100 protein-coding genes, 1 pseudogene and 1 riboswitch (1 of these 102 running past the window's edge) are annotated in these 114,719 nt (G+C 68.7%); of the genes and pseudogenes, 44 read left to right on the forward strand and 57 right to left on the reverse strand.

Features of this window, described 5'->3' with window-relative positions; genetic code table 11:
* The first annotated feature begins 90 nt into the window (after positions 1-90).
* Positions 91-993 carry a succinate--CoA ligase subunit alpha gene (gene sucD, locus RIN18_RS01250; RefSeq protein ID WP_309102121.1) on the forward strand — a complete coding sequence of 301 codons (903 nt, stop codon included), beginning with the start codon at positions 91-93 and terminating at the stop codon, positions 991-993.
* A 171-nt stretch (positions 994-1,164) separates the two neighbouring features.
* On the opposite strand, the gene RIN18_RS01255 is transcribed toward sucD, so the two are convergent.
* Positions 1,165-1,746, reverse strand: a complete 582-nt coding sequence (locus tag RIN18_RS01255) for a TetR family transcriptional regulator (RefSeq protein WP_309102122.1) — start codon at positions 1,744-1,746, stop codon at positions 1,165-1,167.
* 74 nt (positions 1,747-1,820) lie between these two features.
* Here RIN18_RS01255 and RIN18_RS01260 point away from each other — a divergent pair, with 74 nt between their 5' ends.
* On the forward strand, positions 1,821-2,243 hold the full coding sequence (locus RIN18_RS01260; RefSeq protein ID WP_309102123.1) for a VOC family protein: 423 nt from the start codon (positions 1,821-1,823) through the stop codon (positions 2,241-2,243).
* On the opposite strand, the gene RIN18_RS01265 is transcribed toward RIN18_RS01260, so the two are convergent.
* Positions 2,213-3,169, reverse strand: a complete 957-nt coding sequence (locus RIN18_RS01265) for a homocysteine S-methyltransferase family protein (protein WP_309102124.1) — start codon at positions 3,167-3,169, stop codon at positions 2,213-2,215. The two genes, RIN18_RS01260 and RIN18_RS01265, sit on opposite strands and share 31 nt — an antisense overlap.
* A 129-nt stretch (positions 3,170-3,298) precedes the next feature.
* Positions 3,299-4,777: an NCS2 family permease gene (locus RIN18_RS01270; protein WP_309102125.1), complete on the reverse strand. Its 1,479-nt coding sequence runs from the start codon at positions 4,775-4,777 to the stop codon at positions 3,299-3,301.
* A 91-nt stretch (positions 4,778-4,868) separates the two neighbouring features.
* On the opposite strand from RIN18_RS01270, the gene RIN18_RS01275 reads away from it, so the two are divergent.
* The 10 genes from RIN18_RS01275 to RIN18_RS01320 all read left to right on the forward strand — a co-directional run bounded on the left by RIN18_RS01275 (position 4,869) and on the right by RIN18_RS01320 (position 16,704).
* The gene (locus RIN18_RS01275) at positions 4,869-6,248 is read left to right on the forward strand and encodes a DUF6350 family protein (RefSeq protein WP_309102126.1); all 1,380 of its coding nucleotides are present in this window, start codon (positions 4,869-4,871) and stop codon (positions 6,246-6,248) included.
* A 173-nt stretch (positions 6,249-6,421) separates the two neighbouring features.
* Positions 6,422-7,021, forward strand: coding sequence for a phosphoribosylglycinamide formyltransferase (purN, locus tag RIN18_RS01280; RefSeq protein WP_309102127.1), 600 nt, complete (start codon positions 6,422-6,424; stop codon positions 7,019-7,021).
* Positions 7,022-7,057: 36 nt separating this feature from the next.
* Positions 7,058-8,665 carry a bifunctional phosphoribosylaminoimidazolecarboxamide formyltransferase/IMP cyclohydrolase gene (purH, locus tag RIN18_RS01285; protein ID WP_309102128.1) on the forward strand — a complete coding sequence of 536 codons (1,608 nt, stop codon included), beginning with the start codon at positions 7,058-7,060 and terminating at the stop codon, positions 8,663-8,665.
* Positions 8,666-8,703: 38 nt separating this feature from the next.
* Positions 8,704-9,123, forward strand: a complete 420-nt coding sequence (locus RIN18_RS01290; RefSeq protein WP_309102129.1) for a hypothetical protein — start codon at positions 8,704-8,706, stop codon at positions 9,121-9,123.
* 78 nt (positions 9,124-9,201) lie between these two features.
* Positions 9,202-10,032 carry a MerR family transcriptional regulator gene (locus tag RIN18_RS01295; protein WP_309102130.1) on the forward strand — a complete coding sequence of 277 codons (831 nt, stop codon included), beginning with the start codon at positions 9,202-9,204 and terminating at the stop codon, positions 10,030-10,032.
* Positions 10,033-10,104: 72 nt separating this feature from the next.
* The gene (locus RIN18_RS01300; RefSeq protein WP_309102131.1) at positions 10,105-10,473 is read left to right on the forward strand and encodes a DoxX family protein; all 369 of its coding nucleotides are present in this window, start codon (positions 10,105-10,107) and stop codon (positions 10,471-10,473) included.
* A gap of 81 nt (positions 10,474-10,554) precedes the next feature.
* Complete coding sequence (locus tag RIN18_RS01305) at positions 10,555-12,102, forward strand: AlkA N-terminal domain-containing protein (protein WP_309102132.1); 1,548 nt, start codon at positions 10,555-10,557, stop codon at positions 12,100-12,102.
* The gene (locus RIN18_RS01310) at positions 12,099-12,599 is read left to right on the forward strand and encodes a methylated-DNA--[protein]-cysteine S-methyltransferase (protein WP_309102133.1); all 501 of its coding nucleotides are present in this window, start codon (positions 12,099-12,101) and stop codon (positions 12,597-12,599) included. The genes RIN18_RS01305 and RIN18_RS01310 overlap by 4 nt, the downstream gene beginning before the upstream one ends.
* A gap of 350 nt (positions 12,600-12,949) precedes the next feature.
* Entirely contained in the window at positions 12,950-14,893 is a 1,944-nt protein-coding gene (locus RIN18_RS01315) for an ABC transporter ATP-binding protein (protein WP_309102134.1), read from the forward strand.
* Positions 14,890-16,704: an ABC transporter ATP-binding protein gene (locus RIN18_RS01320; RefSeq protein WP_309102135.1), complete on the forward strand. Its 1,815-nt coding sequence runs from the start codon at positions 14,890-14,892 to the stop codon at positions 16,702-16,704. The genes RIN18_RS01315 and RIN18_RS01320 overlap by 4 nt, the downstream gene beginning before the upstream one ends.
* 132 nt (positions 16,705-16,836) lie before the next feature.
* Here RIN18_RS01320 and RIN18_RS01325 read toward each other — a convergent pair whose 3' ends face one another.
* Positions 16,837-17,694 (reverse strand): DUF559 domain-containing protein, encoded by an 858-nt coding sequence (locus RIN18_RS01325; RefSeq protein WP_309102136.1) that lies wholly within the window; start codon positions 17,692-17,694, stop codon positions 16,837-16,839.
* Between the two features lie 284 nt (positions 17,695-17,978).
* Here RIN18_RS01325 and RIN18_RS01330 point away from each other — a divergent pair, with 284 nt between their 5' ends.
* The gene (locus RIN18_RS01330) at positions 17,979-18,914 is read left to right on the forward strand and encodes a hypothetical protein (RefSeq protein WP_309102137.1); all 936 of its coding nucleotides are present in this window, start codon (positions 17,979-17,981) and stop codon (positions 18,912-18,914) included.
* A 13-nt stretch (positions 18,915-18,927) separates the two neighbouring features.
* Here the strand turns inward: RIN18_RS01330 and RIN18_RS01335 are convergent, their stop codons facing one another.
* From RIN18_RS01335 to RIN18_RS01365, 7 genes are all read right to left on the reverse strand, one after another.
* A complete protein-coding gene (locus RIN18_RS01335; protein ID WP_309102138.1) occupies positions 18,928-20,367 on the reverse strand; it encodes a GH1 family beta-glucosidase in 1,440 nt (479 codons plus the stop codon).
* Positions 20,364-22,595, reverse strand: a complete 2,232-nt coding sequence (gene yicI / locus RIN18_RS01340; RefSeq protein WP_309102139.1) for an alpha-xylosidase — start codon at positions 22,593-22,595, stop codon at positions 20,364-20,366. Before yicI ends, RIN18_RS01335 begins: the two co-directional genes overlap by 4 nt.
* Complete coding sequence (locus tag RIN18_RS01345) at positions 22,595-23,482, reverse strand: carbohydrate ABC transporter permease (RefSeq protein WP_309102140.1); 888 nt, start codon at positions 23,480-23,482, stop codon at positions 22,595-22,597. Before RIN18_RS01345 ends, yicI begins: the two co-directional genes overlap by 1 nt.
* The gene (locus RIN18_RS01350) at positions 23,482-24,390 is read right to left on the reverse strand and encodes a carbohydrate ABC transporter permease (RefSeq protein WP_375163480.1); all 909 of its coding nucleotides are present in this window, start codon (positions 24,388-24,390) and stop codon (positions 23,482-23,484) included. The genes RIN18_RS01345 and RIN18_RS01350 overlap by 1 nt, the downstream gene beginning before the upstream one ends.
* Before the next feature lie 111 nt (positions 24,391-24,501).
* Positions 24,502-25,809 carry an extracellular solute-binding protein gene (locus RIN18_RS01355; RefSeq protein WP_309102142.1) on the reverse strand — a complete coding sequence of 436 codons (1,308 nt, stop codon included), beginning with the start codon at positions 25,807-25,809 and terminating at the stop codon, positions 24,502-24,504.
* A 125-nt stretch (positions 25,810-25,934) separates the two neighbouring features.
* On the reverse strand, positions 25,935-26,945 hold the full coding sequence (locus RIN18_RS01360) for a LacI family DNA-binding transcriptional regulator (RefSeq protein ID WP_309102143.1): 1,011 nt from the start codon (positions 26,943-26,945) through the stop codon (positions 25,935-25,937).
* A 209-nt stretch (positions 26,946-27,154) separates the two neighbouring features.
* Positions 27,155-27,613 carry a GNAT family N-acetyltransferase gene (locus RIN18_RS01365; protein ID WP_309102144.1) on the reverse strand — a complete coding sequence of 153 codons (459 nt, stop codon included), beginning with the start codon at positions 27,611-27,613 and terminating at the stop codon, positions 27,155-27,157.
* A gap of 175 nt (positions 27,614-27,788) precedes the next feature.
* Between RIN18_RS01365 and RIN18_RS01370 the strand changes: the two genes are divergently transcribed.
* Positions 27,789-30,008 carry an NADP-dependent isocitrate dehydrogenase gene (locus tag RIN18_RS01370; protein ID WP_309102145.1) on the forward strand — a complete coding sequence of 740 codons (2,220 nt, stop codon included), beginning with the start codon at positions 27,789-27,791 and terminating at the stop codon, positions 30,006-30,008.
* 69 nt (positions 30,009-30,077) lie between these two features.
* On the opposite strand, the gene RIN18_RS01375 is transcribed toward RIN18_RS01370, so the two are convergent.
* Both RIN18_RS01375 and RIN18_RS01380 read right to left on the reverse strand, forming a co-directional pair.
* Positions 30,078-31,553, reverse strand: coding sequence for a L,D-transpeptidase (locus RIN18_RS01375; RefSeq protein WP_309102146.1), 1,476 nt, complete (start codon positions 31,551-31,553; stop codon positions 30,078-30,080).
* 104 nt (positions 31,554-31,657) lie between these two features.
* On the reverse strand, positions 31,658-32,062 hold the full coding sequence (locus RIN18_RS01380) for a RidA family protein (RefSeq protein WP_309102147.1): 405 nt from the start codon (positions 32,060-32,062) through the stop codon (positions 31,658-31,660).
* Positions 32,063-32,119: 57 nt separating this feature from the next.
* On the opposite strand from RIN18_RS01380, the gene RIN18_RS01385 reads away from it, so the two are divergent.
* The 4 genes from RIN18_RS01385 to nagB all read left to right on the forward strand — a co-directional run bounded on the left by RIN18_RS01385 (position 32,120) and on the right by nagB (position 37,822).
* Complete coding sequence (locus RIN18_RS01385) at positions 32,120-34,771, forward strand: family 20 glycosylhydrolase (RefSeq protein ID WP_309102148.1); 2,652 nt, start codon at positions 32,120-32,122, stop codon at positions 34,769-34,771.
* Positions 34,772-34,850: 79 nt separating this feature from the next.
* Positions 34,851-36,038 carry an ROK family transcriptional regulator gene (locus tag RIN18_RS01390; RefSeq protein WP_309102149.1) on the forward strand — a complete coding sequence of 396 codons (1,188 nt, stop codon included), beginning with the start codon at positions 34,851-34,853 and terminating at the stop codon, positions 36,036-36,038.
* A gap of 46 nt (positions 36,039-36,084) precedes the next feature.
* The gene (locus tag RIN18_RS01395) at positions 36,085-37,050 is read left to right on the forward strand and encodes an ROK family protein (protein ID WP_309102150.1); all 966 of its coding nucleotides are present in this window, start codon (positions 36,085-36,087) and stop codon (positions 37,048-37,050) included.
* Positions 37,043-37,822, forward strand: a complete 780-nt coding sequence (gene nagB, locus RIN18_RS01400; RefSeq protein WP_309102151.1) for a glucosamine-6-phosphate deaminase — start codon at positions 37,043-37,045, stop codon at positions 37,820-37,822. Before RIN18_RS01395 ends, nagB begins: the two co-directional genes overlap by 8 nt.
* A 6-nt stretch (positions 37,823-37,828) precedes the next feature.
* Here the strand turns inward: nagB and RIN18_RS01405 are convergent, their stop codons facing one another.
* The 6 genes from RIN18_RS01405 to RIN18_RS01430 form a co-directional block, all read right to left on the reverse strand.
* Positions 37,829-38,245, reverse strand: a complete 417-nt coding sequence (locus RIN18_RS01405) for an NUDIX domain-containing protein (RefSeq protein WP_309102152.1) — start codon at positions 38,243-38,245, stop codon at positions 37,829-37,831.
* Positions 38,238-39,602 carry an FAD-linked oxidase C-terminal domain-containing protein gene (locus RIN18_RS01410; protein WP_309102153.1) on the reverse strand — a complete coding sequence of 455 codons (1,365 nt, stop codon included), beginning with the start codon at positions 39,600-39,602 and terminating at the stop codon, positions 38,238-38,240. The genes RIN18_RS01405 and RIN18_RS01410 overlap by 8 nt, the downstream gene beginning before the upstream one ends.
* On the reverse strand, positions 39,599-39,970 hold the full coding sequence (locus RIN18_RS01415) for a YrdB family protein (protein ID WP_309102154.1): 372 nt from the start codon (positions 39,968-39,970) through the stop codon (positions 39,599-39,601). The genes RIN18_RS01410 and RIN18_RS01415 overlap by 4 nt, the downstream gene beginning before the upstream one ends.
* Before the next feature lie 9 nt (positions 39,971-39,979).
* Positions 39,980-42,007 carry a sigma-70 family RNA polymerase sigma factor gene (locus RIN18_RS01420; protein WP_309102155.1) on the reverse strand — a complete coding sequence of 676 codons (2,028 nt, stop codon included), beginning with the start codon at positions 42,005-42,007 and terminating at the stop codon, positions 39,980-39,982.
* A 409-nt stretch (positions 42,008-42,416) separates the two neighbouring features.
* Positions 42,417-43,592 (reverse strand): N-acetylglucosamine-6-phosphate deacetylase, encoded by a 1,176-nt coding sequence (gene nagA, locus RIN18_RS01425; RefSeq protein ID WP_309102156.1) that lies wholly within the window; start codon positions 43,590-43,592, stop codon positions 42,417-42,419.
* A complete protein-coding gene (locus tag RIN18_RS01430) occupies positions 43,589-45,112 on the reverse strand; it encodes a family 20 glycosylhydrolase (protein ID WP_309102157.1) in 1,524 nt (507 codons plus the stop codon). The genes nagA and RIN18_RS01430 overlap by 4 nt, the downstream gene beginning before the upstream one ends.
* A 53-nt stretch (positions 45,113-45,165) precedes the next feature.
* Positions 45,166-45,251, forward strand: a riboswitch (ZMP/ZTP riboswitch).
* 35 nt (positions 45,252-45,286) lie between these two features.
* Here RIN18_RS01430 and glyA point away from each other — a divergent pair.
* Both glyA and RIN18_RS01440 read left to right on the forward strand, forming a co-directional pair.
* Positions 45,287-46,561 (forward strand): serine hydroxymethyltransferase, encoded by a 1,275-nt coding sequence (glyA, locus tag RIN18_RS01435; protein WP_309102158.1) that lies wholly within the window; start codon positions 45,287-45,289, stop codon positions 46,559-46,561.
* Positions 46,562-46,700: 139 nt separating this feature from the next.
* Positions 46,701-47,582, forward strand: a complete 882-nt coding sequence (locus RIN18_RS01440) for a bifunctional methylenetetrahydrofolate dehydrogenase/methenyltetrahydrofolate cyclohydrolase (RefSeq protein ID WP_309102159.1) — start codon at positions 46,701-46,703, stop codon at positions 47,580-47,582.
* A gap of 33 nt (positions 47,583-47,615) precedes the next feature.
* Here RIN18_RS01440 and RIN18_RS01445 read toward each other — a convergent pair whose 3' ends face one another.
* The 3 genes from RIN18_RS01445 to RIN18_RS01455 all read right to left on the reverse strand — a co-directional run bounded on the left by RIN18_RS01445 (position 47,616) and on the right by RIN18_RS01455 (position 49,474).
* Positions 47,616-48,200, reverse strand: coding sequence for a hypothetical protein (locus RIN18_RS01445; protein WP_309102160.1), 585 nt, complete (start codon positions 48,198-48,200; stop codon positions 47,616-47,618).
* Between the two features lie 70 nt (positions 48,201-48,270).
* On the reverse strand, positions 48,271-48,996 hold the full coding sequence (locus RIN18_RS01450) for a DUF6882 domain-containing protein (protein WP_309102161.1): 726 nt from the start codon (positions 48,994-48,996) through the stop codon (positions 48,271-48,273).
* A 52-nt stretch (positions 48,997-49,048) separates the two neighbouring features.
* Positions 49,049-49,474, reverse strand: a complete 426-nt coding sequence (locus RIN18_RS01455) for a MarR family transcriptional regulator (protein WP_309102162.1) — start codon at positions 49,472-49,474, stop codon at positions 49,049-49,051.
* An 87-nt stretch (positions 49,475-49,561) separates the two neighbouring features.
* Between RIN18_RS01455 and RIN18_RS01460 the strand changes: the two genes are divergently transcribed.
* Positions 49,562-50,575, forward strand: a complete 1,014-nt coding sequence (locus RIN18_RS01460) for an NADP-dependent oxidoreductase (RefSeq protein ID WP_309102163.1) — start codon at positions 49,562-49,564, stop codon at positions 50,573-50,575.
* A 34-nt stretch (positions 50,576-50,609) separates the two neighbouring features.
* Here the strand turns inward: RIN18_RS01460 and RIN18_RS01465 are convergent, their stop codons facing one another.
* The 7 genes from RIN18_RS01465 to RIN18_RS01495 are packed head-to-tail and all read right to left on the reverse strand — an operon-like array spanning position 50,610 to position 58,395.
* Entirely contained in the window at positions 50,610-51,857 is a 1,248-nt protein-coding gene (locus RIN18_RS01465; RefSeq protein WP_309102164.1) for an MFS transporter, read from the reverse strand.
* A 50-nt stretch (positions 51,858-51,907) separates the two neighbouring features.
* On the reverse strand, positions 51,908-52,711 hold the full coding sequence (locus RIN18_RS01470; protein WP_309102165.1) for an HpcH/HpaI aldolase/citrate lyase family protein: 804 nt from the start codon (positions 52,709-52,711) through the stop codon (positions 51,908-51,910).
* Positions 52,696-53,484 (reverse strand): fumarylacetoacetate hydrolase family protein, encoded by a 789-nt coding sequence (locus tag RIN18_RS01475; RefSeq protein WP_309102166.1) that lies wholly within the window; start codon positions 53,482-53,484, stop codon positions 52,696-52,698. The genes RIN18_RS01470 and RIN18_RS01475 overlap by 16 nt, the downstream gene beginning before the upstream one ends.
* Positions 53,481-54,647 (reverse strand): 3,4-dihydroxyphenylacetate 2,3-dioxygenase, encoded by a 1,167-nt coding sequence (gene hpaD / locus RIN18_RS01480; protein WP_309102167.1) that lies wholly within the window; start codon positions 54,645-54,647, stop codon positions 53,481-53,483. Before hpaD ends, RIN18_RS01475 begins: the two co-directional genes overlap by 4 nt.
* Before the next feature lie 30 nt (positions 54,648-54,677).
* Positions 54,678-56,219 carry a 5-carboxymethyl-2-hydroxymuconate semialdehyde dehydrogenase gene (gene hpaE / locus RIN18_RS01485; protein ID WP_309102168.1) on the reverse strand — a complete coding sequence of 514 codons (1,542 nt, stop codon included), beginning with the start codon at positions 56,217-56,219 and terminating at the stop codon, positions 54,678-54,680.
* The gene (locus tag RIN18_RS01490) at positions 56,216-56,902 is read right to left on the reverse strand and encodes a GntR family transcriptional regulator (RefSeq protein WP_309102169.1); all 687 of its coding nucleotides are present in this window, start codon (positions 56,900-56,902) and stop codon (positions 56,216-56,218) included. The genes hpaE and RIN18_RS01490 overlap by 4 nt, the downstream gene beginning before the upstream one ends.
* Complete coding sequence (locus RIN18_RS01495; RefSeq protein ID WP_309102170.1) at positions 56,899-58,395, reverse strand: fumarylacetoacetate hydrolase family protein; 1,497 nt, start codon at positions 58,393-58,395, stop codon at positions 56,899-56,901. Before RIN18_RS01495 ends, RIN18_RS01490 begins: the two co-directional genes overlap by 4 nt.
* A 143-nt stretch (positions 58,396-58,538) precedes the next feature.
* Between RIN18_RS01495 and RIN18_RS01500 the strand changes: the two genes are divergently transcribed.
* Complete coding sequence (locus tag RIN18_RS01500; RefSeq protein ID WP_309102171.1) at positions 58,539-59,918, forward strand: MFS transporter; 1,380 nt, start codon at positions 58,539-58,541, stop codon at positions 59,916-59,918.
* A 49-nt stretch (positions 59,919-59,967) separates the two neighbouring features.
* Here RIN18_RS01500 and RIN18_RS01505 read toward each other — a convergent pair whose 3' ends face one another.
* Positions 59,968-60,882: a DUF4037 domain-containing protein gene (locus tag RIN18_RS01505; protein WP_309102172.1), complete on the reverse strand. Its 915-nt coding sequence runs from the start codon at positions 60,880-60,882 to the stop codon at positions 59,968-59,970.
* Positions 60,883-61,441: 559 nt separating this feature from the next.
* On the opposite strand from RIN18_RS01505, the gene RIN18_RS01510 reads away from it, so the two are divergent.
* Complete coding sequence (locus tag RIN18_RS01510) at positions 61,442-64,504, forward strand: GEVED domain-containing protein (RefSeq protein ID WP_309102173.1); 3,063 nt, start codon at positions 61,442-61,444, stop codon at positions 64,502-64,504.
* A gap of 158 nt (positions 64,505-64,662) precedes the next feature.
* Here the strand turns inward: RIN18_RS01510 and RIN18_RS01515 are convergent, their stop codons facing one another.
* On the reverse strand, positions 64,663-65,367 hold the full coding sequence (locus RIN18_RS01515) for a helix-turn-helix domain-containing protein (RefSeq protein ID WP_309102174.1): 705 nt from the start codon (positions 65,365-65,367) through the stop codon (positions 64,663-64,665).
* A gap of 141 nt (positions 65,368-65,508) precedes the next feature.
* On the opposite strand from RIN18_RS01515, the gene RIN18_RS01520 reads away from it, so the two are divergent.
* From RIN18_RS01520 to RIN18_RS01545, 6 genes and pseudogenes are all read left to right on the forward strand, one after another.
* Positions 65,509-67,380, forward strand: a complete 1,872-nt coding sequence (locus RIN18_RS01520; protein WP_309102321.1) for an FAD-dependent monooxygenase — start codon at positions 65,509-65,511, stop codon at positions 67,378-67,380.
* Positions 67,381-67,456: 76 nt separating this feature from the next.
* Positions 67,457-68,434: an ABC transporter ATP-binding protein gene (locus RIN18_RS01525; protein WP_309102175.1), complete on the forward strand. Its 978-nt coding sequence runs from the start codon at positions 67,457-67,459 to the stop codon at positions 68,432-68,434.
* A 2-nt stretch (positions 68,435-68,436) separates the two neighbouring features.
* Positions 68,437-69,192 carry an ABC transporter permease gene (locus RIN18_RS01530; RefSeq protein ID WP_309102176.1) on the forward strand — a complete coding sequence of 252 codons (756 nt, stop codon included), beginning with the start codon at positions 68,437-68,439 and terminating at the stop codon, positions 69,190-69,192.
* 27 nt (positions 69,193-69,219) lie between these two features.
* Positions 69,220-70,320: a histidine kinase gene (locus RIN18_RS01535; RefSeq protein WP_309102177.1), complete on the forward strand. Its 1,101-nt coding sequence runs from the start codon at positions 69,220-69,222 to the stop codon at positions 70,318-70,320.
* A complete protein-coding gene (locus tag RIN18_RS01540; protein WP_309102178.1) occupies positions 70,314-70,946 on the forward strand; it encodes a response regulator transcription factor in 633 nt (210 codons plus the stop codon). Before RIN18_RS01535 ends, RIN18_RS01540 begins: the two co-directional genes overlap by 7 nt.
* A 112-nt stretch (positions 70,947-71,058) precedes the next feature.
* Positions 71,059-71,427: pseudogene (locus RIN18_RS01545) on the forward strand (VOC family protein).
* Positions 71,428-71,800: 373 nt separating this feature from the next.
* Here RIN18_RS01545 and RIN18_RS01550 read toward each other — a convergent pair.
* The 8 genes from RIN18_RS01550 to paaA form a co-directional block, all read right to left on the reverse strand.
* Positions 71,801-73,498, reverse strand: coding sequence for a thiamine pyrophosphate-binding protein (locus RIN18_RS01550; protein WP_309102179.1), 1,698 nt, complete (start codon positions 73,496-73,498; stop codon positions 71,801-71,803).
* A gap of 139 nt (positions 73,499-73,637) precedes the next feature.
* Positions 73,638-75,161, reverse strand: coding sequence for an ATP-dependent DNA ligase (locus RIN18_RS01555; RefSeq protein ID WP_309102180.1), 1,524 nt, complete (start codon positions 75,159-75,161; stop codon positions 73,638-73,640).
* Between the two features lie 340 nt (positions 75,162-75,501).
* Positions 75,502-76,272, reverse strand: coding sequence for an enoyl-CoA hydratase-related protein (locus RIN18_RS01560; RefSeq protein WP_309102181.1), 771 nt, complete (start codon positions 76,270-76,272; stop codon positions 75,502-75,504).
* Between the two features lie 32 nt (positions 76,273-76,304).
* Positions 76,305-77,468 (reverse strand): 1,2-phenylacetyl-CoA epoxidase subunit PaaE, encoded by a 1,164-nt coding sequence (paaE, locus tag RIN18_RS01565; protein WP_309102182.1) that lies wholly within the window; start codon positions 77,466-77,468, stop codon positions 76,305-76,307.
* A 1-nt stretch (position 77,469) separates the two neighbouring features.
* Positions 77,470-77,961: a 1,2-phenylacetyl-CoA epoxidase subunit PaaD gene (gene paaD / locus RIN18_RS01570; RefSeq protein WP_309102183.1), complete on the reverse strand. Its 492-nt coding sequence runs from the start codon at positions 77,959-77,961 to the stop codon at positions 77,470-77,472.
* Complete coding sequence (gene paaC / locus RIN18_RS01575) at positions 77,955-78,749, reverse strand: 1,2-phenylacetyl-CoA epoxidase subunit PaaC (protein ID WP_309102322.1); 795 nt, start codon at positions 78,747-78,749, stop codon at positions 77,955-77,957. The genes paaD and paaC overlap by 7 nt, the downstream gene beginning before the upstream one ends.
* A 32-nt stretch (positions 78,750-78,781) precedes the next feature.
* Positions 78,782-79,087, reverse strand: a complete 306-nt coding sequence (gene paaB / locus RIN18_RS01580) for a 1,2-phenylacetyl-CoA epoxidase subunit PaaB (RefSeq protein WP_309102184.1) — start codon at positions 79,085-79,087, stop codon at positions 78,782-78,784.
* On the reverse strand, positions 79,087-80,064 hold the full coding sequence (gene paaA, locus RIN18_RS01585) for a 1,2-phenylacetyl-CoA epoxidase subunit PaaA (protein WP_309102185.1): 978 nt from the start codon (positions 80,062-80,064) through the stop codon (positions 79,087-79,089). The genes paaB and paaA overlap by 1 nt, the downstream gene beginning before the upstream one ends.
* Positions 80,065-80,222: 158 nt before the next feature.
* On the opposite strand from paaA, the gene RIN18_RS01590 reads away from it, so the two are divergent.
* Positions 80,223-80,414: a hypothetical protein gene (locus RIN18_RS01590; RefSeq protein WP_309102186.1), complete on the forward strand. Its 192-nt coding sequence runs from the start codon at positions 80,223-80,225 to the stop codon at positions 80,412-80,414.
* A 64-nt stretch (positions 80,415-80,478) separates the two neighbouring features.
* Here the strand turns inward: RIN18_RS01590 and RIN18_RS01595 are convergent, their stop codons facing one another.
* Positions 80,479-80,898: a pilus assembly protein CpaE gene (locus tag RIN18_RS01595; RefSeq protein WP_309102187.1), complete on the reverse strand. Its 420-nt coding sequence runs from the start codon at positions 80,896-80,898 to the stop codon at positions 80,479-80,481.
* 34 nt (positions 80,899-80,932) lie between these two features.
* Positions 80,933-81,700 carry an IclR family transcriptional regulator gene (locus RIN18_RS01600; RefSeq protein ID WP_309102188.1) on the reverse strand — a complete coding sequence of 256 codons (768 nt, stop codon included), beginning with the start codon at positions 81,698-81,700 and terminating at the stop codon, positions 80,933-80,935.
* 147 nt (positions 81,701-81,847) lie between these two features.
* On the opposite strand from RIN18_RS01600, the gene dhaK reads away from it, so the two are divergent.
* The 4 genes from dhaK (at position 81,848) to RIN18_RS01620 (ending at position 88,336) form a co-directional block, all read left to right on the forward strand.
* Positions 81,848-82,840: a dihydroxyacetone kinase subunit DhaK gene (gene dhaK, locus RIN18_RS01605; protein ID WP_309102189.1), complete on the forward strand. Its 993-nt coding sequence runs from the start codon at positions 81,848-81,850 to the stop codon at positions 82,838-82,840.
* A 35-nt stretch (positions 82,841-82,875) separates the two neighbouring features.
* On the forward strand, positions 82,876-83,520 hold the full coding sequence (dhaL, locus tag RIN18_RS01610; RefSeq protein WP_309102190.1) for a dihydroxyacetone kinase subunit DhaL: 645 nt from the start codon (positions 82,876-82,878) through the stop codon (positions 83,518-83,520).
* Positions 83,520-86,039 (forward strand): phosphoenolpyruvate--protein phosphotransferase, encoded by a 2,520-nt coding sequence (gene ptsP, locus RIN18_RS01615; protein WP_309102191.1) that lies wholly within the window; start codon positions 83,520-83,522, stop codon positions 86,037-86,039. Before dhaL ends, ptsP begins: the two co-directional genes overlap by 1 nt.
* Positions 86,040-86,215: 176 nt before the next feature.
* Positions 86,216-88,336 carry a DEAD/DEAH box helicase gene (locus RIN18_RS01620; protein WP_309102192.1) on the forward strand — a complete coding sequence of 707 codons (2,121 nt, stop codon included), beginning with the start codon at positions 86,216-86,218 and terminating at the stop codon, positions 88,334-88,336.
* A gap of 161 nt (positions 88,337-88,497) precedes the next feature.
* On the opposite strand, the gene paaZ is transcribed toward RIN18_RS01620, so the two are convergent.
* From paaZ to RIN18_RS01655, 7 genes are read right to left on the reverse strand one after another with little or no spacing between them, the layout of a single operon-like run.
* Entirely contained in the window at positions 88,498-90,570 is a 2,073-nt protein-coding gene (paaZ, locus tag RIN18_RS01625) for a phenylacetic acid degradation bifunctional protein PaaZ (RefSeq protein ID WP_309102193.1), read from the reverse strand.
* Entirely contained in the window at positions 90,567-91,514 is a 948-nt protein-coding gene (locus RIN18_RS01630; protein WP_375163476.1) for a 3-hydroxyacyl-CoA dehydrogenase family protein, read from the reverse strand. Before RIN18_RS01630 ends, paaZ begins: the two co-directional genes overlap by 4 nt.
* A complete protein-coding gene (locus RIN18_RS01635) occupies positions 91,511-92,245 on the reverse strand; it encodes an enoyl-CoA hydratase/isomerase family protein (RefSeq protein ID WP_309102194.1) in 735 nt (244 codons plus the stop codon). Before RIN18_RS01635 ends, RIN18_RS01630 begins: the two co-directional genes overlap by 4 nt.
* Positions 92,242-93,429, reverse strand: coding sequence for an acetyl-CoA C-acyltransferase (locus tag RIN18_RS01640; protein ID WP_309102195.1), 1,188 nt, complete (start codon positions 93,427-93,429; stop codon positions 92,242-92,244). Before RIN18_RS01640 ends, RIN18_RS01635 begins: the two co-directional genes overlap by 4 nt.
* Positions 93,429-94,871: a dihydrolipoamide acetyltransferase family protein gene (locus tag RIN18_RS01645; protein ID WP_309102196.1), complete on the reverse strand. Its 1,443-nt coding sequence runs from the start codon at positions 94,869-94,871 to the stop codon at positions 93,429-93,431. Before RIN18_RS01645 ends, RIN18_RS01640 begins: the two co-directional genes overlap by 1 nt.
* Entirely contained in the window at positions 94,868-95,896 is a 1,029-nt protein-coding gene (locus RIN18_RS01650; protein ID WP_309102197.1) for an alpha-ketoacid dehydrogenase subunit beta, read from the reverse strand. Before RIN18_RS01650 ends, RIN18_RS01645 begins: the two co-directional genes overlap by 4 nt.
* A complete protein-coding gene (locus tag RIN18_RS01655; protein WP_309102198.1) occupies positions 95,893-96,996 on the reverse strand; it encodes a thiamine pyrophosphate-dependent enzyme in 1,104 nt (367 codons plus the stop codon). Before RIN18_RS01655 ends, RIN18_RS01650 begins: the two co-directional genes overlap by 4 nt.
* 151 nt (positions 96,997-97,147) lie before the next feature.
* On the opposite strand from RIN18_RS01655, the gene RIN18_RS01660 reads away from it, so the two are divergent.
* Entirely contained in the window at positions 97,148-97,585 is a 438-nt protein-coding gene (locus RIN18_RS01660) for an Lrp/AsnC family transcriptional regulator (RefSeq protein WP_309102199.1), read from the forward strand.
* Positions 97,586-97,614: 29 nt separating this feature from the next.
* Complete coding sequence (locus RIN18_RS01665; protein ID WP_309102200.1) at positions 97,615-98,214, forward strand: TetR/AcrR family transcriptional regulator; 600 nt, start codon at positions 97,615-97,617, stop codon at positions 98,212-98,214.
* A gap of 15 nt (positions 98,215-98,229) precedes the next feature.
* Here the strand turns inward: RIN18_RS01665 and RIN18_RS01670 are convergent, their stop codons facing one another.
* From RIN18_RS01670 to RIN18_RS01680, 3 genes are all read right to left on the reverse strand, one after another.
* Positions 98,230-98,880: an HAD-IA family hydrolase gene (locus tag RIN18_RS01670; RefSeq protein ID WP_309102201.1), complete on the reverse strand. Its 651-nt coding sequence runs from the start codon at positions 98,878-98,880 to the stop codon at positions 98,230-98,232.
* 102 nt (positions 98,881-98,982) lie between these two features.
* Positions 98,983-100,389: an MFS transporter gene (locus RIN18_RS01675; protein ID WP_309102202.1), complete on the reverse strand. Its 1,407-nt coding sequence runs from the start codon at positions 100,387-100,389 to the stop codon at positions 98,983-98,985.
* Positions 100,390-100,505: 116 nt separating this feature from the next.
* Positions 100,506-101,363: a MurR/RpiR family transcriptional regulator gene (locus tag RIN18_RS01680; RefSeq protein ID WP_309102203.1), complete on the reverse strand. Its 858-nt coding sequence runs from the start codon at positions 101,361-101,363 to the stop codon at positions 100,506-100,508.
* A 73-nt stretch (positions 101,364-101,436) separates the two neighbouring features.
* Here RIN18_RS01680 and RIN18_RS01685 point away from each other — a divergent pair, with 73 nt between their 5' ends.
* The 5 genes from RIN18_RS01685 (at position 101,437) to RIN18_RS01695 (ending at position 104,996) form a co-directional block, all read left to right on the forward strand.
* Entirely contained in the window at positions 101,437-102,333 is an 897-nt protein-coding gene (locus tag RIN18_RS01685) for a BadF/BadG/BcrA/BcrD ATPase family protein (protein WP_309102204.1), read from the forward strand.
* Entirely contained in the window at positions 102,305-103,258 is a 954-nt protein-coding gene (gene murQ, locus RIN18_RS01690) for an N-acetylmuramic acid 6-phosphate etherase (RefSeq protein WP_309102205.1), read from the forward strand. The genes RIN18_RS01685 and murQ overlap by 29 nt, the downstream gene beginning before the upstream one ends.
* A 67-nt stretch (positions 103,259-103,325) precedes the next feature.
* Positions 103,326-103,787: an RNA polymerase sigma factor gene (locus RIN18_RS17625; protein ID WP_375163477.1), complete on the forward strand. Its 462-nt coding sequence runs from the start codon at positions 103,326-103,328 to the stop codon at positions 103,785-103,787.
* Positions 103,726-103,980, forward strand: a complete 255-nt coding sequence (locus RIN18_RS17630) for an RNA polymerase sigma factor (protein WP_375163478.1) — start codon at positions 103,726-103,728, stop codon at positions 103,978-103,980. The genes RIN18_RS17625 and RIN18_RS17630 overlap by 62 nt, the downstream gene beginning before the upstream one ends.
* Before the next feature lie 347 nt (positions 103,981-104,327).
* Positions 104,328-104,996: a hypothetical protein gene (locus RIN18_RS01695; protein WP_309102206.1), complete on the forward strand. Its 669-nt coding sequence runs from the start codon at positions 104,328-104,330 to the stop codon at positions 104,994-104,996.
* An 87-nt stretch (positions 104,997-105,083) separates the two neighbouring features.
* On the opposite strand, the gene RIN18_RS01700 is transcribed toward RIN18_RS01695, so the two are convergent.
* Together RIN18_RS01700 and RIN18_RS01705 are read right to left on the reverse strand one after the other, a co-directional pair.
* Positions 105,084-105,638, reverse strand: a complete 555-nt coding sequence (locus tag RIN18_RS01700) for an HNH endonuclease signature motif containing protein (RefSeq protein WP_309102207.1) — start codon at positions 105,636-105,638, stop codon at positions 105,084-105,086.
* 73 nt (positions 105,639-105,711) lie between these two features.
* On the reverse strand, positions 105,712-106,512 hold the full coding sequence (locus RIN18_RS01705) for a DUF222 domain-containing protein (RefSeq protein ID WP_309102208.1): 801 nt from the start codon (positions 106,510-106,512) through the stop codon (positions 105,712-105,714).
* A gap of 160 nt (positions 106,513-106,672) precedes the next feature.
* Here RIN18_RS01705 and RIN18_RS01710 point away from each other — a divergent pair, with 160 nt between their 5' ends.
* Together RIN18_RS01710 and RIN18_RS01715 are read left to right on the forward strand one after the other, a co-directional pair.
* On the forward strand, positions 106,673-107,338 hold the full coding sequence (locus RIN18_RS01710) for an SDR family oxidoreductase (RefSeq protein WP_309102209.1): 666 nt from the start codon (positions 106,673-106,675) through the stop codon (positions 107,336-107,338).
* A gap of 88 nt (positions 107,339-107,426) precedes the next feature.
* Positions 107,427-108,473 carry a winged helix DNA-binding domain-containing protein gene (locus tag RIN18_RS01715; RefSeq protein WP_309102210.1) on the forward strand — a complete coding sequence of 349 codons (1,047 nt, stop codon included), beginning with the start codon at positions 107,427-107,429 and terminating at the stop codon, positions 108,471-108,473.
* 4 nt (positions 108,474-108,477) lie between these two features.
* Here the strand turns inward: RIN18_RS01715 and RIN18_RS01720 are convergent, their stop codons facing one another.
* Positions 108,478-109,920: a helix-turn-helix domain-containing protein gene (locus RIN18_RS01720; RefSeq protein WP_309102211.1), complete on the reverse strand. Its 1,443-nt coding sequence runs from the start codon at positions 109,918-109,920 to the stop codon at positions 108,478-108,480.
* Positions 109,921-110,030: 110 nt separating this feature from the next.
* On the opposite strand from RIN18_RS01720, the gene RIN18_RS01725 reads away from it, so the two are divergent.
* Positions 110,031-111,896: a phosphoenolpyruvate carboxykinase (GTP) gene (locus RIN18_RS01725; RefSeq protein ID WP_309102212.1), complete on the forward strand. Its 1,866-nt coding sequence runs from the start codon at positions 110,031-110,033 to the stop codon at positions 111,894-111,896.
* 223 nt (positions 111,897-112,119) lie between these two features.
* Here RIN18_RS01725 and RIN18_RS01730 read toward each other — a convergent pair whose 3' ends face one another.
* The 3 genes from RIN18_RS01730 to RIN18_RS01740 form a co-directional block, all read right to left on the reverse strand.
* Positions 112,120-114,003: an ABC transporter ATP-binding protein gene (locus RIN18_RS01730; protein WP_309102213.1), complete on the reverse strand. Its 1,884-nt coding sequence runs from the start codon at positions 114,001-114,003 to the stop codon at positions 112,120-112,122.
* Positions 114,004-114,083: 80 nt separating this feature from the next.
* The gene (locus tag RIN18_RS01735) at positions 114,084-114,290 is read right to left on the reverse strand and encodes an AsnC family protein (RefSeq protein ID WP_309102214.1); all 207 of its coding nucleotides are present in this window, start codon (positions 114,288-114,290) and stop codon (positions 114,084-114,086) included.
* Between the two features lie 128 nt (positions 114,291-114,418).
* Positions 114,419-114,719, reverse strand: the 3' end of a protein-coding gene (locus RIN18_RS01740) for an MFS transporter (protein ID WP_309102215.1). The gene runs 1,160 nt beyond the window's last position; the window shows 301 of its 1,461 coding nt (coding positions 1,161-1,461); the start codon falls outside the window, past its right edge; the stop codon is at positions 114,419-114,421.

Below are 114,719 nucleotides of genomic sequence, written 5' to 3' on the forward strand. Positions count from 1 at the left end.
ACCCTCGCCGCCACCATGGACGAGGGCGCCGACAAGGCCGCCGAGCTGGCGAACGCCTGAGCCTGACTGAGACTGCGAAGGACTAGAGAAATGTCGATCTTCCTCAACAAGGATTCCAAGGTCATCGTCCAGGGCATCACCGGCGGCGAGGGCACCAAGCACACCGCCCTCATGCTCAAGGCCGGCACCCAGGTCGTCGGCGGCGTCAACGCACGCAAGGCCGGCACGACCGTCGCCCACACCGACAAAGACGGCAACCCCGTCGAGCTTCCCGTCTTCGGGTCGGTCGCCGAGGCGATGAAGGAGACCGGCGCCGACGTGTCGATCGCCTTCGTCCCCGGTGCATTCACGAAGGACGCGATGATCGAGGCCATCGATGCCGAGATCCCGCTGCTCGTCGTCATCACCGAGGGTGTGCCTGTCGGCGACAGCGCCGAGGCATGGGCGTACGCGCAGAGCAAGGGCAACAAGACCCGCATCATCGGGCCGAACTGCCCCGGCATCATCACACCCGGCGAAGCCCTCGTCGGCATCACCCCGGCGAACATCACCGGCAAGGGCCCGATCGGCCTCGTGTCGAAGTCGGGCACCCTGACGTACCAGATGATGTTCGAGCTGCGCGACCTGGGCTTCTCCACCGCGATCGGCATCGGTGGCGACCCGGTCATCGGCACCACGCACATCGATGCGCTCGAAGCCTTCGAGGCCGACCCCGAGACCAAGGCGATCGTCATGATCGGTGAGATCGGCGGCGACGCCGAGGAGCGTGCGGCCGAGTACATCAAGGCGAACGTCACCAAGCCGGTCGTCGGCTACGTCGCGGGGTTCACCGCTCCCGAGGGCAAGACGATGGGCCACGCCGGCGCCATCGTCTCCGGCTCGGCCGGAACCGCTCAGGCCAAGAAGGAAGCCCTCGAGGCCGCCGGAGTCAAGGTCGGCAAGACGCCGAGCGAGACGGCCGACCTCATGCGCGCGATCGTCGAGGCGCTCTGAGCTGAGTTACGCTTGATTCGAAGGCCCCGGGCTCCACCCCGGGGCCTTCGTCTTGCCTGACGGCTGGGGGGGTCCTTTCGCGGAGGATCCCAGGTTCTGCGGCCGTTTCGGGCCGCAGCGGCCGCAGAAGTTCGATATCGCCGCACAAGTTCAGGTGCCGACGCGTCGACTTCAGGATCGCCGCGGCACGACGGCATCCAGCAGCAGATCGAGCGCCTGATGCGCCTGTGCAGCCGACGCGGCGTCATCCGGATGCGCCGACAACCACAGGGCGAGTTCGTTCATGGCGCCGGAGAGGGCGGCCGTGACCGTGTCGAGGAGCGCGGGCGGGATGCCGGCCTCGGCCAGTCCCTCGCGCAACTGCGCGGCGGGGCCGTCGGCGTCGAGGCGCCGCCACTGCTCCCAACTCAGCACGGCCGGGCCGTCGACCAGCAGCACACGGGCGGCGGCGTCGCGGGTGATGCCGTCGAGGAAGGCGTGGCTGCCGAGGCGGAGCGCTTCGGCGGGGTCCTGCTCGGCGGTGGCTGCCACGATCGACTCGGCAAGAGTCTGCTGCTGGGCTCTCGCCACGGCGGTGAACAGCCCGGGTTTCGACGAGTAGTGGTGGTAGACCGCGCCGCGGGTCACCCCCGCCGCGTGGGCGATGTCGTCGACGGACGCCGCAGCGAACCCGGTCGCCGAGAAGTGGCGGGTGGCGACATCGAGGATCCGATGCGCTGTCGCGGCAGCCTCGGCTGCGGATGCTCTGGGCATGGGGTTCCTTTACGTGCGTCGTGTATGTATTGTAGCTGTACAGATACAAACACAACGTATGTAAAGGAGAGATCATGCAGGTCACGAGCTTCTACCCGGTGCTGATGGTGGACGATGTCGCCGCGACAGCGCAGTTCTACCGCGATGTTCTCGGCTTCGTGACGACGTTCGAGGCGGACTGGTATGTGAGCCTTCGGTTCGACGGTGGCGAATTGGCGATTCTCGACCACCGCCACGAGACGATCCCCGCCGGCTTCCGCAGGCCAGTGACCGGCTTGCTGCTGAACGTCGAGGTGCCGGACGCGACCGCCGAGCACGAGCGTCTGGTGGGCGCGATGGAGCTCGTCGAGCGTCTTCCGCTGCGTGATGAGGCGTTCGGTCAGCGCCACTTCATCGTCGAGGCGCCTGGCGGCGTGCTCATCGACGTGATCGAGCCGATCGAGCCCTCCGAGGAGTTCGCCGCCGCCTATGCCGGAGGGGCGACAGCCGGACGCTGACCGTGCCCGTCCATCCGTTCCCAGATCTTCGCGACGTGGCGCGCGTCGGTGCCGCAGCATCCGCCGACGACCCGAACCGCAGGAAGCTTCTTCAACAGGTCCGCCATCGTGGCGGCGAGGTCGGCCGGATCGCCTTCGTCGAGCTCGTCAGCCTCGTCGAGCTCGGCATGCGAGAGCCGTGAGGCATTGGGGCGGATGCCGATGATCCGGCTCGCGGTCTCGGGCTGCACGGCCAGAGCGAGGTGATCGGGATGAGCGCAGTTGAGCAGATACCCGTCCGGGGCGGCGATCGCGTCGACGTGATCGATCGTGTCGGCGAGAGTGCGTCCTGACGGCAGCAGGCCGTCCGTCTCGACGGTGAAGGAGATCTCCACCGGCACTCCGGCCTCCCTGGCCGCGCGGACGACCCCGGCGGCTTCGGCGGCATCCGTGAGCGTGTACGCCGCGATGACGTGGGCGCCGGCGTCGGCGAGGGCGCGCACCTGCGGCAGATGGTAGGCGTGGGCATCGTCTGCGCCGGTGACCGCGTCCCAGGAGCCCGGTCGATAGCCGTCACCTCGGGGCCCGATCATCCCGACGATGCGCACTTCGGGCAGATCCCGGTACTCCGCGGCGATCTCTCGAAGAAGCGTGATCGCATCGGCGTTGATGCGCCGAAGAGCTGCAGCGTCGTAGCCGAGCCGGAGGCCCCAGTCGGCGCTGGCCCGCCACGTGGCGGATTCGAGTCTCAGACCCGCCCCGTGTGCGCGAGCGATCTCGGCGTACCCGCGGTAGTAGTCCCGCAACAGGTCGCGGCCGCGGTCGTCGTCGAGCAGGACGAAGGCGGCGAAGTCGGGCAGGTCGACGCCGTGATGGAAGATCAGATCGGTCTCGAGCCCGCCATCGGTCACGAGGCGGGTTCGCGCTGCCGTGTCGGCTGCCGACATCGCTTCACCTTCTCCCTTGGAGGTGCTTCCGGTCTACCAGAGGCGCGCCGTCGCCGCCACCGGTTACATCGCCCGCGAACGCAGAGGGGCGGATGCCGCAGCATCCGCCCCTCCGGTGCGAGCCTCGTCTCAGATGCCGACGCCGAACAACGCCTCGATCGGCCCTCGTGCGAAGAAGATCAGGAAGCCTGCCCCGACCACCCACAGCAGCGGGCTGATGCTTCGCGCGCGCCCAGAGAAGGCGTGGATGAGGACCCAGCTGACGAAGCCCGCGCCGATGCCGTTCGCGATCGAGTAAGTCAGCGGCATGACCGAGACCGTCAGGAACACGGGCAGCAGCACGCGGAAGTCGGCGAAGTCGATGTGCCGGATCTGCGCCATCATCATCGCGCCGACGATGATCAGCGCGGCGGCGGCGATCTCGGTCGGCACGATCGACGTCAGCGGGGTGAAGAACATCGCGACCAGGAACACGAGGCCGGTGACGACGTTGGCGAGCCCGGTGCGCGCGCCCTCGCCGATGCCGGCACCCGACTCGATGAACACGGTGCTTGACGACGACGAGGTCGCACCACCGGCGATCGCGCCGACGCCCTCGACCACGAGAGCCGACTTGATGCGGGGGAAGTCGCCGTTGTCGTCGGCGAGGTTCGCCTCTTTCGCGAGCCCCGTCATCGTGCCCATGGCATCGAAGAAGTTGGTGAACAGCAGGGTGAAGACGATCATCACGATGGCGACGAGGCTGACCTTGCCGAGATCGAACGAGAAATCGACGGCACCGATCAGGCTCAGGTCGGGAACACTGACGGGCGAGCCGGTCAGCGCGGGCACCGTCAGTCCCCAGCCGCCCGCATTGACGACGTTGCCCTCGTCGTCGAATCCGCGCGGGCCGATCTGCCAGATCGCCTCGACGATGACGGCGAGCACCGTGCCGCCGATCAGTCCGATCAGCATCCCGCCCTTGATGCGCAGGGCGACGAGGATGCCGGTGATGATGAGAGTGACCACGAAGAGCAGGCTCGGCACGGTCGCGACGGATCCGTTCACGCCCAATCCCACGGGAGGAGAGGATGCTCCCGTGGCGGTGACGAAGCCCGAGTTGACGAACCCGATGAACGCGATGAAGAGGCCGATGCCGACCGTGATCGCGATCTTCAGCTGGAACGGCACGGCGTCGAAGATCGCCTTCCGCAGCCCGGTCGCTGCCAGCAGCACGATGATGGCACCGTTGATCATCACCAGCGCCATCGCCTCCGGCCAGGTGACCTGGCCGACGACCGAGAAGGCCACGAAGGCGTTGATCCCGAGGCCCGCGGCGAAGCCGAAGGGCAGGCGCGTCACGAGTCCGAACAGGATCGTCATCACGCCGGCGGTGAGGGCCGTGGCCGCCCCCACCGCGTTGAAGTCGAGCATGTCGCCGGCGACGTCTGGCTTGCCGGAAAGGATGATCGGGTTGAGGATCACGATGTAGGCCATCGTGACGAACGTCACCAGGCCCCCTCGGATCTCGGTGCTGACCGTCGAGCCGCGCCTGCTGATCTCGAAGAAGCGGTCCAGTGCGTTGGCGGGCTCTGCGGGCGCCTGGCGGGTGGGTGGGGCAGTTGTCATCGGGAAACCTCCGGAGAAGACGCTATCGTGTCGCCCGCACCGCGCGCGCCCCCAGGAGCAGCCGGGGTTCTCGTCGTAGTCTCGATTCGACATGCAACGCCTCCTCGTCGCGCTCCTCGCCGCCGTCGACGCTGCCATCGCGGCAGGGGTCGGCCTCGCCGCGCTGCTCGCTCCGCTGACCCTGCTCTGGACGATCGCCTTCGGGGCGACGGCCGACTGGGGAGCGCTCTGGCCGCTCACGGGCACGCTGTGGCAGTTCGGGCACGGCGTTCCGCTCGACGTCACGGTGCCGCCGGACGTGGTCACCGTCATCGGGGTGGCGCCGGAGGCTGCGTCTTTCGTCGTCTCGGTCACTCCGCTCGCCTTTCTGCTCTTCACGCTGCTGTTCGCTGCGCGTTCCGGCGCCCGGGCGGCGCGCGCCGGTGCATGGCTGCTCGGGTCCGTGGGTGGGGCTGCGGCCTTCGCCGCGATCGCCGCCGCGGTGGCCCTCACTGCCCGGTTGGATGTCGTCCGGACCCCGCTCGTGCTGTCGGTCCTCCTGCCGGCAGCCGTCTACCTCGTCGGCGCTCTGGCCGGCGCGATACGGGTGGCGTGGGAGAACGGTGACGAGGGGCTGCTGGATCGGGTGCGAGACGTCGTCGACAGCTGGGCCGACTGGGGTCCGGTGCCCGCGTCCGCGGTTCGGGGCGCGGCATTCGCCACGGTCGCGCTCTTCGGCGCCTCGGCGGTGGCGGTGGCGGTGATGACCCTTCTGCGCGGGGGAGAGGTCGTCGCCCTGTTCGAGGCGGCACGGGTCGACATCCTCGGGGCGACCGTCATCACGCTCGGGCATCTCGCGTATGTGCCCACGCTGATCGTCTGGGCGGCATCGTGGCTCGCCGGGCCCGGTTTCTCGGTCGGAGTCGGTACGGCGGTCTCGCCTGCGGGGACGCAGCTCGGCGTCGTTCCCGGCATCCCCGTCCTCGGCCTCCTGCCGGAGAACAGCTCGATCTGGATGCTCATCGTCATCATCGTCCCGATCGCGGCGGGAGCCGTCGCCGGTTGGGCCGTGCGTTCACGCCTCGTGTGGGAGGGGACGCCACTGGGCTTCTGGCCGCGGGCCGTCATCGCGGTGAGTATCGCGATGCTCACCGCGGGCGTCGCCGCGGTCGCCGCGCTTCTCGCCGGCGGTTCGATGGGACCCGGAAGGCTGGCGGATGCCGGCCCTGCCGTCGGGCCGTTCGCCCTTGCCATCGGGGCCGAGGTTCTCGTCGGCGCCGCCATCCTGCTGCTGTCACCGCGCAACCGGGATGAGCTCGCCGAGGAGCGTACCGATCGGTGGGTGGCCGAGATGGCGGCATCCGAGGCCCCTGCCATCGCGGACGCGGATGCCGGCGCGGGTGCCGGTGCGGAGCATGAGACCGTTCCGTTGGACGACCTCCGAGACGCTTTCAGAGCCTCAGTGCGCAAGCCCGCGGATCCCGCTGATTGAGGGGGCTCCGCGGCCGTCGTGCCCGCGGCACGCATGACCGGGGCGCGAATGCCGGACCGCTGAGTGCGATTCGGTCATGCATTCCGTCGCACGTCATGCATTCGGTGCGGTGTGGTGCACCGGGCCGTCCGGCTCGGAACGGTCGTCTGTTCGTGCGCCGGTAGACTGTCCGGGTGCTCACGGTCGCCGTTCTCATCTCGGGCACCGGCTCGAACCTTCGTGCCCTTCTCGAGGCCGCTCGTCACCCCGATTTCCCCGCCAGGGTGGTCGTGGTCGGCGCCGACCGCGAAGCAGACGGGCTCGCGCATGCCGAGGCATTCGGCATCCCCAGCTTCACCGTCCCCTGGCACGAGCACGACAGCCGCGAGGCCTGGGGTGAGGAACTCCTGCGTCAGCTCGCCGTCTGGACGCCCGATCTCGTGGTGCTGAGCGGACTCATGCGGCTGCTGCCGCCGGCGGTCGTCTCGGCCTATTCGCCACGACTCATCAACACGCATCCGGCGTACCTGCCGGAGTTTCCCGGTGCCCACGGCGTCCGCGATGCGCTCGCCGCCGGCGTCACCGAGACCGGGGCCAGCGTTATCGTCGTCGATGACGGCGTCGACTCCGGACCGATCCTCGCGCAGGAGCGGGTGGCGGTTCTGCCCGGCGACACCGAGCACACCCTGCATGAGCGCATCAAACCCGTCGAACGTCGCCTGCTCATCGACGTGATCCGCCGCATCGCCACCGGCGAGCTGCCGCTGAGCGCGGCATCCTCACCTGCCAACTGACCACCGACGCACGCCCTACGCCCGAAGGAGCCCACCATGGCCGGCCCCCGACACGACCCCTCGCTGTACCGCGATCGCGACACGGTGCCGATCCGCCGCGCGCTGCTGTCGGTGAGTGACAAGAGCCGCCTGCTCGACCTCGCGGCAGCGCTCGCCGAAACGGGCGCCGAGATCGTCTCGACCGGCTCCACTGCGGCCACGATCCGCGAAGCCGGGTTCGAGGTGACAGACGTCGCCTCGGTCACCGGGGTGCCAGAGATGCTGGACGGTCGCGTGAAGACGCTGCACCCGGCCGTGCATGCCGGGCTTCTCGCCGACCTCCGTCTCGAGGACCACGAGGGCCAGCTCGAGAACTTCGGCATCGAGCCGTTCGAGCTCGTGGTGGTGAACCTCTACCCGTTCGTCGAGACCGTGGCTTCGGGCGCCGTGGGTGACGACGTCGTCGAGCAGATCGACATCGGCGGACCGGCCATGGTGCGCGCCTCGGCGAAGAACCACGCGAACGTCGCGATCGTCGTCTCGCCGGAGTCGTATCCGGCCGTCATCGACGCCATCCGCGCCGGCGGTACGACGCTGGCCCAGCGCCGCGAGCTGGCCGCTCGCGCCTTCGCGCACACCGCCGCCTACGACACCGCGGTGGCGTCGTGGTTCGCCGAGGGCACGCTCAACGAGCCGGGCGACCTGCCGGCGCACCTGACCATTCAGGCGGAGCGCCTCGCGACCCTGCGGTACGGCGAGAACTCGCACCAGCGAGCCGCCATCTACACCCGCGTCGGCGGGCACGGCATCGCGCAGGCGACGCAGCTGCAGGGCAAGGAGATGTCGTACAACAACTACGTGGACGCGGATGCCGCGCTCCGCGCCGCCTACGACATGGTGCTGCCGTCGGTGGCGATCATCAAGCACGCCAACCCCTGCGGCATCGCGACCACGGCGCCCAATGCGCTGGACCCGATCGCCAGCGCTCACCTGCGCGCACACGAATGCGACCCGGTGTCGGCGTACGGCGGCGTGATCGCTGCGAACGGAACCGTCACGTTGAAGATGGCCGAGAACCTCAAGGACATCTTCACCGAGGTCATCGTCGCGCCCTCGTTCGAACCGGCGGCCCTCGAGGTCTTCAAGGCCAAGAAGAACCTCCGTCTGCTGCAGCTGCCGGAGGACTGGCAGCAGGAGCGGATGGACGTCCGTCTGGTATCGGGCGGCCTGCTGCTGCAGGATGCCGATCGCTTCCCCGACGACATCGTGTCGGTGGCGAAGAACTGGGAGCTCGTGTCGGGTGAGCGGCCCAGCGACCAGGAGATGGAGAATCTCATCTTCGCGTGGAAGGCCTGCCGTGCCGTGAAGTCCAACGCCATCGTTCTCGCCAAGGGCAACGCGACGGTGGGGGTCGGCATGGGTCAGGTGAACCGTGTCGACTCGTGTCGGCTGGCGGTCGAACGGGCCGGCGACCGCGCTGTGGGATCGGTGGCGGCGTCGGATGCGTTCTTCCCGTTCGCCGACGGCGCGCAGGTGCTCATCGACGCGGGGGTGACCGCGATCGTGCAGCCGGGCGGGTCGGTGCGCGATGAAGAGGTCGTGGATGCCGCGCGCAAGGCGGGCGTGACGATGTTCTTCACCGGGGAGCGGCACTTCTTCCACTGAGGATGCCGGTTCTCGCGGGCACCGGGTAGGTTGTCTGGATGCGCCCGTCGAGATGTGCCGTTTCGATGATCGCCCTGGTCGTCGTCGCGGTGCCGCTCGCCGGCTGCTCGGCCGACACCCTGATCTGGGGTGCTGACGGCGCGAGAGTGATCTCCACGACGGAGCAGCTTGTGCAGCTCGCGAAAGACGGCGAGGGTGATCGGCTGGCGTGCCCGGGGGCCGTCGCGGATTTCGGCGGAGCTGACGACTGGGAAGCCCTCTCGGCGGGCGAGCCGGAGCGGTTCCACGCAGACTACTGGCCCGAGCAGGAGGCGTTGGACCCGGTGTGGAACATCAATCTCGAACTCGGAGGCGACAGCGCCGAGCCGGGTCTGGTGTTCCCCGGTGACGTGTTCTATCGCGAGACAGATGCCGGACTGTGCGTGATCGACGTCGCCTGGTCGACGGTGCTGGGCTGAGGGGCACTGCGGTCTGCATCCGACGTCCGTTGGGCCTGTGCTTGACCTTGCCATAGTGTCAAGCCCCAAGCTGGATCCATGTACAGCATCGGGGAATTCGCAACGTTCGGTCGGGTCAGTGCGCGGATGTTGCGTCACTACGACGCCATCGGTCTTCTGAAACCGGCGCACATCGACAGTTCTACGGGGTACCGAAGATACGGGATCTGGCAGCTGTCCGATCTCTCCCTCATCGCCAGTCTCCGCGATCTCGGCGTGGGGCTTCCCGCGATCGGGCTGATATTCACCTCGGGCGACCGTGATTCCGCCCTTCGCGCCGTGCTCACTGACCGCCGGACAGACCTGCTGGAGTCCATTCGCACCGACACGGATCGACTCGACCGCATCGAGACCCGACTGAAGGAGATAGGAGAACGCCCCATGGACAGGAGCATCGAGTACACCCCGATCGAGGAGCTCACCGTCTACGCCACCCATGCCATTGCCGAAGGCGGTGGACCTGATCGAATCGGCGAGACCATCGCCACGCTGATCCCTCGACTCGATGAGGCGTTGGAGTCGGCCGGTCGGCCGCTGATCGAACCGGGCATCTTCTGGTACGTCCCCGGAGAGGATTCCGACGATGTCGAGGTGCACATCTCATACATGGCCGAACCGGAAGCGACTCCTGGGCGCGGCTATGACGTGGTGCGGCTCCCTGCGGTACCGATGATGGCTCGGCTCCGCCACCACGGCGACATGTCGGGGATCGACGAGTCGTGGGCGGCTCTGATGTCGCAGATCGTCGCGGATGGATACGTGATGGCCACACCTACGCGAGAGGTCTATGTCCACGCGCCGGGTCACGAACCAGGCGCAGATTGGATCACGGAGCTTCAGGTGCCCGTGACGCGCGCTGAAACCCCATGAAGCCTCTTCGGTCGTCGGCGCAGGTCAACGGGGCCGGTCATCGTGCGGCACGCCAGGGAATGGAGGGCTGGGATGCTGCAGCTCGTCCTGCCCGTCGTGACGTGGCCGCTGATCGCGTTGGCGGTGATTCAGATCATCGATGGGCTGATGTCCGTCAAGCCCGTTCGTTACGTCGCTGAGGGTTTCGAAGCGGTCAATCTGTCTCGTCGTCTGTGGTGGATGATCGCGCCCTTGAAGTTCGCTGCCGCCACCGGGCTGATCCTCGGAACATGGGTGCCTTTCCTCGCGGCTCTCGCCTGTGCGGCGTTGGCGGCCTCATTCCTCGTCGCGATCGGCATGCACCTCGGTGCGCGGGATCTCAGTCGGAACCGGTTCATCAATGCGATCGGGATGTTCGCGATCTGCGCGCAGGTGGGCCTGCTGAGTTTCCTCAGCTGGTAACGCACCCGCGGGTTGCGGGGACCGCACAGCGATGTCCGATTTCCGCCAGCCGACGTCCGCGCCTCGTGTCAGAGTAAGGGCATGAGCTTTCCTGTCACCGACTTCGATGAGCGATACCGGGCGATCAGCGCGCGCGACACCCGCTTCGACGGACAGTTCGTGACCGCGGTGCGCTCCACCGGGATCTACTGCCGTCCGAGCTGTCCTGCCCGCACCCCGAAGCAGCAGAATGTGACCTTCTACCCGACCAGCGCGGCAGCGCACGAGGCAGGGTACCGAGCATGCAAGCGCTGCCTCCCCGAGGCCGCACCGGGGTCTCCGGCATGGAACCTCCGCAGTGACACGGCGGCGCGGGCCATGCGCCTGATCGCCGCCGGCGTCGTCGAGCACGAGGGAGTGCCGGGGCTCGCCGCACGCCTCGGCTACTCGAGCCGGCACCTCACGAGACTGCTGGTCGCCGAACTCGGCGCCGGGCCCCTCGCCCTGGCCAGGGCGCACCGTGCGCACACCGCCAGAATGCTGCTCGTCGGCACCGACATGCCGATCTCCGAGGTCGCCTTCTCCGCGGGCTTCGCCAGCATCCGTCAGCACAATGACACCATCCGAGAGGTCTTCGGACTCACTCCCGGCGAGCTGAGAGCCAGGCGCCGTTCCGTCGCCGGACGGGGGAGCGGGGCAGCGGATGCCGGCGTCGGTGGCGCCGCCGGCGCCATCGAACTCGTCCTCCCATACCGCGGGCCGCTGGACGCCGCCGGCATCTTCGAGTGGATGGCGGCGCGGGCACTCCCGGGCGTCGAGACGTCGACACCCACCTCCTTCGCGCGGCACCTGCGCATGTCGGGAGGTGCGGCGTGGTTCGAGGTGAGGCAGGACGTGGAGGGACGGCTGCGTCTGCGAGCCAGGGTCGCGCGGCTCGGCGACCTCGCTCCTCTCGTCGCGACGGTGCGGAGGCTCTTCGACCTCGACGCCGACCCGATCGCCATCGACGAGGCGCTGGGGGAGCACCCTGAGCTCGCGCCCCTGGTCAGGAGGACCCCCGGCATCCGCGTTCCCGGCTCCGCGGACCCGCACGAGATGCTCATCCGGGCGATGGTGGGCCAGCAGATCACCGTGGTGGCGGCACGCACGGCGCTGACCGCGTTGGCGACCGAACTCGGGCAGCCGGTCGAACCACTCGGGCAGGAGACCGGGGGGCGACTCTTTCCGACCATGGAGGCGATCGCCGAACACGGCTCCGAGGTGCTGCGCGGGCCCGCCGCCCGTATCAGGGCGATCACCGGTGCCGCCGCCGCTCTCGCCGACGGATCGCTCACCCTGACCGTCGGCGATGACGGCATCGAACAGCGTCGCGCGCTGCTCGCCATGCCGGGCATCGGGCCGTGGACGGCGGACTATGTGCGGATGCGCGTCCTCGGCGATCCCGACGTGTTCCTGCCCGGTGACGTGGCGGTGCGAGCGGGGGCGGCGGCATCCGGCCTGCCCGCGGAACCCGCGCCGCTCACCGCGTGGACCGAACGCACCGCACCATGGCGCAGCTACCTGACCGCTCATCTCTGGCGCGCGGTACCGCCTCGGCCGGCTGCCGCCCGCCGCACCGCGACGCCCACGACCTCGAAGGAGACATCATGACCGCAGTCATTCAGACGCTGGACACGCCGGACGGCCCGTTCACGATCCTCGCCGACGACCGTCAGCGCGTGCTCGCCTCGGGCTGGACGAGCGACCAGCAGGAGATCGTGGCGCGGCTGTCGCCGGCTGCGCGCCCCGTCACGATCCGTGAGGGAGAGACCGATGCGGCAGCCGCCGCGCTCGCCTACTACGCCGGAGACCTGTCGGCCATCGACGCGGTCGCGGTGAAGCAGACCGGGACGGCCATGCAACTCGCCGGGTGGGCGGCCCTTCGCGGCATCCGACCGGGATCGCCGCTGACCTACACCGGATTCGCGGCCGCCCTCGAGAATCCGGGAGCCGTGAGGGCCGCGGCGTCGATCTGCGCGCGAAACGCCCCCGCGCTCTTCGTGCCGTGCCATCGCGTGCTGCGCACCGACGGCACCCTCGGCGGCTTCGCCTGGGGCCTCGACGTGAAGGAGCGCCTCTTGGCACGAGAGCGCGGCGCGCTCGTCTGACCATCGAGATTCACTGCGACTGCCAACCGGCCGATCGACATGATCGGCCGGTTCGTGGTGTCTCCGGATGAATCTCTGAGCGAGATGGGAATGCCTCTTGCATACAGCTGGTTCACAGCAATAGGCTGATGGGCTGTCGCGCCAACCGGACGACATCGCCGAGCCCTGAGGAGGACACCATGATCACGATCTCTGTCGCGCAGATCACCACTCCCGGCTCGAGCTCGGTGCGCCTTCGCGGCTAGCGTCGCCTTCACCTCCACGACTCGGATGCCGGACTCCGTGAGTCCGCTCCCGCATCCGCCCTCCCTTCCGCAACCGCTTTTCCATACGAAACTCGTCTGAGAGACATGTCCTCCTCGCCTTCAACGCCGAAACCGTCCCCTTCGTCAGCTCTCTCCACACCGGCCGCGCTCTGGCGGCTGAAGCCCTTTGTCAAGCCTGTCGTCTGGCGGCTCGCCGGCGGTGCCGCCAGCGCACTCGCCGCGGCCGTGATCGCCCTGATGATCCCGATCGTGCTCGAGCAGATCATCGCCGGCCCCGTCCGCTCCGGCGAGGTCAGCGCCATCGTCTGGGGCGCCCTCATCGTCTTCGCCCTCGCCCTCGGCGAGGCGGTGATGGTCTGGCTGCGACGCCAGTTCGTCCTGAACCCGGCCACCGAGGTCGAATACCAGATGCGCACGCAGCTGTACGCGCGTCTGCAGACGCTGCCGGTGTCGTTCCACGACCGCTGGCAGTCCGGGCAGCTGCTCAGCCGCATGATGCAGGACATCGGCCTGATCCGGCGCTGGCTCGCGTTCGGACTCGTGCTGCTCGTCGTGAACATCCTCACAATCGCGATCGGTTCGGTGCTGCTGTTCGGCTGGCACTGGCTGCTGGGCACGATCTTCCTCGTCACGGCGATTCCGCTGTGGATCCGCGGATACCTCTTCGAGAAGCGCTACGGCGCCCTCACCCGGCGCAGCCAGGACCAAGCCGGCGATCTCGCCACGAGTGTCGAGGAGAGCGTGCACGGCATCCGCGTGCTGAAGGCCTTCGGGCGCGGCAAGCACGCGCTCAGCCGCTTCAGCCGCCAGGCCGAGACGCTGCGCGAGACCGAGATGAGCAAGGCGGGCGCGATCGCGTCGATCTGGTTCTGGCTCGACCTGATGCCGCAGATCGCGTTCGGTCTCAGCCTCATGTCGGGCATCTGGCTCATCTCGCAGAACGCGATCGAGCTGCCGCAGCTCTTCGCCTTCTTCGCGATGGCGACGGTGCTGCGCTGGCCTATCGAGTCGATCGGGTTCCTCTTCTCCTTCATGCTCGACGCGCGCACCGCGACCGATCGTGTGTTCGAGATCTTCTCGGAGACGAACTCGATCAGCGACCCGGAGAACCCGGTGCACATCGAGGACCCGCGCGGCGAACTGGTGTTCGAGAACGCCCACTTCCGCTATCAGGACGCCGGCGCGCACGAGCGCGATCTGCTCGACGGCATCGATCTCGTGCTGCGCCCCGGCGAGACGATGGCGCTCGTCGGTCTCACCGGCAGCGGCAAGACGACGCTGACGACCCTTCCGGCGCGCCTCTACGACGTCACGGGCGGGCGGGTGACGCTCGACGGCGTCGACGTGCGCGATCTGACGCTGGCCGAACTGCGCCAGCACATCGCGATGGCCTTCGAGGACGCGACGCTGTTCTCGGCATCCGTCCGCGAGAACGTGCTGCTGGGCCGCGCCGACCTCGACGTTCACAGCGAGGAGGCGGAGCGGGTGCTCCGCGAAGCGCTGGACGTCGCCCAGGCGGCCTTCGTCGACTCGCTCCCGGAGGGAGTGGAGACCATCATCGGTGAAGAGGGGCTGAGCCTGTCGGGCGGGCAGCGGCAGCGCCTCGCGCTCGCCAGGGCCGTGGCCGCGAACCCTCGCGTGCTCGTGCTCGATGACCCCCTCTCGGCGCTGGACGTCGACACCGAGGCGCTGGTCGAGGAGGCGCTGCGTCATGTGCTCGCGGAGACCACCGCACTCGTCGTCGCGCACCGCCCCTCGACGGTGGCGCTCGCCGACCGCGTGGCGCTGCTCGAAGCGGGCCGCATCACTGCCGTCGGCACGCACGCCGAGCTGCTGAAGTCGAGCAGGCACTATCGGCACGTCATCTCCAGCCTTGAGGCTGAGGAGGCCGCGAGGACCGGCGCGATCCCGATCATCTCGCAGGATGCCGCCGAAGCCGACGACCTCGAGGACGCCGAGGCCGCGTTCGCGAAGGAGGGCGACCTGCCCGAAGAAGAATTCATCACCGAAGAGGAGGTGCAGGCATGAGCTCCGACATCACCGGAACCCAGAACGAGGACCGTTCGAACTACACCCGCGAGGAGAGCAAGGCCATTCGCCGGCGTTCCCTGCGGCTGCTCGGCTCGCTCGTGCGCCCGCTCAAGGCGCAGGTGATCCTCGCCGCTGTCGTGCTCGTCGTCTCGACCGCCCTCACGGTGGCAGGGCCGATCCTGATCAGCATCGGTCTCGACCGGGCTCTCCCGGCCGTGATCGAGGAAGCGGACTGGATGCCGACGCTCGTGATCGGCTTCGTGTACCTGGCGTCGGGTGCCGCCGCCGCCGCCCTCATCGCCTGGTACGTGATGATCGCCGCACGGATCACGCAGGCCGTGCTGCTGGATCTGCGAAAGCGCATCTTCCTGCACACTCAGCGGCTGAGCCTCGAGTTCCACGAGTCCTACACGTCCGGTCGCATCATCTCGCGCCAGACCAGCGATCTGGATTCCATCAGGGAGCTGCTCGACGGCGGGCTCAACAACCTCGTCTCGGGCGTGCTGTTCGGTGCCTTCACGTTCATCGCCCTCGTCATCTGGGACTGGCAGTCGGGCGTGATCCTCGCCCTCGCCGGCATCCCGCTGATGATGCTGATGCGCTGGTTCTACTCGCGCTCGCAACTGGTCTACCGGGAGTCCCGCGTGATCAGCGCGAAGGTGATCGTGCAGTTCGTCGAGACGATGACCGGCATCCGCGCCGTCAAGGCGTTCCGTAAGGAGCCGCGCAACGACGTGACCTTCCAGAAGGTCGCGGGCGACTACCGCGACATCAACCGCCGCTCGATGCTGCTGTTCGGCACGTTCGAGCCCGGGCTGATGGGCGTCGCAGCTCTCACGCTCGGACTCGTCGTCCTCTGGGGCGGCATCCGCGTCTCGACCGACGTGCTCAGTGTCGGTGTGCTGCTGTCGGCGGTGCTGTACGTGCGGAACTTCTTCGCTCCGATGCAGGAGATCGCGATGTTCCTGAACTCCTACCAGTCCGCCACGGCGGCTCTGGAGAAGGTGTCGGGCGTGCTCGAAGAGCAGCCGACCGTGCCGGATCCCGAGAAGCCGGTAGACCTCTGGGAGTCGCGCGGTGCGATCCGCTTCGACGACGTCACTTTCGGCTACAACGGCGAGAAGACGATCCTGCCGAACTTCTCACTCGACATCCCGGCCGGGCAGACGATCGCGCTGGTCGGCACGACCGGGGCGGGCAAGTCGACCCTGGCCAAGCTGATCTCCCGGTTCTACGACCCGACTCTCGGCAAGGTCACCCTCGACGGCGTTGATCTGCGTTCGCTGCACCCGAAGGACCTTCGGCGTGCGATCGTGATGGTCACCCAGGAGGCGTATCTGTTCAGCGGCACGGTCGCCGACAACATCGCGCTGGGAAAGCCCGATGCGACGCTGGACGAGATCAGGGCCGCCGCGAAAGCGGTCGGGGCGGACGAGTTCATCTCATCGCTGCCGGACGGATACAACACCGACGTGAACAAGCGCGGCGGTCGCGTGTCGGCGGGGCAGCGACAGCTGATCTCGTTCGCGCGGGCGTTCCTCGCCGACCCAGCGGTGTTGATCCTCGACGAGGCGACGGCGTCGCTCGACATCCCGTCGGAGCGCCTCATCCAGGACGCTCTGCAGACGCTGCTGGCCGACCGCACCGCGATCATCATCGCGCACCGGCTGTCGACCGTGGCGATCGCGGATCGGGTGCTCGTGATGGAGCACGGCAGGATCATCGAGGACGACACCCCGGCTGCCCTCATCGGCGGAACCGGCAAGTTCGCCCAGCTGCACGCGGCATGGCAGGAGACGCTGGTCTAGATCTGGGTGTCGTCGCTCCGAGCCTCGACTTCTGCGGCCATTTCCATGTTCTGCGGCCATTCCGACGAGGAATGGCCGCAGAACGTGGGCCCGGCCGCGATAGTTGCTGCACGGCGGGCGCCGAGGTCTCGCTCACGCCCGTCGCGCGCGGTCGTGCGGGCTCAGATGCAGTCCGCGCGCGATCGCCGCAGCCACGGTCTGCTCGACGCGTTCCCACTGATGGATGATCTGCGCATAGGTGAAGCGCAGAACGGTGTATCCACGCAGCCGGAGCTCGGCGTCATGCGCCACATCTCGGCTCCGGTCGGCTGATGTCGAGTGGTGTGCGAAACCGTCGATCTGGACGACGAGGTGCGTTCCGATCACGACATCGACCCGGTGACCCGCCAGCCGCACCTGCTGACGGATGGGCACGCCCCAGGGACTCAGACGCACGACGAACACAGTCTCGATCCCCGAGTCGGAGAGCCCTCTCACGGTGCCGGCGAGTGCACGACAGGCAGCTCCTCGCCAGCGCACAGCTCGCAAGGATTCGATGTCGAGAGATTCGACTCTGATCGCCGACTCCCAGATCGCGAGCGCGTCTTCGTGGTCGAAGCACTGCGCGATGTGCGCCAGCGCATCTTCGACGGATGCCGTCAGGATCCGCTCTCCGCCATCGACCAGCGGGGCGGACCAGTGCAGCACTGCGTCCTGGCGGTGTCGGTGAGCGTTCGGACCGACGTGCAGATGGATACCGTGAGTCGCACCGTCGGGAATCCACCACCCGCGTCGGCGTGCGAGTGAGGTGCAGGTGAGGCGGGCGGTCGCGGATGCCGCCGCGACCAGGTCGGCCGGCGCTTCAGCAAGCGCGATCCATTGCGCTCGGACGCGCTGGACGCGGCCCGCTCGGATCGCTGCTCGGACGTGATCCGGGGTGAAGCCGCGGGCGGCGGCATCGCGCCGATGCGCTATGCCACCCCGAGTGCTGAGCCATTCGACGACATTCATCGACTCATGGTGCGGTGGGGCGGCAACCTTTCGCGTCGGCATCCGCACGAATCGTGGAGAGAATCATCATCGGGGGCGTTGTGCATGAAGAGTGGGGACGAACTTTCGCGGCATCCTCCAACTTCTGCGGCCTGATCCGGCCCGGGTGGCCGCAGAACATCGGAATGGCCGCAGGAATCAGGAGTGGTGGGCGGCGACGAGGCGACGAATGCGGCGGATGCCCACGACGCGAGAACGTCGGATCCCGACGCCCACGACGCGCGCCGCGTGGGTAGCATCGAAGGATGGATCCGTTCCTGCTGGCAGCCGAGTTCTGGTGGGTCGCGCCGAGCGCGGTCGGCGCCGGTGCGGCCGGGGCTGCCGGGCTGCACTGGCGCGGCAAAGCAGGCGGTCGCCGTCTGGCCTACGACGCCGCCCGGCATGATCTGCGCGCGGCGCAGCAGCGGGCGAACGAGCGGCGCATGGCGGTCAGGATCGCCCGGGCCGATCTCGCGCGGATCACGGCCGATCGCGCCGCGCATCGTGCGACGCCCGAGCAGGTCGCCAGCGCCCGGCGGATGCTGCGCGAGAGGGAACGAGACGCCAAGGCCGCCCTCGCCGACGTCCGCGCCCGGCGGGTGCGGCTCAATGCGGCTCGAGCCGCCATCCCGGCGGCATCCGCCCCCCGGCCTCTCGAGCGCCTGTACGCCGAGCACGATGCGGTGACCGCGAGGTGGATGCAGTACGAGACCGACCCTGCCCGGCTCATCGCTTACCCCGCCATGACCGACGTCCGGCAGCCGGCCACGGCCGCCTACCTGCGGGCGGTCGCCCACGCGAACGAGCTTCGCCGCACGGCAGGAGCGAGGATGACACCGGCGGAGTTCGCCGCCTATCGGGATGCCGTCGCCGAGCTCGAGCGAGCATTCGAGATCGCCGAACACGCGGCGCGCGTGCAGGCCGGCGACGCCCCGTCCGCACCGGGCTGGCAGGAGAGCGCGCAGGAGGTGCTCTCACGTTCCGCTGAGGCGCTGGATCGGGCAGCGGGTGCGGCCGCATCGGCCTTCGCGGCATGGTCTGAGCGCAATCGCGGCCGCACCACCTCGCGCACCGACGGCGCGGCGCCGCACCAGGCGCCCGCCGGCGACGGCGCCGACCGCGGCGGCCGGGCACCGCGGAGCGACGGCGAGACGCGCACATCCGGCCCGACGTGGCCGGTGCCGCGTCGCGACAGTCTCTGACCCCGGGCGCCCGCTACGCGCCGACAGTGCGCGTCCGCACGAGTTCGCGGTACCAGTGCCCGGAATCCTTGACCGTGCGCTCGAGGGTGTCGAAGTCGACCCGGACGATCCCGAAGCGCTTGGCGTATCCGTAGCCCCACTCGAAGTTGTCGAGCAACGACCAGACGAAGTACCCGCGCAGGTCCACACCGCGCTCGAGCGCTCGGTGTGCGGCGGTGAAGTGCCGGCGAAGATAGTCGGTGCGCTCGGGGTCGGGGACCGAACCGTCCTCCGCCACCTCGTCCTCGAACGCAGCGCCGTTCTCGGTGACCATCAACGGCTGCTCGGGGAACTGCTCCGACAACGACACGAGCAGCTCCTCCAGCCCCTCCGGCGCGATGTTCCAGCCCATCGACGTGTAGGGCCCCGGCTGCTCGACGAACTCGACGACCCCGTCGCTGCCGGGCCAGGCCGTTCCGCCTTCGGCGCCCTTGTGACCATCGTTGCGCTGCTGGGGTGAGACGCCGTCCCACAGGCGCACGGTCGCGGTGGAGTAGTAGTTCACGCCGAGCACGTCGATCGGCTGATGGATGGTCGGAAGATCGCCCTCGCGGACGAAGCTCCAGTCGGTGACCGCCGCGGTGTCCTCGAGCAGGTCGGAAGGGTACTCGCCGCGAAGGATCGGGTGCGTGAAGGCGCGGTTCGCGAGGGCATCGATGCGACGCATCGCCTCGGCGGCTCCGTCGCCCTGCCCGCGCAGCACGTGGAAGTTGAGCGTCACCGAGTAGTCGGGGTCACCCGTCGAGGTCGCTCGCAGCGCCTGCACTGCTCGTCCGTGCGCGAGATTGAGATGGTGGACGGCGGCGAGAGCGGATGCCGGCTCGTGGCGTCCCGGAGCGTGGCCGCCCTGGCCGTAGCCGAGGTAGGCGGAGCACCAGGGCTCGTTGAGGGTCGTCCAGGTGTGCACGCGGTCACCGAGCGCGGAACCCATGATCTCGGCGTATCGCTCGAATGCGTCCGTGGTCCGACGGTCGGTCCAGCCTCCGGCATCCTCGAGATACTGCGGAAGGTCCCAGTGGTACAGCGTCGCCACCGGACGGATGCGGCGCTCGAGCAGCCCGTCGACGAGACGGGAGTAGAAGTCGATGCCGGCCTGATTGACCTCACCGGAGGCGGTGGGGACGATGCGCGGCCAGGCGATGGAGAAGCGGTACGCCTGCAGTCCGAGGTCGGCCATCAGATCGAGGTCCTCCTCGGTCCGGTGGTAGTGGTCGCAGGCCACGTCACCGGTGTCGCCGTTCCAGACCCTGCCGGGCGTCTTGCTGAACGTGTCCCAGATCGACGGTGTGCGCCCGTCCTCGGCCGCGGCTCCCTCGATCTGATACGAGGCGGTGGCCGAGCCGAACGTGAATCCCTCGGGGAACACGAGGCCGGAGCCCCGGTAGTCGTCGAGCGGTGCGAAGGGGGCGGTCATCCGGTGATCTCCTCGAGGTCGACATCGTAGGTCTCGGTGCGGCCGTCGGGACTCGTCACGGTCACCGAGCGCGTTCCCGCACCGCCGGCGAACACACGCAGCTGCAATCCGTCATGGTAGTCGTACTCGGGTGTGTCGACGCGCGCACCCCAGGCGAGCGCCGTGCCCGGGCGCACGTACAGTGGCAGGGAGTCGAAGCCGTGGATCTCCCGCCGCCACACGCCTCCGGTGACCGTCTCACCGGTCAGCAGCGAGGTCCACTCACCCGCGGGCAGGTAGAAGTCGACGGCGCCGTCGGACGAGAAAACCGGGGCGACGAGCAGATCCGAGCCGAGCATGTACTGCCTGTCGAGGTACGTCACCGCTGGATCGTCCGAAAACTCGAGCACCATCGGGCGCATGAGCGGCACACCCGTCGCTGCAGCGTTCAGCCCCTGCTGGTACAGGTACGGCATCAGGCGCATCTTCAGGTGCGTGAAGCGCCGTGTCACCTCGACGGCCTCGTCATCGAATGCCCACGGCACGCGGTACGAGCTCGAGCCGTGGAAGCGCGAGTGCGAACCGAGCAGGCCGAACGCCGTCCAGCGCTTGAACACCGCGGCATCGGGCATGCCCTCGAAGCCGCCGATGTCGTGACTCCAGAACGCGAAGCCGCTGAGCGCCAGCGATAGCCCGCCGCGCAGGGTCTCGGCCATCGAGGCGAACGTCGAGGTCGAGTCGCCGCCCCAGTGCACGGGCATGCTCTGACCGCCCGCCGTCGCCGATCGGGCGAACAGCACCGCTTCGCCCTCGCCGCGAGCCTCGGTGAGCACCTCGAACACGGCCCGGTTGTACAGGTCGGTGTAGAGGTTGTGCATCCGTTCCGGGTCGGCCCCGTCCGCCCACACCACGTCCGTCGGGATGCGCTCGCCGAAGTCGGTCTTGAAGCAGTCGACGCCCTGGGCGATCAATGCGCGCAGCTTGGACTGGTACCACGCCGTCGCGGCGGCGTTCGTGAAGTCGACCAGGCCCATGCCCGCCTGCCACAGGTCCCACTGCCACACCGACCCGTCGGCGCGGGTGACGAGAAACCCCTGATCGGCGGCCTCGCGGAAGAGCGGCGAACGCTGCGCGATGTACGGGTTGATCCACACGCACACGCGGATGTCCTTGTCGTGCAGCCGACTGAGCATCCCCTCGGGATCGGGGAAGACTCGCGGGTCCCACTCGAAGTCGCACCAGTTGAACTCGCGCATCCAGAAGCAGTCGAAGTGGAAGACCGAGATCGGCAGGTCGCGGGCGGCCATCTCATCGATGAAGGAGTTCACGGTCTGCTCGTCGTAGTCGGTCGTGAAGCTCGTCGACAACCACAGGCCGTACGACCAGGCGGGAACCACCGGCGGCCGGCCGGTCAGCGCCGTGTAACGGCCGAGCACGTCCTTCGGAGTGGGGCCGGCGATCACGAAGTACTCGAGCACCTCGCCCGACACCGAGAACTGCACTCGCTCGACGGACTCCGATCCGATCTCGTAGGAGACATGCCCGGGGTCGTTCACGAGTACGCCGTACCCGCGATCCGACACGTGGAACGGCACGTTCTTGTACGCCTGCTCACTCGAGGTCCCCCCGTCGGCGTTCCAGACCTCGACGCTCTGACCGTTCTTGACCAGCGGCCCGAAGCGCTCACCGAGTCCGTAGATGTGCTCGCCGACGCCGAGGTCGAGCTGCTCGTGGATGAACACGGATGCCGCAGGCGCTCCGCCGCCCTGACGGGCGTTGCTCACGATGCCGGCATCCACCTGCGCATCGTCGGCGAGGCGGATCCAGCCCTGTGCCTTGTGGCCGCTGCCCGTCACCCGGCGGCCGTCGACCTCGAACGAGAGATCCCAGGGGGACCCCGGAGCGATCCGGGCGACGAGGGTTCCGGCATCCAGCACCCCTCCGGCGTCGGAGACGGAGACGGATGCTGCCCCGCGGCCGGCCCCGGGAAGGGCGAAGCCGCCGTGCCACCGGGATCCGGTGTGGTGCGCGATGCGAACGCGGATGACGCCCTCGGCGGGCGACGAGAGGGTGGTGGTCAGCACGGGGCGGTTGAGTACGTCGCCGCGCTTGGCGATCACCATCGTCGGGGCGGTGATGACGAGGCCGGGGCCGTCGGGGGTGTCGGTCTCGCTGACGTCGTACGCCTCCTGCGCGTAGAGCGCGGTGACGCCGGGACGCAGCTGCCAGAACCCGTCGGTGAACTTCATTACTTGACTGCTCCTGCCGTGATGCCGCGTGTGAGCGTGCGCTGGAAGATGAGGAAGAAGATGAGCGTGGGGATGATGCCGAGCAGTGCCGACGCGCTGGTGGTGGTGACGTCCATCAGGCGGTCTCCCTGCAGCACGCTGATCGCGACCGGTACCGTCTGGTTGGCGTTCGAGGCGAGGAACGTCAGCGGGATGAGGAACTCGTTCCACGTCCAGATGAAGAAGAAGATGAGCAGCACTGACAGCGTCGGCCGGCTGATCGGGAAGATGACCCGCCAGAGGATCTGCCATCGGCTCGCGCCGTCGAGAGACGCAGCCTCCAGCACCTCCTTCGGGAACGTGCCGTACACGGAGGACAGCAGGTACGTGCCGAAGGCCGCCTGGATCACCGTGAACACGATGATCACCGACCACACGTTGTCGTACAGTCCGACCGACTTGAACATGTAGTACAGGGGGTAGAGCAGCGCCTCCTGCGGCAGCAGGTTGGCCATCAGAAACAGCAACACGATCCAGCTGCGGCCGCGGATGCGGCCGATCCCGATGGCGAAGGCGTTGAGCATCGAGATCACCACCGCGAGGACGGCGACGATGCCGGAGATGAAGATGGAGTTCCAGACCTTCTCCGGGAAGTTCACGCGCTCCCAGAACTTGATGATTCCGCCGAAGTCGAGCGTCTCGGGAACAGCCAGGGGCCCCGATGTCGCATAGTCGACCGGCGACTTGAACGAGTTCACGAGCACGAGGTAGAAGGGCGCGATGACCAGCAACGCTCCCACCACCACCAGGGCCAGCAACAGCCAGTCGACGGGCCGCTTCTTCGTCATGCCGCCGCGAGGCCGGCTCTTCGCCGGCTTTCCGGTCACGATTGCCGTGGTGGCGTTCATCACAGACCCGCCCTTTCCTTGCGCTCGAGAGAGTTCTGCACCCGGATGAAGATGATCGACACGATGACCACGACGATCGTGAGCACGGTGGCGATGGTCGCTCCGTAGCCGACGTTCCGCTTCGTGAAGAACTCCTGGTACGCGTAGTAGGCGGGAACGAGCGTGGCACCGGCGGGCCCGCCGCGAGTGATGATGTACACAGGACCGAAGACCTTGAGCGCCGCGATGGTGCAGGTGAGGGTCACGACGAAGATCTCGGGTCGGATGATGCTCATCGTTATGGCGGTGAAGCGCTGGAGCCAGTTGGCGCCGTCGAGCTCGGCCGCCTCGTACAGCTCGGGGTCGACGCGCTGCAGGGCGGCCATGAAGACCACGACCGGGTATCCCAGCTGCACCCAGACCATCACGACCATCAGCACGATCAGCGCGGAAGGCATCTGCCCCAGCCAGTCGTAGGCTCCAAGGCCGAACGCCCCGAGGATCTGGTTGAGCGCTCCGTCGCCGCCGGGACGCACGATCCAGCCGATCACGATGCCGGCGACCGCGATGGGCAGGATCTGCGGGAGATAGTAGGTGGCCCGCAGGAAGCTGCCGACCTTGCCGCCGAACTTGCGCCCGACAACGTCGAACAGGAGAGCGGCGACGATCAGCCCGACGATCGTCGGTACGACGACCATGGCGAGGATCATCCACACCGAGTTGGTGAAGGACGTCCAGAAGTCGGTGTCGGTGAGGATCTCCTGCCAGTTCCCGAGCCCGATGAACTCGGGTGTGCGCACACCCTTCCACTCGGTGAAGGTGAGGTACACGTTCCAGACGAGCGGAACGATCACGACCACGAGCAGGAGTGCGAAGCCGGGGAGCAGGTACACCCTGTTGGCGCCGGGCCCGCCGGGGCGCTGCGGGATGGTGGGCTGTGCGGGCGGCCTTTTTGTGCGGCGCTGCCGTGGCGGGGGGGCCCCCCCCCCCTCCGGGGGGGGGGGGGCGGGGGCGGCGCGGACGCCGCCCCCGCCAGTGGATCAGCGGTACTCGGAGGTTCCCTCGTCGTACTGCTCACCGAGATTCGTGTTGGTCGTCTTCACGTCCTGCACACCGGTGACGAGTCCCTGGAGCTCCTGGACGATGACGTCGTAGAAGCCGGGTGCGGGCCAGTCCGGGTAGAACGAGAGGCCGTCGGCATCGAGGACGCCGTTGAAGGTCTCGATGAGTTCCGCACTCTTCTCGTCAGTGATGTCCGCGGTGTCGGCAGCGACCGGAAGGCCGCCGTTGTTGCCGATGATCGCCTGGATCTCCGGTCGCATCGTGATGTCGATGAACTCGTAGGCGAGTTCCTTGTTCGCCGCATTCTCCGGGACCACCCAGAGGTTGCCGGACGAACCGAGCGAGAGGTCAGCGCCCGGGAAGGCGGTCATCGACCACTCGAAGCTCGTGGCCTCGGCGACGAAGCGTCCGAACCACCAGGAGCCCGATACGAAGATGGGGGAGGTGCCGTTGATGAACGAGACACCGGCGTCCTCCGCCTTGACCGACGAGACATCCGAGGCGATGTACCCCTTGTCGACGTATTCCTTGAGGGTCTCGGTCGCCGAGGTGATCTCGTCACCCTGCCAGTCCACCGGCTCCTTGTAGAGCTGGTAGTCGTCGACGAAGCCACGGTCGCCCTCGAGGAGCGCGAGCTGGTACCAGAGCTGGCCGAGCGGGTACTCGGCGCCGGCTTCAGCGAGCGGGGTGACACCCTGCGCGACGAACGCATCGAGCACTTCGACGAACTCCTCATAGGTGGTGGGGATCGCGAGCCCGGCGGCCGCGAAGGCGTCCTCGTTGTAGTAGACGCCGACGAACTCGCCGTAGTTCGGCACGCCGAACCAGGTGTCGCCGCCCATGACGCCGTCCTCGGAGTACTTCGCGGTCGTCTGGAGCGACGGCGCGAGCTTGTCGTCCCACCCGTATTCCTCGACGGCGTCGGAGATGTCGGCGATCAAACCGGTCGAGGCGAGGAACCCGGCGGTGGCGTTGCCCTTGTTGAACTCCATGAGATCGGGGGCGGCATCCGTGTCGAGCACCTGGCTGGCGGTCTTCTGGATCTGCTCGAAGGATTTCTCCTCGAACTCCACGGTCGCGCCGGTCTCCTCTTCGAAGATCTTGATGGCCTCGGCCCACGCCTTGCCCATCGCGCTGTCGGCACCCTCGTAGTGCCACAGCTTGAGCGTGTCGCCGTCGCCGCCTTCGCCTGCGGAGCCGGCGCTGCAGCCGCTGAGAGCGATACCGGCGGCTGAGAGCGCGGCGATCGCGGTGAGCGCCTTTGTCCTGCGGATGTTGCGTGCCATCGTCGGCACTCCTTTCTCGGGTGGCCCCTTGGGCCGGACACTTCTCTGGGTCAGGTGTTCAGTTGTGGCTGCGTACGTCGAAGCGTTTCGACGAAAGTGATGCGGGGGCGGGGCGCGGTCCGGGATCAGCGACGAGGCGACACCGAGTCGGCGATGTGGTATTCGGGTGGAATGAGGTGGATCTGAGCCGGCACCCTGTGACCTTCGAGATGGCGAACGGCGAGGTCGACGGCGAGGTCGCAGGACTGCTGCGGCACCAGGGGGATCGTGTCGAGCGGCACCGTCAGCGTCGACGTGTCGAATGAGGCGGCGGCGGAGACGACCGAGACGTCGGTGCCGACGCGAAGGCCGTGCTCGTCGAGAACGGTGAGCAGGGTCTCATGCACGTCGTTGGCGGCATGGACGATGAAGGCTCGATCGCCTCGGGCAAGTGCCGACTCGGCAGCCGATCGCACAGCTGCGGTGTCGGTCGAGGATGCGCCTGTGGTCTCCGATCGGAGCGCGATGCCGTGATCGAGCGCCCGGGTCTGCACGCCGTGCAGCAGGCGGCGAGGGAAGTTCGACTTGCGGTACGAGACTTCAGTCTGCCCGAGTAGCGTGACGCGTGTGTGCCCGGCATCCGCGAGGCGATCCACGGCGAGGTGGCCGGCAGCCTCGAAGTCGAGATCGACGCACGTCAGCCCGTCCGGGTCGTCGGGGATCCCGATGAAGACCGTCGGCGTGCGTACGGCACGCGCGATCGCCGCGCGCTCGTCGTCTGGCGCGACGTCCAGCACGAGAATCGCGTCGACGAGGTTGCTTGCGGCCACGCGGTTCATGCCGTCCGACGCCTGCTCGTCTGTCAGAAGCAGGATGTCGTATCCCCGTCGACGTGCTGCCACCGCCGTCGCGAGCACGAACGCCATGTGCGTCGGGGCGTGCGTGTCCGCACGCAGCGGCTCGGTCAGCGCGAAGATGTGAGTACGGCGGCCGGCGAGCATCCGGGCCCCGGCGTCGGGCTCATAGCCGAGATCACGCGCGGCCTTCTCGATCCGTGTGCGGGTCTTGTCGGAGATCGGCCGCTTGCCGCTGAGCGCGTAGGAGACGGTGCTGATCGACACACCGGCGGCTTCCGCCACCTCGTGAATCGTCGTCATCGTGACCCCATCGTCGTCTTGTGAGAACTGTCGAAGCGTTTCGCTTCAGCTTCTGCAGCGATGATAGGCACGTTGGACGGACAAGCGCAAGCCTTTTGTGGTTGCTCGCAACATATTGGGCGCACGCGCGGCGCAGGGCGGTCTGCCTGCGCCGGGAGAAAGGCGACGGAGTCTCGATGGGGGAGGGGATTCGAGACCCCGCCGCCGGCCTATGAGGCGATGCGGATCTCGGCGATGACCTCGCCGTATTCGGTCTCGCCGACCGGAGTGAAACCGACCCGGTGGAAGAAGGCCTCCGGGCCGCCGTCGCCGGCTTCATAGATCACGTTCACGTGATCTACGCCGCGCGTGCGCGCCTCGTCGATGAGGCTCTCCACGGCGAATCGTCCGACGCCGCGACCCTGGTCGTCGGCGTCGACGTTGATGCGCCACAGTACGGAGCGGAAATGCTCCTCCGGTGCCTCGGGATCGAAGTTCGCGCTGACGAAGCCGACTACCTCGTCGCCGTCGAGCACCACGCGCTGCCACGAGGTCTGGGGATTGATGACAGTCGCTGCGATGCCGTACGACACGGGCGCGAGGAACTGTTCCTGTCCGGGCTTGAGCGACAGGTTGTTCACGGCGACGATCGTCGCAGCGGAGAGTTCGACCACGCGCAGTTCGGACATGCTCCCAGGCTAACCCCTACCGGCGGTGCGCACACCCAAACGCCGTACATTACGACGGGCAGCGACATCGTCCCAAGCCGGGCGGCCCGGACGCTCACCCGGCGGACACTGCGGGACAGCGCCTCAGGTATCTTGGTATCGAGACAAATTGCCCCTGCGAACGGAGAACCTCCAGGTGACCGAAGACGCCATCATCTACACGTACACCGACGAGGCCCCCGCTCTCGCCACCGCCTCGCTGCTGCCGATCGTCAAGGCGTTCGCCGGCCAGGCCGGCATCGAGGTCCAGACCCGCGACATCTCGCTGGGCGGACGCATCCTCGCGGCATTCCCGCAGAAGCTCACTCCCGAGCAGCAGGTGAGCGATGCGCTCGCCGAGCTCGGCGGCCTCGCCACGCTTCCCGAAGCCAACATCATCAAGCTCCCGAACATCTCGGCATCCATCCCGCAGCTGAAGGCCGCGATCGCCGAGCTGCAGAAGCAGGGATACGACATCCCCGACTTCCCCGACGAGCCGACGACCCTCGAGGAGAAGGACACCCGGGCGCGCTACGACCGCATCAAGGGCTCGGCCGTCAACCCGGTGCTGCGCGAGGGCAACAGCGATCGCCGTGCTCCGCTCGCGGTGAAGAACTACGCCCGCAAGCACCCGCACCGCAACAAGGCGTTCCCCGAGGGATCGAAGACGCGCGTCGCCACGATGGGACACGACGACTTCAAGTCGAACGAGAAGTCCTGGGTGGCCGCGCACGACGACGTCCTCACCATCCGCCACATCGCGACGGACGGCACCGTCAGCACCCTCAAGGAGGGGCTGAAGGTGCTCCCGCGGGAGATCATCGACGCCACATTCCTGTCGGCGAAGGCACTGGACACCTTCCTCTCGGAGACGCTGCAGACGGCGAAAGCGGATGACCTGCTCTACTCCGTGCACCTCAAGGCGACGATGATGAAGGTCAGCGACCCGATCATCTTCGGCCATGTGGTCAAGGCGTTCTTCGCCGATGTCTTCACGCAGTACGGCGAGCAACTCGCAGCGGCCGGCCTCAGCGCCAACGACGGTCTCGGCTCCATCCTCACAGGTCTTGCCGACGTGGCAGACGGTGACCAGATCGCCGCCGCTTTCGACAGGGCGCTCGCCGAGGGTCCTCGTGTGTCGTACGTGAACTCGGACAAAGGCATCACCAACCTCCATGTGCCCAGCGACGTGATCGTCGACGCCTCGATGCCCGCGCTCATCCGCAACGGCGGCAAGCTGTGGGGTGCCGACGGCAGCGAGGACGACACCCTGGCCGTCATCCCGGACTCGTCGTACTCCGGTGTCTACCAGGCCGTGCTCGACGATGTGATCGCCAACGGGCCGCTGGACCCGGCGACGATCGGCACCGTACCGAACGTCGGATTGATGGCGCAGGCGGCCGAGGAGTACGGCAGCCATGACAAGACGTTCGAGATCGCGACCGCCGGTCGCGTCCAGATCGTCGACAGCGAGGACGTCGTGCTCATCGAGCACGAGGTGGAAGCCGGCGACATCTGGCGGGCCACGCAGACCAAGCACATCGCGGTGATGGACTGGGTCAAGCTCGCCGTCTCGCGAGCCCGCGCGACGGGGGCGCCTGCCGTGTTCTGGCTCGACGCGAACCGCTCGCACGACGCGCAGATCATCGCGAAGGTGCATCAGGGTCTGGCGCTGCTGGACACCCACGGGACCACCATCACGATCCTCGCCCCCGAGGAGGCCACGCGCTACACGCTCGCGCGTATGCGTCACGGCCTCGACACCATCTCGGTCACCGGCAACGTGCTGCGCGACTACCTCACCGACCTGTTCCCGATCCTCGAAGTCGGCACCAGCGCCAAGATGCTCTCCATCGTTCCACTCCTCGCGGGCGGCGGCCTGTTCGAGACCGGAGCCGGCGGATCCGCGCCCAAGCACGTGCAGCAGCTCGTGGAGCAGAACTACCTGCGGTGGGATTCGCTGGGCGAGTTCTTCGCGCTGGCGGCATCGCTGGAGCACTTCGCCGATCGCACCGGTAACGAGAAGGCGCGGGTGCTCGCAGAGACGCTGGATGCGGCGACCGGCACCTTCCTCGAGGAGGATCGCTCGCCGGGGCGCGCGCTCGGCACGATCGACAACCGAGGCAGCCACTTCTACCTCGGCTTGTACTGGGCACAGGAGCTCGCGGCGCAGACGAAGGATGCCGAGCTGGCCGCCGCGTTCGCGCCGGTCGCTTCCGCGCTAGCTGAGCGCGAGGAGACCATCGTCTCCGAGCTGAACGCGGTGCAGGGCGCACCGGTCGAGATCGGCGGCTATTACCGGCCCGATCCCGCACTCGTCACCGCGGCGATGCGGCCCTCCGCCACGCTGAACGGGATCATCGACGCGCTGGCCTGATCACGGCGCGAAAGAAGGGCGGATGCTTCAGCATCCGCCCTTCTTCGTGTCTGTCGTGGTGAGCTCAGCTCACGTGCGAACCTGGATCTCGAGGCCCTCCGGGGACCAGTCGTAGACGTACTTGGCGAGATCGATCGGCAGGTTGACGCAGCCGTGACTCATCTGACGGCCGTAGTTGTTGTGCCAGTAGGTTCCGTGGAAGCCGATGTTCGGGGCGAACCATGTGATCCACGGCACGTCCTCGGTGCAGTACGGAGCGCCCTCGAAGCAACCCATGTCCTGGATGCGCGTGTGCGCGAACACCTTGAAGTTTCCGGTGGGGGTCGGGGTCCCGGGGAGTCCTGTCGACACGGCGTAGGTCTGGACGACGTTGCCGTTCTCGATCAGATACGCGCGCTGCGAGCTGATGTCGATCTCGATGCGGCGCACGATGTTGACGGTCTCGAACGGGACCTCGGTGACGGAGAGCGCGAACACGCTCTCGCCCGCCTCGAGCTGAGCTGCGAAGTCGTCAGCGACCGCGGAGGTGTCGCCGAGGGTGCGGCCGCTGACACCGGCGGTCTCCGAGCGGAGGACGTTGCCCGCCGAGTCGACGATGTTGGTCGCGTTGACAGGGGCACGGTCGACGAGGCCGGGGAGTGTGTCCACCGTCGCCTGGATCACCTGCGGGTCGGCCTCGATGCGAAGCTGCCCGTCGTCGTTGACGACCGTCAGCCAGCTGGCGGCGACCGCGGGGGCGACGGGGACGGTGCGCTCCTCGCCGACATAGAAGCCGATCGTCGCGAGCATCGTGTTCAGCGTGCCCGCGGTCGTGGTCGCGTCGTCGTCCGATACCGCGGGGAGCGCCTCGGTGGGGTCTCCGGAGAACTCCAGGCTGCTCGCGCCCGCGGCGACGGCTTCGGCGATGGCGCCGGTCAGCTCGTCGACATCGATGGCGGTACCGGCCTGGCCCGGCGTGATCACGAACGACGCGGTGGCCTCGTCGAACACGACGCCCGCATCGACGGGGTCTTCGAAGCTCGTCGGCACGGCCGCGCGCAGCGCGCTCTCGGCTTTGGCCGGATCGAGGATGATCTCACCGGCGACCGGCTCACCCATCCACGCACCGAGGTTCCACAGCGGGTGCTCGGCGAAGGCCTTGTCGGCCAGCGCGGTCGCGTCGATGCTGGCACCGACGTCGGCACCGGTGAGCACGGTCCCGTCGCCTTCACCGGTGAGCGCGATCTCGGTGTTCGCGACGTGCGTGCGGATGACGTCGGCGGCGGCGCCCGGGGTGAGCCAGCCGACGTTGATCCCGGCGACCGTGGTGCCCGGGGCGATGAGGATCGCTGAGGCGGCTCCTGCGCCCAGCAGCACCACGCCGAGACCGAGGCTGATCCACAGGCCGAGACGCTTCTTCTTCGGCGCAGGCTCGATGGGTGCCCAGGCCAGCGGCTGATCGCCGCTCTGGGGCGGCTCGCCGTCGACGGGCGGGATCACCTCAGTGCGCGCGTCCGTCTGGCCGAGCGAGTCAGTCGTCTTCGGCGTTGCGATCAGATCGGTCACGCACATCACCCCCCGGTTACAAGAAACGTGTCCTTCTGCACTATGGTACGGGATCGCAGGTAACGGGGAGGCAACGGTCTGAAGGGGAGACCACCGCTGGGTGATCAGCCGATGACGGCGAGGCCGTCGATCTCGACGAGCATCTCCTCGCGGGGAAGACCCGTGAACACCGTGGTCCGCGACGGAAGCACGCCGCTGGTGGTGTGCGCCGTCACGAAAGCGCCGTAGGCCTCGTTCATGATGGCGAAGTCCTCGCGCTTGGTCAGGTAGACGCGCAGCATGACGACGTCGTCGAAGGTGGCACCGGATGCCTCGACGATGGCCTTCACGTTCTCGAGTGTCCGCGTAGTCTGGGCGGCCACATCGCCGGGGTACAGATACTCGTTCGTCTGCGGGTCGACCGGACCCTGGCCGGAGACCTGCACGATCGGGCCCTTGCGGATCCCCTGCGAGAAGGTGTGCGCGGGGGCGGGAGCGGCGTCGGTGGAAACTCGGGTCTTCGCAGTCATGATCCCAGCCTAGTAGCATTGTTAGATGCCTCTACAAATTCCGGATCCGGTGGCGACGTGCTTCTGAGTGCTGAGCAGGCAGGGGCGGGCCGGGTGAGGGTGTATCGCGGAGCAACAGTGGTCGACGGCACGGGGGCGTCACGGTATGTCGCCGACGTCGCCGTTGAGGGCGCGAGGATCGTCGCCGTCCTTCCCGAATCCAGCGACACCGTCGATCTCCTGGAGTTGCCTGCTGGCGCCGTCGAGGTGGACGCCACCGGGTTCGCGCTCGCTCCCGGTTTCATCGACATGCACGCGCACAGCGACCTGGCCGTGCTCGAGGGTGCACGGCACGACGCGAAGATCCTGCAGGGCGTCACGACCGAGGTCATCGCGCAGGACGGACTCGGCCTCGCACCGCTCGATGACGCCACCGCGGCAACGGTGACGAACACGGCGGTCCTCGTCCCGCAGGGAATCCTTCGCGCGATCGTCGTGGGGCACGAGAACCGTCCGGCGACCGGGGACGAGATCGCGGCGATGACGCAGCTGCTCGGCGAGGCGATGGACGCCGGCGCCTTCGGCATGTCGAGCGGTCTCGCCGAGACGCCGGCTATGTACGCCGGCGACGCCGAGCTCGAAGCCCTGTGCGCGGTGGTCGCCGAACGCGGCGGGTACTGGGCGCCGCACACGCACAGCGAGGGCGGTGCGGCGCTCGCGCTCGGCCGGGAGGCGCTGGAGATCGGACGCCGCACCGGGTGCCCCGTGCACCTCACGCACGCCACGATGAACGTCGCACCGGACCAGGATCGCGCATCCCTCGAAGAGGCGGTGCGTCTTCTTTCCGGCACCCCGGCAGAGCGGCTGGGGCTGCACCGCGGTGACAGGCCACGTGGCGTCATCCGTGCCGGGGCGGCGGCCGACCTCGTGCTCTTCGATCCCGAGACGATCACCGCAGGCGCGACGATCGAGTCTCGGCGTGAGGCGCCCGTCGGAATCGTGGAGGTGCTGATCGGGGGAGTGCCCGTCGTCGCCGACGGTGCCGTCACCGGCGCGACTCCGGGTGAGGTCCTGCGGATGCCACCTCCGGCGCATCGGGCGACGGTGCCCCGCATCGACGCCGTGATCGATGAGACCGCCTCCGGCTTCGAGTGGACGGCGCAGACCCCCGTCGTATCGTCGTCGACGGATGCCGGTCTGGCGGCGTCGATCGCGGCGCTGGGTGGCCCGGGCGACGCTGCCGCATCCGCCGCGCGCACGCCGTCGATCACGCTCGTCATCGACGAGCGAGTGGGGGATCCGGCGCGCGCCAGCGGTCGGGTCGCAGAGGAGGCGTTCCGTCTCGAGGTCGCTGCCGACGGCGTCGAGGTGAGGGGGGCGAGTGCGGCCGGGGTGTTCCGGGGTGCCACGGTCCTGCGCCAGCTGCGCCCGCCCGAGAGCGACGTCGCACGCATTCCCGCGGGAGTCTGGAGCGGGGCGCCCGCCTACGGCTGGCGCGGTGTGATGCTGGATGTCGCACGGCACTTCCGGCCGGCGGACGACGTACGCCGCCTTGTCGACCTGCTCGCGGATCACCACCTGAACGTGCTGCACCTGCACCTCAGCGACGACCAGGGGTGGCGGTTCGAGGTGCCCGGCTTCCCGAGGCTCACCGAGGTGGGTGCCCGCCGCGAGGCCACGCAGCTCGGGCACGGGCCGTCGGCCACCGTCGAACCGGGCGTGCACGCGGGGTACTACACCTCAGCCGAGTTGCGTGAGCTCGTGGCGTACGCGGCCGAACGCTTCGTGACGATCGTCCCCGAAGTGGAACTGCCCGGTCACGTGCAGGCCGCTCTGGCCGCCTATCCCGAACTCGGGAACACCGACGTCGCAGAGCCGGTGATGAGCCCGTGGGAGCGATTCGGAGTGAACCGGAGGACGCTCGCTCCGACCGAGGGATCGCTGGCGTTCGGACGCGCGGCGATCGACGCGCTGTGCGACCTGTTCGAGGCGCAGTGGATCGGGATCGGAGGCGACGAGGTACCGGTCACCGAGTGGGAGCAGAGCGCCGCGGCGGCGGAGCGGATGGGGAAGCTGGGGCTTTCCACCGCGCACGACGTGCAGCCGTGGTTCACCGCCCATTTCGTCGAGCACGTTCGTCGGCGAGGCCGCACCGCCCTCGCCTGGGACGAGGTGCTCGAGGGGGACGTACCCGACGGGGTGCAGATCCTGGCCTGGCGGGGACCCGTGGCGATGCGCGAGGCGCTGCGACGCGGCATCCCGGTCGTCGCATGCCCGGACATGGAGGCCTACCTCGACTATCCGCAGTCGGAGTCCGCAGAGGAGCCGATCCGCGTGGGTCCACCTCTGCCGATCGAACGCGCCTACTCGCTGCGCGTCGAGCCGGGCGCCGTCGGCGGCCAGGCGAACGTGTGGACCGAGCATCTGCCCACTCGGGATCGCGTCGACTTCGCGATGTTCCCCCGCCTCGCCGCCATCGCCGAACGGCTCTGGGAGGGCGGCGAACCGCCGCCCTTCGCTCAATTCGCTCGCCGTCTTCCCGTGCACCTGCGTCGGCTCGCCGTCGCCGGCGTCGCCTACCGTCCGCTCGACGGACCGACACCCGCACAGCGTCGGCCGGGTGTGCCGGGCAAGCCCCTCACACTCGAGGCGCGTGAAGAGATCGTGGCGAGGCTCGTTCAGCGGCTGGTGAAGCGGGCGGAGTCGTATGATGAGCACCGATCGCAGTGAGGTAACGTTTCGATAACCCTCCTCGCCGCTACCGTGGTCGGGGTTGCATAAATTTTGTTCGTAAGGTCTACTAACAAATATGTCCGCTTTGGATGAGCCGCGTCCCGCGCTGTCGTCAGATTACGCCGGCGCGAACACGCACGCCTTCGGGCCCGGTCGCCATCTCCGGTCCCGAGCCAAAGTGCTCCCCGAGCACGCTCGCGGGCACAACAGGGCTCTCGTCCTGCAGACGCTCTATCACTCGGGAGCCATGAGCCGCGCGGACCTTTCCCGGGAGACGGGATTGACCCGGGTCACGATCTCGGATCTCGTCGCCGAGTTCATCGCCGACGGCATCGTCATCGAGATGGGCATCCGCGAGACCGTCGGGCCGGGAAAGCCTCCCATCCTCATCGACATCGATCGAGTGGGGCACCAGATCATCGGCCTCGACCTCTCCGGACCCAACGTCTTCTCCGGTGCCGTATTGAGCCTCGATGGCGATGTGCTCGAGCGGCGAGAGGTCTCACGTCCCGATCTGCCGGGCACGGACGCCGCCTACGCCGCCACGCTCGAGCTCGCCAGAAGCCTCGTCGCCGCGTCGAGTCAGCCGCTGCTGGGAGTAGGGATCGGCACGCCGGGAGTCGTCCGGCCGGACGGCGTCGTGCTGAGCTCGCCGAACCTCGGGTGGACGAATTTCCCCCTCGAGGCGAAGCTCGGCGTCGACCTCGACCTGCCGGTCCTCGCTCGCAATGACGCGAACGCCGCCGTCCTCGCGGAGTACACCTTCGGCGAAGCGAAGGCCGACTTCATGCTCATCAAGATCGGCAAGGGCGTCGGCGCGGGTCTCATCACCAGCAGCCAGCCGCTGCTGGGCAGCCGGTTCGCCGCGGGCGAGATCGGTCACGTCGTGGTCGGCACCGACGGGGGTCCCCGCTGCGCGTGCGGGAAGGAAGGCTGTCTCGAGGCATGGCTCAGCGTGAGCCGGCTGCGCGCGGCCGTCGAGTCCGCACCGGAGGAGCGCTCGGAGATCCTGCGCGATGCCGGCACCCGCATGGCGATCGCGATCGCCCCGATCGTCGCCGCGCTGGATCTGTCAGAGGTGGTGCTGTCGGGCCCCGCAGATCTGCTGGACGGCATCCTCATCGACGCGGCGATCGAGACCCTCCACGCCAGGACGCTCGAGGGAGTCTTCGAAGACGTCCTCGTCCGCCGCACGCACCAGGACGACATCGTGCTCCGCGGCGCTGCGGTGATGGTGCTCTCCGGTCAGCTGGGAGTGTCATGACACATCAGACCCCGACCGTCCGGACCGCGCGTATCGGCACTGTCCGATGACCGTGATCCAGAACGCCGGCCTCGACAGCCGGCAGGTTCGAGTCGGCCTGGATGTCGGCGGCACCAAGATCGATGCCGTCGCCGTCTCCGAGGCGGGGGAGATCCTCGGGCGCCTGCGTCGGCCCACCGGCTGGGGCGAGGATGCGGTGGTCACGAGCATCGTCGACGCCGTCACCTCGCTGGCGGACGAGGTGGGCTACCCGATGGGCGATGTGCGCTCGGTCGGCGTGGGCATCCCGGGACTGGTGGATGCCGAGACAGGACGAGTGCTGCATGCGGTCAACCTCGGGGTCGAGTCGCTCGACCTGGCGGCCCGGGCCCAGGACGTCATCGGAGTGCCGTTCCGGGTCGAGAACGACGTCAAGGCCGCGGCCCTCGGCGCCGCCGTGCTGAGCGGCGCCGCCGGCTCGATGGCGTATCTCAACCTCGGCACCGGGGTCGCCGCCGGAATCGTCATCGACGGCACCATCTGGCGCGGTTCCCGAGGCACGGCCGGCGAGGTCGGGCACATCTCCGTCGACCCGAACGGGCGACTCTGCGGCTGTGGGCAGCGCGGCTGCATCGAGACCTTCTGCGGCGGAGGCGCACTCGCGCGCGCCTGGGGCCGCCCGGGAGCGCTGCCGATTCTGGACATCTTCGAGGCGGCCGACGAGGGCGACCTTCAGGCCTCGGCGCTGCGCGCCGACCTGTTCCACGGCGCAGCCGCCGCCGTGCGGATACTCGTGCTCTCCGCCGATGTCGAGACCGTGATTATCGGCGGCGGGATCACCGCGCTCGGTGCGTCGCTCGAGAACGGCATCCGCGCAGCGCTCCTGGCGGATGCCGACACGTCGCCGTTCATGCGCTCACTGCAACTCGATGCCAGAATCGAACTGCTCCCCGTCGGGTCCCCAGCGGCGGCATTCGGTGCCGCTGTGGTCGGCGCTTCCGCCTCAGAGAAGGAGATCGTGGCCCATGGCTGAAGTCGTCATCGTCGAGAACGCCGAGGCGGCGGGCGCACTGGTCGCCCAGGAGATCGTCGAGCTCCTCGACGCGCGAGCCGACGCTGTGCTCGGACTTGCGACCGGATCGACGCCGCTCGCGGTCTACAAGGCACTGCGCACCCGGCTCGCGGGCCGCGATGTCTCGCAGGTGCGCGGCTTCGCCCTCGACGAGTACGTGGGCCTCGACCCCGCCCACCCCGAGAGCTACCGGTCCGTCATCACCCGGGAGGTCGTCGAGCCGCTCGGCCTGGACCCTGAGCGCATCCACGTGCCCAACGGCCGATCAGAGACGATCCAGCGCGCCGGAGACGAGTACGAAGCGGCGATCGAGGCGGCAGGTGGCGTGGACCTGCAGATCCTCGGCATCGGCACGGACGGCCACATCGGGTTCAACGAGCCGGGGTCGTCCTTCGCATCGCAGACCCGGGTGAAGACGCTGACCGAGCAGACCCGCGAAGACAACGCGCGGTTCTTCGACTCCATCGACGACGTTCCGAGACACTGCATCACTCAGGGCCTGGGGACGATCCTTCGCGCGCGCCACCTGGTGCTGCTCGCCTTCGGCGAGGGTAAGGCGCAGGCGATCGCGGATGCGGTCGAGGGGCCGCTCTCCGCGATCCTGCCGGGCTCGGCGATCCAGCTGCACCCGCACGCGACGGTGGTCGTCGACGAGGCGGCGGCTTCCCGCCTGAAGCTCGCGGACTATTACCGCTACACGTACGCGAACAAGCCGTCGTGGCAGGGGATCTGAACGCGCTCAGGTGCCCTGGGCGCGCAGCTCCGGCCAGGCGAGCGGCAGCAGGTGCTCGAGGCTGAGCGGAGCCAGCGGCAGCGTCGGCACATCCGCGGGCGAGATCCAGCGCAGCTCGGCGAGTTCGGCCTGCACCCGCACCGAGGCCGGGTCGATCGTGGCGGCGAAGGCGGCCGCGACGACACGGTGACCCGGTTCGTTCGCCGCCGCCGAGACGAAGGTGCCGAGGGGCGTCAGCTTGCGCTCGTCGAGGCGGATGCCGAGCTCTTCCTCCAGCTCTCTCACCAGGGTCTGCGCGGCCGACTCACCGGGCTCGGGCTTGCCGCCCGGCTGCATGAAACGGGTCGTGTCGTGTTTGCGCACGACGAGCACACGCCGGTCTTCGTCGACGATGACGGCGGCGCTCACGTGGATGTCAGGCATCGACCGGGAACACCTTGCCCGGGTTGAGGATGCCGAGCGGGTCGAACGCTCTGGTGATCCGCCGCTGGAGCTCCCACTGGTCTTCACCGAGTTCGTCCGCCAGCCATCGCTGTTTGAGCGTGCCGATGCCATGCTCGCCGGTAAGGGTGCCGCCGAGGGCGATGGCGGCGCGGAACAGCTCGTCGGCTGCCGCCCAGACGTGAGCGGGGGCCTCCGCGCCCTGGAAGATGAAGTTCGGGTGCAGATTGCCGTCGCCGGCGTGGGCGACGGTCGGGATGCTCATCCCATAGGCCTGCTCGATGCGGGCGATCTCGTCGAACATCGCCGGCATCGCGCTGCGGGGCACCGAGACGTCTTCGATGAGCGTGGTCCCGAGGGTGGCCATCGCGGGGTGCATGGAGCGCCGGATGGCGAGCAGCCGCTCACCCGCTTCCGGGTCGTCAGACAGGGCTGTCTGACCGCCGAGGCCGCGAAGGATCTGGGCGATCGCCTCCGCTTCGACGACCGCGGCGGGCCCGTCGGTCTGGATGGTGAGCTGAGCCGCGCCCTCCGGCGGCGCAGGCAGCGCGAGGAAGGCGTGGACCGCGGCGAGGCTGGCGGCATCCATCAGCTCCATGATCGCCGGCTGGATGCCTGCGGCCGTGACGGCGGCGGACGCGGCTGCGGCGGCACCGACCCCGGGGAAGGACGCCGTGATCGTGCAGGTCGTGCCCACGACGAGACGCCGGAGCTTCAGCGTCGCGCCGACCACGACGCCGAGCGTGCCCTCGGACCCGATCACGAGCGAGGTGAGGTCGAGCCCGGTGACGCCCTTGACGCTTCGGTGGCCGAGTCGGAGAAGGCGCCCGTCCGCGAGCACCAGGTCGACGCCGAGGACGGCGTCTCGCACGACGCCGTATTTGGCGCAGAGCAGCCCGCCGGCGCCGGTGGCGATGTTGCCGCCAACCGTCGAGATCGCGCGACTGGCGGGGTCGGGTGCCCACCAGAGGCCGTGCTCGCGCAGGATGTCATTGAGGTCGGCGTTGAGGATTCCGGGTTCCACGACGGCGAGGAGGTCGTCCGGGCGGATCTCTCTCACCGCTGTCATGCGCAGTGTGGACAGGACGACCTCGCCGGCGCCGGCGTTCGCGGCACCGGCGAGTCCCGTGCCCGCGCCGCGCACCACGACGGGCGTTCGCGTGGCGGTGGCGATGCGCATGGTCTGCTGCACATGCTCGACGGTCTCGGCGTGCACGACGGCGATCGGGTGGCCGGCGGCGGCGTGGCCGGAGCGGTCGGCGCGCGCGGATTCGAGCGACCCCGCGTTCGTGTCGACGATCCCGCCGAGCGCGGCCCTGAGCTCTTCGAGTGCGCTCATGCGAGTGCGCGACGGCCGGCCGCGAGGCCGGCGCCGATGGCCACGACAGCGAACGCGGAGCCGATGAGGCCCTGATCCATCGACCACCAGGCGATGGTGACGCCGGCGTAGATGAGCAGTTCGACCGCGGCCCGCAGGAAGGGATGCAGTTGAAGAACGGGGCGTGGAGACAGGAAGAGCGCCCAGACCAGCAGCACGATCAGCGGTGTCCCGATGCCGAGGATCACGTTCCACGGCAGGGACCAGGAGGCGAAACCCCACAGCGCGAGCGACGCGATGGCGATGACCAGGACGATCACGCGGACGATGTCGAGAGCGGCCACTGCGGGGCGATCGACGCCCGGTACTGGTGTGGAATCCTGGGGCATGCTCCCAGTCTATTCGGCGGGGACCGGCGCCTCTGTCGCGGAGAGCGGGTCACTCGCCGCGGCATCTGTGACGGGCTCGGCGGTGCTCGGCTCGGGGGCGGCGGCTTCCGGCTGAACCGGAGCCACCGGCGGAGCCGGTGCCGGGGGTGCGGGAGCCGGTGCCGATGGTGCGGGAGCCGGTGCCGATGGTGCGGGAGCGGAAGGGGTCGACGCTGTCTGTGGGCTCTGAAGTGCCGCCTCGTCGACGGTCGGAGCCTCTGCGACAGCAGCATCGACGGGCTGCTCGGCAGCGGGCTCGCCGCCGGGTTGCTCGACCGGCACCTCGCCGGCGGGCGGCTCTTCGGGTCCGCCGCAGGCGATGCCCGTCGGATCGGCCAGCTCCCAGATCCCGCGAGGTTCGGTGGGGGGTCCGGTGAGGAGCGTTCCGTCGGCCGCCGTCAGGGTGTATTGGAACGACACCCGGACGTTCAGCAGCAGCTGCAGGAAGGTGGGTCGGAGATCGACGAGGCCGGTTCCGGTCGCGTCCAGGACGGCTCCGGTGGTCCCGGCCGTCGTGCCTCCGAGCAGCGCTTGCACGGTGGCACCCGGGGCGCCCTTCACCTGCACCCAGTAGTGGGTGGTGGCGATCAGGATGTCGTTGGCCTCCATGACACAGGTGACCTCGGCCGAGACGACCTCTGGGATGCCTTCAGGCAGGCCGGGCTCCGGCTCGGGTTCCGGCTTCGGCACCGGGTCGACGGGCAGCATCGGCAGTACCGGAGCGATCACGGGTATCGTCGGCGCAGCGACCGTCGGGCCGGTCTGCTGCACTGTCGGCACGTCGACAGGCGGTGCTGGCTCCTCGGGCACGGGCTGCGGGATCGGTGCGGGGTCTTCGATGACGAGTGGCGCGTCGAGTGACATCGCCTCGTCGGGGCCGACTTCGGAGGTGATCGCAGCGGCGCCCTGCTCGCCGGCGCTGGGCAGGGAGGCGACGGGGGCCGTGCCGGCGAGGCTGGGGACGATCGCTGCTGCGGCGACGACTCCGGCGACGACGAGAGCTGCGGAACCGGCGCCCACCAGGGCGCCCACTCCGCTGAGGATGCCGCCGGAACCGATACCTCCGCCACCGCCCGCCGAGCCTGCGCTGCCCGATGAGCCGTTGGAGGCCGACGAGGCCCCGCCGTCGCCCATGACGACCGCGCCGTCGCAAACGCTCGAGGGCATAGCGGCAAGAGCGACGATGGGCGTCCCGCCGCCCTGGATCGTGGCCAGGTAACCCGCAGCACCGGTGACTCCGAGCACCAGAGGAAGCAGCACGAGGGCGAGACGCGTCGAGACGTCCTTCGCCTCGGCGGCGACGATCATGCACCGGGCGCACTCATCGAGGTGCTGTTCGAGGCGCTTGTGGTCCCGGGTGCCGAGGTTGCCTCGCGCATAGGCGCCGAGGTGCTCGATCGCCCACTGGCAGTCCGAGCCCGGTTCGGCGCTGCGCAGGTGCGCCTGGATCCAGGCCTCGCGCAGGCCCTCGCGGGCGCGGAAGGCGAGCTGCGAGACCGCGCCGGCCTTCATGCCGAGCAGAGGCGCCACTTCCTGCGGCTTCATCTGCTCGATCTCTGTGTACCACAGCACTTCCTGCCACCGCGAGGGCAGACTGCGGAACGCTTGGGCCGTGAGGCTCCGATCCAGCGCCTCATTGGCGGCCTGTTCGGTGCTGTCGGGGTCGGCGACGCTGTCGAGTTCGTCGATGGCGGTCTCGCGTCGCGATCGACCCCAGGCCGCAGCGGTGTTGCGGATGCTGGTGAACAGGTACGCACGGAATGAGCCGTTGGGGCCGGCGCCCTTGAGGATGGCCTGATAGATGCGCGTGTACGCCTCCTGCACCAGGTCGTCAGGGTCGATGGACGACGTGACGGACCGCGCGACCGAGAGACCCGCCGGATAATGTCGCCGCCAGAGTTCGCCGAAGGCCTCCGAGTCGCCCGAGCGGGCCCGGAGGATCAGATCGGCATCGGCGATCGGTTCGTCGTGAGAAGTGTTGTCGATATGCACAATCATCCATCTGTCGCGAAGGTGGGTGCACCCTCACGTGAAGAGACGCGTGAACAGGATCCTCATCACGCGTCTTTCCCATTCTCCCTCGAATCTCGCAGCCTGGCCACCCCTGTGCAGAACTCCCGCGGACACGGGTGCCGAGGGAAATCCAGAAGTCGCGTAATGAATCGCGGATGCCGTCGTCTCATCCCATAGAGACAGCCATCGCGACTCCACCGGGGGGCGGAGTCGTGGCGCTGGTGCGGGGGGATCTGCACCGGCTGGGCGGGCTCGGGAACCTCGGGGGAGGAGTTCCCGGGCCCCCCGCTCTGCTCGGGGGATTCGAGGTCGCCGATCTGGGGTCGGCGTCCCTCTCGAACCCGTGAAGAAGGATCGGAGCGCAGCGCTGCGCGTCGCGCGCGGTGCGCGGGGCCTACAGTGAAGGCCGCCCTCCCACCCACACGCGCGCGACGCGCAGGTCCGCACTCAAGAGGACCGCATCGCCGATCCAGCCCGGCCGCAGACTGCCGAGCTGAGAATCGCATCCGATCGCCCTGGCCGGTGTCTCGGTGAGAGCGCTGATCGCCTGGGGAAGCGTGGCTCCCGCCTCGACCGCGCGCAGCAGCGCCACATCCTGCGTGAGGGTCGATCCCGCGATCGACCCGGTCTCATCCGCACGCGCGACGCCGTCGGTGACCGTCACGCTGACGGCACCGAGGTCATAGCGGCCGTCGGCGCTGCCGGCGGCCGCCATCGCGTCGGTGACGAGGGCGACGCGATCGGGCGCCGCGTCGAACACGAGTTTGATGACATGCGGATCGAGGTGGACGTTGTCGGCGATGGCCTCGAGCACCACGCGGCGGTCGGCGGCTGCCGCGAGAACCGGACCGGGAGCCCGATGGTGGATGCCGGGCATGGCGTTGAACGCGTGGGTGAGGATCGTCGCGCCGGCGTCGAACGCGGCGGCGGCTGTCGCGGCATCCGCATCGGTGTGGCCCACCGCCGCAGCAGCGCCGGTGGCCACGATCAGCCGGACGGCCTCGATACCGCCCGGCAGCTCCGGTGCGACGGTGACCTGCCGCACGGTGCCGCGGCCGGCATCGAGCAGCCGCGAGACATCCGCCGGCGTCGGCGGACGCAGCAGCGAGGGCTCATGGGCGCCGTGATGGCCGGGATCGAGGAAGGGGCCCTCGAGATGCGAGCCGAGGATGTCGGCGTCGGTGGCCATGAGATCGGCGATCTCGCCGACACGGCGCGCGAGGTCGTCGATCGACGCCGTGACCAGTGAGACCACCGCGCGGGTGGTCCCGTGCGCGCGGTGGAGCGCACGAGCGGTGCGGATGGCCTCCGCTCCGTCGTCGAACGAGACTCCGGCCCCGCCGTGGCCGTGGATGTCCACGAATCCGGGGGTCAGCACGGCTCCGGGGCCCGCCGCCGCGCTGGCGTCGACGATCTCGTCGGCCGTGCCCCAATCCGAGCCGGTGCCGCGCGAGGCGATGCGGCCGTCCTCGATGCGCATCCAGCCGTCGTCTGTGACCTCGCCGCGGTCGATGATCCGGGCGGAGTGGATGACGAGCGAGCCGCTCTCGACGTGACCGACCTCTGTCATCGCTCTGTCCACGGAATCTCGGGCGCGGGGTGGTAGGACACCCCCTCAGCCTTCCACAACGGCGCAAGGCTGCCCAGGCGCTCGCGGAACGACTCCCAGGTGCGGTCCGCGGCATCCTTCGGCGACCATGCGACTTCGGCCTGACACGCGGCGCGCGGGAACACCAGTTGCTCGACATCGTCCATGGTGCGGGTCGTCTCACTCCACAGCGGGGTCTCGATGCCGAGGATGGCCGAGTCCGGGACGTCGAGCACCGCGGTCGGCTCCCACTCGTAGGCCGACCGGACGTCGATGATCGCCGCCCAGGTGAGCCCGAGCGGGAAGTCGGGGGTGTATTTCATGTCGAGGTACGTGGCATCCGCGGCCGACATGATCAGGGCACCGCCGCGCTCGACGAAGTGCGCGGCCTCCTCGGCATGCGAGCCCGACGGCACCGTCATGCCCCAGTACTGACCGATCGTCCCCTCGGCGATGCCCGCCGCCGCCCCGACCTCGTGCCAGGCGACAGGGATCTTTCCTGCCTCCGTGACGATCGCCGTCGCACGCTCGACGAAATGGTCGAAGTCCTCCTGGGTCGTGCCGAGCGACTCGTCGCCGCCGACGTGGATGTACGGTCCCGGCGTCATCTCGGCGAGCTCGCTCACCACGTCGCGGACGAAGTCGTAGGTGCGCTCCTCTCGGATCCGGACGCTCGAGTGTCCGACGCCCCAGCCGAGATACGTCTCGCCGGCGACGGGAAGCGGCTGACCGAGGCGCGCCGATTCCGCGACGAGCGAATCGTTCATCACCGGCGCTTCGACGAGCTCGGGATAGGCGACGCCGATCGCGTGCGTGTGTCCGGGCAGATCGATCTCGGGTACGACGATCATGTGCCGGGATGCCGCGTGCTCCACGATGCGCCGGTAGTCGTCCTTCGTGTAGAAACCGCCCGGATCCCCGTTCGCGGCCGTGGCGGAGGAGCGTTCGGTCAGCAGCGGCCATGAGTCGATCTGAATGCGCCATCCCTGGTCGTCACTGAGGTGCAGGTGCAGGCGGTTGAACTTCAGCGCGCTCGTGCGATCGATGAACGCGATGACCTCATCGACATTGAAGAAGTGGCGCGTCACGTCGAGCATCACTCCGCGGTACCCGAAGCGGGGTGCGTCCTCGATCTCGGCGCGGAGCACACCCCAGCCGCTGTCGTCTTCGCGCAGCAGCTGCAGGAGTGTCTGAACTCCGTAGAAGACGCCGGCTTCATCGCCGCCTATGATCTCGGCATGCTCGGCGGTGCGCAGTCGGTACCCTTCCGACGGCACGGTGCCCGCGTCGAGACGCAGCACGACATCTCCCGCTTCGACGGCGCTGCCGGGCGATGCCGAGGCCAGGCCGATGCCGGAGCGTCGACGGACCGCCTCGATGAGGGCAGCAGCGGAGGGGGTGTCGCCATGCACGCGGGGCGTGCCGGCCAGCGGCATCCGTCCGTCTCCGGCGACGACGGATGCGGGCAGGGGGACGACCGGCAGCGAGTGAGTTAGGACCATGAACAAAACCTACCGCGCAACCGGCCTGGTGCGAAGGACGAATCCGCTATGCTCGTAACCGTCGCGACTGGCGTCTGGGTGGACAACCACCGGGGAGCGACCGACCACGGAAATTCGACCGCGCGCCTGGGCCGATAGGTACACCTTTCGAATCCGTCGTCAGAGGAGCACGCCATGACCGATCGTTACTTCAACGCCCCGCTTTCCGAGGTCGATCCCGAGATCGCCGAGGTGCTCGAGCGCGAACTGAACCGCCAGCGCGGCTACCTCGAGATGATCGCCTCCGAGAACTTCGTGCCGGTGTCGGTGCTGCAGTCGCAGGGTTCGGTGCTCACCAACAAGTACGCCGAGGGCTATCCGGGCCGGCGGTACTACGGCGGCTGCGAAGAGGTCGACGTCGCCGAAGAGCTCGCCATCGCCCGCGCCAAGTCGCTGTTCGGTGCCGAGTTCGCGAACGTGCAGCCGCACTCCGGCGCGACGGCGAACGCCGCGGTGCTGCACGCGATCGCCCGCCCCGGCGACACGCTTCTCGGCCTCTCGCTCGACCAGGGCGGCCACCTGACCCACGGCATGAAGATCAACTTCTCCGGCCGCCTGTACGACATCGTCGCCTACGGCGTGAATCCGGACACCTCGCTCGTCGACATGGACGAGGTGCGTCGGCTCGCACTCGAGCACCGGCCGAAGGTGATCATCGCGGGATGGTCCGCCTACCCTCGCCAGCTCGACTTCGCAGCCTTCCGCGAGATCGCGGACGAGGTCGGGGCCCTCCTCTGGGTCGACATGGCGCACTTCGCCGGTCTCGTGGCGGCGGGGCTGCACCCGAACCCCGTGCCGCACGCGCACGTGGTCTCGTCGACGGTGCACAAGACGATCGGCGGCCCGCGTTCGGGCTTCATCCTCACCAACGACGCCGACATCGCCAAGAAGATCAACTCGGCCGTCTTCCCGGGGCAGCAGGGCGGTCCTCTCATGCACGTCATCGCCGCCAAGGCCACGGCCTTCAAGCTCGCGGGCACCTCGGAGTTCAAGGAGCGCCAGGAGCGTGTGCTGCGCGGGGCATCGCTCATCGCCGAGCGACTCTCTCAGCAGGACGTGAAGGATGCCGGCATCGCTGTGCGCTCCGGGGGGACCGACGTGCACCTCGTGCTCGTCGACCTGCGCGACGCCGAGATCGACGGCAAGCAGGCCGAGGACCTCCTGCACGAGATCCACATCACCGTGAACCGCAACGCCGTCCCGAACGACCCGCGTCCACCGATGGTGACGTCGGGTCTGCGCATCGGTACGCCGGCACTCGCCACCCGCGGCTTCGGCGACGCGGAGTTCACCGAGGTCGCCGACATCATCGCCCTCGCGCTGCTGCCGGGTGCCGATGTCGAGTCTCTCCGGGCGCGCGTCGACGCACTGACGGCAGCCTTCCCGCTCTACCCGGACCTGCAGCAGTAGTTCATCCGGACCCGTCGTCGTCGCCGGCGCGGCGAGTGCACGGAGTCCCGGCGAAGGCACGGCTTATTGACGCGAAGATGCCGTGCACTCGATGAGAAGCCGTGCACTCGGCGAGTGGCGATGCAAGGAGGAAGAAAACATGACTGCGAAGATTCTCGACGGCAAGGCGGCGTCCGCCGCGATCAAGGCGGAGCTCGCCGAACGCATCGCGGCGCTGAAGGAGAGGGGCGTCACGCCCGGCATCGCCACGGTGCTCGTCGGGGCTGACCCCGCCTCCCAGCTCTACGTCGGCATGAAGCACCGGCAGTCGGAGGCGCTGGGGATGAACTCGATCCAGCGCGAACTGCCGGCCGATGCCGGCCAGGCCGACGTCGAAGCGCTGATCGATGAACTCAACGCGGATCCCGCGTGCCACGGCTACATCGTGCAGCTGCCGTTGCCGAAGCACATCGACACCGACGCCATCCTCGAGCGGATCGACCCGGCCAAGGACGCCGACGGCCTGCATCCGACCAACCTCGGCCGGCTCGTCCTCAACGTCAACGCGCCGATCCACACCCCGCTGCCGTGCACGCCGCGCGGCGTGATCGAGCTGCTGCTGCGCAACGACTACGACCTCAGTGGAAAGCATGTCGTCGTCGTGGGTCGTGGTGTCACCATCGGCCGCTCCATCGGGTTGCTGCTGACCCGCCGCGACCTGAACGCCACGGTGACGCTCACTCACACCGGCACGGTCGACATGCCGCGGTACCTGCGCGAGGCCGATGTCATCGTCGCGGCGGCGGGCGTCAAGCACCTCGTGCGTGCCGAGGACGTGAAGCCCGGCGCCGCCGTGCTCGACGTCGGCGTGACGCGGGAGACCGACGCCGCCACCGGAAAGAGTGAGGTCTTCGGCGACGTGCATCCTGACGTCGCCCGTGTCGCGGGCTTCATCTCGCCCAACCCCGGCGGTGTGGGCCCGATGACGGTGGCCCTGTTGATGACCAACGTCGTCGAGGCGGCGGAGCGTCTGGCCGGCTGACCGCGAGCGGTGGCGGATGCCGGCGGGGAGGCGTCAGCCCAGCTCGTCGAGCATCCGCCGCTGCTCCGGTGTGAGTCCGTCGTTCAGCTCGGCTCGTCCCTGCGCTGCCGCCGACGAGCCAGAGGGGCCACTCGCCGGGGAACGGTCGGCCGAGCTGCCGGCCGGGGAACGGTCGGCCGACTCGCGACGGCCCATCCTGGCCTGCACGGCGTCGTAGACCTGCTCGGCCTTGAGCTGAAGCCTGTCATCGACCTGGTCGTAGATCACCCAGCCCAGAAGTAGGAAGAGCGGTGGCAGCGCGAAGCCGGCGAACCCTGAGGCCGTGACAGCACTCAGCCACACCGTCAACACCCAGATGATGAGCTCGACGGCATAGACCAGCGCGTACTGCACCGCCTTCTCGCCGACCCTGGTGCGCTCACCGGCGGACTTCGCGGCGGATCTGCGGAAGGCGGCGGCGAGTGCCGGCTTGATGAACAGCGCGGCGAGGGTGAGGATCACCGACGCCCAGAGCGCGTGCAATCCGACTCTGACACTCGACATGAGCAGGCCGATGAGCAGCAGCACCGCGACGTTGAAGACGTACAGCGACGCGAAGCGGACGATTGCGTTCTTCATGCTTCCAGGTTGCCACACCCGGGCCGGAGCAGCTCCCCGCCGTCGCATGAGCCGCGGGGGGCCCGAGTGGTCAGCTCCGCGGCGCGAGGGTGCTCTCGATGCCGGTGAGACGCGCCTGCTCGTCGAAGCGGAAAGTCGCCGAACCGGTCGCGTCGGCCACCGATGCGCCGCTGAACGACTCATCGGCCCAGGTCAGCGTCCAGCCGGCGAGCCGGGCGAGATCCCAGACCGCGGTGCGTGCATCGGTCAGCGCCAGACCCGAGAGGATGCGGGGGAGGGTGATCATGGCGTCGCCGACCGTGAGGGAAGGCAGCGGCGCATCGAGGAGGAACACGGCGCGCGTGCCGCCGGAGACCGGTGCGGAATAGTAGGGCGACCGGCCGGTGAGCTCTACGGCGACGCCGCCGATGGTGTGGGCGGTCGCCGCTATCCACGCGTCGACGTCGTCGCTGACCTCGGCAGGGAACGCGACCTCCGGCGAGGTCAGCTCGTGGATGCCGTGCTGGGCACCGTAGTCGCGCAGCTGCGCGGCGATGCCCTGCGCGTCGCCCTGCGGATGAGCCCATGCCCACAGCAGCGACCGCGGACCGGGGGCGATGGTGGCGATGAGGTGTGCGCGTGCGACGAGCGTGCGGCTCGGGTCGGCGTTCGCGGTGAAACTGAGCGTGCCCTCCTGCATGTCCGCGTCCCAGCGGTGTTCGCCGAGGGCATCGGCGGCTGCGCTGAGAGCGTCCTGGCGAAGGGCGGTGAACAGAGCAGCACGGTCGGCGAGGGGCTGGAGCGCGGCGAAGGTCATGTCCCCAGTCTGGCGCGGTCGGCTATGAATCCGCCAGCGCGTCTCCGAGGAGTCAGGCGCCCATCGCCTTGTGCAGGAGAGAGGTCAGCTGTTCGCGCTCCTGCGCGGACAATCGCGCGGTGACGTCACGGGCGAACTCGAACGCGGCGTCGAAGCGAGCCTTCGTCCGGTCTCCGTCCGCGGTGCGGACGATCAGCCGCGCTCTGCCGTCGGTGGGACTCGGTTCACGCCTGACGAGCCCTCGCGACTCGAGACGGGCGACGATCTGCGTGATGTTGGATGCGTCGCATCCGAGCTCGGTGGCCAGCGAGCTCATGCCTCGCTTCTCATCCAGCCGGATCAGCACGCAGACCTGGGCGACGCTCAGCTGCTGGCTCGTCGCGGCGGCCTCATAGGCGCGATCGTAGGCATCGACGAAGTCGTAAAGCGCGCGCGGAAGCGTGTCGGCATGTGTCGCCGCTGCGGAGGTGACCGTCATCCCCCGAGTCTAGCAACAACTTGATCGACTCAAGCAGATGTGCTTTGCTGAGAACTACTTGATCAAATAAAATAGTTTGGACACAGGATGCCGCTCATCACTCGCACTCGACAGCTCCACCTTCTCAACCGCCCGACGGGAGAGCCCCAGGAGAGCGATTTCGCCCTCGCGACAGTGCCGATCCCGGATCTGGCGCACGGTGAGGTGCTGGTGCGCAACACCCACGTCTCCGTCGACCCCTACATGCGCGGGCGGATGAACGATGCGCCTTCCTACATCGCGCCCTTCGAGCTGAATGCACCGCTCGAGGGCAGTGCTGTCGGTGAAGTGATCAAGTCTCGTCACGACTCCGTACCCGTGGGGGCTGTCGTGAGCCACTTCGCCGGTCTCCGCGAGCACTCGGTGATCTCCGGCGACGAGGTGACGCCCATCGACGTCGGTGTCGTACCCGAGACGGCATACCTCGGACCCCTCGGCACGACCGGGCTCACCGCCTATGCGGCAGTCACGCGCATCGCCCCGGTCCGAAAGGGTGACGTCGTCTTCGTCTCGGGAGCGGCGGGCGCGGTGGGAAGCATCGCCGGGCAGCTGGCACGGCGGCTCGGCGCCTCTCGGGTCATCGGATCGGCAGGGGGAGCGGCGAAGGTGCGCGCGCTACGAGAGGACTTCGGATACGACGATGCCATCGACTACCGGACGGAGGGGATCTCGGAGCGACTGGCCGAGCTCGCCCCGGACGGCGTCGACGTGTTCATCGACAATGTCGGCGGCGACCAGCTGGAGGCCGGAATCGACCGCATGCGTCAGCATGGCCGGATCGCGATGGTGGGCGCGGTGAGCCAGTACAACCTCATCGAACGGCCGACCGGCCCGCGCAACCTCTATCAGGCGGCGACGAAAGAGCTGACGCTGCGGGGCATGCTCGTGACGTCGCACTTCGACCTGATGCCGGAGTACCTCGGCACGGCCATCCCATGGTTGGCCGACGGGTCGCTCCGCTCGCGTGAGACGGTGGTCGAGGGCATCGAGAGCGCTACGGCTGCTCTGGTCGGCGTGCTGAACGGCGCGAACCTGGGCAAGATGCTCGTGCGGACGGCGTAGCGCCGGCCGGGCTGCGTGGTCAGGTCGGGCGCGATCAGAGGGGCGCACCGGAGGGTCGCCCCATGCGCCAGACGCTCGGCACGAAGAGCGTGGCAACCGCGACGACGGCGTACACGATGCCCGACACGAGCAGCACGGTCGCGGCGTCGGCCTGCGTGATGAGCCAGCCGTAGACGAGGGTGCCGATCGGTATGACCACGAAGCTGCCGAGCATGTCGTAGCTCGACACGCGCGAGAGCTTCTCGCCCGGGATGTTCTCCATCATCGCGAGGTTCCAGCCCGTGCTGAAGACCTCGGCACCGGCTCCGGCGATGAACGCGGCGATCGCGAGCAGCACGATCGCGGGGTGCACGCCGAGCACCGTGAGCGGGATCGCGAACGCCGCCATTCCGATCATGCCGTAGCGCAGCGGCTTCTTCAGCGGGTACCACATCAGGATCAACGTCATCAGCAGCACCCCGACGCCTTCGGCGCTGACCACCCAGCCCCAGCCGGCGATGCCGAGCAGATCGTTGTTCTTGGCGATGTAGGGCCCTGCGACGCCCCACGCCCCCGCGTGGATCGCGTTCATGATCATGAAGGCGAGCACGATCGCCCAGAGCCAGGAGCGACTCCAGAACTCCTGCCAGCCCACGCGTAGGTCGTGGAACATCGTCGTGCCGCCGGCGTGGGCGGGCGGCGGCAGCTTCACGAGCGCGAGGATCGGGATCGCGAGGATCCAGCCGGCCGCCTGCGCCACCATCGCCCATGCCGGTCCCGCCGTCGCGACGAGTATGCCGGCGATGACCGGACCGCCGATCGTCACCGCTGAGCGCACGAACGACAGCATGGCGTTCGCTTGCTGCAGGTGTTCCGGCGAGGTCAGCTGCGGGATGATGCCCTGCATCGCCGGGAGGACGAACGCGCTGGAGGCGCCGTTGACCGCCGCGAGCAGGGCGATCAAAGGGACCGTGGCCGTTCCGGTGAAAAGGAGAGCGGCGATCGCGCCGATGGAGAGGATGTCGATCACATAGCAGCACTGGATGATCAGTGCGCGGGGCAGACGGTCGGCGACGACGCCGCCGAACAGGATGAACACGATGTTGCTGACGGTGAAGGCGGCGAGCACGAGCGAGAGCGATCGGGCGTCATTGTCGATCTCGAGCACCGCGAACGCGAGAGCGATCGATGACATGGAGCCTGCGATCAGTGTGATCGCGCGGGCCAGGAAGAACCAGCGGAAGTTCCGATCCTGCATCGCCCCGAGACTGCGCATCATCGACGGGCGTCGGGAATCCAGCATCCCGCCATCCTCGCACGCTCCCGGGCCGCACGGGCGAATGCGGGTTCCTGTCAGTAGCTCTCGCGATCCGACGCGTCGGATGCCGGGATGAAGCGTGCCGCCAGCGCCTCCGACGCGCGGGCGAGGAGAGCGACGTCGGCGCCCACCGCCACGAAATCGGCGCCAGCGGCGAGGTACGCGTCTGCCGCGGAGGGGTCGAAGGCGTTGACACCCACGGGCTTGCCCGCCGACTTCACCGCCTCGAACACCCGCTCGACGGCCGCGACGACCTCCGGATGGGTCTGCTGCCCGAGAAGCCCCATCGATGCGGACAGATCAGCGGGACCTACGAACACCGCGTCAACGCCGTCGATCGCGGCGATCTCGGTAGCGGCATCCACCCCTGCGGCCGTCTCGATCTGCACCGTGAGCGAGGTGTGGGCCGCCGACTCCAGCAGGTACCTGTCCACCCGATTCCAGCGGGCGCTTCGGGCCAGGGCGCTGCCGACCCCGCGCACGCCGAGCGGCGGGTAGCGCGTCGCCGCGACGGCGTCGCGTGCCTCGGCGGCCGAGGACACCATCGGCACGATGAGGTTCTGGGCACCGAGGTCGAGGATCTGCTTGATCGCGACGGCATCGTTCGAGGGTGCCCGCACGAGGGGAGTGACCGGATAGGCCGCGACCGCCTGAAGCTGCAGTTGCACCGACTCGAGCGTGTTCGCGGAGTGCTCCATGTCGATCAGCAGCCAGTCGAGCCCGGAACCGGCGGCCACCTCGGCGAGGAGGGGACTGCCCGAGCACACCCACATCCCGATGACAGGACGCTCGGTTTCCGCGAGCTGTTCGCGGAAGGACGGCGCTAGACGAAGCGGCATTCGATCGTTCCCATCGGTCCGTAGTCGCACAGCACCTCGTCGCCGCGCGCCACCCACATCGGGCGTGTGAACGATCCTGCCAGGATGATCTCGCCGGCCTCGAGCCGCGCGCCGTGCTGGTGGAACTTGTTCGCGAGCCATGCGACGCCGGTGGCCGGATGATTGAGAACTCCGGCGGCGACACCCGTCTCCTCGATCTCGCCGTTCTTGAACAGCAGTCCCGGCACCCAGCGCAGATCGATCTCGTCGGGGCGCTTGCGCACACCGCCGAGCACCATCGCGCCGTAGGCGGCGTTGTCGCTGATCGTGTCGACGATCGTGCGGCCCTCCAACTCGATGTGCGAGTTGAGGATTTCGAGGCCCGGAACGGCGTGGTCGATGGCGGCCAGGGCGTCATCGAGCGTGCAGTCCGGGCCCTCGAGAGCAGACTTCAGCACGAAGGCGAGCTCGACCTCGATGCGCACGTTCGAGAAGTGATCGACCGGTATGTCGGCCCCGGACTCGTACACGGTGTCGTCGAACATCACGCCGTAGTCGGGCTCGGTGATGCCCGTCGCCTGCTGCATCGCCTTCGACGTGAGTCCGATCTTGCGCCCGATGAGGCGCCGTCCCGAGGCGATCTGCGAATCGCGCCAGACACCCTGAATCGCGTACGAATCCTCCACCGTGGCGTCCGGGTACCGCGCGGTGATGCGCGGGATCACGCTGTGGGCGCGGTCGGCCTCGGCGAGCTCCGCAGCGATGCGGTCGATGACCTCGGCGGAGAGAGTCACAGCTGGTGGCCCAGCTTGTACTCGCCCTGCTTCCACTCCGGCATGGACTGCTCGCCCTCGTCCGGGCGCGTGTACGAGAAGCCGTCGGCGCCGATCGTCACGGCCATCTCCGAGCTGTCGGTGCGCGCGACGACCGGCTGCGGGTTGCCGTCGAGATCCAGCACGAGCGAGGCGTCGGTGTACCAGGACGGGACGACGGGATTACCCCACCAGTCGCGGCGCTGGTTGTCGTGCACGTCCCAGGTGATGACCGGGTTGTCGGGGTCGCCGGTGTAGTAGTCCTGCGTGTACACCTCGACCCGGTGGCCGTCGGGGTCGCGCAGGTAGAGGTAGAACGCGTTCGAGACCCCATGCCTGCCCGGGCCGCGCTCGATGGCGTCGGAACGCCGAAGCGCGCCGAGCTTGTCGCAGATCGCGAGAATGTTGTGCTTCTCGTGCGTGGCGAAGCACACGTGGTGCATCCGGGGCCCGTCGCCGCCGGTCATGGCGGTGTCGTGCACGGTGGGCTTTCGCCGCATCCACGCCGCGTACACCGTTCCCTCCTCGTCCTGGATGTCCTCCGTGACACGGAAGCCGAGGTCCTGCATGAACTTCACCGCACGCGGAACGTCGGGAGTCACCTGGTTGAAGTGATCGAGCCGCACGAGCTCGCCCGGGATGTGCAGGTCATAACGCCACGACATCCGCTCGACATGATCGGTCTGGTGGAAGAACTCGTACGGGAATCCGAGCGGATCGACCACGCGCACGGAGTCGCCGATGCCCTTGACGAAGCCGTTCTCGTTGCGGCGCACGTCGCAGCCGAGCTCGGTGTAGAACTCGACGGCGCGATCGAGGTCTTCGGGGGTCCGCACCCGATACGAGAACGCAGCGACTGCGGCGACAGGTCCCTTGCGCAGGACCAGGTTGTGGTGGATGAACTCCTCCGTGGAGCGGAGGTAGATCGCCTCGTCGTCCTCTTCGGTGACGTACAGCCCGAGCACGTCGACATAGAACACGCGGGATGCCGCGAGGTCGGTGACCACGAGCTCCATGTAGGCGCAGCGCAGGATGTCGGGCGGTGTGCTCGTCGGCGTCGCCGTGGGATTATCGGGGCGGATGGGCGCCTCCTGGCTCACGTAGAAGCCCGAAGAGGTGAGGGTCATGTCCTGGCGGTTCGTCATGTCAGCGTCCTTGCTCGGGTTCGTGTGCGATCAGCTCTCGGCGTCTTCCGCCGCCTCGGCGACGTCGTCGTGCGTCGACGTCTTGCCGAAGGTGGGGTTGTGGGCGCCGCCCAGCGTGATGTGCACGCTCTGCTGATCGGTGTAGAAGTCGATCGAGCGGTAGCCGCCCTCGTGCCCGAGGCCGGAAGCCTTGACGCCGCCGAAGGGGGTGCGCAGGTCGCGCACGTTGTTGCTGTTCAGCCACACCATGCCGGCCTCGACGGACTGCGCGAAGTTGTGGGCGCGCTTCAGGTCGTTCGTCCAGATATAGGCGGCGAGGCCGTACTTGGTGTTGTTCGCCAGCGCCAGGGCCTCGTCGTCCGAGTCGAAGGGTGTGATCGCGACGACGGGACCGAAGATCTCCTCTTGGAAGATGCGGGCGTCGGGCGAGACGTCGGCGAAGACGGTCGGGGCGACGAAGTTTCCCTCTTCGAAGCCCTCGGGGCGCCCGCCGCCGGCGACGAGGCGGCCTTCGGTCTTGCCGATCTCGACGTAGCTCATCACCTTGTCGTAGTGCTCCGGGTGAACGAGCGCACCGACCTCAGTGTCGGGATCGTGCGGGTAGCCGACCTTCACGCGCTTCGCCTGCGCCGCGTAGCGCTCGACGAACTCCTCGTAGATCGAGCGCTCGACGATGATGCGGCTTCCCGCGGTGCAGCGCTCGCCGTTCAGCGAGAAGACGCCGAAGATCGTCGCGTCCACGGCGGCTTCGATGTCGGCATCCGCGAAGACGACGGCGGGCGACTTGCCGCCGAGTTCCATCGAGAGTCCCTTCAGGAACGGAGCGGCATTGCCGAAGATGATCTGGCCGGTGCGGCTCTCTCCGGTGAAGGAGATGAGCGGGACGTCCGGATGCTTGACGAGGGCGTCGCCGGCGTCTTCCCCGAGGCCGTTGACGAGGTTGAACACACCCTGGGGGAGTCCTGCCTCCTCGAAGATCCCTGCCCACAGCGATGCCGAGAGCGGGGTGAACTCGGCCGGCTTCAGCACGACGGTGTTGCCGGTGGCGAGCGCGGGGCCGAGCTTCCACGATTCGAGCATGAAGGGCGTGTTCCAGGGGGTGATGAGGCCCGCGACGCCGATCGGCTTGCGGTTGACGTAGTTCATCTGGCGGCCGGGCACCTTGAACGCGTCGTCCGCCTGCGCGACGATCAGGTCGGCGAAGAAGCGGAAGTTCTCGGCGGCCCGTCGGGCCTGTCCGAGAGCCTGCGTGATCGGCAGGCCGGAGTCGAAGCTCTCGAGCTCGGCGAGTCTCGCATCGCGAGATTCGACGATGTCGGCGATGCGGTGAAGCACCCGGCTGCGCTCGCGCGGCAGCATCCGCGGCCACGGGCCCTCATCGAACGCCCGCTTCGCCGCCGCGACCGCGCGGTCGACGTCGGCCTTCTTGCCGGCCGCGGCGGTCGTGTACGTCTGGTTGGTCACGGGGTCGAGCACGTCGAAGGTGTCGCCGTCGACCGAGTCGACGACGGCGCCGTCGATGTAGTGCTGAATGTGATCGGGAAGATCGGCGGGGATGCGGGAATCGGTCATGATTCTCCTCCTGGAGCGTGGCGGGGACGGTTGTGCAGCGCATCGAGGAACGCGTCCTTCGTGCGCCAGCGGTGGTTGCGGGCGGCGAGCTCGATCTCGAGCGGTTCCGCGCCTGATCGGATGAGGTCGAGGATCTGGGCGTGCTCTTCGACGGAGTGCGTCGCTCGACCGGGCACATACGCGAACGTCGAGTCGCGGATACCGGACAGGCGCGACCACCCGCGGTGCACGAGCTCCAGCAGATGCGGGTTCGGGCAGGGCTCGAAGAGCACGGAGTGGAACTGCCGGTTGAGCGTGGTGAACGTGTGGGCGTCGAAGTGGTCGAGCAGGCGCGCCATCCGGTCGTTGACCTCTTCGGCCGCTGCGAGCGCCTCCTCATCGAGCAGCGGAGCGGACAGCGCGGTGGCTGCGCCCTCGACGAGGCCGAGAGTCTCCATGGTGTGCGCGTACTCGCTCTCGTCGACCAGGGTGACGCGCGCGCCGACGTTGCGCTCGAAGGTCACCAGCCCCTCGGCCTCCAGGCGGCGGATGGCCTCGCGCACCGGCACGACGCTCATGCCGAGCTCCTCGGCGATCGGACCGAGCACCAGTCGGTAGCCGGGACCGAACGTGTGCGCCGCGATGCGTGAGCCGATCCAGGCGTAGGCCTGCTCGGACTTGCTGAGAGCGGCGACGGCGGTCATCGGCCCGTCTCGGCCTCGAATCGGGAACGCCACTCGGCGTTCATCGGGAACAGGCCGTCGACGGCGTTCCCGGCGGCGACCTGCTCGGCGATCCAGGCGTCCTCGACCTCCTGAGCGAGCGCGTCGTCGGCGACCGCTTCGGCGAGCGACGGGGGGATGACGACGATGCCGTCGCCGTCGCCGACGATGATGTCGCCGGGCTGCACCGTCGCTCCGCCGCAGGCGATCGTCACGTCGACGTCCCACGGCACGTGCTTGCGACCGAGGACAGAGGGATGAGCGCCGCGGGAGAAGACAGGAAGCCCGATCTCGGCGACGGCGTCGTAGTCGCGCACGCCTCCGTCGGTGACGACCCCCGCTGCTCCCCGCGTCTTGGCGCGAAGCGCCAGGATGTCACCCAGAGTGCCGGTCGTGTCGTCTCCGCGCGCCTCGATCACGATGACCTCGCCTTCGTTCACGGCATCGAACGCGCGCTTCTGTGCGTTGTATCCGCCGCCATGGCTCCGAAAGAGGTCTTCGCGGAAGGGCACGAACCGCAGCGTCTTTGCCGTGCCGACGATCTTCGTCCCCGGGATGTTCGCCGAGACACCGTCGATGAAGCAGGCGAGATGCCCGCGCTTGCGCAGCTGCGCGGAGAGGCCTGCGGTCGGCGCCTCGAGGAGCTTCGCGCGCAATTCGGGGGAGAGGCCGGCGGCACTCGTGTTCGCAGGAAGCCCGGCGGCCTCGCGTGAGCTCTCTGCCGGTTCGGGGAGGCCCGCCGCTTCGCGCGACCCCCAGGCCTCGGCACGCTGCAGGTCGTCGACAGCCGGCAGTGATCCGAGCTCTCCGTCGAAGGGGACGTCGCCCTGCGTGACGGTGGTCACGAGCCGCCCGGAGGACGGGGCACCCGCAGCAGCGGGCGCGTCCACCTCGATCTCGACGACGTCTCCGGGGACGATCACGGACGACCCCGCAGGCGTACCGGTGAGGATCACATCTCCCGGCTCCAGGGTGAAGTGCTGCGAGAGGTCGGCCACCAGCTGTGCGAGGGGGAAGATGAGTCCTCCGGTCGTGTCGTCCTGGCGGAGCTCGCCGTTGACCCAGGAGCGGACGCGAATGGCTGCGGGGTCGACGTTGCGGGCGTCGATGAGGTCGGGGCCGAGCGGGGTATAGCCGTCGCCCCCTTTAGAGCGGACGTTCGAGCCCTTGTCGTTCGCGCGGAGGTCGTAGAGGCCGAGGTCGTTCGACGCGGTGACCCAGCGGACGTAGGACCAGGCGTCCGCCAGCGGCACGCGCCGCGCGGGGGTGCCGATGATGAGCGCGATCTCTCCCTCGAAGGCGAGCAGTTCCGTGCCTGCAGGACGTTCGACAGTGCCGCCCGAGACGCCGACCGAGCTCGCAGGCTTGAAGAAGTAGGACGGGGCCGCCGGGCGCCGACCGCGCTGATCGGCGCGAGAAGCGTAACTGAGGTGGATCGCGATGATCTTGCCGGGCCGGGGGATGGGTTCCGTCACGGAGGCGCCTCCTCGCGCTCGTTATTGACGCCTTGTGCGTCGTATTCGAAATCATATATCATCGGTTCACCCCTCGGCAAGCAACTCGGACACCTCGACAGTGCAAGCCGTGACAATGCGGTCACAACCAAAGGAGACACCCCATGAGCGGGCAGTCACACGGTGGGTTCACGCCCACCGGCACCATCGCGACGGCAGCAGACCGTCGCCGCGTCGTCTTCGCCACCGTGGTCGGCACCACGGTGGAGTGGTACGACTTCTTCATCTACGCCACAGCCGTCGGCCTCGTCTTCGGTCAGCTCTTCTTCGCGCCGCTGGGCGAGAACAGCGCGCTGATCGGATTCGCGACCGTCGGCGTCAGCTTCCTGTTCCGCCCGCTCGGCGCCTTCCTCGCCGGGCACTTCGGCGACAAGCTCGGGCGCAAGACCGTGCTGATGTGGACGCTGATCCTGATGGGCGTGGCGACCGCGCTCATCGGCGTCCTGCCGACATATGAGGCCATCGGAGTCGCGGCTCCCATCCTGCTGGTGCTGCTGCGGATCCTCCAGGGCATCTCGGCCGGTGGTGAGTGGGGCGGCGCCGTGCTCATGGCGGTCGAGCACGCGCCCAAGGCCAAGCGCGGCATCTTCGGAGCCTCGCCCCAGATCGGCGTGCCACTGGGACTGCTGCTGGCGTCGGGCGTCATGGCGCTCATGACCGTCATCGCTCCCGGTGACCAGTTCCTCGCATGGGGGTGGCGCATCCCGTTCCTGCTCAGCGTCGTGCTGATCCTCGTCGGCTATTACGTGCGCCGCAAGGTGGAGGAGAGCCCGGTCTTCACCGAGCTCGCCGAGCGCAAGGAGAAGGCGCGGATGCCGATCGTGCAGCTGTTCCAGAAGCACGCACTCCTCGTGATCATCGCCGCTTTCGTCTTCGCCGGAAACAACGCTGTGGGTTACATGACCACCGGCGGATACATCCAGGGATACGCCACGAACCCCGAGGGCCCGATCGGCCTCGAGCGCGGACCGGTGCTCTGGGCGGTCGCAGGCTCGGCCGTCACCTGGCTCGTCTCCACGCTGCTGGCCGGATGGGTGTGCGACCGGATCGGCCGCCGCACCACGTACATCATCGGCTGGGTGCTGCAGCTCGTCGGCGTCTTCGCCCTGTTCCCGCTGGTGAACACGGGTGACATCGGGCTGCTGTTCGCCGGGCTCGCCATCCTCACGATCGGTCTGGGCTTCACGTACGGCCCGCAGGCGGCGCTCTACACCGAGCTGTTCCCCGCCAGCATCCGCTTCTCCGGCGTATCGATCTCGTACGCGATCGGCGCCATCGCCGGAGGCGCGTTCGCGCCCACCATCGCGACCGCGATCGTGAAGGCGACGGGGTCGACGGATGCCGTCACGTGGTACCTGGCGGGCATGACGCTGCTCGGGCTCGTCGCGACGATGCTGCTGCGCGATCGCTCCGGCATCCCGCTCGGCCCGGACCACGAGGAGGAGCAGACCGTCAGCCCCGTCTACGGGCTCGCCAAGGTCTGATCCTCCTCCGCTCGAAGGCTCCGAAAGAGCGAGGAGCTCCATCCGGCGTTCACTCGCCGGATGGAGCTCCTCGTCGCATGGCCTCTCGATACTGGTCGGTGAGTCGAGCCGGCCAGTCGGTGTGGGTGACGACGGCGTCGTGGGCATGAGTCAGCTGATCGATGGCGCCGACCTGCACGAGATCTCGTAGGCGGGGATCGCTGATCGCCTCTCGGAGCGCGGCGACATACTCACCGGCGTTGGAAACCTCGTAGGGGCGAACGGCGCCGTTGATGCCGACGTCGAACGGCCCGTATCGAGGGGTGACGGACCCGCCGACACCCAACTCGCTCTGGCGATGTCCGAGAACGGCGACGGCCTTCCTAAGAGACCGCGTCGCCTCGGACTCTCGTTCCGTGAGCGCTCGCTGCAGCGGCTCGGACAGGGCGGCAGCGACATCGAGTCGTTGGAAGGCAGCACCGAACCATTTGCCGTACGGCCAGTACCGGCGCTCCTGCAGGAAAGCCAGTTCCATGAGCAGGCGGCACAGTCTGGCCGTGAGCAGCCGTTCGCCGATTGCATCGCCGGTCTCGATGCATCGGCCCCGCATCGGCTCGATCTCACCGACCAAGTGCCAGTTCGAAAGCATCATCCATGTCCACACATCGCGCGGGTACCACGTCAGGAGCTGCCGAATGCGTGTCAGCTCGCCCATGTCGTCGCGGAAGACTTCGCCGGCGGTGACGTTCAGAAGCCGCTGTTGCGGCAGACCCAGCCACTCCGCGGCATCCATCTGCGGGCGAGGGTCTCGTCCGAGTGTCCGGACGATCCAGTCGTCTACCGTCGACACCTGCACGTGATGCGTCACTGCGCCCGCGGAGAGCGAGAACCATTCGGTCTCGAATCCGTCGAAAAGGGAAGGGAGTCCGATGGCGACGCGTTGGCGCACCATGCCGACATGCTCCGCAGCCACCAGGATCTGCACGCGGGGACCCCACTCATGATCACGCGAACGCCGCGTGTCGAATCCGAGAACCTCCGACCCCTCCCCGAGAAGGCAAGCGGCGTGCGGCACCTGGACCAGCGCAGCAACCACTCGCCTGTAGAACTCTCTCGCGAGCGCCAGACCTGACGTCGCCCCATCGCCCGAAGATGCCTCATCGCCCATAGACGAAGAGGGTAACCGCGGGAGCCGCGGCATCTCCAGATGCGGATCGACCATCGCGGGACCATCCGTACGCGTCGGCCATCGGGCGTCCCGCAGACGGCGGTCGCCGAGTGTTGGAGCCGCGGGGCGATCGCAGCCGCCTCCTCGCTACGACGGCACGAGCGAAGCAATGTTGCGCGGGGGACTTGCTTGCCGCCAGACTGAGTTCGTTCATGCTCTGTGGGGGAGCGGGGGCGTCCTGGAATCGACGTCAATCACAGAGTGAGGATGAGGCTTGCGTACCTATCGAGGCGAAGCTGTTCGTTTGTCGGGAGTGAAGCGACGGGAGCGGCCCACGCTTCGCCGGTTGCTCGCAGGCGTTTCCAGCGCTCTGCTGGTGACGTCTACAGCGTTCGGGATCACTGCGCTGCAGTCCGCCATCGCGCCCGAAGCGGCGTTCGCGGCTCCGAGCGACTGCAGCATCGCCACGAACGGATCGTTCGAAAGCCCGAACATCCAAGACCCGGCCAACCCGCAGCCCGGTGACGCTTACGTCGGCGGCTACAACCAGTACCGCACCAGTCAGGCGACGATCAGCGGCTGGCAGACGGTTGCGGGAACGATCGACCTCCTGCGCTACTACAGCAACGCCAGCGACGGGGCGCAGAGCCTCGACCTCTGGGGCACCGCTCCCAGCACCATCCAGCAGACGTTCACGGACCTGACCCCAGGTGCGGAGTACACCTTCTCGCTTGACTACAGCGGTATGGAGACGGGAAGCTCGAGCGGCACGGTTCAGCTCAGTCAAGGCGGCGCGTTCTCGACGGTGACCACCCTCGCACCGTCTTCCAACGCCGTCCGCAACGGGGCGTACGGCACACCCCAGGCCCCGGCCTTCACCGTCGCCTGGTCGACTTTCGAGCACACGTTCACGGCGACGGGCACGTCCGCCACGGTGCGCATCCAGAACCAGGTCGCCCCATCGGCATTCAACACCGGACTCTTCGTCGACAACTTCTCCTTCACCGGCGGACTGCCCTGCGAGGACTACGGAGACGCCCCGGAGTCGTATGGGACCTCATTCGCGGCGAACGGCCCGGCGCATCTGGCCGTCGGTCCGGTGCTGGGTCTGGACCGCGACGCGGAGTGGGACGGGGCGCCGAATGCGACCGCGACCGGCGACGACACCGCGGGCGCTCCGAACGACGAAGATTCTCTCGGTGCTCTCTCGTTCAGCCCAGGCGCCGCGACCGTCACCGTGCCCGTGACGGTGGCCAATCCCACCAGCGAGACTGCGACGCTTTACGGGTGGATCGATGCAGACGCCAACGGCCGCTTCGACGCGACCGAGTTCGTCTCCGCGCTCGTCGCCCCTGGTTCGACGAGTGCAGAACTCACCTTCGCCGGCCAGCCGAGGTTCACGGGCGACGCCGACTACATGATGCGTCTGCGACTGACCACCGATCTGCTCGTCGATGACGGTGCCACGCCCGGAGATGAGCGCGCACTCGGCTCGGCCACCGACGGCGAGGTGGAGGATCACCTCGTCGCGGTACCCGTGCTGTCCAGCCTCACCGTCGCGAAGAGCGCGACCCCTGCCGCTGCTTCGTCCGTCGGCGATGACATCACCTACTCGTTCCTCGTGACCAACACCGGCAACGTAACTCTGGCCGACGTCACGGTCGTGGAAGGAGACTTCACCGGAGCCGGCGAACTTTCCGACGTCGATTGCGCGGCGGGGGCGGCCTCGCTCGCACCGGGAGCGAGCGTCACGTGCACGGCGACGTACGAGTTGACGCAGACAGACGTCGACGCGGGCTCGATCTCGAACACCGCGACTGCCACGGCGACGCCTCCGAGTGGTCCGACGCCCGTCTCTCCGTCCTCGACGACGGTCGTTCAGATCCCGCCCGCCCCGGGGCTCTCGGTCGTGAAGTCCGCTACGCCCTCGGAAGCCGGTGAATTCCTTGCCGGGCAGGAGATCGACTACTCGTTCGTCGTGACGAACACCGGCAACACGACGCTGTCGAACGTCGCGGTCGACGAGGTGTCCTTCACCGGCACCGGTGATGCGCCGGTGGTCTCGTGCCCGGTAGGCGCTGCTTCGCTCGCCCCCGGTGCGCAGGTGGTCTGCACCGCCGAGTACACGCTCACGCAGGCAGATGTCGATGCGGGAAGCCTGACGAACTCCGCCTCGGCGACCGCCACGCCGCCGTCGGGGCCGCCGCTGGTGTCGCCGCCGTCAGCGGTTACGGTTCCGAGCATCGCAGCGCCGGCGATGACTGTGGTGAAGACCGCTGACACGGATTCCCTCGTCGCCGCCGGTCAGGATGTGACGTACTCGTTTCTCGTCACGAACACGGGAAACGTCACTCTGAATGACGTCGCGGTGAACGAGACGGACTTCACGGGTGCGGGTGATCTGGCTGCAGTGGTCTGCCCGACGGACACGCTCCTTCCCGGACAGTTCACCGTCTGCACGACGACCTACAGTGCGGCTCAGGCTGACATCGACGAAGGCGGCGAGCTGAGCAACACGGCGACAGCCGGCGCCGTCGATCCTGCGGGCGATGCGGTCTCGTCGGCACCGTCGACGTCAGTGATTCCGATCGACCAGGCGGCGGGCCTGACCGTCGTCAAGACCTCGGACGTCGTCGCCGCCGCCGTCGGACAGACGGTGACCTACTCGTTCGTGGTCTCGAACACGGGGAATGTGACCATCACCGACCCGACGGTCAACGAGATCGACTTCTCCGGTACGGGCGAGCTCTCCGCGGTCACCTGTCCGGAGGGGGACACGCTGGCACCCGGGGATGAGATCACCTGCACGGCCACCTACGAGGTGACGCAGGCGGATGTCGATTCCGGTGAGCTGACGAACACCGCCACAGCGACAGGTACGACGCCGAGCGGCGAGCCCACCGAGCCCTCCACGCCGTCGACGTCGATCGTCACGACTGACCCCCTCCCTGCGATGTCGGTCGTGAAGACGGCGGACGTCGAGCGGATCGTGGCGGTAGGACAGGTCGTGACCTACACGTTCATCGTGACGAACACGGGGAACGTGACGATCACTGATCCGGCGGTCAACGAGGGCGACTTCAACGGCAAGGGTGATCTGTCGTCGATCAGCTGCCCGGAAGGATCAGCGACTCTCGATCCCGGTGAGGCTGCTGCCTGCACAGCCACGTACACCGTGGTGGAAGCCGACCTTGCCGGTGGTGGCACCCTGTCGAACACGGCTACCGTCAGCGGCACCACGCCGACGGGTGACTCCATCACGTCGAGTTCTTCCACCGCGGTCGTCGATGCCGTGGCACCGTCCGCGGGAGCGGCACCGCTGCCCGCAACCGGCGGTGAGATCGCTGCTTGGGTGCTGATGACGGGCGTCGGGCTGCTGGTCGGGGGCGCGATCCTCGTGATGCTCCGCCGCCGCACCGGTAGCGTCGCTGCTGAGTAGCCCGCGAAGCTGAGCTAGCCACGACGACCCTCACCCGGCGCGACCGAGCGCCGGGTGAGGGTCGTCATTCATCGCCGCATCCGCTTCGTCCCGCGAGGTTCGCCGCCAGCGCCGACCACCCCGCCCGTGTGCTCCGTCTCGCCGGCTATCGGTTCTCTTCAGCCGTCGAGCGCGTCGCGGATCACGGCTGCCGAGCGCTGGAGCCGAGCGGCGATCGCCGCGTCGTCGAGTTCGGTCGCCACGTGCACGACGGCGATCGCGGCGGGACGCTGTCCACGCAACGCGAGCGGGACCGCCACTGACTGCACGGTGGGGATGACCTCGTCGTGACTGGTGGCGTAGCCGCGGGCCAGTGTGGCCGCGACCTCGGTGCGCAGCTGCGCCGGCGCATCCGGCTGCCATTCGCTCGCCGGAAGCTGGGCGAGGATCGCCTTTCCCGGAGCACCGACGGTCACCGGGTGCCGGGCGCCGGGCCGCTGCGCCACCGTGGCGACGGCGTGTCGTGGCTCGATGCTCGCGAGAGTGATGCACTCGCTGCCGTCGAGGACGGCGAGGAAGCACGTCATACCGAGCTCATTCGCGACGGCCGTCAGTTCGGGAAACGCCTCGGCCTGCAGGTCATGGGCGACGCCCGCGGCGAGCGCCGCCATGCGAGCGCCGAGACTGACGGCGCCCGCGGCGTCTCGCCCGATGAGTCCGTGGTCTTCGAGGGTGCGCAGCAGCCGGTATGCGATCGATCGGTGCACGCCGAGCAGCGAAGCGATCTCGTCGATCGCGAGAGGTGTGCGCGCGTCGGCGAGGATCTCGAGGATGCGGATTCCGCGGCTCAGCGTCTGCGATGCGGGCGTCGACGGCGCGTCCATGTCGCCTCCCTCGGCGGGCTTGTGCGCGCGACGGGGCGCGCGTACTCTGGTGTTCAATAGTAGAACGGTCTGTTCGAATATAGAACAGGATCGGGACGAGTGCAACACCCGAACGATGCAGTCCGGAAGGAATCGACGACGATGCAGTTCCACCACCACGGTTACGTCTCCGGAGATCCGCGCGTGCAGGATGCCGCCGGGATCGGAGTCGATCGTCCGGCAGACATCCCCGACGAGATCGACGTCCTCATCGTCGGATCCGGCCCCGCCGGCATGCTTCTCGCCGCACAGCTGTCGCAGTATCCCGACATCTCGACCCGCATCATCGAACGCCGTGAAGGACGTCTCGTGCTCGGCCAGGCCGACGGCATCCAGCCGCGCAGCGTCGAGACCTTCCAGGCCTTCGGATTCGCCGAGCGGATCGTCGCCGAGGCCTACAACATCGGGTGGATGAACTTCTGGGGTCCGGATCCGGCGAACCGCGAGAACATCATCCGCACCTCGCGCACCGAGGACTACGCGCTGAAGATCAGCGAGTTCCCGCACCTGATCGTGAATCAGGCGCGCGTGCTGGACTACTTCGCGGAAGCCGCAGCGAACGGACCCGGCCGCATCGTTCCCGACTACGGGGTGGAGTTCGCCGGTCTCACGGTGCACGACTCCGGCGAGCATCCGGTGGAGGCGCGGCTGCGATACGCCACGGGGGAGCGCGCCGGCGAGGAGCGCATGATCCGGGCCAAGTACGTCGCCGGCTGCGACGGGGCGCGAAGCGGCGTCCGCCACGCGATCGGACGTCAGCACGTCGGAGCGTTCTCCGCTCACGCGTGGGGCGTGATGGACGTGGTGGTCAACACCGACTTCCCGGACTGGCGCACCAAATGCGCGATCAACTCGGCGGCGGGGAACATCCTGCACATCCCCCGCGAGGGCGGCTACCTGTCTCGCATGTACATCGATCTCGGTGAAGTGGCCGAGAACGACAACCATCAGGTGCGGCAGACACCCATCGAAGAGATCATCCGCAAGGCCAACGCGATCCTGCATCCTTACTCGCTGGATGTGAAGCAGGTCGCCTGGCACAGCGTGTACGAGGTCGGGCACCGTGTGACCGATGGCTTCGACGACGTGATCGACGGCTCCGGCCGCACTCCTCGCGTGTTCCTGACCGGCGACGCATGTCACACGCACAGCGCGAAGGCGGGTCAGGGCATGAACGTCTCGATGCAGGACGGGTTCAACCTCGGCTGGAAGCTGGGATCCGTGCTCACCGGGCGGAGCCCCGAGTCGCTGCTCGCGACCTATTCCGCCGAGCGCATGCCCGTCGCTCAGCAGCTCATCGACTTCGACCGCGAATGGTCCGCGCTCATGGCGCGGAAGCCGGAGGAGATCTCCGACCCGCAGGATCTCGCGACCTACTATCTCGCGACGGCCGAGTTCCCCTCTGGATTCATGACGCAGTACGAGCGATCCGCGATCGTCGGCACGGATGAGCATCAGGGGCTCGCCGCAGGCTTCCCCCTCGGCAAGCGCTTCAAGTCCGTCGAGGTGACGCGAGTGTGCGATGGCAACGCCGTGCATCTCGGTCACCACGCGAAGGCCGACGGACGCTGGCGGATCTACGCCTTCGCCGACACCGAGGCTGAGGCGCTGCGTTCCTGGGCCGAGGCCGCCGAACCGATCCTGGCCCGGTTCACTCCGGCGGGTGCCGACCCCGACGCGGTGTTCGACGTCAAGGCCGTCTACCAGCAGCGCCACGACGAGTTCGAGGTGACTTCTGCCCCGCCGCTGTTCCTGCCGAAGAGCGGCCCCCTCGGGCTCACCGACTGGGAGAAGGTCTACGCGGCGGGCCCGACGGTGTGGACGAGCGCAGATATCTTCGCCGAGCGCGAGCTCTCACGGGACGGTGTGGTGGTCATCGTTCGGCCGGACCAGTATGTGGCGGCGGTGCTTCCGCTGACCGCGCCGACGGAGCTCGAGGGCTTCCTCGCGGGAGCGCTGCTGCCCGCGCGGTGATGGCATGACACGTGTCATGTCGAGGAGATGACACCGGCCTCCGGTGCGGTGAGCGGCTTCCGGCGACGCTGGATACATGAAGACATCTCTCATGAACGGATCCGCGGCGCCCAGCGCCGATGGGCCGCAATCCGAGACCCGGAACACCGCCCCCGTCGTCATCGAACTGACGGGCGTTCGCCGTCACTTCGGCACCGGAGAGCGCCGGGCGCAGGCGGTCGACGGGGTCGACTTGCGCATCCGGCGCGGCGAGGTCGTCGCGCTGCTCGGACCCAACGGAGCAGGCAAGACCACCACACTCGACATGCTGTTGGGGTTGACCGATCCGAGCGCGGGAACGGTCAGAGTGCTCGGCGGCCGGCCGAGCACAGCCACCGCGAGCGGTTCGATCGGTGCCGTGCTGCAGACCGGCGGTCTGCTTTCGGACCTGACGGTGCACGAGACCGTGCAGGTGATCGCCTCCCTCTACGGCGCCGCCGCGCTCGCCCGCGTTCGGGAGGTGATGGCACGCGCCGATCTCGCGCATCTCGCCCGGCGGCGGGTCTCGAAGTGTTCAGGGGGTGAACAGCAGCGCGTGAAGTTCGCGCTCGCCATGGTGTCGGATCCCGACATCCTCGTGCTCGATGAGCCGACCGCCGGGATGGACGTCACCGCGCGCCGCAACTTCTGGGACGTCATGAGAGCCGACGCCGACGCCGGTCGCACCATCGTGTTCGCGACCCACTACCTCGAAGAGGCCGAGCACTTCGCGCACCGGACCGTGGTGATGCACCGGGGCACCGTCGTCGCCGATGCGCCGACGGCCCGGCTGCGTGCCAGTCTGGGCGAGCGGACCGTTTCGGCCACGATCCCACGCGGTGGGGCGGCGGAGCTCGCCGCCTCGCTGAGCGACACCCCTGGCGTGATCGACGTCCGGGTGGACGCAGACCGCATCACGCTCCGCGCATCCGATTCGGATGCCGTCGCCCGAACCCTCCTGGACGCCGGGGCGACTGATCTGGAGATCGCGGCACCGACTCTCGAAACCGCCTTCACCGCTCTCACGGAGGACTGACCATGCTGATCTCGACGACGATGCTGCGCATCGAGGGCGTCCGCCAGTTGCGCAACCCCTACACCCTCGCATTCACGCTCGCCATGCCGGTGGCAATGTATCTGCTGTTCGGCGCGAGCGCGGGCTACGGCAGTCAGTCCGTGGGCAACGGCAATGTCTCGTTCTACGTCATGACCTCGATGGCCGCCTACGGCACGGCCGTGGCGATGAGCTCGCTCACCTCCCTCGCTGCGACCGAAGCGAAACAGGGGTGGGGACGTCAGCTGGCGATGACACCGCTCTCCGCCGCCGGGTATGCGGTGACCAAGCTCGCGACAGCGGTGGCTGCCGCGTCGCTGGCTCTGGTCGCGGTGTTCACAGCCGGGCTGCTGACCGGTGCCCATGTGGACGGCGTCGGGCGCTGGGTGGCGACTGCGGGGATCATCCTGGGGCTCGGTCTCATCTACGGCCTGTTCGGTCTCGGAGTCGGCCTGTTCTTCACCTCGGACTCGGCGGCCGCTCTCGCATCCATCTCGATGACGTTCTTCGCCTTCTTCGGCAATGTGTTCATGCCATTGAGTGGCGTGATGCTCGACATCGCGCGCTTCACCCCGCTGTATGGGTTTGTGGCGCTGAGTCGGTGGCCGCTGACGGAAGGGCGACTCACCACCGGGCAGACGGATGAGCTGTGGCTGCTGCTGGTGAACGTCACCGTCTGGGTCGCAGTGTTCGCACTGCTGGTGGCGGTGGGCGTGAAGCGGTCGAGGGCGCGGCAGTAGCCGCCGTCGAGCAAGTAGGTTGAAAGGATGAGTCAACAGGCGCGGGACCGGCCCTCCGCCTCTCAGGATCCGTGGGCACGGTTCGGATGGCTGATGGCGGTCATCTGGCTGGTGTTCCTCGTGTATCCGGTCCTGGCGCTGCTGCGCTCGGATGCCGACGTGGCGTGGATCGTCATCGGCTGGGTGGCGCTGGTGACGTTCGTCGCCCTGTACATCACCGGCTTCGTCCGCGGGATGCGACAGGGCGGCGTCCTCGGCGGGCCGACGCCGTCGCAGTGGATCACGTTCGCGGCGCTCATCGCGTGTGCCCTGATCTCGGTGCCGGCCGAGGGTGGCTCCGCGATGAGTTTCCTGCCGTTCATCATGACGTTCGCGTCGTACGGCCTCACAAGAGCCTGGCACTGGATCACGAGCGGCATCGCCATCGCCGCCACCGCCTTCTGCGTCTTCGTGCTGCCCGGCGGGGGGCAGTATCTGTCGGTGCTCGCGATCGTCACGCTGCTCGGCGTCGTGAACACCGTCTCGACCGGCCTCATCATCCGCTCGGCCGAGGCGGAGCGACTCGGGCTGGAGCTCGCGACGAGCGAGGGGCGCGAGGCCGTCGCCCGTGACGTGCACGACCTCGTCGGACACTCGCTGACCGTCGTCGGACTGAAGGCGCAGCTCGCGCGCCGGCTCATCGACGCCGACCCGAAGCGCGCGAAGGCGGAACTCGCCGACATCGAGACGCTGACCGCCGAGGCGATCGCCGGGATCCGCACCTCGGTGGCCGGGGCACGCAGCGCCACCCTGCTCGAACAGCTCGCCTCCAGTCGGGCTGCACTGGAGGCGGCCGAGATCGGCATGCGCGTCGAGGGCGCAGCGAACGCGCTGTCGCCGGTGCAATCGCTGACGGCGAGCTGGATCCTGCGCGAGGCGACGACCAATGCGCTCCGGCATTCGCAGGCGCGATCGGTCCGGGTGGTCATCGCTCCGGGTTCGCTCATCGTGGAGGACGACGGCATCGGGGCGGACGACCGCACCGGGAACGGCATCCGCGGGATGCGGGAGCGCGCGGCCGCGGCCGGCGCGGCACTCACGCTCTCCTCGGTCGCCGATCGGGGCACGCGAGTGGAGGTGTCGTGGTGACGTCGACGGAGGGCGATGCCGGCATCCGGCTGCTGATCGCCGATGACCAGGCCCTGGTGCGTGGCGCGTTGGGCGCCCTGCTGGACCTCGAGGAGGATCTCGAGGTGCAGGGGATGGCCTCGGACGGCGTCGAAGCGGTGCGTCTGGTCGGTGAGTTGCGGCCGGATGTCGTGCTGATGGACATCCAGATGCCTGGAATGGACGGTGTGGAGGCGACGCGCAGGATCCGGGCGACCAGCCCGAGCACGCGCGTCCTCATCGTGACGACGTTCTCCCGGCCGGGGTACTTGCGTTCCGCGTTGGATGCCGGTGGGAGCGGGTTCATCGTGAAGGACACGCCGGCTGAAACGCTCGCCGAGGCGGTGCGCCGCGTGCACGCCGGGCTTCGCGTGGTGGATCCCGTGCTCGCGGAGGAGAGTCTGTTCGACGGCGCGAATCCGCTCAGTGACCGCGAACAGCAGATTCTGCGCCTGGCAGCGGACGGGCGCTCTGCTGCCGCGATCGCCTCAGCGGTGTTCCTCTCGGCCGGAACGGTTCGCAACCACCTGTCGGCGGGGATCGGCAAGACCGGAGCGGCGAACCGCGCTCAGGCCGTGCGGATCGCATCCGACAAGGGCTGGATCTGAGGGTACTCCGCCGTTGATCCCGGCCCTGGCGCATTTCGCGTGCTCGCCGTAGCTTTGGTCCCGTGCGGAGCGCAGCGCTGCCGCCGAGACAGGTGAAACCTTGGACTGAAAGATCGAACTCATCTTCGTGCCGGTGAGCGACGTGGATCGCTCGAAGGAGTTCTACGAGAGGGTCGGCTTCAACGCCCACCACGACCAGACACCCGTCGACGGGCTGCGATTCGTGTAGATGACGCCGCCGGGCTCCGCCTGTTCCATCGCATTCGGCACGGGTCTCGGCGGCGATCTCGAGCCCGGGATGCAGAACACGATCCAGGTCGTGGTTCCGGATGCCGACGAGGCGCTCGCGCGGCTGCGCGGGCCGGGCGTCGAGGCCGAAGGAGTGGACGAGCAAGCCTGGGGACGCTTCGTCACCTTCGACGATCCCGACGGCAACACCTGGACGCTGCAGCAGCTGCCCGACGACAGCGCCGAAGGCTGACTTCCGCGGGGATATGGTGGCTCGCGCTGAGCGTGGTGCTGCGCGGCGGCGCCCCGTGAGACCTCATTTCGAGCGTGAGACACCATGCCACGCGTGGTTCCTCACGCCGGATGTGTGGATTAGTGCGGAAAGTGGTGTCTCGAGCGGGAAGTTGCGTTTCGAGAGAGAGGTGGTGTCTCGCGTCGGACGTGATGCCTTGAGGCGGGCAACCTCGCGAGACCTCATTTCGAGCGTGAGACACCACGCCAGGCGTGGTTTCTCACGTCGGATGTGTGGATTCGCGCGGGACGTGGTGTCTCGAGCGGGAGATGATGTCTCGCGCTCCCCGCGTCCCGAAATGCTCTCTCGTCACGGACAGCGAAGAGCAGGATGGTCAGGAATTCACTCGAATGATCTCCTGCTGGTACGGCGCGATGACGTCGCCGGAGATGCGCAGATCCAGCAGCAGGAACCGACGGGTGGCGGCATCCTCACGCGTCCAGCTCTGGAGTCGGTCAAGGTCCGCCAGCGTCCGTACCACGACCCCCTCGGCACCGACGGCGGCGCCGAATGCCGCGAAATCCACCTCGGGAATACGCATCGGTCCCTCGGCGAGGCCCTTGAGCCCATACAGGTTCACCTCGGCGCCATAGGCGGCATCGTTCCAGATCACGGCCATGCCTCGCCCTCCCGCGGCGCGGACCGCGGATTCGAGATCGGCGATCGCCATCAGGCCGCCGCCGTCACCCGAGGTCAACACGATCGTCGAGTCGCGCCGGGCGAGCGCCGCGCCCACGACGCTCGGCCAGCCCTGTCCGATGGACTGGAACGCGGTGCCGACCATCATCATCCGGTCGGGTGCCGCCACCGGCCAGTACATGTTGGCCCAGCCGATGAAGTGTCCGCCATCCGAGACGACGACCCGGTCTTCGGGCAGCAGCTCCGCGATGCGGCGGGCAGCTGAGCGGGGGTCGAGTCGGCCGTCGGGCGCGAGATCGTCGCCCGGATCGTAGGAGCGCGCGGCAGACACGTCGACGCGGTCGCGCCACGCAGGCAGGTCCCGGGTGTGCGTGGATGCCGCCAGAGACACTTCCGGGAGCGGGCTGTCGTCGCCGTCGCGGAGCCGCGCGACGAGCGCCTCGGCGGCGAGGCGCGCATCCGCGCGGACGAAGCCGCCCACGTGGGGATGCGTGGCCGTGGGCGCGGTGTCGACCTGGAACACGCGGGTTCCCGGCGCGAACAATTCACCGAAACGCATCGTGAACTGATTCAGCGAGGCGCCGAAGACCACGGCGACGTCGGCCTCGCGCACGAGCGACATCGCGCCGTCCGCGCCGAAACCTCCGGTGACGCCGAGGTCGTGGTCCGGATCGGGGAAGACGCCTCGACCCAGAGCGGACGATGCCGTGAGGGCGCCGGTTGCGTCGGCGAGCGCTCCGAGCGCCTCGGAAGCGCCGGCCAGCCATGCCCCGCGGCCGGCCAGGAGGAACGGACGCTCGGCGTCGCGCAGAGCCGCGGCGATCTCGTCGAGCATCCCTTCGGCGAACTCGCCCCTCGGCGCAAGCGGTTCGGGGATCCGTGGTGCCGGAGCCGCGGGAAGCACGCCGGCGTCGAGGGCCGCGACGTCGTAGGGGATGGCCAGCACGACGGGCACCCGGTAGGTGAGGGCGTGCTCGACGGCGATCACGGTGGTGGCGGCGGCATCCGCGCGTCCCACGGTATAGGTGCGGGCGCCCACAGCCGACGCGAGCGCGATCTGATCGACGTCCCAGGGGCGCGGACCCGACGTGGGCTCGTCACCGACGACGAGGACCAGCGGGACATGCGCCTGCACCGCCTCGGCGAGCGACGTGACGGTGTTCGTGAAGCCGGCGCCATAGGTCGACGTCGCGGCCGCGATCCGGCCGGAGGCGCGGCAATGCGCGTCGGCGGCGACGACGGCGCCTGCCTCGTGGCGGACCGCGGTGAAGACGGCATCCGTCTGCTTCTCGAGCGCGTCGAGGAAGTAGGCGTTGCCGTTGCCCATCACTCCGAAGACGGCGTCGATGTGCTGAGCGAGGGTGAGGGCGACGTGAGCGGAGACGGAGGGCATGGAGAAGCCTTTCGAGACGGACGGAGAACGATGGGATCCGTATGTGTCTCGCCCCCGCATCATCGCTGGGCGCTTCGTGCCCCTTTTTCGGGCACCGGCGTCGCTGCGCCGGACACTCCCAGTCTAGCCGCGGCGTCGCTCAGCCGCGGAGCAGCGCGCGAAGCGTCAGGATGGTGTCGGCGTCGGCCGCGCTCTTGTCGGCCCGATACTGCTTCACGCGGGCGAAGCGCAGCGCGATACCGCCGGGGTAGCGCGGCGAACGCTGGACCCCGTCGATCGCGATCTCGACGACGATCTCGGGGCGGAGGAAGACGGCGGGACCGCTGCGGTGTGTCTCGAGCGCAGGGAAGGTCTCGGTCTGCCAGCGGAGCAGTTCATCGGTCAGCCCTTTGAACGTCTTTCCGACCATGACGAACCCGCCCGGTTCTCCGAACTCGCCTTCCGGATCGAGAGCACCCAGGTGGATGTTCGACAGCCACCCGCGACGACGGCCCGAGCCCCACTCGGCGGCGAGTACGACGAGGTCGTAGGTGTGCACGGGTTTGACCTTGACCCACGACTTGCCTCGGCGACCGGCGGTGTACGGCGAGCCGGTGGCCTTGATGACAACGCCCTCGTGCCCGGCGGCCAGAGCCTCGCGGGAGAGCTGCTCGGCTGCCTCGGCGTCGTCAGTGACGATGCCCGGCATCCGCCAGTCTCGTGCGACGCGGTCGAGTTCTGCGAGGCGCACCGACAGCGGCTCGTCGATGAGGTCGCGCCCGTCGACGTGCAGGACGTCGAAGAACCAGGGGCGGAGCACCAGTTCGCGAGCGACATCCGCACCGAAGCGCGACATCGTCTCCTGGAAGGGGCGGGGCCCGCCGTCCTCATCGAGTGACAGCGTCTCGCCGTCGAGGATGAGATCGTGGGCGGGAAGGGTCCGCACGATCTCGACGATCTCGGGGACGCGGTGTGTGACATCGGCGAGACTGCGGGTGTAGACGCCGACCTCATCGCCCCGGCGGTGCACCTGGATGCGGGCTCCGTCGAGCTTGTACTCCACCGAGGCCTCGCCGGTGATCTCCAGCGCTGCCGTCGGGGTCGCGGCGGTGGCGGCGAGCATGGGAAGCACCGGTCTGCCCACCACCAGACCGACGGCGTTGAGATCTTCTTCCGTTCCGGTCAGCGCGAGCAGCGCTGTCTCGCCGAGGTCGCCGGACAGCATCGCCGCCCGCCGGACGGATGCCGGTGCACGCCCGGACGCACGGGCGATCGCGTCGACGAGGACCCCGGCCAGAGCCCCGGTGCGCAGCTCGCCGAGCATGGCACGAGCGAGGAAGTCCCATTCCGGTGCGGTGGCGCGCGATGCGAGGTCGCCGAGCCGGGCGCTTCTGGCGGCATTCGAGCCAGTGCCCGATGACGCCGCGAGTGCGGTGAGAGCGGCATCCACGTCGGAGATCGTCAGCGTCGCCGCGACCGCGTGCGAGACGTCGAGGGCGGCGATGCCGCGCCAGCCGACTCCGAGTCGCCCTTGGCGCGGGCTCGCGAGCAGAAGTCCGGTCAGCGGAAGGATGTCGTCAGTCTCGGCCCGCTCGAGCAGCCGGGCGAGCGCGTCGATCTTCGCCAGCCGCGACGACGTGGCCGTGACCTCGTCGGCCGTGGCGACCAGCTCGGAGAGCATCATCCCGAAAGTCTCGCATCGGCCACCGACATCGGCGAAGGGGTTGCGCCGAGGTCCCGGGTCCGGCAAGCGATGGAAGAAGGAAGATGCCGGTTGTCGGGCGTCAGGACCGACGTTCGCCTTCTTCCGTGGCGTGCAGTACCGGCCGTGGCGTGTAGAAGCGGATGCCGGGATCGACACGGCCTGTCGGCCCGACTCGCCGCGCCGGAGGCGCACACGAGTCAGGAAAAGCCGGCACCACCGAGCGGTGCAGCCGCGGAAAACCGGGCATCGGACCGGGCTCGGACGGCATCCTTCCTGAATCATCGGCGCGAGGTCTGAGCGCCGGACAGAGTCGGCCCATTCAATGCCCGCGGAACTCCGGCTTGCGCTTCTCCTGGAACGCGGCGAACCCCTCGCGGTAGTCGTCGGTGTCGCAGAGCGCGGCCTGGGCGGCGTTCTCGATGTCGATCGATTCCCAGAGCGCGAGACGCTCATCGCGGATGCGGGCGATGAGGCGTTTGCTCGCCAGGAACGCCGCCGTGGCACCTCGCGCGACGGTCGCGGCGGCGGTCTCGGTCGCCGCGACCACCTCGTCGTCGGGGAACACGCGGGAGAACAGCCCCGAAGCGACCGCCTCGCTGCCGCTCATCAGACGGCCCGTGTAGATGAGGTCGAGCGCCTTGTGGGCTCCCAGCCGCTCGAGGAACAGGGCATGTCCGCCCGAGTCCAGCGTCGCGCCGAGCGCGGCGAACGGCGACCCGATCTTCGCGCCCTCACCGACGTACACGACGTCCGTCGCGATCAGCAGACCGAGTCCGACGCCGAGGCAGGGGCCGTGGGCGATCGCGAACGTGGGCGCGGGAAAACGAGACATGCGCTGCAGCAGGGGAGTGACGAGACCGCCGAGATAGCCGATCACGTCGTCATCCCGGGGATCGACGCCTGAGATGTCGCGCCCCGCGCAGAACGCACGGCCCTCGCCGCGCAGCACGAGCGCACGCACTCCTTCCGCCTCGGCATCGTCATACGCTCGGACGAGGTCTGTCAGCGCGGTCTCGTCGAGCGCGTTGAGTTTCGCCGGAGCGTTCAACACGACGGTGGCGACCCCGTCGGCGACGGTGAGATCGATCATGCAGGCTCCATTCGTGCGAGAAGGTCGCAGGGTCACACGTCGTAGTCGACGACGACGCGGTCGCTGGTGGGGTGCGACTGGCAGGTCAGCACGAAACCCCGCTCGAGCTCATCAGGCTCGAGGGCGTAGTTCTCGGTCATCGTGACGCTTCCCTCCACCACTCGCGCTCGGCAGGTGCCGCACACGCCGCCGGCACACGCGAACGGTGCGTCCGGCCGCACGCGAAGTGCGGCGTTCAGCACCGACTCGTGCGCGTCGACCGGGCTCTCGACCGTCGACGAGACCCCGTCGAGGGTCACCTCGATCTGCACGGTCCGGTCTCCGCTGCGCACCCGCACCGGACGGGCGGCCCGCGCCGGCTCGTCGCCGGTGGTGAAGAGCTCGAAGCGGACGTGGGATCGGTCGACGCCCACATCGCTGAGCACTTGGCGGCACATGTCGACGAGAGCGAGCGGACCGCAGAGGAACCATTCGTCGACGCTCGACGGCGGGATCAGTGCGCCGAGGATCGTCCGCAGCTTCTCCTCATCGATCCGCCCCGACAGCACGGGAGCGGTCCGCTGCTCGCGTGAGAGCACGTGGTGCAGGGTGAGGCGGGAGGGGAACCGGTCCTTGAGGTCGGCGAGGTCCTCGAGGAACATCACGTCGAGCGTCGAACGGTTCGTGTACAGCAGCGTGAAGCGCGACGTGTTCGATCGGGACAGCACGGTGTGTGCGAGTGCCATCAGCGGCGTGATGCCGGAACCGGCCGCGATGCCGACGATGTGCCGATCATCGAGGCCGTCCAGCCCCGACGTGAAGGTGCCCTGGGGGCTCATCACGTCGATCCGATATCCCGGATGCAATCCGGTCTGCGCCCAGGTCGAGAACAGTCCGCCCTCGTCGCGCTTCACCGCGACGCTGAGCCGCGTGTCGCCTTCGTCGGAGCGATGCTCCGGCGGGCGGCAGAGCGAGTACGAGCGGCGCACCTCGGTGCCCTCGAGTGTGGTCCGCAACGCCACGTACTGCCCCGGCAGATAGTCGTATTCCTCGGCCAGCGCCGCGGGGACGGTGAAGGTGACCTCGACAGCGTCATCGGTCAGCGGTCGCACGCTCTCCACCGTCAGGGTGTGAAAGCGGGCGCGCTTCTTCGTCGGCACGACGAAGGGCCGACGCGGGGCGGGCGCGGTTGCCGGGGGAGCGGCGAAAAGCGACATGTCAGTGCACCTTGAAGTGGTCGAACGGCTCGAGGCATGCACGACACTCGAAGAGGGACTTGCAGGACGTCGAACCGAATCGGGAGACCTCTCGCGTGTCGAGCGAGCCGCAGCGGGGGCAGCGGACGCTGATCGCGAGCCGGATGGGGCCGGACGGCACCGCGGCCCGGCCGGATGGCGGTGCGATGCCGTACTCGGTGAGCTTGCGCTTGCCGGCATCCGTCATCCAGTCCGTCGTCCATGCCGGAGACAGCACCAGTCGCACCTCGACGTGGTCGAAGCCTGCCGAGGTCAGCGCGAGGACCACGTCGTCGCGGATCGCGTCCATCGCCGGGCAGCCGCTGTAGGTGGGGGTGATGTCGACGTGCACCGCATCGCCGGTGAACTCGACGCGGCGCAGCACTCCCAGATCCTCGATCGTGAGAACCGGCACCTCGGGATCGGCGACCGCCGCCGCGATCGTCCAGGCGCGCTCCTGCTCGCGGGTCACCATGTCGCTCCCGGATGCCGCCGGGCGAGCACCTGCATCTCGGCGAGGATATGGCCGAGCGCGGACGCGTGCGAGCCGTGCCGGCCGCCGGCCGACGAGGCGGCCACCGACGGGATGGCGAGTTCCGCCTCGGTAAACACCGTCTCGACGACGGCGTCGAAGCCGGCTCGGAGTGCCGACGGCCGCACGGCCGCGTCGCCGAGACGCTCGATCAGGTCGTCGTCACGGAACAGTTCGTCGACGTACGGCCAGACATCGCCGACGGCACGCGTGATTCGGCGGCGCGATTCGTCGGTGCCGCCCGCGAGTCGCAGCATCCACTGCACGCTGTGATCACGGTGGTAGTCGACCTCTTTGATGGCCTTCTCGGCGATCGCGGCGATCGTCGCGTCACTGCTGGAGCGAAGGGCCGAGTAGAGCTCGAACATGTAGGTCGCCACGACGAACTGACGGGCGATGGTCTGCGCGAAGTCGCCGTTCGGCTGCTGCACGATCCACGCGCAGCGGAACTCCGGCTCGTCGCGGAAGTAGGCCAGGTCGTCCTCGCTGCGCCCGTCGAACGACCCGGCGAAGTGCAGCAGCGAGCGGGCGTGTCCGAGCAGATCCAGGGCGATGTTGCCGAGCGCGACATCCTCTTCGAGCTCCGGCGCCCGAGAGATCCAGGCACCGAGCTGCTGAGACAGGATGAGCGCGTCGTCGCCCAGCCGCAACGCATACTCGGCGATGTCGGGGGACGTCGCTCGCGTGCCGGCTCCCGCCAGCTCCTGCGCGAGGCGGAGCTCCTCGACCATCACGTCGCCGTGCGGCGAATCGATCTGCTCGCTCACAGGTGGGGCACCCCCTCGGAGGCGGTGTAGTAGACGGCATGCCGGTAGTTCTTGCCCGCGGGGCTCTCGAAGTAGGCGCCCTTCGCGTCGGGGTCACTGGTCGTGATCGCCTCGGCGGGTGCCACCCAGATCGACACGCCCTCGCCCCGGCGGGTGTACAGGTCGCGGGCGTTGCGGATGGCCATGTCGGCGTCCGGCGCGTGCAGCGAGCCGACGTGCACGTGGCTGAGACCGCGATTGGCACGGACGAAGACCTCCCAGAGGGGCCACGGCTCGGATTCGTCTGTGCCGGGGGTCGCCATCATGCCACCGCCGGGGCCGTGGCGGCCTTCTTGCGCGCATACTCGGCAGCGGCCTCGCGCACCCACGCGCCTTCCTCCTGCGCGGTGCGACGACGCTCCAGGCGCTCGGCGTTGCACGGCCCGTTTCCGCGGAGCACCTCGAAGAACTCGTCCCAGTCGATCTCGCCCATCTCGTACCGGCCGGTCTCCTCGTCGAAACGCAGTTCGGGGTCGGGGAGGGTCACGCCGAGGATCTCGGCCTGCGGCACGAGCATGCTCACGAAGCGCTGGCGGAGGTCGTCGTTGGAGAACCGCTTGATCTTCCATGCCATCGACTGCGCCGAGTTCGGCGACTGATCATCCGGCGGGCCGAACATCGCAAGGCTCGGCCAGTACCAGCGGTTCACGGCATCCTGCGCCATCGCGCGCTGCTCATCGGTGCCCTGCATGAGGGTGAGCAGGATCTCGAACCCCTGACGCTGATGGAAGGACTCCTCTTTGCAGACGCGCACCATCGCTCGGCCGTACGGCCCGTACGAGGCCCGGCACAGCGGCACCTGGTTGCAGATGGCAGCGCCGTCGACGAGCCAGCCGATGGCGCCCATGTCGGCCCAGGTGGGCGTCGGATAGTTGAAGATCGACGAGTACTTCGCCTTGCCGGAGATGAGTTGATCCATCATCTCGTCGCGCGTGATCCCGAGGGTCTGCGCCGCGGAATAGAGGTAGAGCCCGTGTCCCGCCTCATCCTGCACTTTGGCGAGGAGGATGGCCTTGCGTTTCAGGCTCGGCGCCCGGGTGATCCAGTTGCCCTCGGGCTGCATGCCGATGATCTCGGAGTGCGCGTGCTGCGAGATCTGCCGGATGAGCGTCTTGCGATACGCGTCCGGCATCCAGTCGCGGGGTTCGATGCGTTGCTCGTGCGCGATGAGGTCATCGAAGAGGCGCTGTTGCTCGGATGTGTCTTCCGCGACGAGAGAGAGGTCTGCGGGGCTGGTCATCGTCGACTCCTGTGCGCTCGGGGCTCTTTACTGACCGATCGTTAAGTTATTCTCGCATGGAGGAATGCGGACACGCAAGGATGCTCCGAGCAAAGGGCGCCCGCTACGCTGTGCCGGTCAGGCCCCGCAGCCGGCGGAACGCCGTGAAAGGAACCTCCGTGGACGTCGATCCCTCCTATGACGCGCGCCAGGCGGCCTTCGATGCCGCGAGTTCTGCGCAACGCCGCGCCATGACGGCATTCGAGGAGCACCTCGCCGACGCGATCGTGAACATGGTGCTTGCGATCGAACAGCTCGATAGCAAGCTCGACACTGTGCTCTCCGCGCAGCGCCCGGCCGAGCCCAGCTGATGTGAGGGGGCGCTGCTTGCCGCTCAGCACCGCTGAGAGTCCCGCGGCTGGGAGCCACCGGGGGTCAGTGCGAGCGGGAGATGAGCTCGAGGAGGGCCCGCCCGTATGCCTCCGCGGGATCGGGGTGCTCGAACTGCACAGGCTCTCCGGCGATCTCGATCTCGACGCGGAAGGTGTCCTCCAGACGTACGAGCCGCCGGAACGTGCCGCGCAGCAACTCGCGGAGCTGGTCCTCGCGGGGCAGCCATACGGCATCCTCGAGCGTCACCGCGTCGAGCGCCCATTCGGTGGTCCCGTTGAAGGCGAGGTCGGTACCGCTCGGGGTGCGCCGTGCCTCGATCGTCATCTCGCTGACGGTGAAGATCTCGGCTTCGGCTTCGAGTTCGACGTCGTCTGGAAGGTCGAGCTGGAACCGGTCGCCGCTGTCGGGATGCCAGACGAGGCCGGCTTCGCGCAGCGCGATGGCGAGTTCACGGGTGATCACGTCTCCACGCTAACCCGCGGTGCCCGGTCGGGCGTCATTCCTCGGCAGGTGCCACCCGCGGCGGCCAGGCGGTGGCACCCAGCTCCCGCGAGATGTTGCGGGCCGTCTCGCGCAGTGCGTCGAGCACGGCGTCACTCGCCGGAAGCTGCGTCGACGGCAGGACCACGGCGACCGCGGCGACGATGTCGTTCGCGGCGTCGGCGATCGGTGCCGCCACCCACGACTCGCCCAGCACCGCCTCATCGTTCTCGCTCGCGCTGCCGCGATCGGCGATGGCCGGGAGGTCCAGGGTGAGGCGCGCGACATCGGTGATCGTGTCGCCGGTGAGGCTCTGCAGCGGCTGCTCGAAGACGCTCCGCTGGAAGCCCAGGTCATACGCGAGCAGCACCTTGCCCATGGCGGAGGCGTGCGCCGGGATCGCCACACCGGTCTCCAGCATCTGCTGGCTGTCGTCGGGTCGCAGGTTGTGGTGGATGACGAGCACGTCGGTGAAGTGGGGAGCTCCGAGCCGGACGGAGAGGCGCGTGCGCCTGGCGAGCTCCTGCGTCCAGCGCATCGCGCGCGCCCGCACGTCCAGGGTGTCGAGGTACACGTTGCTGAGCCGCAGGAGCGTCGGACCGAGCATGTAACGCTGGCCCCCTCGCTCCTTGGCGACCAGCCCGTGCGCGCGCAGCGACTTCACGATGCCGTGCACCGTCGAGGGGGGAAGGCTCAGAGCCGACGCGAGATCGCTGATGCCGAGGTGCCGGGCCCCCTGCAGCAGTTCGAGCACCTTCGCGGCGCGATCGATGGCCTGGATCACGGCCTGCCCTCCTTCTCCGGCTCGCCTTCGAGTCGGGTGTTCTCGTCGCGCCGAGATGCTCTTGACATCCCGGCACAGCCCGAGCATATTCGACATTAACGAAAAGTATTCCGATTCCTCGGATTTGAGATCAAAGGAGATCGCACGATGAAGAAGCTCATCAACGCACCGGAAGACGTGCTCGTCGAGTCGCTGCGAGGAGTGAGCCTCGCTCATCCCGAACTCGCGGTCGACCTCGAGAACCACGTCATCACGCGTGCGACTCCCAAAGATCAGGGCAAGGTCGCCGTGCTCTCCGGAGGCGGCTCAGGGCATGAGCCCCTGCACGGCGGTTTCGTCGGGCTCGGGATGCTGGATGCCGCCGTCGCCGGCGAGGTGTTCACCTCTCCGACCCCCGACAAGGTGCAGGTGGCGACGAAGGCCGTCGATCGCGGTGCCGGCGTGCTCCACATCGTGAAGAACTACACCGGTGACGTGCTGAACTTCGAGATGGCCGCCGAGCTCGCCTCGATGGAGGGCATCGAGGTCGGCACCGTCGTCGTCGACGACGATGTCGCCGTGCAGGATTCGCTCTACACCGCCGGGCGCCGGGGCGTCGGCCTCACGGTGCTGCTCGAGAAGCTCGTGGGAGCGGCCGCCGAGGAGGGGCGCGACCTCGCGTCGGTCGTCGAGCTCGCGAAGCGCATCAACGGTCAGGGCCGTTCCATGGGGATGGCACTCACGAGCTGCACGGTGCCGGCCGCGGGCAAGCCCACCTTCGACCTGCCGGACGATCAGATGGAGATCGGCATCGGCATCCACGGTGAGCCAGGGCGCCACCGGGAACCCCTCGCGCCGGCATCCGAGATCGCACGACAGCTCGTCGAGCCGATCCTCGCCGACCTCGACGCGGCAGGCCCTGCCATCGTGATGCTGAACGGCATGGGCGCCACCCCGCTCATCGAGCTCTACCTCATGTACGCGGAGGTCGCCGCGCTCCTCGAAAAGGGCGGAGTGCAGATCGCCCGCAACCTCGTGGGCAACTACATCACCTCCCTCGACATGGCCGGATGCTCCGTGACGGTCCTCAAGGCCGACGACGAGCTGCTGCGCCTCTGGGACGCACCGGTCAACACGCCGGGGCTGCGCTGGGGCGCGTGACCCGCGCCGACGACGACGAACAGCGAAGGATCACCATGACAGACACCATCGACACCGGCACCCTCACCGCGTGGATCACCCGCTTCCGTGACGCGGTGACGGAGAAGCGCGAATGGCTCACCGAACTGGACTCCGCCATCGGCGATGCCGACCACGGAGCCAACATGGCGCGCGGGATGGCGGCGGTGGCGGACAAGCTCGGAGGTGTCGCACCCGGCACCGTCGATGAGCTGCTCAAGGGGGTCGGCATGACGCTGGTGAGTTCGGTCGGCGGGGCGAGCGGGCCCCTGTACGGGACGTTCTTCCTGCGCATGGGGATGACGGCGGGCACCGTCACAGAGCTCGACGCCACCGCGCTCGCCGCAGCGCTGCGGGCAGGACTCGACGGGATCGTGGCTCGTGGAAAGGCGGAGGCGGGCGACAAGACGATGTTCGATGCGATGGCGCCCGCCGTCGACGCGCTCGATGCCGCGATCGCGGGCGGGGCGAGCATGGCCGATGCGGCGCGCACCGCCGCCGAAGCCGCATCCGCCGGGCGCGACGCCACCCTCCCGCTCGTCGCCCGCAAGGGCAGGGCCAGCTACCTCGGCGAGCGCAGCACCGGCCACCTCGATCCGGGAGCGGCATCCACGGCGATCCTGTTCGAGACCCTCGCCACGACGATCGCCGAACGCACCTGATGATCGGCATCGTCGCCGTCTCCCACAGCGCTCGTCTCGGGGAGGCGGCCCTCGAGCTTGCCCTGCAGATGGTGCCGAGCGGGGGTGCCCGCGTGCTCGTCGCCGCCGGCGCCGGAACCGATGCCGACGGCGGAGCCGTGCTCGGCACCGATGCCGTCGCCGTCGCCTCGGCGATCGACGAGCTGGCGACCGACTGCGACGGCGTCGTGGTGCTCATGGATCTCGGCTCGGCCGTGCTCAGCGCCGAACTCGCGCTCGAGCTGCGCGCGAGCGATGTGCCGGTGCGGCTGGTGCCGGCGCCCTTCGTGGAGGGACTGCTGGCGGCGGTGGTCTCGGCTGCGGCCGGGGCGTCGCTTGGGACCGTGGCGTCGGAGGCGACGGCGGCTCTCGGCGCCAAGACCGGGCAGCTCGGCGAGGAACGGGCGGATGCCGGCGACAGGACGCAACCGGACGGGCAGGGCGATTCCGCGACGGCGGCGGCGGCGGATGACGGCGGCGTCGAGACGCGGATCGTGACGGTGCGCAATCCGCTCGGCATCCATGCGCGTCCCGCAGCTCTCATCGCGGAGGCGTCGGCGGGTTCGGATGTGCGGCTGCGCCGTCTGCCGGACGGCCCGGAGGCGGCGGCCGGGAGCCTCTCCCGCCTCCTCATGCTCGGCGCCCGCCAAGGTCAGGAACTGGAGCTTCGAGCGGCCGGATCCCACGGCAGGGCGGCACTCGAGCGCCTCGTCGCTCTGTTCGATGACGGGTTCGGCGAGGGGACGGCGCCGGCGACCGCGGCATCCGCCGCCACGGCGACCACTCCCTCGGAGCGTGCCCAGGCAGCGTCCGCGGAGCGGGAAAACCGCATGGCGGTGCCCTCCGGCACGACGCTGCGCGGGCGGGGCGTCAGCGCCGGTCTCGCGGCCGCCGAGGTCGTGCATCTCGCACCACCGGTTCCGGAGCCTGCCGCCGGAGTGATCATCGAACCGTCCGCGCGCGCTGACGAGGCGGCGAGCATCGAGTGGGCGGCCGTCGCCGTCGCCGACGACCTCCGCTCCCGCACGGACGCCGCGACCGGTGAGGCGCGGGCGATCCTCGACGCGTCGCGACTGCTCGCGTCCGATCCCGAACTGGTGTCGGAGGCGACCGCCCTTGTACGCACCCGGGGGCGCAGCGCCGCACGGGCGGTGTGGGAGACCGCCGCGGCACATGAGCGGGCGCTGGCATCCCTGGGCGGCCGGATGGCCGAGCGGGTCGCCGACATCCGCGACGTCCGCGACCGCATCGTCGCCGAGATCCTCGACCTGCAGATGCCCGGCATCCCGAAGCGCGACGAACCGTTCGTGCTCGTGGCGAGCGATCTCGCCCCCGCCGACACGGCCGCGCTCGAAGGAGGCAACTGCGTCGCTCTCGTGACAGAGCACGGCGGGCCGACCTCGCATACTGCGATCATCGCTCGCTCGCTCGGCCTGCCGGCGGTCGTGGGGGTCGCGCAGGCGACCGCCATCCCCAGCGGAACAACGGTCGTCGTTGACGGAGACCGCGGCATCGTCGAGGTCGACCCGCCCGAGTCGGCAGTGCAGCATGCACGAGCCGCCGCGATCGTGGTCGCCTTCGACGGAGCCGGCCGGCTCGCGGACGGACGCTCGATCCCGCTCCTCGCCAACGTCGGCGGTGACGCCGACGCCGTGTTCGCCGCGGCGGCACACGCCGAGGGCGTGGGGCTGTTCCGCACCGAGTTCTGCTTCCTCGACAGGACCGATGCGCCGACCGTCGATGAGCAGGTCGCAGCCTACCGCGGCGTGCTGGCGCCGTTCCGTGGACGGAAGGTCGTTGTGCGCACCCTCGACGCCGGAAGCGACAAGCCGCTGCCGTTCGCGAACGCCGACCACGAGGACAACCCCGCACTGGGCGTCAGGGGTCTGCGCATCGCGCGCCGGGCGCCGGGGCTGCTCGATGACCAGCTGCGTGCTCTTTCCCTCGCGGCATCCGCTGAGGGCGCCGACGTCGAGGTGATGGCTCCGATGGTGTCGACGATCGACGAGGCCGCGGACTTCGCCGAGCGCTGCCGCAGCAACGGCCTCGCGCGGGTCGGGGTGATGATCGAGACACCGTCCGCCGCGCTCCTGGCCACCGAGCTGTTCGAAGTGGTCGACTTCGCCAGCATCGGCACCAACGACCTCGCGCAGTACACGATGGCCGCCGATCGCCTGCTCAGCGATCTCGCCGACCTCAACGACCCGTGGCAACCCGCGGTGCTGCGCCTGATCGCCGCGGTGGGAGATGCGGGTCGGGCAGCCGGCAGAGGCGTCGGCGTCTGCGGCGAGGCCGGGGGAGACCCCGCGCTGGCGCCGGTGCTCGTCGGTCTCGGTGCGACGAGCCTCTCCATGACGTCGCGAGCGCTGGGCCGAGTGGCGGCGGCGCTGTCGACCGTGACTGATGACGACTGCCGCCGGGCGGCATCCGCAGCTCTCGCAGCGCCGTCGGCCGATGAAGCCCGTGCGGCGGCATCCGCGGTGCTGACGCGCCGGCCCTGACCCTGGCCTCGGCGGGTCGCCCCTGACCCAGACGGGTCGCCCCTGATCTGGCCGGTCGCCCCTTTCAAGCTCGAAGTGCGCAAAGTGCTGCATATCCGCGCGGATCGAGCACTTCGCGCACGTCGAACGGTTCGGTGGCGGTCGTCGTGTCGGTCGCGTGAGGCAGAGTGGGACCCATGACTTCGACCACACACACCCGCGACGCCGCGATCACTGCGCTGCGCGAACTGGTCGGCCGCTCTGATGCGGAGTTCCACGAGGGGCAGTACGAGGCGATCCAGGCACTCGTGGAGGGTCGTCGCCGCGCCCTGGTGGTGCAGCGGACCGGCTGGGGGAAGTCGGCGGTCTACTTCGTGGCGACGCTGCTGCTGCGACGGCAAGGCGCCGGACCCACCGTCCTCGTCTCACCCCTGCTGGCGCTCATGCGGGATCAGATCTCGGCGGCCGAGCGCGCCGGCGTGCGGGCGGTGGCCATCAACTCCACGAACGCGCACGAGTGGAGCGATGTGCTCGCGCAGCTCGATCGTGACGAGGTCGACGTCCTGCTGGTGTCACCGGAACGGCTGAACAACCCGGCGTTCCGCGAGCAGCAGCTTCCAGCGCTCGTCCGCCGCATCGGGATGCTCGTCGTCGACGAGGCACACTGCATCAGCGACTGGGGGCACGACTTCCGGCCGGACTACCGCCGGCTGCGCGACCTCATCGCCCAGATGCCGGCCGAGGTGCCGGTGCTCGCCACCACGGCCACGGCGAACAGCCGTGTGGTGGCGGACGTCGCCGAGCAGCTGGGCGCCACCGCGAGCGGTCCGGGGGAGGAGGCGGGTGAGGGAGTGCTGACCATCCGCGGGCCTCTCGCGCGAGCGTCGCTCCGCCTGGGGGTGCTGCGGCTGCGCGATTCCGCGAGCCGACTGGCATGGCTGCTCAGCCACCTCGACGAGCTGCCCGGCTCGGGGATCATCTACACCCTGACGGTGGCCGCCGCCGTCGACACCGCGCGACTTCTCAGCGACCGCGGGCATGCCGTGCGCGCGTACACCGGCCAGACCGACACCGACGAACGCACGGAGTCGGAAGCGATGCTCAAGCGCAACGAGGTGAAGGCGCTCGTCGCGACGAGCGCGCTCGGGATGGGTTTCGACAAGCCCGACCTCGGTTTCGTGCTGCACCTCGGTGCGCCGTCCTCGCCCGTCGCCTACTACCAGCAGGTCGGTCGCGCCGGCCGGGCGAGCGACAGCGCCGACGTGCTCCTGCTCCCTGGCACCGAGGATCGCGACATCTGGCACTATTTCGCGACGGCGTCGATGCCGGATCAGGAACGTGCCGAACGCGTCATCGCGGCCCTCGGAGATGCGCCGGTATCCACGCCGGCACTGGAGGCGATGGTCGACATCCGCCGGACGCCGCTCGAGCTGCTGCTCAAGGTGCTCGACGTCGACGGTGCGGTGCGCCGGGTGCAGGGCGGATGGGTCGCGACCGGCCAGCCGTGGGTGTACGACGCCGCACGCTACGAGCGCATCGCGGCCGAACGCGTCGCCGAGCAGCAGCACATGATCGACTACGAGCACACCGACGGATGCCGGATGGAGTTCCTGCAGCGCTCGCTCGACGACGACACGGCAGCGCCGTGCGGCCGATGCGACAACTGCGCCGGCGTCTGGTTTCCTCGTGAGATCGGCGCGGCGGCGACCACCGCGGCGGCGCAGTCTCTGGATCGCGTCGGCGTCCCGATCGAGCCGCGGCGCGCGTGGCCGACGGGTGCCGACCGTCTCGGCGTTCCCGTCAAGGGCCGGATCGCCGCGAGCGAGCAGGCCGGTGAGGGCCGGGCGCTGGCGCGGCTGACCGACCTCGGCTGGGGCGGCGCCCTGCGCGAGTTGTTCGCCGCCGGCGCCGTCGACGCACCCGTCGCCCCTCAGCTCCTCGCGGCGTGTGTGCGCGTGCTCGCGGACTGGGACTGGGACGAACGGCCGGTGGCTGTCGTCGCGATGCCTTCCCGCTCCCGCCCGCTTCTCGTCGACTCCCTCGCCCGCGGGCTCGCCGAGGTCGGCCGGCTGCCGTACCTCGGGGCCCTCGAGCCGGCGGGCGGAGGACCGGCGGGCCAGCCCGGCGGTAACAGTGCGTTCCGACTCGCCGGCGTCTGGGAGCGATTCAGCGCGGATGCGCTCGACATCCCGGTGGGACCTGTGCTGCTGGTGGATGATCAGGCGGACAGCCGCTGGACGCTCACCGTCGCCGCTCGGGCGCTCCGGCAGGCGGGCGCGACCGCGGTGCTCCCGTTCGTGCTCGCGCTGCGCGGCTGAGACAACCCGAGCGTCGGGCGGTGAGCACGCCCCGGGTAGGGTGCGCGCGCCCGGCGGCATCCGCGCGCCGTGCGGCATCCGCGCGTCGACGATGGAAGAAGACAGATGTCGGTTCTCGCGACCCTCGATCGACGTCTGTCTTCTTCGTTGGGCGCGCGCGGTTACTCCTTCGACACGAGAGTGAGGACGTCGTAGGTCGCGACCGTCTCCTCGTCCTGATTGCGGATGACGGCATCCCACCGCACCTCGCCGTACTCGTCGGTCTCACGTGGTGTGATCTGCTTCGCGGTCAGCTCGACGCGGATCGTGTCGCCGGGTGAGACGGGTGTGAGGAACCGCAGGTTCTCGAGGCCGTAGTTCGCCAGCACCGGACCGGGCTCGGGATCGACGAAGAGACCGGCCGCCCACGACACCAGCAGGTACCCGTGCGCCACCCGCCCGGGGAAGAACGGGTTCGCGGCAGCGGCGTCCTCGTCCATATGCGCGTAGAACGTGTCGCCCGTGAAGTGCGCGAATGTCTCGATGTCGTCGAGCGTCACCTTCCGCGATGCCGAGACGACCTGGTCGCCGATGCGCAGTTCGGTTAGGGGCTTTCGAAACGGATGCCGGCCGTCGCTGTTCGCGGCGGCACCGGCGTGCCACTGCCCGGTGAGCGCGGTCAGCATCTCGGGCGAACCCTGCAGCGCCGTGCGCTGCATGTGGTGCAGCACGGCTCGCATGCCGCCGAGCTCTTCGCCCCCGCCGGCACGACCGGGCCCGCCGTGCACGAGGTTGGGAAGCGGTGAGCCGTGCCCGGTGGAGGATCGGGCATCATCGCGGTCGAGCAGCAGCATCCGCCCGTTGAACGGGGCGATGCGGGCGGCGAGTTCCATCGCCTGCACCGGGTCGTGAGTGGCGATGCTCGTCACGAGCGAGCCGCCCCCGCGGGCCACGAGCCCTCCCGCCTCCGCCGTGGTGTCGTAGGTGAGCATGGATGCGACCGGGCCGAACGCCTCCACGGTGTGCACCGCGTCTGCTGCGGAATCGTCGAAGCGCAGCAGCATCGGCGAGACGAAGGCACCGTCGGGCGCCGGTGCCGTGCTGCCGTCGTCATGGAGCACGTCGGGAGCGTCCATCGTGCCGACGACGATCCGCCCGCCGGCATCCGTGAGCCTGCCCACCTGTCGGAGCACCTCATCGCGTTGCGCGGGTGAGGCGAGCGGCCCCATGGTCGTGCCCTCAGCGCGGGGGTCGCCCAGCACGACCTTGTCGGCGATCCGGGCGCGAACGGCCTCGACGACGGCATCCGCCGACACCGCCGGCACGATCGCACGCCGGATCGCCGTGCACTTCTGACCCGCCTTCGACGTCATCTCGGTGACGAGCTGACGCACGTAGGCGTCGAACTCGGGAGTGCCGGCCGTCGCATCGGTGCCGAGCACCGAGGCGTTGATCGAGTCGGTCTCTGCCGTGAAGCGCACACCGCCGGTCTGCACGGCCGAGTGCGCTCGCAATGACTCGGCGGTGGACGCACTGCCGGTGAAGCCGACGATGTCGCCCAGCCGGAGGTGATCGAACAGGTCGGACACGCTACCGCTGATGAGTTGCAGCGAACCGGCAGGCAGCAGGTCCGATTCCACCAGGATGCGCACGAACGCCTCGGCGAGATAGCCGGTCGGGGTGGCGGGCTTGACCACGGTGGGGACGCCGGCGAGGAAGGCGGGGGCGAACTTCTCCAGCGACCCCCAGACCGGGAAGTTGAACGCGTTGATCTGGACGGCGACACCGGGAAGGCGGGAGTACACGTGCCGGCCGAGGAATGAGCCGTCCTTGGACAGCGGCTCGACCGGGCCGTCCACGTAGATCTGGCCGTCGGGCAGCTCGCGCCTGCCCTTGCTCGAGTAGGAGAAGAGCACGCCGATGCCGCCATCGATGTCGACCCACGAGTCCGTCCTGGTCGCACCGGTGCGAGCGGAGACCTCGTAGAGCTCGCTCTTGCGCGCGGTCAGTGCCAGGGCGAGCTTCTTCAGCAGCACCGCGCGTTGGTGGAAGCTCAGGCGCCCGAGGCTCTCCTGCCCCACGGTGCGCCCGTATTCCAGCGCGCCTGCGAGATCGAGGCCGTCGGTGCTCACCCGCGCGACGACCTCACCGGTCGATGCATCTCGTACCTCGGTGCCGGACGCCGGGTCCTGCGACACGGTCGCAGCGGGCGTCCACCACTCGCCCTCGACATAGCTGGGCAGGATGCCGGTCATGATCGTCCTCCGTTCTCCGCCGGGGCGGAGCTCCAGTTGTAGAAACCTTCGCCGCTCTTGCGGCCGAGTCTGCCCTCGGCGACCATCGTGCGCAGCAGGGCGGGCGCCTCGAACCGCGGCCCCAGAGCCGAGGCGAGCTCCTCCGCGATCCCCAGCCGCACGTCGAGCCCGACGATGTCGGTGGTACGCAGCGGGCCGAGGGGATGCCGGTACCCGAGGGTCATCGCGGCATCGATGTCCTCTGCGCTGGCGACGCCCTCCTCCAGCATTCGGATCGCTTCGAGGCCCAGCATCACGCCCAGGCGCGAGGAGGCGAAGCCAGGGGAGTCCTTGACCACGATCGGTGCCTTGCCGAGTGCTCGAACATGGCCCTGAGCATCGTCGACGACGGCTGCATCCGTGGCGGTTCCCCGAACGATCTCGACGAGGAGCGATGCCGGAACCGGATTGAAGAAGTGCAGGCCGAGGAAACGATCCGGCCGGGTGAGGACGGATGCGAGGTCGTCGATCGAGATGGACGAGGTGTTGGAGGCGAGAACGGCGGTCTCGGTCATCGCGGCCTCGGCCGACTGCAGCGCCGACGTCTTCAGCGTGCGATCCTCGGGCACGGCCTCGATCACCAGGTCGCATGCCTCGAACGACGCGAAGTCCACCCCGCACGACAGGCGTCCGATGATCTCGGAGGCGTCGAGTGCCGCGTCACGCTCCACCGAGCGCCCGACGGTCTCCGCGATGCGCCCCGACGCGGCCTCCGCCGCGCCGGAATCGCGCTCGACGACCGCGACGCGGGATCCGGCGAGGAGGAAGGCGTGCGCGATCCCGGCGCCCATGCGTCCGCCGCCGAGCACGCCGACGCGTGCCGGCGCTGGGCGCCCGGCGTTCGTCATCGCGGTGGCGGAGGTGTCGGGGCGGCCGTGAGCCGACCCGGAGGAGCTGTGGATCATCGGTGTGCACGCCGTTCGAGGAAGTCGGTCATCCGACGGAGTTTCTCCGGAGACTCGAACAGTTCGGCCTGCAGCTCGAACTCGATGGCCGGATGGTCTTCCGGCCGCGCTCGCAGCGCGCGCTTGGTGTGCTGCACGGCGAGCGGGTCGCTGGCCGCGATCCGATCGGCGATGGAGTGCGCCGCCGCCAGCAGCTCATCCGCGGGATGGAGTGAAGAGACCAGTCCCCAGGCCAGTGCCTCCTCGGCATCGAGGATCCTGCCGGTGAGAAGCAGTTCACAGGCCCGCGCGTCTCCCACGATCTGGGGAAGGCGCCAGGTCGCGCCGGCTGCCGCCATGATGCCCAGTCCCGGCTCGGGGTTGCCGATCCGGAGTCCCTGGCTTCCGATGCGGATATCGGCGGCATACGCCAGCTCCGCCCCGCCCCCGAGCGCATATCCGTCGATGGCCGCGATGACGGGCATCGGCAGTTCGCGGACGCGGATGAAGGCGGTGGCGTTGATGCCACGGCGCGCGTCCGCCGCGTATCTGTCTCGCAACTCGGCGATGTCGGCGCCTGCCGCGAAGACGCCGCCCCCGCCCGTCACGATGAGTGTGCGCGGCGCCTCTTCGAGCTCAGCGCACAGTGCGTGCAGCGCGTCGATGGTGTGCGCGTCGATCGCGTTGCGCTTCTCGGGGCGGTCCAGGGTCGCGACGATCCGGTCGCTCTGCTTCTCGACGCGCAACGTCACGACATCCGCTCCACGATCATGGCCGTGCCCTGGCCGACGCCGACGCACATGGTGGCAAGTCCGTGTGAGGCGCCTTCACGCTCCATCCGGCCCAGCAGCGTCACCACGATCCGGCATCCGCTCGATCCCAGGGGATGACCCAGCGCGATCGCACCCCCGTCGCGGTTGACGAGGGCAGGATTCATCCCGAGCCGGCGGATCGTGGCGATCGACTGGGTGGCGAACGCCTCGTTGATCTCGATCGCGCCGAGGTCGTCGATCTCGAGCGCGGCGCGCTGCAGGGCCTTCTCGGTCGCCGGTACCGGACCCAGCCCCATGATCTCGGGGGCGAGCGCAGCCGAGGTAGCGGTCACGATGCGCGCTCGGGGCACGAGGCCGTGTCGGCGCACGGCGTCGGCGCCGGCGACGACGATCGCCGACGCGCCGTCGTTGAGCGCGCTGGAGTTGCCGGCCGTGACGACCGTGCCTCCCGGTACGACGGGCCGAAGCGCCGCCAGCGCATCGAGACCCGTATCGCGGCGCGGCCCCTCGTCGACTGTGACCTCACCCGCGCGTGTGGGCACGCCGAGGATCTCCGCCGCGAAGCGACCCGCATCGATCGCGGCGACAGCGCGCTGCTGGCTCTGCAGCGCGAATGCGTCCGCATCCTCGCGGCTGATCCCGTCGCGACGGGCGACCTCCTCAGCCGTCTCCGGCATCGAAAAGGTGGTGTCGCCCCTGGCGGCGAGGCGGGGGTTCGTGAACCGCCAGCCGATCGACGTGTCGAACGTCTCGCCCGGCTTCGCCCATGCGCGTTCGGGCTTCGCCTGCACCCACGGTGCGCGCGTCATCGATTCGACGCCACCCGCGACCATGATGTCGGCGTCGCCGGCACGGATGGCCTGGGCAGCCATCGCGATGGCCGACATGCCCGATGCGCAGAGGCGGTTGACCGTGATACCGGGAACGGTGTCGGGCAGTCCTGCCAGCAGCACCGCCATTCGCGCGACATTGCGGTTGTCCTCGCCCGCCTGGTTCGCCGCTCCCAGGATGACCTCGTCGATGGCGTCGTCCGAGACAGCGGCGCGCGTCACCGCTTCACGTACGACGAGTGCGGCCAGATCGTCCGCTCGCACACCCGACAGCGCTCCGCCGTATCGACCGACCGGGGTGCGCACTCCACCGATGAGGAAGACGTCCTGCATCACACCCTCCCGAAGGCACGCAGCGGGTGCTCGATCAGCTCGGTGACCCGGCGGAGGAAGCCCGCGGCATAACCGCCGTCGCACACCCGGTGATCGAACACCAGTGACAGCTGGGCGATGCGACGCGCGACGATCTCGCCGTCGACCACCCACGGCCGCTCGATGATCCGCCCGATGCCGAGGATCGCGACATCGGGGTGGTTGATGATCGCAGCGGACCCGTCGACGCCGAGACCGCCGTAGTTGTTCAGTGTGAAGGTCGACCCCCGCAGGCGCTCCGGCGGCATGGAGCCGGCGCGAGCCGTCTGCCCGAGTTCGCGCAGTGCCGCATCCAGCTCCTCGACGCTGAGGGCATGCGCCCGCGGGATCACCGGCACCATGAGACCGCGTTCGGTGTCGGCGGCGACGCCGAGGTTGACGCCGTCGAAGCCGATCAGCTCTTCGCCGTCGTCGCTGAGGCGTGATGCCAGCACCGGATAGTCCTCGAGGGCCAGCAGCACGAACCGCGCGATGAGCGCCGTCACCGACGGTGCCTGTACCCCGTCCGGAGTCATCTGCGCCCGCAGCTCCCAGAGGGCGGTCGCATCGACGTCGACCCAGACCGTCGCCTCGGGAATCTCGGCGCGGCTGCGGCTCAGCTTGGCGCTGACCGCCTTCCGCAGCGGTGACAGGCGCACGCGCGAGCGCGCCGGAAGGCCGTCGACGCCGGCGTCCTCGTGTCCTGCAGAGGCGGCCGCGGTATCGCGGTGATGAGCGGCGGCTCCGTCGACGGCGCTGTCGACGGCGGCGCGCAGCACATCCGCGCGGGTGATGGCACCATCGTGTCCGGTGGCCACGATGGTGTGGACGTCGAGGCCGAGATCCCGCGCGAGGCGTCGAACGAGCGGGGAGCGCACGGCGACCGGACGGCGATCGCGTGAGAGCTCACCCCGGGCCGGTTCGGTCGCCGGTGCCGGCATCGGCTCGTCCGTTTCATCCGGCGCGTTCGATCCGGAACGTGGCCCTGCCCCGGCCGCGGCGGGCCGACGCCGTCGGCCGCTCGTCGCGGGCGACGCGGTGCCATAGCCGATCAGCACGTTCCCCGAGCCCGCGCGCTCCTCCTCGCGGTAGGCGTCCTTCTCCGTCGTCGTCTCCGTCGCCGCCTCCCTCGTCGTCTTCGTCGTCACTGTCGTGTCCGTCGCGGGGGCGTCGGAGACCTCGAGCACCGGGGCACCGACGTCGATCGTGTCTCCGGGTGAGCCGTGCAGCGCCACCACGACACCCGCGAACGGTGAGGGCAGTTCCACGACGCTCTTCGCCGTCTCCACCTCGGCGATCGGCTGGTCGGTGGCGACCGTGTCGCCGACCGCGACGAGCCACTGCACGAGGCCCGCCTCGGTGAGGCCTTCGCCCAGATCGGGCAGACGGAACACCTGCGTCGTGCCGGAGAGCTCGGTGCTCATGCGTCCTCATCCCAGTGCAGCGTGTCGATGGCGTCGAGAACGCGGTCGACGTCCGGTAGATACCAGTGCTCCAGCTTCGGCGGCGCGAACGGCACGTCGAACCCGGTGACCTTGCGCACGGGGGCAGCGAGGAACTCGAAGCAACGTTCGAAGACCCGCGCCTGGATCTCGGAGGCCACCGAGACGTGGCCGGGGGCTTCGGCGATGACCACGGCGCGCCCGGTCGATCGCACCGCGGCGGTGACGGTCACGTCGTCGAACGGAGCGAGCGAGCGTACATCCACGACCTGCACACTCCGCCCCTCCGTCGAGGCCGCCGTCGCCGCCTCCAGCGCCAGCGGCACCGCGGCGCCGTAGGCGAGAAGCGTCACATCGGTGCCGTCGCGCACGATGCGGGCCGACGTCAGCTCGGTGCGGATGCTGGTGTCGACGTCCCCCTTGGCCCAGTAGAGCTTCTTGTGCTCGAGGAAGACGACGGGATCAGGGGAGGCGATCGCGGCGCGCAGCAGCGAGTACGCGTCCTGCGGAGTGGACGGTGCGACCACCGTGAGTCCCGGCGTATGCGCGTAGTACGACTCCGACGAATCGCAGTGGTGTTCGACGCCTCCGATACCGCCACCGAACGGGATGCGGATCACCATCGGCGCCCGGACAGCGCCTCGGGTGCGGTTGCCGAGCTTGGCGACATGGCTGACGATCTGCTCGAAAGCCGGATATGCGAACGCGTCGAACTGCATCTCGACGACCGGACGCATTCCGTTCATGGCCATGCCCACGGCCGCTCCGACGATGCCGGATTCGGCCAGCGGCGTGTCGAAGCAGCGTTCCTCTCCGAACCGCGCGGTGAGGCCGTCGGTGATGCGGAAGACCCCGCCGAGGGCTCCGACATCCTCGCCGAAGACCACGACGGACTGGTCCTCCTCGAGCGCATCCGCCAGCGCGCGGTTGAGGGCCGCCGCCATCGTCATCCGGGTCGTCGTGGAAGCGGCATCCTGGACGCGCACGGCGTCATCGGCGATGGTCATCGCACACCTCCGGCGTTGCTCATCTGCTCGCGTTCGATCTCGCCGCGGAGCATCGCCCACTGCTCGTCGAGCTGCGCCGAACGATTGGCCCTGACGAAGCGGAACAGGTCTTCCGGGTCGTGCTCGACGTCGGTGTTCAGCGCCAGGCGGAGGTCGGCGGCGATCTCCGCGGCGCCGGCAGCGAGGGCCGATTCGGTCTCGTCGTCGAGGACTCCGAGGCCGCGCAGGAAGGTCTGCAGCCGCAGCAGGGGATCGCGCGCGACCCAGGCCTGCACCTCGGCGCGCTCACGGTATCGGGTGTCGTCGTCGGCGTTGGTGTGCGCCTGCATGCGATACGTGTGCGCCTCGACGAGCGACGGTCCGCCGCCGGATCGTGCACGCTCGATCGCCTCGCGCAGCACCGCGAGGATGCCGGCCGCGTCGTTGCCGTCGACGCGCTGCCCCGGCATGCCGTAACCGATCGCCTTGTGCGCGAGCGATGGTGCAGCGCTCTGGCGCGACAGCGGCACGGAGATCGCGAACTCGTTGTTCTGCACGAAGAACACGACGGGCACCCGGAAGACCGCTGCGAAGTTCAGCGCCTCGTGGAAGTCTCCCTCGCTGGTGGCGCCGTCACCGCAGAGCGCCATGACGACGGTGTCCTCGCCGCGCATCTTCGCCGCATGCGCGAAGCCGACCGCGTGCAGCAGCTGTGTCGCGAGCGGCGTCGCCTGCGGGGCGACGCGACGGTGCCGGGGGTCGTAACCCGAATGCCAATCGCCCTTCAACAACACCATGGCCTGCGCCGGTTCCACGCCGCGCGCGATCACGGCGACGGCATCGCGGTACGTCGGAAACAGCCAGTCGTGATCTCCCAGGAGCATCGCCGCCGCCACCTGGCATGCCTCCTGGCCGTGCGACGAGGGATACACCGCGAGGCGGCCCTGGCGCACGAGCGCCGTGCACTGCTCGTTGATGCGGCGGCCTTCGACGAGGCCGCGGTATGCGCGCAGCAGCAGATCGACATCGGGGAGCGGATACTGATCGTCCGCGATGGCCTGGCCTGCGGGATCGATGAGCTGCACCGGGGTGTGCCGGGGGAGCAGGGCGTCGTCGTCCATCGGTTCGCCTTCCTTGCCGAACGTGATACGCCCAGCATGAGCCAGATTCCGCAGGCGTCCAATGCATTGCATCGAAACGTGGACGATTGCTCGCCACGAGGTGGGTTGCGGTGCAGACTGTCAGCATCACTGACGAATCGAGGCGGAGCCCATGGCGGAGTTGGATGACATCGATCAGGCGATCCTGCGGATGCTGGAACGCGATGCCCGTGCATCCATGACGGCGATGGCCGACGCCGTGCACGTGTCACGTGCCGGCGTCCACGCCCGTATCAAGCGCATGACCGATGTCGGCGTCATCACGGGCTACACCGTCAGGACGGATCCCGTGCTGCTCGGCCATCACGCTTCGGCGTACATCACGCTGTCGATCGAGCAGGCGACCTGGCAGAGCGTCCGCGACCAGCTGCAGGCGATCCCCGAGGTCGAGCACATGGCGCTCGTCGGGGGAGACTTCGACGTCATCCTGCTCGTGCGCGCGCGGGATGCGAGAGACCTCCGGCGGATCGTGCTGGAGGACATCCAGGCGATTCCGTCAGTGCGTTCCACCCGGACGACCCTGATCTTCGAGGACTTCACGAAGAGCTGAGCGCCGATCACCGTGACACACTGGACGGCGTGACGGACGCAGCGACGGCGAAGCGCGGCCGCCCCGGCTACGACCGGCGCGGGCTGCTCGATGCCGCGGTCTCGGTGTTCAACGAGTCCGGCTACGACGCGACCTCCGTCGCCGCCCTGGCCGCCCGGCTGGGCCTTTCGAAGGCGGCGCTGTATCACCATTTCTCGTCGAAAGAGGAGATCCTCGAGACGGCGGTGGGCGAGGCGCTCGACGGCCTCGAGGGTGCGCTCGCCGGCGCGGGCGCGGGAGCGGCGAGCTCGGGCGACCGGCTCGCCGAGGTGCTGCAGGGCGCGGTGCGCGTGCTGGTGGAGAACCTGCCGTCGGTGACGCTGCTGCTGCGGGTGCGGGGGAACAGTGAGGTCGAGCGGCGAGCACTGGAGCGCAGACGCGCGTTCGACCAGGAGGTCGCAGCGATCGTGCAGGCGGCTCAGGACGAGGGGGCGATCCGGGCCGATGTCGACGCGGCGATCGCGACGCGACTGCTGTTCGGCATGGTGAACTCGCTCGTCGAGTGGTACCGCCCCAGCGGACCGGAAGGGGCAGAAGCGCTCGCGCGCGACGTGCTCACCGTCGCGCTGGACGGGCTGCGCACCCGCTGAACTCCGGCATCCGCCTCAGCGCAGGTTCAGCGTGAACCCGTCATCCGTATCGACGACGGTCACCTGGGTGAGATCGTCGACGTGGTGGGTCGGACCGTGCGTGACAGCGTGCTTTCCCACGCCGATCACCCGCATCCCGGCGGCGAGGCCCGCCTGGATGCCGGCACTCGAGTCTTCGAAGACGACGCAGTCGGCCGGGTCCACGCCGAGTAGCTCGGCTGCTCGAAGGAAGCCCTCCGGATCCGGCTTGGATGCGGACACGTTCTCCGCCGTCACCGCGATCGCGGGGACAGTGAGTCCGGCCGCTGTCATGCGGGCGTTCATGAGGGTGAGATCGGCGGAGGTGACGATGGCGTGCGGGTGAGGCAGGAGAGCCGTCAGTAACTCGTCGGCGCCGGAGATGGTGACCACTCCGTCGACGTCGCTGCTCTCGTTGGCGAGCATCACGGCGTTCTCATGGATGTTGACCTCGTGGTCGCGCTCGGGAAGGAGGATCGCCATGCTCTGGTGTCCCTGACGGCCGTGGATGACGCCGAGCACGGTGGCGGGGTCGAGACCGTGCGGTTCGGCCCAGGCGAGCCAGAGGCGTTCCACCACGGCTGTCGAGTCGACGAGGGTGCCGTCCATGTCGAGCAGGACGGCGCGGGCATGGATGGTCTCGGTCACCGTCACAGAGTATCGCTGCGGCCACACCGGCCGATGCCACGGCCGATGCCACGGACGGCCGACCCCGCCGCGCCGAGGTGCGACGGAGCCGGCACGCCCTCGTCAGTCTCGCGTCGACCGGAGCATGACGGCTGCCGCCACCAGTCCGAATGCGGCTATCACTGCCGCACCGGCGAAGGCGGCGCTGTAGCCGGCCGCGCCTGACGCCGCGGTGGTGGCGACGCCGGCCGAAACCGCCGACAGGATGGCCAAGCCGACGGCCGAGCCGATCTGATAGCTGGTGTTCACCAGTCCGGAGGCGACGCCGGCCTCGGCTGGGGCCGCGCTGGCGATCGCAGTGCTCAACGATGGCACGAACGCCAGAGCCATGCCGGATGCCGCCACCAGCGACGCCGGAAGCACGTGCGCCAGGTAGCTGCCGTCCGCAGGCGCGAATGCGAGCCAGCCCACACCCGCACCGAGCAGCGCGAAGCCGCCGACCACCATCGCCCTCGTGCCGAAGCGCGCAGCCAGCCGGGGCGCGATGACGGTCATCCCGATGACGATCAGCAGGGTCATGGGCACCAGTGCGGCGCCGGCAGCGAACGCCGACGCGCCGAGGACGTTCTGCAGGTACAGGTTGAGGAAGAACCACATCGGGATCCAGGCGGCACCGAGCAGCAATTGCGCGAGGTTCGATCCGGCGAGCAGTGGCATCCGCAGCATCCCGAGCCGCAGCAGGGGGTGCGTCGCGCGGGCCTGACGGATCCCGAAGCCGACGAGGAGCACGATACCGGCGGCCAACGTCCCGGCGGTCTCGAGGGTCGCCCAGCCGGCCTCGGGTACCCGCACGATGGCGAACACCGTGAGCGCGAGTCCGGCCGTGCCGGTGACGGCTCCGACGAGGTCGACACGTCCCGTCGTCCGTGCGCCAGCCGAGAATGCGCGCGGGGTCAGGGCGAGGATCACGACGGCGATGGGAACGGTGATGTAGAACACCCATGGCCAGCCGAAATACTCCGTCAGCACGCCGCCGAGGAACACGCCGGCGGTGCCGCCGATCGGCGCTGATGCACCGTACACCGCGAAAGCTCGGGGCAGGAGTGGCGTGCCACCGAAAGTTGCCATCAGCAGGCTGAGGGCTGCGGGTGCGATGAGGGCAGCACCCGCACCCTGCACGGTCCGGGAGGCGATCTCGATCCACGGCATGGTGGCAAGACCCGCTCCGACGGACCCGGCGAGTATCGTCACCCACCCGATCGTGAAGATCCTCCGCGCGCCGAACAGGTCGGAGAGTCGCCCGCCCAGCAGCAGCAGCCCGCCGAACGCGATGACGTACGCGTTGAAGATCCAGGAGAGCCCGTCCGGGGTGAATCCGACGTCGCGCCGGATGTCGCTGAGCGCGACTCCGATGATCGAGGTGTCCATGATGACCACGAACTGCGCGGCGGCGATCAGCGTGAGGGCGAGGCGGGGGCGGGCTATACGGGCGGATGCGGAGGTTCCGACATCGTTCTCTGTCGCGGACACGGGAATCCCTTCGGTCGGATGCCGCCGATCGGCATCGCTCCATGAGGAGAAGCCAATACCCCCGGGGGGTATTCCCGATTGTGCAGAAGTGCCTCGATTCGATGCTGTGCGTGGGATCAGACGGAACGGAAGCTGCGGGCGGCGTCGGCCGTGCGCTGCAGCGCGTCGACCGTGTCATCGAAGCGGCGTTGGGCGACGCCGAGGAAGATGCAGTCCACCAGTGCCAGTTGAGCGATGCGGCTCACCATCGCCCCGGCTCGGAATCGGGGTTCTCGAGCGAGGGTGAAGAGCGTGTGATCGGATACGCGGGTGAGCGGTGAGCCGCTTGAGCCCGTGATGCCGATCGTGGCCGCTCCGGCCGAACGGGCGGCCTCGAGGAAGCGCACCGTCTCGACCGTCGATCCCGATTGTGAGAAGCCGACGGCGGTCGTCGGTGCCGCGCGCACCACGGCAGAGGCTGTCGCCTCGTGCGCGTCGGAGAGCACGATCGCGTTGCGTCCGACCCGGAGGAGCTTGTGTCCGAGGTCATCCGCGACCAGCCGGCTGGCGCCGACGCCGAAGAGAAGGATGCGCTGTGCACCGTCCAGCGCGTCGACGACGGCTTCGAGCACGTCGTAGTCGAGGCTGCTCACGGTCTCCTCGATCGCGAGGGCTTCGAGTCCTGCGACCTTCGCGGTCGCTTCGCGCAGCGAATCCCCGACGGCGATCTCTGATCCGAAACCCGCATGGACGCTGAACGCGGACTCCCTGCCGAGCTCGGAAGCCAGTGCGCGCCGCAGCGCCGCGTAGCCGTCGAAGCCGATCGCCCGGCAGAAACGCACGACCGACGCGACAGACGTGCCGCACCGTGCCGCGAGTTCGTTGATCGTGCTCTCGACCGCCGCGGACGGGTCGTCGCCGACCAGGCGTGCGATACGGGCGAGCGACGGGGGCAGGGCGGTGACCGCCCCCGCGATCGTCGTCTGGATGCTCATGTGACTCCTCACGACTGCGGCTACAGCCTGAATAATTGTTTCAGCTCAGCAACCCTTTGCGTAGACTATTTTCATGTCTTCATCGCCCCCCGTGATCGCCGTCGACCTCGGGAAGTCGCGTTGCCGGGTTGCTGTGAGCGACCGGCCGGGTCTTTGGGAAGGTCTCGGTTCTCCCGGTCTGGCTGAGTTCGAGGGGGCCGCCGCGGCATATCAGGCGATCTCTTCGGTGCTCGGAGACATCGAGCTGCCCATGGGGGCACTCGGTGTCGGCGCAGCCGGAGCCTGGACGGCTCCCGACGCGGCATCCGACCTGGCGCGCCGCCTCGCGGACTCGACGCGAGCGCCCGTCGCCGTGGCGTCGGATGTGGTCACCGCGCACGCTGGAGCCCTGGCCGGCGCGGAGGGCGTGCTGCTCATCGCCGGAACCGGATCAGCGGCACTGGGCATCGAGACCGACGGTGCACGCCTCATCGACGGCTGGGGTCCGGACGTCGGCGACTTCGGAAGTGGATCGTGGTTGGGACGAGAGGCGCTTCGCGCTGTGCTGCGGGCGGATGCCGGCCTCGGCCCGGGTACCGTGCTGCGAGAAGCGATCGCTGGTCCTGTCGGCGCTCCGGGCGACATCGTGACATGGGCGGCCCAGAGCCAACCGCTCCCGCGCCACCTTGCCACGCTGGCGCCGCTCGTCCTCGATGCCGCAGCATCCGGCGATCCGGTTGCGACGGGCATCGCCGCAGAAGCCGTCCGACTGCTCACCGCCACGGCCGTGGCCGCATCTTCCCGCACGACGCAGGTCGCTCTGCATGGCGGGCTTGTCGCGCACGAGTGGTTCCGAGGACGACTCACATCGTCGCTGGATGCCGCAGGGCGCGGTGTCACCCGCTCAATCGGCGACGCTCTCGACGGCGCCGCTCTGATCGCCCGTCGCTTCGATCTTCCCCATGAAAGGTTCGTTCACCGTGCCGAATGACGACTCTCGACTGACTGCCTTGCTGGACGTTCTCTCCCAGCTCGACACTGAAGCCTCGACAACGGAGCGAGGTGATCTCGATCTGCTGAGCACGGCAGAACTGGTTCGCCGGATGAACGCGGAGGATCGCCTCGTGCCCGCTGCCGTCGCGGAGTGCTCGCACGAGATCGCTGCGGCGGTCGACCGGATCACGGAGCGATTTCGGCGGGGCGGACGACTCATCTACATCGGAGCCGGAACCGCTGGACGCATCGGCGTGCTCGACGCCAGCGAATGCCCGCCGACGTTCGGCACCGATCCATCGATGGTCGTCGGTGTCATCGCAGGCGGAGAGACCGCGATACGGTCGGCCGTCGAGAACGCCGAAGATGACGAGGAGGCCGCGGGTGTTTCGCTGCGCGAGCTCGGTATCGGCGAACGCGACACGGTCGTCGGCATCTCGGCGTCCGGTCGCACGCCGTATGTCGTCGGGGGTCTGACGTACGCGCGCAGTGTTGGAGCGCTGACGGTCGCGATCGCCTCGAATGCAGGGTCTGAGATCGGAGCCGCGGCCGACATCGCGATCGAAGTGGTGACGGGTCCGGAGTTCATCTCAGGATCGACGCGGCTGAAGTCGGGGACGGCGCAGAAGCTCGTCGTGAACATGCTGACGACGCTGTCGATGATCAAGCTCGGCAAGACGTATCGCGGGGTCATGGTCGATCTGCTCGCCACGAACGAGAAGCTGCACGCGCGATCCATCCGCACCGTGTCGCAGCTTGCGGGTGTCGACGTCGACGATGCCGCGCGTGCGCTCGCCGCGGCCGGCGGCTCGGTAAAGCTCGCCCTCCTGATGCTGGCGACAGGTGCCACGGCGCCGGTCGCCTCCGACGCTCTGGAGCAGGCGAAGGGAATTCTGCGCGACGCGATCGCCGCGCTCTCCTGACGGCAGATCACGGGAAGCCCGACCTGCGTCACAGTGCGTGAGCGGATTGCGAACCGGGTGACGTGCGATGCATGAGAGATGCATTTGTGAAAGCACGTGCCGCGAACGGGGAATACCTAGTGTGAGCACCGACAGCGACATCATCGAACGCTCTCACCGAGAACCGCAGGCGTTCGGTGAGGTCTTCGACCGCCACGCGAGGGTCGTGGAGTCCTTTCTTCGGCGACGGCTCGGCGCCGATGCCGCGGAGGACTGTCTGAGCGAGACGTTCCTGATCGCTTTTCGGCGTCGCGGCTCATTCGATCGTGAGTGGGCATCGGCTCGACCGTGGTTGCTTGGGATCGCTGTTCGAGTCGCCGGTAGACACCGTGCGACGGAAGCCAAGCATTGGCGTGCAGTGGACGCATCGGCTGCACGAGGTGAGCACACGAGCGGGGGCGGCATCGCCGAGGCGGACGGGCGAGTGGATGCTGCCTCCGCCATCCGAATCCTCGCCCCGGATCGCGGCCCTGTCCAAGAGGGATCGTGACACGTTCCTGCTTCATGCCTGGGGCGAGCTCTCGCATGAAGAAATCGCGGAGGCGCTGGGAATCCCGGTCGGTACCGTCGGATCCCGGCTTCATCGCGTCCGGCGCAAGCTTGCGCCACCCGGAGCACCGACAACACGACTCAACTGGATCGGAAGGGAGATCGATGATGGAACTGTCAGAGCTCGTGCGTGAGATCGAGAGTGCACCCGATCCCGCCGTCACCGCACGCATCGAACGATCGCGCGCACGTGTGATGACGTCGATCACTACACCGCGCGGGCGGCGGGTGCCGTCCCGATGGGTGTGGGGCGGGACGGTCGCGGCAGGAACGGTCACCGCGGGAGCGATAGTCGCGACCGTCGTCATCGCCGGGGCGGTCGCGCCCCTGGCAGCTCAGCCGGCGTCAGCCGCCGCGGTCGCCGTGCTCGATCGCGCGGCGAGCCTCGTGATCCGCGAGACAGAACCCGTCGTCGGGCCCGGTCAGTATCTGCGAGTACGCCGGGTTCAATGCCTCGATACTTACAGAATCCGAGGGTGCAGTGCACGCCCGGGGTGTCCGCGACCTCTACGTCCCGAGCGACCGGTCAGACGACTGGATACTCGATGACCGACTGACCAACGAGATTCTCAATGTCTTCGGCGACCAGCAGGTGCTGCCCGCGTACGAGCGGATGCTGGCGGCGACGCCTGAACGTGACGCCGACCCTGCCGGCATCGAGTCCTTGCCCGGAGGGCTTCAGACCTGGGAGACCGACGTTACGGAAGATGATCAATACTGGGATCCTTTCCGCGAGGACTATGCCGACATGCCGCGTGACCCTCAGGAGTTGTTGAACTGGTACCGACAGCACCTGTCGTCTCCGGACGACTGGTACCTGTTTCACACGATCGGTCGCTATCTCAGCACCGATGTGATGCCGAGTGATCTACGTGCGGCGTCGCTACGGGCGCTTGGCCTCATCCCAGGTGTCGACGTGGCCGGCTCGACTGGCTCCGTGACCACCTTGCGAATGTCCGCGGCGCTCAGCGAAGGCAACGAGTTCGGAGACCTGCTCGTGTCGGAACTCGACATCGACACGAGTACCGGTCGAATCGTCGGCAGTCGCGAGATATACCCGCATAGGTCCACGAAGCTTCTTCCCCGTGGCATGCCTTGGGTCTCGTGGAAGGTCGATGTTTCGATCGTGGAGGTTGCACCCGCGCCGTGACGTCGCAGCTATCCCGCTCGTCGACATCGCGGTAAAGGAAGGGGCGCGGCGCCCGGGCTCCCATCACCGATGAGTAGCCTTCGAAGATCAGATGCGTCTGACCAGCGCGGGTTCTCGGGTGGGGTGGTGCGTGCGCCATTGTCGCGCGGGGTCCCACCAGGCGGGTCCGCGGATTTCGGGTGTGCCGTGATTCATGCGGATGTCCCATCCGCTGGTGTGGAGTGTGCGGTGGTGGAACCAGCACAGCGCGACGCCGTTGTCGGTGTGGGTGGGCCCGCTCTTGGCGTGGTCTTGAACGTGGTGGATCTCGCACCAGGTGGCGCGGACGTGGCAGCCGGGGATGACGCACTCCCTGTCGCGGAGGGTGATGGCGCGTCGTTGGTGGTGGGTGAAGATCCGGTCGGTGGTGCCGATGCTCACGATCCGCCCGTTCTTGTCGAACAGGACGCGTTGGATGCCGCCCGCACACGCAGTGTGAGCGGCGACCGAGACCGGGACGGGAGTGTCGATCCCGTCGACGTGCGACCACCCGGACCCGGACGCGAGGTCCTCCGCCGTTACAGAAACGACAAGGGTGGGGGCGGCGCCACCGAGGGTGGGGACGTCGTCGTGACGGGCAGCGACCGTGAGTACCGCAGCCAAGGCGTCATGGCGTTTCTGCGGCGCGGTGCGAGAGTCGACGAACTCGAGGGGAGCGGTGTCGTCGTCGCTGGTGTCACGGGTGGAACATCACACCCGACTCACCCGGGTGCGGTGGCCCGTCGACCTTCGGAGAGCAGTACGCGTCGAGGAGGCGCTGCAACTGTCCCGCTGCATCCGGAAGAAGCGCACCGCGGAGGGAGACCACGCCGTTCTTCTCCCGCCCGAGGGTGAGAAACCTCTCCCGCAGCGCCCGCTCATCCGCCGGCTCCGCACCGTCTTCATCAAGATAGGTGACGATCACCTGGGCGAGCACTCGCAGATCGTCTGGGATCGCAGGAGGAGCCGCGTCGTCTGGGTCGGTGGCACCGTGTCCGCGGGCGAAAGCCGCAAGCTCCGCATCCGCCCGCAATCGGTCCGCCGCACCCACGCGCGGCCCGGCCTGCTCGATCGGCCCGGTCGCCGCCAGCAACCCCGAAACGCCGACCGTCCCGTCCAGCAGCGCTTCCCGCAACGCTGGCCACCGCGCCGGCAACGGCGCCCCGGTGGTGAGCTCGACCTCACGATGCATCAGGTTCGCCGTCTTCAGCACCCGACCCGCCTCGTGCGAATCCGTACGCAGTACCCGCTGCAGCAGTTCGTTTATGTTCCGGCATCCGAACCGCCGCGGAAAAGTATCGACTCCTGAGACACCCGGGCCGCCGTCTATCGACGCCACCGTCTCCAGGATCAGGGCATCCAACAGCCGTTGCGCATGCCCGGCCGCCTGCAACAGCTCCATCTTCTCGGTCTCAGACAGCGTCGCGCCAGCATCCGCAGCGGCCAGCCGACCCAGGTCGGAAACGACCCGATCGAGGAGCTCCGCGGTGCTGTTCATACCCACCATTCAACACTGGGCCACCGACATTGACAGCGGTGCTTTCCCCAGATCAGGAGATCTTTAGAAGCCGATCCTCGCCTGCTCTCGCATACTCCCACCTAAGACCATTTCGCCCTCCAGAACATCCTTGTCGCTAGGCGTCCGGTAGCGTGTCCGGATGCCCCTCGCTTTGATCACCGGTGCCGCGCGCGCCGACAGCATCGCCGCCGGCATCGTTCCTCGCCTGCGTGCCGCCGGCTGGACGGTCGTCACCAGCGATCTCTCTGACGCCGACCTTGACGCCGACCTCTCGACGGCGGACGGACCCGACGAACTCATCGCCCAGGTGAACCGCGAGCACGGCACGATAACCGCCCTCATCCTCAGTCACGCCCACGACGTTCAGTCCGGCATCCTCGACACGACCGCCGCCAGCTTCGATCTGCATGTCGCCGTGAACGCCAGGGCGAGCCTGCTCCTGATCGCCGCCTTCGCCCGTCAGGCAGGCGATGATGGCGGCGTCATCGTCGCACTCACGAGCGACCACGTCACGGGCAATCTGCCGTACGGCGCGTCGAAGGGCGCCCTCGATCGCCTGGTGATCTCGGCGGCGCGCGAACTCGGGCCGCGCGGAATCTCAGCGAACGTGCTCAACCCCGGCCCGATCGACACCGGCTGGATGGATGACGACACCCGCAGCAGTCTCGGAGCCATGACGCCGCTGGGCCGGCTCGGGCGTCCGGCCGACGTCGCCGCCGTGGTGGAGTTCCTCGTGTCGGAGGAAGGGCGCTGGATCTCGGGGCAGTTGCTCAAGAGCGACGGGGCGTTCTCCGCGCGATACTGAGAAGCGGCACTGTCCCGACGAGGGGCCAACGCGACGAGGCCACCGCGTCCCATCCCACCCCGTCGGTCGTCCGCGGCATGATGAACTCATGAAGACCGACACCCTGCTCGCCGAGCGTCTCCGATCCCACCGGCTCACCGCTCCGACGCGCACGGTGGCTGATGCGGCAGGCCACATGCTCGCCGTGCAGAGTCAGGACTTCACGGCCGGGCGGTGGGCTTTGGCGGTGCGGACGAGCGGTTCGCCGACACTGCGCGACGTCGACAGGGCGTTCGACCGCGGCGACCTCGTGCGGGCATGGACGATGCGCGGAACCCTGCACACGATCCCGGCGCGCGACCTCGGCTGGGTGCTTTCGGTGACTGCGGCGCGGCAGCGCCAGCAGGGCGCATCCCGAAATCGTGACCTCGGAATCGACGGCGAGATGATCGCCGTGGCGGCGCGCGCGCTGACACCCGCGCTGCGTGACGGCGGGCGGACGCGCACCGAGGCGTTCGAACTGCTCGACGGGGTGGGGATCGATCCGACAGGGCAACGCGGACTCCACCTGTTGTTCGCCCTCACCATCGACGGGCTGATCTGCCAGGGCCCCGTCGTCTCCCGCGACGGGGTGACACGCGAGCAGCGCTTCGTGCTCGTGGAAGACCACATCCGCGAGCACGCGACGCCCGACGATCCGCTCGCGGAGCTGTTCGTGCGGTACCTCGACGGGCACGGGCCGGCGAAGGTCACCGACTTCGCATGGTGGTCCGGACTCACGCTCGGTGTGTCGAGGGAGGCCGCCGAGCGTGCCGCCGCTCGCGTCGAGGAAGTCGCCGAGGGCGTGTTCGCCGCGAAGAGCCGCCCGCGCCGCTCGCCGAAGGCGGCATCCGTCCATGCCCTCGGCGCCTTCGACGAGTACTACATCTCGTATGCGGACCGCGCCACGGTCTGCGCGCCCGAGCACCTCGCCGCCGTCGGCCCCGGCAAGAACGGAATGGTGCGCGCCACGCTCGTCGAGAAGGGGCGGGTCATCGGATGCTGGACCCATGCGAGCGCGTCGCTCGGAGCCCCGGCCGAGTTCTTCGAGGCAGCGGCCGACACGGATGCCGTCGCCGATGCGCTCGTCCGGTTCACGCGATTCATCGGAGCGTGAGCGCCTACTCGCTCGCGTGCCGCCCGAGGAAGGCGTAGACCTCGTTGTCGTCGACCCCGGGGAAGGCGCCACGGGGGAGCGGCGAGAACATGTGTGTGTGCACACGCGCGCTGGGCCAGGCCTTGCCGTTCCAGCGGTCGGCGAGCTCTGACGGCGGACGTCGGCAGCACGCCTCGTCGGGGCAGGTCGATGTCGCCCGATCCGTCGTCTCGCGTCCGCGCCACCAGCGCGCGTCGTCGAACGGAACGCCGACCGTCACCGAGAACTCCCCGTCGCTGGACGCACCCGTCTGCGTCGAGCACCAGAAGGTGCCAGACGGGGTGTCGGTGTACTGGTGGTGCTCTGTCGTGCGGTTCTGCTGCGTGAACGCGGCCCTGGCCTGGAACTTGCGGCACACGCGCTGACCCTCGACGGCCCCGGTGACGTCCATCGGCAGTGGCAGATCGTCGTTCTCGTAGACGCGGGCGATCGCCCCGGTGGCGTCGACGCGGAGGAAGTGCAGACGCATCCCGAGATGCTGGGTGAGCAGATTCGTCATCCGCATTCCGGCGGCCTCATGGGTGACGCCGAATGCGTCTCGGAAGTCCTCGACGGCGAGGTTGCGGTCCTTCTTCGCCTGCTGCAGGAACGCGACGGATGCCGTCTCCGGCATGAGGCAGCAGGCGGCGAAGTAGTTGATCTCGAGGCGCTGCTGCAGGAAGTCGGCGTAGTCGGTCGGGGGAGTGTGACCGAGAAGGCGGTGCGCCATCGCCTGGAGGGCCATGGACCGCAGGCCGTGTCCTCCCGGGATGGATGCCGGGGGCAGATAGATCCGTCCGTTCTCGAGGTCGGTCACCGATCGCGTGGAGTGCGGCAGGTCGTTGACGTAGATCAGCTCGAAGCCCAGCTTCTCGGCCATGATGTTCACCGTGCGGTGCGTGAGGGCGCCCTGCGTGTGACCGGCGGAGCGCAGCTGCTTCTCGGCGAGCTTCTCGATCTCGGGAAGGTAGTTGTGCTGGGCGCGCATGCGCAGGCGCAGTTCGGTGTTCGCGCGCCTCGCCTCCTCCGGTGTGGCGATCGCCTCCCGCTCTCGGCGCTGCAGCTCGCGGTGAAGACCGAGGAGCGACTCGAGGGTCTCGTCACTCATCGCCTTGGTGACCCGCACCGGTGCGATTCCCAGTTGACGGAAGACCGGGCTCTCCTGCGCGCGCTCGAGCTCGATCTCCAGCGCCGCTCGCCGGTTCGGCGGCTCCCCGGAGATGAGGTCCGCGACCTCCGTGCCCGTGGCGTGAGCGATGGCCTGGAGGAGCGACAGTTTGGGCTCGCGCTTGCCGTTCTCGATCAGGCTCAGCTGTGAGCCGGCGACACCCACGAGGGCACCGAGTTCGTCGAGTGTGAAGCCGTTGTCGAGCCGGTGGTGGCGGATGCGGTGGCCGAGGGTGGTGAGGTGGATGCCGGAGGACGCCATTCCTTGAGCATAGCGAAAGATCTGAACTTTTTACGAGGCATCAAGCCGGAAAATCCTGTGATTCGCGAAGAAGATGGATGCACAGCCGCACACTTCAAAGGAGCAGAGCCATGGCCATCGCCGAAGTCTTCACCCCGCGCACGTCCGCCGTCGCCCCCGCGCGCACTTTCGGAACGGCCCCGAGCTACGACACTCCCGCGATGGCAGAGCTCGTGGCGTGGGTGGCGGAGATCCGCAGCCTCACCCAGCCGGCCGACGTGCACTGGGTGGACGGCTCGCGAGCCGAGAACGACTGGCTGCTGCGCGGTCTCGTCGACGAGGGCAAGCTCATCAAGCTCAATCCGGAATGGCGGCCGGGGTCGTACCTCGCACGCTCCCACCCGAGCGACGTCGCCCGGACCGAAGGCCGCACTTTCATCTCGTCCGAGCGGGAGGAGGACGCGGGCCCGACCAACAACTGGGCGGATCCCGCCGAGATGCGCCAGAAGATGAACGGACTCTTCGAGGGATCGATGCGGGGACGCACGATGTACGTCGTGCCGTTCTCGATGGGGCCGGTGGGCGGGCCCTTCTCTCACATCGGGGTGCAGATCACCGACAGTGCGTACGCGGTGGCATCCATCGGCATCATGACCAGGGTGGGCGACGCCGTGACGCGTCGGATCGCAGACGGCGCCCCGTGGGTCAAGACGGTGCACTCGGTCGGTGCTCCGCTGGCGCAGGGGGAGCCTGACGTCGAGTGGCCGTGCAACGACGAGAAGTACATCGTGCACTTCCCCGACACCCTCGAGGTGTACTCATACGGCTCTGGCTACGGCGGGAATGCGATTCTCGCGAAGAAGTGCTTCGCGCTGCGCATCGCGTCGGTCATCGCCCGAGACGAAGGCTGGCTCGCCGAGCACATGCTGCTCATCCGGGTGATCGACCCGAACGGCAAGCAGTACCACGTGGCCGCAGCGTTCCCCTCCGCCTGCGGAAAGACGAACCTGGCGATGCTGCGTCCCACGATTCCGGGCTGGCGGGTCGAAACCCTCGGCGACGACATCGCCTGGATCCGCCCCGGCGAGGACGGGCGACTGTGGGCGATCAACCCCGAGGCGGGGTTCTTCGGCGTCGCCCCGGGCACCGGTGAGTCGACGAACGTCACGGCGGTCGAGACGCTCTGGGGCAACACCATCTTCACGAACGTCGCACTCCGCCCCGACGGGGACGTCTGGTGGGAGGGCCTGACCGAGGAGGCGCCCGCCGAGCTCATCGACTGGGAGGGCAACGACTGGACTCGTGACTGCGGACGGCCGGCGGCGCACCCGAACTCGCGCTTCACTGTCTCTGCTGCGCAGTGCCCGCAGATATCCGAGGACTGGGAGCAGGCCGTGCCGCTCGATGTGATCCTCTTCGGGGGCCGTCGTGCCACCAACGTTCCGCTCGTCGTCGAGGCGACCGACTGGACGCACGGTGTCTTCCTCGGCTCCAACATCTCCTCCGAGCGCACGGCAGCAGCCGAGGGCACCGTCGGAGAGCTGCGCCGCGACCCCTTCGCGATGCTGCCCTTCTGCGGCTACAACATGGGCGACTACTTCGCTCACTGGCTGAAGGTCGGACGCTCTCTGCGCTTCGACCGTGCGCCGCGCATCTTCCAGGTGAACTGGTTCCGCCGCGGTGACGACGGCCGGTTCCTGTGGCCGGGCTTCGGTGACAACTCGCGCGTCGTGGACTGGATCATCCGCCGCATCGCCGGAGAGGTTCCCGCCGTCGACAGCCCGATCGGCCGGCTGCCGCGCGTGAGGGATCTGAACCTCGACGGTCTCGACCTGCCTGAGGCCGACCTCGAGGAGCTGTTCTCCATCGATCCGGCGGCCTGGTCGACGGAAGCCGACCTGACCGAGGAGTTCTACGACACCTTCGGTGACAAGCTCCCGGCTGCCCTGCGCGCCGAGCTGGCCGCGCTCCGCTACCGACTCGCGCAGGCGCGCTGACAGACCGGTGCCGGTTCGGGGAGCCGGCACCTCTGCACCGCTCGGTGCCCATGCCCGCGAAGGCGGGATGCCGCGGACGAACCCATGGCTGAGTGGTTCCGGCATCCCGCCTTCGCGCCCCCTTCCCCTTGTTGATCCGCGAGAGTGCACGTGCGCGCCGGGAGGCTGACTTTGCGCCACTGTCTCGGCGTGAAGATGCAGTCTCGCGGAGGAGGGAGAGATCTCAGGCCAGGAGCTGGTGGCGGGCGAGGTCGCGGTACAGCGGCGTCGACTCGATCAGCTCGGCGTGCGTGCCCTGACCCACCACGACGCCGTCCTCGAGCACGACGATCAGGTCGCTGTCGACCACGGTCGAGAGCCGGTGCGCGATGACGACGAGCGTGCGATCGGCGGAGACGGCGTCGATGGCTTCCCGCATCCGCTGCTCGTTCACCCCGTCGAGGGATGATGTCGACTCGTCCAGCAGCAGGATCGGCGCATCGGTCAGCAGAGCCCGCGCGATCGCGAGACGCTGGCGCTCGCCTCCGGACAGCATGACGCCGTCCTCTCCGACGGGCGCCTCCAGGCCGAGCGGGTCGCGCTCGAGCACGTCACCCAGATTCACCGCGCGCAGAACCTGCGCGCACGCGGCGTCGGAGGCGTCGGGTGCTGCCAGTCGCAGGTTGTCCGCCAGGGTGCCGGCGAGCGTCGGCGCGTCCTGCTCGACGTAACCGAACTGGCGGCGCAGCTCGTCGCGGGGATAGGTGCGAACATCATGGCCGTACAGGCGGATCGACCCACCCGTCGAGTCGTAAAAGCGCTCCAGGAGTGAGAGGATCGTGCTCTTTCCGGCCCCGCTCGGCCCCACCAGCGCGACGCGGGCGCCCCGCGGCACGGCGAAGGAGACGCCTCGGAGCACCTCACGGTCGGTTCGCGGGCCGGGCTCGTCCTCGACACGCTCGAGATGCGCGTCGGCCAGCACGTTCTGAGCCTCCCTGGCGGCGGCTGCGCGAGCGGCGACCACATTCGCCGGATAGTGGAAGTGCACGTCGCGGAACTCGATCGCGGGCGCGAGAGCATCGGGCTCGTCCCGGAGAGACCTCTCCGTGAGCGGGGCGTCGCCCTCCGTCTCGGTGGGGAGGTCGAGCACCTCCTGGATGCGACCCAGCGCGCCGAGCGCCTGGTTCACCGAGGTGATGGCGCCGAAGGTCGAGGCCAGCGGCATCACCAGCAGGAACAGGAACATGATGAACGAGATCAGCTGCCCGATCGTGATCGCCCCGGCGGCGACGCGGAACCCGCCCACGCCGAGCACGACCAGCAGCGACAGCTGCAGAGCGATGCCGGCGATGGGGACCACGAGGGACGAGATCTTCGCGATCCGCACGCCGATGACGTACGCATCAGCAGCCAGCTCCGACACCGCCGCCGTCTCTCGGTCTGTCGCACCGGATGCGCGGACAGTCCGGATCGACCCGACCGCGCGCTCGACGCCCGATGCGAGCTGGCCGACCGTCTCCTGTTGGGCGGTGGATGCCGTGCGGATGCGGTCGCTGAGGGCCACCACGATCGCCACGGACACGCCGATCACGACGACGATCAAGAGCAGCAGGATCGGGTCGATGAGCAGCATCGCGATCAGGGCACCGAGGAACAGGATCGCGCTGCCGACGGCATCCGCCAAGCCCTGCGTGAGCACGGCGTACAGCAGCGTCGTGTCCGTACCCACCCGGGAGACGAGGTCGCCGGTGCGGCGGGCGTCGAACTCGCTGATCGGCAGGTGCAGGATGCGGGCGATCAGTTTCCGGCGGCTCGAGTGCACGACGGCGGTACCTGTTCGCTGCAGCAGGTAGTGCTGATAACCGGAGATGATCGACGACACGATCACGAATCCGACGAGCAGCCACACCAGGATGCCGATTCCACGATCGGACTGCACCGCCTCGATGACCTGCCCGACAAGCAGTGGCTGCACGAGCGAGGTCGCTGCGCCGATGACGCTGAGCACGGCGACGACGATCAGCGTGCGCTTGTGCTCGAAGAGGAAGGGGAGAAGCTGGCGGAATGTGGCGCGCGGACCTTCCTGCTGCGCACCCCTTCCGCGTCGGCGCGTCGCCGTGCTGGACATGCGGACCTCGTTCTGAAAGGGCTTGCTACGACAGTACTTCGTGCGGTCGCGAATCCTGTGGGTGGGCTGTGGGGCCGACGTCACCGGCGGCCGTACTTGCGGTGGACTGCCTGCTTGGAGACTCCCAGCGCGCTGGCGATCGCCTGCCACGAGTATCCGGAGTTGCGGGCGCGTCGCACCTGGACCTCCTCGGCGCGCGAGATCTCCTGGCGAATCCCGGCGAGGCGGGTCAACTCCGCCAGGGGTTCGCCGCCCTCATCCTGTGCCAATGCCGTGCGTATCGTCATCTCGACCTCCGTGCGTCAATCGTCGTTGACGCCTGGTGAAATGTCAACATGCATTGACGTAGGATTCTGACCCACGTGCAGAATGGCTGCACCCGACTCGGGTGCAGCCATTCACGACGGAGGGAAGATCAGAGCTCAGCGGATGCCGCGAGTCCGAGATCCTCCTCGTAGTCGCTGTCCTTCGTCTCGGGCGTGAGGATCAGGGCGACGAAGGTCAACACGCCCATGGCGGACAGGTACAGACCCACGAGCCAAGGCTCTCCGCCACCCATTCGCCACAGTTCGATGGCGATGAGGGGAGCGACGGCCGCACCGAGGATCGACGAGACGTTGTACGAGATCGCCGAGCCCGTATACCGCACGTTCGTCGGGAAGAGCTCCGGCAAGAGGGCGCCCATCGGGCCGAACGTCGCGCCCATGAGCAGGAAG

The sequence above is a fragment of the Microbacterium sp. genome, from assembly GCF_031179285.1.
GTDB lineage: Bacteria > Actinomycetota > Actinomycetes > Actinomycetales > Microbacteriaceae > Microbacterium.

Excerpts from the sequence above, each read along its gene's own strand:
- sucD (WP_309102121.1), top strand. The coding sequence starts at position 91 with ATGTCGATCTTCCTCAACAAGGATTCCAAGGTCATCGTCCAGGGCATC.
- RIN18_RS01255 (WP_309102122.1), bottom strand. The coding sequence starts at position 1,746 with ATGCCCAGAGCATCCGCAGCCGAGGCTGCCGCGACAGCGCATCGGATC.
- RIN18_RS01260 (WP_309102123.1), top strand. The coding sequence starts at position 1,821 with ATGCAGGTCACGAGCTTCTACCCGGTGCTGATGGTGGACGATGTCGCC.
- RIN18_RS01265 (WP_309102124.1), bottom strand. The coding sequence starts at position 3,169 with ATGTCGGCAGCCGACACGGCAGCGCGAACCCGCCTCGTGACCGATGGC.
- RIN18_RS01270 (WP_309102125.1), bottom strand. The coding sequence starts at position 4,777 with ATGACAACTGCCCCACCCACCCGCCAGGCGCCCGCAGAGCCCGCCAAC.
- RIN18_RS01275 (WP_309102126.1), top strand. The coding sequence starts at position 4,869 with ATGCAACGCCTCCTCGTCGCGCTCCTCGCCGCCGTCGACGCTGCCATC.
- purH (WP_309102128.1), top strand. The coding sequence starts at position 7,058 with ATGGCCGGCCCCCGACACGACCCCTCGCTGTACCGCGATCGCGACACG.
- RIN18_RS01290 (WP_309102129.1), top strand. The coding sequence starts at position 8,704 with ATGCGCCCGTCGAGATGTGCCGTTTCGATGATCGCCCTGGTCGTCGTC.
- RIN18_RS01295 (WP_309102130.1), top strand. The coding sequence starts at position 9,202 with ATGTACAGCATCGGGGAATTCGCAACGTTCGGTCGGGTCAGTGCGCGG.
- RIN18_RS01300 (WP_309102131.1), top strand. The coding sequence starts at position 10,105 with ATGCTGCAGCTCGTCCTGCCCGTCGTGACGTGGCCGCTGATCGCGTTG.
- RIN18_RS01305 (WP_309102132.1), top strand. The coding sequence starts at position 10,555 with ATGAGCTTTCCTGTCACCGACTTCGATGAGCGATACCGGGCGATCAGC.
- RIN18_RS01310 (WP_309102133.1), top strand. The coding sequence starts at position 12,099 with ATGACCGCAGTCATTCAGACGCTGGACACGCCGGACGGCCCGTTCACG.
- RIN18_RS01315 (WP_309102134.1), top strand. The coding sequence starts at position 12,950 with ATGTCCTCCTCGCCTTCAACGCCGAAACCGTCCCCTTCGTCAGCTCTC.
- RIN18_RS01320 (WP_309102135.1), top strand. The coding sequence starts at position 14,890 with ATGAGCTCCGACATCACCGGAACCCAGAACGAGGACCGTTCGAACTAC.
- RIN18_RS01325 (WP_309102136.1), bottom strand. The coding sequence starts at position 17,694 with ATGAATGTCGTCGAATGGCTCAGCACTCGGGGTGGCATAGCGCATCGG.
- RIN18_RS01330 (WP_309102137.1), top strand. The coding sequence starts at position 17,979 with ATGGATCCGTTCCTGCTGGCAGCCGAGTTCTGGTGGGTCGCGCCGAGC.
- RIN18_RS01335 (WP_309102138.1), bottom strand. The coding sequence starts at position 20,367 with ATGACCGCCCCCTTCGCACCGCTCGACGACTACCGGGGCTCCGGCCTC.
- yicI (WP_309102139.1), bottom strand. The coding sequence starts at position 22,595 with ATGAAGTTCACCGACGGGTTCTGGCAGCTGCGTCCCGGCGTCACCGCG.
- RIN18_RS01345 (WP_309102140.1), bottom strand. The coding sequence starts at position 23,482 with ATGAACGCCACCACGGCAATCGTGACCGGAAAGCCGGCGAAGAGCCGG.
- RIN18_RS01355 (WP_309102142.1), bottom strand. The coding sequence starts at position 25,809 with ATGGCACGCAACATCCGCAGGACAAAGGCGCTCACCGCGATCGCCGCG.
- RIN18_RS01360 (WP_309102143.1), bottom strand. The coding sequence starts at position 26,945 with ATGACGACGATTCACGAGGTGGCGGAAGCCGCCGGTGTGTCGATCAGC.
- RIN18_RS01365 (WP_309102144.1), bottom strand. The coding sequence starts at position 27,613 with ATGTCCGAACTGCGCGTGGTCGAACTCTCCGCTGCGACGATCGTCGCC.
- RIN18_RS01380 (WP_309102147.1), bottom strand. The coding sequence starts at position 32,062 with ATGACTGCGAAGACCCGAGTTTCCACCGACGCCGCTCCCGCCCCCGCG.
- RIN18_RS01390 (WP_309102149.1), top strand. The coding sequence starts at position 34,851 with ATGTCCGCTTTGGATGAGCCGCGTCCCGCGCTGTCGTCAGATTACGCC.
- RIN18_RS01395 (WP_309102150.1), top strand. The coding sequence starts at position 36,085 with ATGACCGTGATCCAGAACGCCGGCCTCGACAGCCGGCAGGTTCGAGTC.
- nagB (WP_309102151.1), top strand. The coding sequence starts at position 37,043 with ATGGCTGAAGTCGTCATCGTCGAGAACGCCGAGGCGGCGGGCGCACTG.
- RIN18_RS01405 (WP_309102152.1), bottom strand. The coding sequence starts at position 38,245 with ATGCCTGACATCCACGTGAGCGCCGCCGTCATCGTCGACGAAGACCGG.
- RIN18_RS01410 (WP_309102153.1), bottom strand. The coding sequence starts at position 39,602 with ATGAGCGCACTCGAAGAGCTCAGGGCCGCGCTCGGCGGGATCGTCGAC.
- RIN18_RS01415 (WP_309102154.1), bottom strand. The coding sequence starts at position 39,970 with ATGCCCCAGGATTCCACACCAGTACCGGGCGTCGATCGCCCCGCAGTG.
- RIN18_RS01420 (WP_309102155.1), bottom strand. The coding sequence starts at position 42,007 with ATGATTGTGCATATCGACAACACTTCTCACGACGAACCGATCGCCGAT.
- nagA (WP_309102156.1), bottom strand. The coding sequence starts at position 43,592 with ATGACAGAGGTCGGTCACGTCGAGAGCGGCTCGCTCGTCATCCACTCC.
- RIN18_RS01430 (WP_309102157.1), bottom strand. The coding sequence starts at position 45,112 with ATGGTCCTAACTCACTCGCTGCCGGTCGTCCCCCTGCCCGCATCCGTC.
- glyA (WP_309102158.1), top strand. The coding sequence starts at position 45,287 with ATGACCGATCGTTACTTCAACGCCCCGCTTTCCGAGGTCGATCCCGAG.
- RIN18_RS01440 (WP_309102159.1), top strand. The coding sequence starts at position 46,701 with ATGACTGCGAAGATTCTCGACGGCAAGGCGGCGTCCGCCGCGATCAAG.
- RIN18_RS01445 (WP_309102160.1), bottom strand. The coding sequence starts at position 48,200 with ATGAAGAACGCAATCGTCCGCTTCGCGTCGCTGTACGTCTTCAACGTC.
- RIN18_RS01450 (WP_309102161.1), bottom strand. The coding sequence starts at position 48,996 with ATGACCTTCGCCGCGCTCCAGCCCCTCGCCGACCGTGCTGCTCTGTTC.
- RIN18_RS01455 (WP_309102162.1), bottom strand. The coding sequence starts at position 49,474 with ATGACGGTCACCTCCGCAGCGGCGACACATGCCGACACGCTTCCGCGC.
- RIN18_RS01460 (WP_309102163.1), top strand. The coding sequence starts at position 49,562 with ATGCCGCTCATCACTCGCACTCGACAGCTCCACCTTCTCAACCGCCCG.
- RIN18_RS01465 (WP_309102164.1), bottom strand. The coding sequence starts at position 51,857 with ATGCTGGATTCCCGACGCCCGTCGATGATGCGCAGTCTCGGGGCGATG.
- RIN18_RS01470 (WP_309102165.1), bottom strand. The coding sequence starts at position 52,711 with ATGCCGCTTCGTCTAGCGCCGTCCTTCCGCGAACAGCTCGCGGAAACC.
- hpaD (WP_309102167.1), bottom strand. The coding sequence starts at position 54,647 with ATGACGAACCGCCAGGACATGACCCTCACCTCTTCGGGCTTCTACGTG.
- hpaE (WP_309102168.1), bottom strand. The coding sequence starts at position 56,219 with ATGACCGATTCCCGCATCCCCGCCGATCTTCCCGATCACATTCAGCAC.
- RIN18_RS01490 (WP_309102169.1), bottom strand. The coding sequence starts at position 56,902 with ATGACCGCCGTCGCCGCTCTCAGCAAGTCCGAGCAGGCCTACGCCTGG.
- RIN18_RS01500 (WP_309102171.1), top strand. The coding sequence starts at position 58,539 with ATGAGCGGGCAGTCACACGGTGGGTTCACGCCCACCGGCACCATCGCG.
- RIN18_RS01515 (WP_309102174.1), bottom strand. The coding sequence starts at position 65,367 with ATGGACGCGCCGTCGACGCCCGCATCGCAGACGCTGAGCCGCGGAATC.
- RIN18_RS01520 (WP_309102321.1), top strand. The coding sequence starts at position 65,509 with ATGCAGTTCCACCACCACGGTTACGTCTCCGGAGATCCGCGCGTGCAG.
- RIN18_RS01525 (WP_309102175.1), top strand. The coding sequence starts at position 67,457 with ATGAAGACATCTCTCATGAACGGATCCGCGGCGCCCAGCGCCGATGGG.
- RIN18_RS01530 (WP_309102176.1), top strand. The coding sequence starts at position 68,437 with ATGCTGATCTCGACGACGATGCTGCGCATCGAGGGCGTCCGCCAGTTG.
- RIN18_RS01535 (WP_309102177.1), top strand. The coding sequence starts at position 69,220 with ATGAGTCAACAGGCGCGGGACCGGCCCTCCGCCTCTCAGGATCCGTGG.
- RIN18_RS01550 (WP_309102179.1), bottom strand. The coding sequence starts at position 73,498 with ATGCCCTCCGTCTCCGCTCACGTCGCCCTCACCCTCGCTCAGCACATC.
- RIN18_RS01555 (WP_309102180.1), bottom strand. The coding sequence starts at position 75,161 with ATGATGCTCTCCGAGCTGGTCGCCACGGCCGACGAGGTCACGGCCACG.
- RIN18_RS01560 (WP_309102181.1), bottom strand. The coding sequence starts at position 76,272 with ATGATCGATCTCACCGTCGCCGACGGGGTCGCCACCGTCGTGTTGAAC.
- paaE (WP_309102182.1), bottom strand. The coding sequence starts at position 77,468 with ATGTCGCTTTTCGCCGCTCCCCCGGCAACCGCGCCCGCCCCGCGTCGG.
- paaD (WP_309102183.1), bottom strand. The coding sequence starts at position 77,961 with ATGGTGACCCGCGAGCAGGAGCGCGCCTGGACGATCGCGGCGGCGGTC.
- paaC (WP_309102322.1), bottom strand. The coding sequence starts at position 78,749 with ATGGTCGAGGAGCTCCGCCTCGCGCAGGAGCTGGCGGGAGCCGGCACG.
- paaB (WP_309102184.1), bottom strand. The coding sequence starts at position 79,087 with ATGGCGACCCCCGGCACAGACGAATCCGAGCCGTGGCCCCTCTGGGAG.
- paaA (WP_309102185.1), bottom strand. The coding sequence starts at position 80,064 with ATGACCAGCCCCGCAGACCTCTCTCTCGTCGCGGAAGACACATCCGAG.
- dhaK (WP_309102189.1), top strand. The coding sequence starts at position 81,848 with ATGAAGAAGCTCATCAACGCACCGGAAGACGTGCTCGTCGAGTCGCTG.
- dhaL (WP_309102190.1), top strand. The coding sequence starts at position 82,876 with ATGACAGACACCATCGACACCGGCACCCTCACCGCGTGGATCACCCGC.
- ptsP (WP_309102191.1), top strand. The coding sequence starts at position 83,520 with ATGATCGGCATCGTCGCCGTCTCCCACAGCGCTCGTCTCGGGGAGGCG.
- RIN18_RS01620 (WP_309102192.1), top strand. The coding sequence starts at position 86,216 with ATGACTTCGACCACACACACCCGCGACGCCGCGATCACTGCGCTGCGC.
- paaZ (WP_309102193.1), bottom strand. The coding sequence starts at position 90,570 with ATGACCGGCATCCTGCCCAGCTATGTCGAGGGCGAGTGGTGGACGCCC.
- RIN18_RS01630 (WP_375163476.1), bottom strand. The coding sequence starts at position 91,514 with ATGATCCACAGCTCCTCCGGGTCGGCTCACGGCCGCCCCGACACCTCC.
- RIN18_RS01640 (WP_309102195.1), bottom strand. The coding sequence starts at position 93,429 with ATGCAGGACGTCTTCCTCATCGGTGGAGTGCGCACCCCGGTCGGTCGA.
- RIN18_RS01645 (WP_309102196.1), bottom strand. The coding sequence starts at position 94,871 with ATGAGCACCGAGCTCTCCGGCACGACGCAGGTGTTCCGTCTGCCCGAT.
- RIN18_RS01650 (WP_309102197.1), bottom strand. The coding sequence starts at position 95,896 with ATGACCATCGCCGATGACGCCGTGCGCGTCCAGGATGCCGCTTCCACG.
- RIN18_RS01655 (WP_309102198.1), bottom strand. The coding sequence starts at position 96,996 with ATGGACGACGACGCCCTGCTCCCCCGGCACACCCCGGTGCAGCTCATC.
- RIN18_RS01660 (WP_309102199.1), top strand. The coding sequence starts at position 97,148 with ATGGCGGAGTTGGATGACATCGATCAGGCGATCCTGCGGATGCTGGAA.
- RIN18_RS01680 (WP_309102203.1), bottom strand. The coding sequence starts at position 101,363 with ATGAGCATCCAGACGACGATCGCGGGGGCGGTCACCGCCCTGCCCCCG.
- RIN18_RS01685 (WP_309102204.1), top strand. The coding sequence starts at position 101,437 with ATGTCTTCATCGCCCCCCGTGATCGCCGTCGACCTCGGGAAGTCGCGT.
- murQ (WP_309102205.1), top strand. The coding sequence starts at position 102,305 with ATGAAAGGTTCGTTCACCGTGCCGAATGACGACTCTCGACTGACTGCC.
- RIN18_RS17625 (WP_375163477.1), top strand. The coding sequence starts at position 103,326 with ATGCATGAGAGATGCATTTGTGAAAGCACGTGCCGCGAACGGGGAATA.
- RIN18_RS17630 (WP_375163478.1), top strand. The coding sequence starts at position 103,726 with ATGCTGCCTCCGCCATCCGAATCCTCGCCCCGGATCGCGGCCCTGTCC.
- RIN18_RS01705 (WP_309102208.1), bottom strand. The coding sequence starts at position 106,512 with ATGAACAGCACCGCGGAGCTCCTCGATCGGGTCGTTTCCGACCTGGGT.
- RIN18_RS01710 (WP_309102209.1), top strand. The coding sequence starts at position 106,673 with ATGCCCCTCGCTTTGATCACCGGTGCCGCGCGCGCCGACAGCATCGCC.
- RIN18_RS01715 (WP_309102210.1), top strand. The coding sequence starts at position 107,427 with ATGAAGACCGACACCCTGCTCGCCGAGCGTCTCCGATCCCACCGGCTC.
- RIN18_RS01720 (WP_309102211.1), bottom strand. The coding sequence starts at position 109,920 with ATGGCGTCCTCCGGCATCCACCTCACCACCCTCGGCCACCGCATCCGC.
- RIN18_RS01725 (WP_309102212.1), top strand. The coding sequence starts at position 110,031 with ATGGCCATCGCCGAAGTCTTCACCCCGCGCACGTCCGCCGTCGCCCCC.
- RIN18_RS01730 (WP_309102213.1), bottom strand. The coding sequence starts at position 114,003 with ATGTCCAGCACGGCGACGCGCCGACGCGGAAGGGGTGCGCAGCAGGAA.
- RIN18_RS01735 (WP_309102214.1), bottom strand. The coding sequence starts at position 114,290 with ATGACGATACGCACGGCATTGGCACAGGATGAGGGCGGCGAACCCCTG.